Genomic DNA, 115343 nt, shown 5'->3' with positions numbered 1-115343 from the left:
TTGTCAGATGTATTATAGTTTTTTTGTTATCACTTTGGAGGGAATCTATTTCTTCATAGGGAATTTTACGTGTTAAACCACGGTGAGTTACGGTATATTCTCCGTGAGAGTAAAAGCTTGCCAGCTCCGGATTTCTCATTAGCTTCTCATCTATTTCCTCATGAGTTGGCGGAAAACTCATAGTGCCTGTAACAACATGCAAAACAGGCATGCAGCTGTCTTTAATTACATAAGAGGTACTGCCGTCCAGACACACCACAATAAGTCTGTAGCTGCTGTTAAGCAGATAATTCTTCATGAGCTGCTGAGGATTTGATAAATAGTGAACATCGAAGGAAATGTTTTTTTCCTAAGAGGCTTCTGCAATGCTTCTTCCAGTATCTTACGCTCCTGTATGCTGCCGTACAATAGTATTTTAAGCATGAATACCACTCCTGTATAATATTGTTATCATTATATTCTCCAATACATACAGTTGTTACAGCTTGTTTTATCCTCTCCCTGAACAATTTCTCAAAACTTTCATTTAAAAAAATCAACACGTATTATTTATCCGTGTTGATTCTTTATCTGTATTTTCAATTTCTACATATTATCCCAATGTTTCTTTGCCTTGTTATATATTTCTTCCAAAGACATTTCATCAAATATTTCATCATCTATCTTTAAATAATCTTCTTTGCTTATGCCCTCCGACTGACGTATAAATCTTAAGAATCCCGAATACCCCAATTCTTTTATCAATGCTCTGGAACCTTTTTCTATTATTTCTCTGTCCGTATATTTACTTCTTTCATTCAATAACATCTATATCCATCTCCTTCCTGAGAAAATCTATGGGATTATATAGTTTAATATCCTTAATTACATCTTTAAGTTGATCTTTGTTATTTTCTATTGCTTTTATAAATTTATCATCACAAGTTATGAAATAATTACAATTCGCAAATGCTGCAGATGCAAGATGAAGTGCATCTTTATTTTTAATTTTTATTATATCTTTTGAAATTAATAAGATATTATCATCCGGATTCACTGATTCTTCACATATAGTTGAGATATTTCTAATATGCAGTTTTCTTTCTACAAATGGATTCATATTGTTTTCATATTCCAAAATAAAAGACCATATTAATTCATATTTCCCATGTTCAATCAATTCAAATAAAATATCTATTGCCATAGATTCAAATTTTATTCTCATTTGAGATTGATCATCAAATATTCTGTTGTATATATTCATATCAAAATATATCTTCATATTTATATCTCAACTCTCATATGTGGTATGATATATGTATTATATCACAATACGAATTTATTACAATAAAAAACAAAAAACCTACATGGAGAACCGCCCCTTATGACAGTCCCTATGACACCATGCTCAGAGAAATGCGTTGTAAAAGTCAGGCTTTTACCAAGTAAAATTTGCTACAATATTAGCCACAGAGTTTATTAATGCATGAGTAATCATACTCGTGCCTATGCTTTTGGAACGCCATGCTACTAAACCAAGGATTAATGCTGAGACAGGAACAATAATAAAGAAAGAATAATTATATTTCCCCAAATAATAAATATGGGCTAACATGAATAGCGCCGCCTGAAATATACATATCCACGAATTTCTCCAGTTCGCTTTTTTTAAGAATCCCCACAAAAAGCCTCTGAAAAGAGGTTCTTCAGTAACGGCAGCATTACTTAACTGAATAAAAAACGAACCCAAAACATAATAGATTGAAGGGTGATTTGGATTTCTTCCTCCGCCTTGGATGCTTGATACGAGCCCCAGCAGTACACCAACGCACATACCTGCAATAACCGCAATCAATAACCATAGCAATATCTCTTTGATGTCTTTTTTTTGTAATTTAGACCGGGCGAGAAGTAATGTAAGTAATAATAAAACGGAAATTACAATTTTAAAAATACTGGGATGTATCGTACCTGTTATTGCGGCTTTAGATAATAAATACGCACTCATGATTTGGGCAACAGGTGCAATAATTAATACGAAAAGCGAAAAAATATCTATATTATAATCAGACAAAGAATCGCGTTTTAGTATAATTAAAGCAGCGGTTATCAAGTATGTCCCGTTATAATATATATCATGAGCTACGCTGACTAAGATTCTAATTTTGTGATAAGACACTGAAATAATAAACGGGAAACGTAAAAAAATAAGCACCGATAGCAGTAATAAGAAAATATATTTTGATATTCTGTCTTTAGCAGGTATTGTATTCATAATACTTTTTTCCTTTCGAAGAAAAGGGTGTCCTTATGAATTATAAATGGTTCTCAATAAATAATTTGTCGCAAATAGTTATACTACTACCTGCCACGTCCTTCATTTGCATTTTACGATCCGATGCTTTCATTTTCAAAGCGTTGCAATTTGTATCACTTTCATTTCCTTCGTCTTTCATTCTTTTTTTCATTACACTACAATAAACTTGAGGATTCTCACTATCTATCAAAACGGACTCAACAAAATTGTCAGAGCGCCTACTCATCAAGCATTGGCAATTCTTTCTTTTCCTTCAGCTTCTTGAGCTGTTCTCTACCGATTTCTTCAATACTTTTTTCCGGAGTAGGTAAATCCTCCGGCATTGTACCTTCATTTTCTGCAATAGCTTTTCGTACAGTCTTTCCAACTTGATAATGAATACCACTTGCTTTTTCCAATCCCTTTGGCTCCTCACGTCGGAGTTTTGCATCGGTCTGTGTTATACGGAACAGATTTGCACCCAACTCTTCACTACCCATATGATCAAGAATTTTTTCATTTCTTTTGAGATTTTTCCGTTTATGAATATCTGCAGCGGTTAGTCCACCATATAATCCCATATAGCCTGCATTTTGAAATTGAGCATATTCCACTTGATCTGTAATACCTGCCTTATGTGCTGCCTCTGCAAGCATGTTATTCCAACTTGACACCTCTCCTCGTATAACAAGTCTTTTTTCATCCTCACCAAGTTCATTAAATCTGTCCGCAATTTCCTGTCTGCGAGTCTGGATAGCAAAATATGTTTGACCAAGAGCAATCGGTCCCTTTCGGGGATCTCCGTTCTGGACAATAAGATAGCAGGCATAACGCGAAAGCTCATAGTCTGCAATTTTTCTTTTTGCTCCTTTTGCTGCAGTTATCATTTTGCTGACCTCAGCAAAATGATCCGCACACTCAAAACCACTGTTATGGCAGGCAAGCATAGCCTTATCAATAACCTTTGTAAAATTTCGCCATTGGGTATATTCAAGAACATCGGAAAGCTCACGAGCATACCAAAACTCAATACCATTTTCATTGACGTGCTTTATGTTTTCAAACTGTTCATATTCTGATGCAATTAGTGTTGCCAATTTTCTAACCACCTTTCAATAATTTCTTACAAAGTTTATTATATCGAATATATGTTCTGTTTTTATTTTACTATAATTTGTAAATTATTGCAAGAAAAAGAGTTAAAGAAACAATATTCATTTTTCTTCAGACCGTCTTTTATATTAAATGCGTCTGTAATAATCCCATCCTAAAAAACACAAAAAATGCTCTGTCACCAGACCGAGCATTTTTTTAATTATAGCAGATAATAAAAATCTTTCTGTGATTTATAATTATATTGAATTTAGGAAATATCCCGAATAAATATTAATATTTCCTCCGACATCCCTACTAATGAATGACCTTTTTCCGGTAGTTCTACCACTTGACACTGTGGGATTTTTTTCAAAGCACGCGCGGCTGTTTCATCTGATTTAAGAATAACATCATTATTTCCAACAAATATCAGGCACGGCATAGAAAGTCTTTTGAGTTCTTCATCAGAAAGTACGGGAATAACTTCCTGCCGCACATTAAAAACTGACATAATTAACTTTTGATAATTCAGTCGAATTTCCGGAATTGGCATACCACCGTTTAGTTGTATTAATAGCTCGTTTATTCCGCTTTCACCTTTTGGAAGCAGTTCCATTGCAAGCAAACCAAAAGCCGGATTTTGTGAGCCGATACCCGCCGGTGCAAGCAGTACAAGTTTCTTTACTCTTTCCGGATATAGTGTTGAGAAACGTAAGGCTAACCAACCTCCCAATGAATTTCCTACAAGGTATGTGTCTTTAATGTTAAGTACATTAAGAACATCTAAAAGCCATTCGGCATAATCGTTACTATCAAGCGGAAGTTGATTTTCGTCACTTTGACCCGGCTCACCCGGTATATCAGGTGCAATAACATGATAATGTGGGGCGAATGCCATAATATCATCTAACCACATGGCAGAACTCATACTACTTCCATGAAGAAGTATAACCGTTGGCTTTTGGGTATCTCCTGCGGACAATGCGAAAGTATTCCCATAGCGTGTATGAACATTTATCCTTTCATAAGGAATGGTCAAATGCTCAAGCAGCATATTATAATAGCTTGTTACAGCGGTCTTACCGCTTTCTGAATTAAATGCTTTTTTCATAATTTCTCTCCAATTTAAATTAGTTTAAATCCTCTGTTACAACAGAGATTATTTCTATCATTTCTTTCATGAAATGAATATTTCCCCATAGAGCTATACGAACTTTATTTTCATGCTCTAAATACTGTATGTGCATTGTAGATTTACCGTATTCCTGTGGTTTACAATTCAATGCTGCTGTGAGCATACTGACAATACGGGTGCTTTCATCGAAATCATCAATTTGAATATCAATTACAGAAGATACGACAGCTTTATCTTGAGGGCGCGTAATAACATCAAGATTACGGTTATCTGTGCTTTCTGCAAAGATACTCAGATCGTGCCCGGTTACGCGCCAGCTTTTACCTATTTTGTTGGCTCGCAATTTTCCCTCTCGAATATAACGCTGTATAGTTTTAGGGTGAATGTTAAGCATTTTGGATATTTGCTCAACTGTATAATATTTTTCAGACATCTCATCACTCCTTATTATATCTTATTAATGTAATAATAAGTCATAATGGGTAACTTGTCAATGGAAAAATTTAAAACTGTTTTAGAAACTTATTAAATAGACATGAACAAAAGCTGAAATGCAGAATTTAATTTTAACAATTCTTAAACATAAATATGTTATAGTATATAGTAATCGTAATTTTCTTTTTTTGGAGGTTCAAATAATGATAAATATATTAGTAGTGGAAGATGATATAAAGCTAAATCAAATTGTATGTGCTTACCTGTCTGATAACGGGTATGCGGCGAAAGGCTGCCTTAATCCCAATGAGGCCTATGACTTAATGTATGGCAGACTGTATGACCTTATTATTTCGGATATCATGATGCCGGAAATTGACGGATTTGAATTTGCAGAAACTGTACGCTCTCTTAATAAAACTATCCCCATCCTCTTTATGACTGCACGTGATGATATATCTGCCAAGCAAAAAGGATTTCGTGCGGGAATAGATGATTACATGGTTAAGCCGGTTAATCTGGATGAACTCGTGTTGAGAGTTGCAGCATTACTCAGACGCGCAAATATTATAGATGAAAAAAGGCTGATGGTTGGTAATCTCACACTGGATGCAGATGCTCTTTCAGCCAGTGTTGATGATGAAGAAATACCGATAACTGTTCGTGAATTTAATATCCTTTTTAAACTGTTATCTTATCCCCAAAAGACATTTTCCCGTGCACAGCTTATGGATGAATTTTGGGGAATAGACAGTGATACAAGCTTGCGCGCCGTGGATGTTTATATTACAAAGCTGCGTGATAAATTTTCTGCTTGTAACGGATTTCAAATCATTACTGTTCACGGGTTAGGCTACAAGGCGGTGCTTAAATGAAAAAAAAGAAAGAACTCCCGGATAAACGTGTAAAATCTGCACATTTTTCCATAAAAGCCTATCTTGTAACTTACTTTGTTTTGCTGGTTCTTTCAGCCGGTCAATTTTTGATTTATGCTGAGTATATAGACTTTGGAACAATGCCCGTAGAATATATTTTGGGTATGCTCGGTTATTGGGGTCTGGTATCCGCTACGTTTATTTTAATTACTCATAGTCAAATACGAAAAAAATTTGATGCACCTATGAGAAAACTAAGTAAGGCGGCAAAGGAAGTAGCTGAGGGTGACTTTTCCGTATATTTGGAGCCGGTTCATACATCAGATAAATATGACTATGTTGATGCTATGTTTATAGATTTCAATAAAATGGTTGAGGAACTTGGAAGTATAGAAACCTTGACAAATGATTTTATCGCCAATGTTTCCCATGAAATTAAAACGCCTCTGTCTGTCATCCAAAATTATGCTGCTGCTCTGCAAAAAGACAATTTATCGGAGGAAGTACGAAAGGAGTACAGTAATACCATCATTACCGCTTCTCGAAAGCTGAATACTCTTGTTGTGAATATCCTTCGTCTTAACAAGCTGGATAATCAGGATATTACATTACCGGAAAAGTCCTATGACATATGTAAGCAATTGTGCGATTGCGCTTTGCAGTTTGAGTACTTATGGGAAGAAAAAAACATTGAATTTACTGCTGACATCGAGGATAAAGCAATGATAAGAGCAGACGAAGGAATGTTGGAAATCGTATGGCAGAATCTCCTTTCCAACGCACTTAAATTCACTGAACCTGGCGGTAAAGTGTCACTCATACAAACTTCCGAAGAAGATTCAATTATTGTTTCAATTATTGATACAGGCTGTGGGATGGATAAGGAAACCATGAAGCGTGCCTTCGACAAATTTTATCAGGGTGATACTTCCCATTCTTCCGAAGGAAACGGTCTTGGTCTTGCTCTTGCCTATAGAGTAATACAAAAAATGGGAGGAACTCTGACAGTAGAAAGTGTGTCGGGCAAAGGAAGCACATTCACCGTTACTATACCCGTTGTGAATTAAGGATTTAGAGCACGGTAGTTTCTAAAAAATATATTAGTTTTATAAATCAAGTCCATTTGATGGGCTTTTTTTATTTTAATATTTCTCAAACAATTCTCAGACATTACACAAACAATCAGATTGTAACATGTATACATCAATAAAAAAAGAGAGGTTAAAACAATGAAAAAAAGTAGTTTCGTCGCAATGATTATGGGAACCATAGGTGGTATTTTATTTGCTATTGGCATGTGCATGTGCCTATTAACAGAATGGAATGCCTTTACTCCAGGTATTGTTATGGGTGGTGTTGGTCTTGCAGTGCTTCTGGCAATGGTGATTGTATGGCGCAGGATGGAAGGCATAGCGCCGATTGAGCTTAACGGGAAAACAATAGGAACTGTGCTGCTTGGCATAATAGGTGCACTGCTGCTTGGTGTTGGAATGTGTCTGACGATGGTATGGAACCAGCTTATATTTGGTATTATTGTTGGTATTGTCGGCATCATCATGCTTCTCAGCCTAATTCCACTCATTAAAGGCTTGAGATAAAATCGACATGATATACCATAGAATTTATTAATTAAAAAAGGAGAAATAAAATGACTAATAAGGATAATTTTGTTGCATATGAGTACAAGAACATTACGGTTGGACGTAATTACGCAGCATTATATACGGATTGCCTGAGCAATTTCGGCTGGATGCTGATTGAAGAATATGAGTATGGTTATCGTCCTGTTTTGACGAACGGAAACACTATTAATAAAAATTTGAATCTTCATATTCATTCTATACAAACACCTCCCGATAAGGTGGATGGTCCGGATATGGTGACATTAAAATTCAAGCGTGATCGCCATATCAACAATAAACTTGAAATTGACAGGCTTGAACGCAAATGCGAAGAGGCATTATCTGCAATTGGTAATATAGAAAGAAGGAACAGCGCTCATACAATGGGCACTTCTTTAGGAGCAGGAATTATCGGCGCAGTATTTATTGGACTCGCAATATACAGCTTTATTTCTTCAAACATAGCTATAGGAGTATTCTTAACAATCATAGGTCTTGTTGGATGGGGAATCGGATTCTTTTCCTACCATAAAATCGGTCAAAAAAAATCCATTCAAACAGAACCGATTATTCAGGAACAATTCGACATCGCATACAGTGCCTGTGAACAGGCTCACACCCTATTAGTTTAACGAGGAGGAATTTTCGTGAACAAATTTATGAAAACAAACAAGAAAATCGAAAAGACTGTAGTTTCCGGATACAAGAATATTGAAAAAGGTGTAGTAGACGGCTATAAAAAAATTGAAGAATCTGTAGTGAATGGCTATAAAAAAATTGAAAACAAGTTCGTTGAAACTTTTCTGACACCATATGTAGATACCTCAGGAGAGAAAGGAGACGACGAAACAATCAGACAAGCCCCTGAAAGGAGTGAAGACGATGAATGAGTCAGCGTCGGGTGAGGGTAATTTTATAGGGTATGAGTATCGTGATGTCACCGTAGACCGCAGCATGGTATCTATGTATGCAGACGGATATCAAAACTTTGGATGGATTTTGGACGGTACATTAACACCACAGACCGGTCTGAACAATATTACCTTGAAATTCAAGCGTGACAGAAAAATCCGGAACAAGGCAGAGCTCACCCGCTTACAGCGTCAATTTGATGCTTGTATAAATGAAATACAGATCATGGAAAAATCCAAGACTGCAAGTGCATCTATTATAGCATTTACTATAGGCTTGGTCGGAACAGCTTTGTTAGCCGGGGCCACCTTCTCTTTTCTTGGAGGGTTAATTGTTCTTTGCATCATTTTGGCGATACCTGGCTTTATCGGCTGGATTCTCCCGTACTTTTTATACAATTCAACTTATGCAAAGAAAGCTGCACAATTCTCACCTTTGATTGACAGCAAGCATGACGAGATTTATGAGATATGTAAACGTGCAAATGAGTTGCTTTCATAATAAAAAATGTTATTGATGTATCACTTGCCACACTGTTGGTTAATGCCGGCAAAGTGACAATGATTCTTTAAAATAAAAATATGTCAATATTAAAAAGAAAGGAGATAATTTTATGAACCCTGTTGTAATCGTGGTTGCACTTGTCGCTGTTGTAGCGGTTGGCATCGGTGTTGTTGTCAAAAGGAATAAATAGATAACTAATGTTTTTTCAACCATAGCGGCTTAAATAATTAATTTTAGCCGCTATTTTATAAAAATTTAATAACACGTCACATATTACAGTATTACAGCTTATCTTTAGAAAACAAGTCATAATTCACATCATCCATGCCTTGAGCAATATATCATTCTGCTATTTCTCTGTTTTCTTATCTTCGGTAATGGCAATTTCTAATACTTTAGTAAAATCAACAGCACTCTTTTCAGTAAGTACTGGCTTACCTGTTGTATCTTCAATTTCTTTACGTGCATTTCCTGCGATAGTGCCGCCCTTTATAGCAACCTGCCTGTTTTCATCAAAATTTTCAGGTTCAACTGATTTTGATAATTCCGTAGTGGTTGCTTCAGCTAACATATTTAACACAATCTCTAAAGTAGACATATTATCTCTCAAATTTTCTTTAGTAAGTCTCTTAAGCTGTTTATACTGTCTGGTATTCAGACCTGCCCACGCTTTTGTAATCTCATCCGTAAGTATCGCATATTCAACACCTTTTTCAACACCTCTGTTTTCCCATTCATCCGTTAATTCCTTACGTACCTGAATTGACTGTAATCTTTGATTTATCCATTCACGGGAATACCCTTTTTTAATATATGTCTCCAATGCCCTGTCAATAGTAAGCTCAGGATCTATAGTCTCGTCTATCCTTTCACTACCAACATATGCCAGCCACATTTTGAACGGTTCTGCTTTAGGTGACGGTATTGATTGAATGATTCGCAAAAGCTGTTCTGTATCTGCCACATCAGTCATTCGCATTTTTCCATCCGATGCCTTCATTTTCAACTGTACGATATTTTCGTACGTTTCATTTCCTTCATTTTTTAATTTATTTTTTAAATCACTCCAATATCGTCTGGGTTCCTTACTATCTGTCAATACAGCTATCACATCAACAATAGAAAAATACAGTACTCCTTTTTTCTCGTCCCATTCCGTACGAATTTTCTTGTTTTCAAATAATTGAATTTTATCTTTTTCATCCAAAACAGTATACCTCCAAAGCTTATTTCGTCGAATATATGTTCTGATTTCATTTTACTATAATATATAAATTTTTGCAAGAAAAAATCAAGGAAATACATGCATTGTTAATTGCACTCTTGAAGATTGCGCTTTACAATGTTAAACTTTTCTATACTACCTTGTAAAACTTTTTTGAAATGGTAGTAAGGAAATTTAGCATTTGGTTATCGAATTTATAGTAGGCGGTGAAATACGAAATGAAATCCATAAACACACAGGGAATTACCCATTTTGAACTTTTAAACGGCAGTTGTGAATGGTATTGGGGAACAGATTATATTCATGGTGACTTGTACGAAGCAGAAGAACTGTTTAAAATGGGACATAAAGTAAAATCAAACAAACTTCTGTTTATTCACTATCCTGACGGAAGCGTCGTCGAGCCTGTCAAGCCGCAAGACGGACAATATTTTGGATGTCCGATATATTGCGACAACCATATTATTATTTTGCTTGTTGATTTTCTTAATAAACAAATAAAACTGGTGCAATATGATGACAAATCAAATAAAACTACTCTTTTAACTGTAATTCCTCTTGTAGATGTGAAGGATCGTTATAATTTATTGTTAAAACAATACCCACTTATGCTGACCCGTCAAGGCAATGAAGGTAAATTTGAAATGATATATCCTGAAAAAATGGAATTTGAAATAACACCTAATGAAAGCTTTTATTTCAGAGAAAATGAAAAATTGTTTTTTTTGGCATGGTATGAGGATCCCGACTACCGGGAGGAAGTTATTGTGCGGGAAATTTTCACAGGGAGAATTTTAGATAAGATTTCGGGGGCTATTCAGTCTATGCCGGATGGTCAAAAGTGGATTTTGAGTTAAGTTAAAATGATTTTATGTTCGTAAAGGGGGGCTTGTCCGCCCCCTTTATTTATAACAATTTATTTGTCGTAATCGTTATGATTTCTGCGGATGCCTTCTCCTTCAGACCGCCTTTTATATCAAATGCGTCTGCAGCAATTATATCATCCATAACAGCACCTACCTGTACTGCCGTCAATTCATCCAATGGATCATCTATATTAACAGGAGAAGGTACCGCCTTCCGCACATTTGAATGACATAGTCAATTTCGTAGACATAGCATCACCCCCTTGCATTCAGGTTCATATTGATTATTGCTCTAAAAGCATATACTCTTCATATTTTATAATATTTGTCAGAGAATGCTTTTGGAGAGAAGCAGCCTTTTTCGCAATGTCAAACAATACTTCATCTTCAGCTTCAGACCTTGCTTTATCCATGGTCTTATATTTTGTAATTTGCTTATTATTATCATCAAGACCTGCGTTCAGCACTAATCTGATCTTACTATTTTTGTGGATTTTAATTATCGCCATAACCTCACATCCTTTCGCCACATTATATACACATACTGAAAAAAAGTGACAAGCAGTGGCAAAACATCAGTAGTTAAACACGTTAACGCCCGCAATTGAAAGAGAAAGCGACTTGAAATACCGCTTTTCTCCGATTCTTGACATTGGGATTTCCGCGCCGGACTTTGTTAAGATAGTTTTATAGTCATCACTTACCTGCTCAATATTAAAAAAATTAACAATAACTCCCTTGCTGCATTTTATAAAATAATTTGCGTCAAGCTCGGCAAATATCCTGGAAATTGAATCCGGTACCTCCATAGTTTCTCCGCTTTGCAGGAAAAACACTGATTTTGTATTGTCCCTATAAATACATTCGATGTCCGAGTGTTGTATCAGTCTGGACATTTTTGCATTTTTTGCCGCATATATACCGTAGGGGCATGAGTGTGACGATTTAACTGCTTCAAGCATATGATCGGAAAGCTCCTTTTGTGTCAAAGGGAAATTCATCTTACCGCAGGCGTAACGTGTAGTCTGTTGGTCAAAGTTTTTATACATTTTCATCATGTATGACACAGTGCCTTTTTCACTCACCATAAAAAGCCGGAAATCATTCTTAATCAAAAATTCCCTAAGGAATTGCTCTGAGTCTGAAATCAGATGTATCTCAAAGGGAATATTATTTTTATTAAAAAGCTTGGTCAATACACCTTCTATTTGTGTTAACTTTTTAGCGGATCCGTACAAAGCAATTTTATTATTCAAATTAATCATTCCTTATATTTTAATATATTTAATTTATACACAAATACTGCATAAATATTTTTGAGATTTTTGTTTTTGGAGAATGTGGTAATTTCAATTAATTTTTAATTTTTTCATCAAGGATTTATGTAGATTTCAGAGCAAATCCCGAAAAAATTTCCATTTTGTTTTTTTTGCATTTGGATATATATACATTTTTTTAATCATCAAGAGTTTTCAGGTCTGCCAGCTTCGAAACCGACATTGAATAGGCATCTGTAAATTTCTTAAAATATCCTTCTGTCATTATGACCTTGGCTCCTGACTTAAGCTCTATAATCCTGCTGCTTTTTTCCAAACGGTGTATTTCATAGATATTTCGTGTATTTACAATAACTCCGATGCAGCATTTAGCAAAATATTTTCTGTTAATTTCGGCATTTACCTTTCCTATACCCTTTTGGATAATTTCCGTATCTCCGTTTGTCAGATGTATTATAGTTTTTTTGTTATCACTTTGGAGGTAATCTATTTCTTCATAGGGAATTTTATGTGTTAAACCACGGTGAGTTACGGTATATTCTCCGTGGGAGTAAAAGCTTGCAAGCTCCGGGTTTCTCATAAGCCTTTCGTCTATTTCCTCAGGAGTCGGAGGAAAACTCATAGTGCCTGTAACAATATGAGAAACAGGCATGCAGCCGTCTTTAATTACATAAGAGGTACTGCAGTCCAGACACGCAACAATAAGTCTGTAGCTGCTGTTAAGAAGATAATTCTTCATGAGCTGCTGAGGGTTTGATAAATAGTGAATATTGAAGGAAATGTTTTTTTCCCTAAGAGGCTTCTGCAATGCGTCCTCCAGTATCTTACGCTCCTGTGTACTGCCGTACAATAGTATTTTAAGCATGAATACCACTCCTGTATAATATTGTTATCATTATATTCTTCAATACATAAAGTTGTTACAGCTTGTTTCATCTTTTCCCTGAACAATTACTCAAAACTTTCATTTTAAAAAAATCAACACGTATTATTTATCCGTGTTGATTTTTTATCAGTATTTTCAATTTCTACATATTATCCCAATGTTTCTTTGCTTTGTTATATATTTCTAATCTACTGTTGGTTAAGTCCTGTTTGCTCCTGAATAGGAACCACAGCTAATGTTTTTCCTAATGGATGTAAAATTTTCAATATTGTTGTTAGCTGTGGGTCCATTCCATTATTTTCAAGTCTTGATATGAAAGTTTGGTTTACCCCGCTTATTGATTCTAATTCTGCCTGTGTAATTCCCTTTTCTTTACGGGCATCTAATATCTGTCCAATGATTTTTACTTTCAGTTCAATTTCATCTCTATCTTCCGGAGTTAATGAGTCGAGGTTCTCATATATCTCATCCCATTTTCTTGTTTTCGCTGCCATATCATTCACTCCTTTCCAAAAAGTCTTTTAAATTTCGCTTTGCCCTATCAATCTCTCTTTGTGGTGTTTTCTGTGTCTTCTTTATAAAGTGATGCAACAACACAAAAACATTATCTTTCCAATATATAAACAATATCCTATCGTTCATCGGTCTAAGCTCCCAAATATCGCCATCTAAATGCTTAGTAGCAGGCAACCCTGCTCTTGTTCCATAAGATTTTAATAATTCTATATATTCAGCTATCTTTTTTAGCCGCAAACGATGCTCCTTACTATTCTTCGCCTTTTTATTTAACTCTTCCAAATAATTAGCTATAGGAGAATCTCCGTTCTTATCTTCGTAAATTTCAATATTATACATAATAGTATTTCCTCTCTACTATATAATATAACTAATTCGTTCTATTTGTCAATGATTTTATATAGTTCACACCAATTACTACTCTCATAATAAATAATATATATTATGAGCTACGCTTACTAAGAAAATCAATCATGCTGCTTTTTCGTAAGAAATATGAATATATTACCTGCCTTTTCGTGCAAAATTTATACTCACCAACTTGCTTTTTCGTGATAGTTCATCTTCCAATATATATGGCAATGTTTCTATAATTGACTTTAAATTTTATTTTGAAGAGGAATATGATGATTTCAATTATCTTTTCAAGTAACATGGTGCCACGCAATTTGCATTAGATTCAGGAAATTAAAAACCTATCTTCATTTTGAACTGAACACCAAAGTTAAGTCGTACATTTAAATCTCTCGCGCAACTTCGAGTCAACTTGACCCGAAGCTACGCGAAACATATGATAACTGTTTACTATCTATGCTTATACAATGTAATTATCAACAAAATATTTTCTCATATCAACCATTTTTTCCGCGCATTCCAACGTCTCGGCATTCGGATTCTTAAATCTCATAGCGAGGTTGTCAGCACCTTTACAAACATTAACAAACTCTTTCCCGAATATTATTTCCGTTTTTCCCGGGTCGCAATCGACATCGTCACAATTTCCGCAGTAAACAACATTTGCCCAGGCGATTTCTTTCGTGCGCTCATCTATCGGAAACCCCTCATATTCGTTACTATAATCGCCCACAGTCCAGATACGCCACATATGCGACTTATCGTTTGGCGTATCTATGTAACACACAAGTTTACCCTTGTAGTGTATTTCATAATCCCCATTATAAACCATTTCATTTGCCCTTAAAAATTCCGCAAAATCCAATGCATTTTTCAATATATCGCCGGTAAAATATTCATTGAAAGCATCTTCAATCCTTTTTTCAGACATTGTTTTTTCCTCCATTTGTTACAAAAGTATCACTTCACATATATTATATAAGTTGACGTAATGTCAATGTCAATACTTTTTGAAAAAATTTACATTATTAATATTTACTAACATCGGACCTAGTGGTGCGATGTTAGATTAAGTTGTGATTTTTATAACTTAATTGTGATTGAACAAGGAGACAAAACTAAATATTTTTGTAGTCCAACATTAAAGTTATAAACTGGAAATAAAATTTGACATTGAATTTTTGCTATTAAGAATTTAGATTCTATAATAAAGTTATATACTAATTAAATAAAACCTATGTAACAGAATGCTTTTTTGTACAATAAAGTTGTAAACTTAACAAATTATTATTAACCCAAACGGAACTTTATTCATTATGCTCAACTCTGATATTAACAAATATACATACAGAATAGTTATATCAGAACAATAATGTGTACATGAATAGAATCTATTATATGATCAAACTCAAAAATTTATTTTACTTATTCTCTGGATGAAATCATATTAAACATTATAAATTCAGCAAGAACTCTGTATAATTGATAATGCTATCTGCTAAAGGACTTCTGTTAAATGGTCTTGCATTATTTTTATTGTATTTAGGATAACATCCATATCTTAACTTATATTTCGAAATCAAATATACTTCTAAAAATTCTGGGTCAAAATTAACATTGCAGCATACTAATATTTTTAATCTATTTCCAGAAATAATATCTTTATCCCAAATTTCTGGAGTATTATTTATATCACGACCTTGCCCATTAGGATACTCTTCAGATTTTACCGGAACCAAATGATCGGATAATCTAGTAAACACATGGGAGGCGTTTTACTCTTTACCTCTCCAAATCTAATTTAATTTCGATGTGTAAAATTAATAAATAGAATAATACACCATTATATATATAATCGGAACTAATATCGAAACAAATGATATCTTAAACCAAAATATAGACTTATTAATTTTTTCAATTTTAAAATTTCTTATTGCACTTACTTTCATCAATTCAATAGAGATCATTTTAATTAAATCATCATTGTTAATGATGTTTATCTTTTTTAAATATTCATCTACACTTATAGAAATTTTATTATCACTACTATTTAATAAGTACCATAAACTCTTCTTGTCGGTATCTTCAAATTTTATAAAATCACATGGATTCTCTAGTGCCTTTAAAGTTTTAAATCCATAAATAGCAGAAATTACAATCGCGATAAGATATAACAATATAGAAAATCCTATTATACATCCATGTATTGGAATACATCTAAAGTGGTTATAAACCAAAAGAGTATCTTTCCCTAAACTAATGAACATTGTTGTTATTAATCCAATGATAACAAATATAGAAGCAACCTTTGTATCTATATATCTTATATTATTTGTTGCATCATCAATTGCCTTATAAATAAATTCTGTTTTGTCTTTAAATTCAATCATATATCCTCCGTTAATTCAATTGTTAATTTCCGTATACTTTTATTAGTAAATAAAAATGCTGATATATCAATCTTGCCTTTGATAAGTAATACTAATTCAGGGAAATCTTCAATTAATTCAATCATAGCCTTCCTGTCAATATTACTAAATACTGTACTAATGCCAATATGTGTATGCCATTCACCTATATAATCGACTTCATAATTGCTTTTTTCAATAATATCAATCATAACATCTTTTATACCTAATATGTTTCTTACATATTTATTTCGACTTAATTTCTCAACATCAACATTAAAAATAATATTTGTTATCAAAATATCTTCATTAACTTTTTTCCCAAGTAATACTCCTCCTATTTCATAAGCTTTATATTCTGCATATAATTTGTTTAAAATTTGAATGTTTGTCATATTTATTAAAATCTTCATTTGTCTTCACCACAAATAGGACAATTATTAACTCGGTCAAATCTTATATCTTTTAATTGAAAAGGTTCACTAAATTCCCACCCTGTTTGGTTCCCCCAAATGTAACTATTGAATTTAAAAACGGGATTAGATTTATTTAATAAAATCTCCAAACACATTTTTGCTGTAATAGCAGCAACCATATTTATATCAACATCAAGTCCTGGAATTCCTGCTTCAGAATAAATGCCATATTTATTTTGATCATTTTCCATGTACATTTCTTGAGTAAATAATTTATATAATTCAGGATCACTTTCTTGCAAAATTTTTATACATTGATAACACGGTGTCTTCCCTATTTCAACTCTATGCATTCTTCCTCCAAATCCATTGCCTAAAATGGCTGTAAATATCGTTGGAACTATCTTATGTTTGCTTAAGTCATTTATAATAAAATTAATATCATATTCAGATTCAGCATCTCCCGTAGAACAGATAATTAGATCTGATTGCTCGAGCAAGCTTAGTACATACCCGTATAATTCGTCATAATAAAGTATGTTTTGAGATAAACTAACAGAATTTACTTTAGCCCAAGGATTGATTTTTTTAATACGATGCTTTATAGCATCTGCTTTATTTAGAAATAAATCTTCTATAGTAAGTATATTTCTTGACAAGTTCTCTGGAGTAAATTGATCATAATCAAATAGTATAAAACTTGAAACACCTGACCTTGCTAACATTTCAACCATCTTAGAACCTAATGAACCAACCCCAAATATTGATACTGTCTTGCTAGCTAACTTGTCTACATCAATTAATCCTTTATTTCTTGCAAAAAATTGATTCTTATTAATTTCAATTACATTTGAAAAAGAAAGTCGCTCATCTATATTTATCACTATTCCTTTTTTATCTCGCCCTGTAAATATAATACATTTGGTCATTTCTAAATCGTAATAACCTTTTACACTTTCTTTCTTAAAAACAAACTTATTTAGATCTATTTTTCTTTTTAAGTGCAATATTGTCTCTATTCTTTCACCATTTAAATATATCCATTTGATAACTTCTTTTTTTATGCAATATCCACTACACTTCATATAGACATTTTCTATAGAATCAATTTCTTCCATGTTAAAATTCATAACTTTCACGGCATAATTAAAATTACTATTAAAAGAAATACTTTCAAACTCTATATATCCCGACTTCATACCATTATCAGGAAACCAGCTAAAATCCAATACGTATTTTGTTGTATCGGTGAGATCTATTAAAGGATCAATTATTGTTTTATGAACGTCTTTATGTTTGCCTTTTTGATGCAAGTATAAAAAGTCTTTTAATCTTTCAATGACATCAACTAACCTATATTCTTTATGCCATGAATTTTCACTACCATCACTAGTATACAAACATAAACTTCTTTTATTTTTATGTGGAGTATCTAAATCATCTATGTTTAAGCTATCATCCAAAATATATACATATGGTCTTGAATTAGGATAGGTATCAGAAAGACAAATACCTACATTATAAGTAATGTTTATTACTTTTATTTTTCCGGACCACCAAATATTTTGTAATTTACCAACTCTGCCTTGGTAAAACTTAAAATCAGGATATTTATCCTTCATAACTTGTTTTTCAAATTCTAAAAGTTTCCTATCTATCATTGTTCATTCCTAATTTAACCAAATATTTTCTCATGATTATTAGGTTTTGACAGTTTATCAATACTTTTTAAAGTCATAGCAGCCTGAGAAAAGACTGTCTCTCCATATCCTAATAGAGGTAGCCTGCTTTTTATAACCTCTCCTATATTATTGTCATGAGATCTAACATATTTCTCCCAATCAAAATAATATCTCTTATATATAATTTCAAGTCCATCAATTGTCCTTTTATAATCATCATATTTTGATGTTAATTCTTTAAATTTTTCTTTACCTTGGTTATAAAGGTCTTCTCCGATTTTTAATTCCCATGAATTCCCTGAAGATAATTTTGCCGCACTATCAACACTAAAACCTACAGCTTTCACTTCACACGAATTCAAGTGTTTAATACTACCCATTTTCGTCCAGATTACACTACCAGTATCAACACCAACTCTTACTTGTATATCCCTATGGCTTGGGTTTTCATCTTTTAATGAAGGATTTAGTATTTCTTTAACGGCATAAATCATAAATATAGCTGCAAGCATAGCTTCATTTATTTGTTCATGCCTTTCTCCAACATTAAAAAATGCCATTATTCCATCACCTGTTATATCATGAATATGACCGTTAAACATTCCCACTGCAACCGCACAACTGTTTATAAATTTCTTCTTTAGAATTGCCAATTCTTTTAGTTTATCAATATCATTTTTAGAGTGTAATGATCTTGCTGTAAAATTAACCAGATCAATAACAAGAGTTGTATTATAACCTTCTGCAATATCGTCATACTCCAAATTATCATATTCTGGACACCCACCAATTCCATTACTATAATCAGCTGTATTAAATTCAAAAGTATTTTCCAAAGCATGTCGAAGCTCAGTATCTCCTACTGCTTCATTCATCATTTTATTAATAACTATTTGTCGATCATAATTATTTAAAAAATTTGAAAAAACAATTTGTCCTAAATTATCGGCTGATAGACTTTTTCTTATTTTGTTTAATTCTGTTCTTTTCATATACTTCTCCCTCTTATTCATTAATGTATGTTTTTTCATAAGTTAATTATTAATATTCACAAAATAAGCATACATCCAAGTGTACTCATAATTTTCTACAAATTGCATTCACACTATATATTGTTGTTTATTTTATAATTACTAATCTTACTTACTATATATTGTATAGAAAATATGTTCTGTTGTCAATATAACTATTTTAAATTTTATATGATCAGTAGAATATTAATCCAAAAAATTAATATATATAACATAATTATGTTATGAATAAAAAAAGACTACCTAATTTCATAAGCAGACAATTTTATATGTTATTTCTCAATTTTTATATTGTTCATATTGTACTTTATTTCCATATTAAAATATAATCCTGCTATATTGCATATCCTTAGAAATATTGTCCTTTATCGTATCTTGATATTTCTTTCTTATTCTAGTTACTTACAAAAGGTAATTCTATTTTTGTAATTGCTTTTATTTAGAAAAATCTGCGGAGACTTCTTGTAACCATAGTTTGTGTCTATGATAAAAACAACATCTTTTATATTAAGGATTACAGAATTATATAACGCATCAACATATTTATACTGACGTGCTTGTAAATCTAAAGCTTTTATTTGTGTGCAATCAATAATTAGTAACACTTAAATAGACTTTGTAATATTTGTGAATTCGGTATTGCTTGCAATCAAACACGTCCATTTTTTCCCTCTTTCATGTACTATTATTGAATTTAAATCAATATAAAAAACGAAAACGATACAGATGAGTGACACACGATAAATTTATAATTTATTCATTATAAAAAGTATGTTCTCTGATTATGGATGGCAACTTCATCTGATTTTCAGCAGCCAGACTATCATAACACATTTAGCACCTTAGCCTCCTATGTTTTACGTCCACGGCTTTATCGGGTTTACCCTTAGCGTTTAGTAACCATTCTGCATAAAGTCTTCTATATCATTCAAAACTTCAGGGTGTACTTTTAGTATTTCATTTAGTTCTTTACAATAATAATTACACTTTTCTTCATATATAATTAAGCCTGTCATATCTAATAATGTCATATTTAATCTTGTAATGTTAATAATCAAATTTGCCTTATCACTTATGCTAAACTCTCTAAACCCTAATACAATTTCGTATTTAGCAATTGTCTCTTCTATAAAATCAATCTTTTCACTTTCGTTGGTAAATTCACAAGTTTCAATTGTAAATTTATAAGCATCCGCTATAATGTTATTTGTATCTACATATATCTTAGGTCTGTTTTCAATAGTACAAATATCAAGTATAAATTTACCAGTATCCATAATTTTAGATAGCAAATTCATATCACCAATTCTTTTCAATGCATTAAAATATAATGACATTAAATTATAATATAAATTTATATATTCATTTTCATATTTATCCTTAACGAAAACTTTTTTACACATCTCATAATTTTTTTCAGATTTAATATAATATGAATATATCTTATCTTTGTCATCATCATTACACATCATAAGTAAATTCAAACTACCAAGATTCTGATATGATCTTGCAAATTCATAGGGATATTTCTCTATATTATAGAACTCCAATGATTTATGCAAATATTTCTCACTATTACTATAATTTTTTTCTCTCTCATTTTTATCGTTTTTATATCTAATAAAATCACTATATATGTTTCCAATATTATTTTGTACTCTCGCAATATTAATAAAATCCTTCATTTCTTCATATATAGATAGAGATTTTTCGGCGTTATTTAATGATAATTGCAAAGTCATACTATTCTTATTCATATTAGCTAACCCTCTATATGTTATAGATAAATTACTATAGACTGTACCATATGTACTAAAATAGTAGCTATTTACTCTATTAATTTTTTTATATGTATCAATTGCTTGCAATGAATACTTTTTAGAACTCCCATAATTGCTCTTAGCATCTCGAATTAATGCCAATTCGTTATAAACAAATCCTAAATTACTACATAGAATTGCATATTGATATTTATATTTAGAAAAAAGCAAACTTTTTCTGGCTTGGTAATTTGGTAATTTTTTTATCAGCTCTTCTTCGTGAACCCTTGCATATTCTAAACTTTTCTCTCTATTTATCATATCATGGTTATATGTTTCATAAAAATTAATCTTTGCATTAATTACTAATCCCTTAAATATTTTCTTATTCTCGTATTCAAAAACTTTATTAAATTCTTTTCTTGCTTCCTCGATCTTATTATTCGATCTATAAAGAATACCCTGACGTATGTTATTATTTATTTTTTCTCTAATTTTTAATGACCTATACATAGTTTGCATTAACGCTATTAAAATCGGGATAACTATTGAAAGTATTACAATAACTCTATCTGGGTTACCTTTTATTATTTGTAGCATATTACCCCCAAAATATTTTATAATATTATCTAAAATTTATATCTTAATTTAATTGTTGATGTAATAATTTATAAATCCATACTGTGTCTGGCAATACTTTATAAACGAAATAAAAATCATAAGAACTTCAATACGTTCCATTTTTGTATCCGATGGATGTGCCAATCCATTTCGTGTTATCCTAGTAAAGTTTGCATACGCCTGAAAAGATACTCTATCCACCAATGGCAACATATCTTTAAATGTCTGATCCGATATATTGTTTTTTATCATGTCAAAATACTTCTTATAACAATTAAATTTAGCAGAAGCAAATCTAATGTTAGACACTTCGGTCTGCATTAGAGAGAATTCATCAGTATAATTCCTATATAAATACCTTAATAACGCATCTATTTGTTCATCTAATATTTTCTCACTAGACAGCCCCAACATAATTACTGCTGCTTCCATACAATTAGCGTTATAACACTGTAATGCCTCTTTGATATAAAATTCAACCCATTTAGAAATGCTAGGTATACTATTAATCCTTCTAAGATAACCATCTACATCATACGGCAAAATCTCATGCTCTTCTAAACATCTAAGCCCATATTTAGTAACATGAAAATCAGGCAAATTCTGACCATAATTTCCTACTGCTCCGGGTGCTATAATTCCTTGATTAAGCAGTAAATGGAACTGTTCATATATATTTTGAATATCGCTGAAACTAAAATTAGTCGTACTTTGTGGATAAAGTATAATACCATCCCCACTCCATGCTGAACCACGTAATGGAATATCCAATTTTAAAAGACCTCTTTTTATTGCCAATCCTTCCATTAGTCGGTATAAGTCAGATTGTGTTCCTTGATATCCATATGATTTAAAAGTCTTACCCTCAGCATCAATATCATCTCCATCATAAGCTAAAGTATCTAACATCAGACTTCTTATTTCAATTGATGATAAATCTCTTGTTTCCATTTCCATAATTTTTATCTCCTCAGACTTTCTTGGGACTATCCAATATCTTATTAATATTAAATATTTTTATCGCCTTTTTTCAGCTCCATTTGTAATGCAATAAGATACTTCAAACCATGATAATATTTTACCATAATTTACAATAAAAGGCTAACAAAAAATACTGCCTATTTACTGCAGTAAAAAATCTATAGTATTTAACAATTGTATACAACTACTATTTCATCAATAAATGCATTTAATTTATTTTCATAATCTTTTCGTATTCCGGAAATTCTAACTAATTCCCATCTTTTAAATCCACCTTTCTTCTCATATAATTGCTCTGCTACTGCTTTTATCCTTCTCATTTGAAACATTTCAAATTGTTTCATATATGAAAGCCAACGGGCTTATTCCTTAAAACAGATTAGTAAACGAACAAAATTTTACAGGTTCATATTCATCAATCAGAGATGCAGTCCGCAGACTTAGAGCTGAGCATGCTGTACCGCCTCAAAGTGATATTCCATTAACATATGATCCTGGCGAAGCAGTCCAATATGATTGGGGCGAAGCTACCGTCTATCTTGACTGTAAAAAGACCAAATTGAATCTGTTTTGTGCAAGACTATGCGACAGTTGTGATATAATAGTTCAAGCCTACCGCACCCAAAACCAAGAGACCTTCTTAGAAGCACAACAAAGAGCATTTGATTTCTTTGGTGGTGTACCCCGCAGAGCCATCTTCGACAATGCAAAAGTCGCTGTAAAAGAAGGGTTTGGACTTTATGCTAAACCACAGGACAAATATTTATCTTACAGTGCTCATTACGCCTTTAGTTTAGATTTTTGCAATCCTGCTAAAGGTAACGAGAAGGGCTTAGTAGAAAATCTTGTTGGTTATGCCAGAAGAAATTTTTTTGTTCCTGTTCCACGTGTTGCTGATATAAAATCTTTGAATGAGCAATTATGGCAGTCATGTTTAAATTATCGGGCTAACCATAAAGTAGCAGGCAGGAATCAATCAGTATCCGAACTTTATGCCATTGAAAAAGAATATTTAAATGCTATACCAAAATTCAGATTTGATACAAGCAAAACTGCTCATCCAAAAGTAGATGATTTTTCAACAGTGTGTTATGATAAAAACAACTACTCCGTTCCTACGAGATATCTTCGGAAAGAAGTTACGGTAAAAGGTTATGCGGATGACTTATGTGTTCTTTATGAAGGCAGTCTTATTGCAACATATCAACGTTCATACGGCAGTGGCAATACTCAATACCGTTTGGAACATTACATTGATTTACTGGAGAGAAAATCCCGTGCAGTTTTTAATGCTAAACCTGTTCGTGATAGTATAACTAAAGAGCTTCTCGATTGGGGTAAAATCCTTCCGGGCGGCAACAAGGAAATGGTAAAATTGCTTCGTCTGTGTCTTGATTATGGAGAAGATAAGATTCTTTCCATTAAACGCAGTATCCAACCGCATATCATACCAACTGTTGATATGGTTATGTCCTACCTGAATGAGCCGGTAGAAATACCTGTAATTTGCCTGAATCAAGACATCGAAATTCTGGAAACAGATTTAACGAAATATGATAGAAAGTTTGGGATGGTTAAGTAATGACTAATAATTTGGAACAATCCATAGAAATGTACTCTAAACGCTTAAAAATACCAACTTTCAATCAATACAAAGATGTAATACGACAGCTTGATAAAAATCAGGGTTATGAAGACTTTTTACTAAGTATTTTAAAGACTGAATATGATTCCCGCACAGAAAAAAGTCAGCAAAGAAAGATCAAGGTTGCCGGTTTCCCTTACATAAAAGCCATAGATGAACTTGATACAAGCCGATTTGAGCATATATCAGAACCATTTGTCAAAGAACTGGCTAGCTGCGATTTCATTAAGAAACGCCAAAACATTGTGATGGTTGGTAATCCGGGTACCGGAAAAACACATCTTTCCATTGCCCTCGGCATAAAAGCCTGCTTGCAGGGATTTAATGTTAAATTCTACACTGCTGCTAATTTAGCCAATGAACTTATTGAAGCTCAGGAATACAAAAAACTAATTCGTTTAGAAAAACAGCTTTCAAAAGCTGAATTACTGATTATTGATGAATTGAGTTACTTAACATTCAATCGGCACCAATCAGAATTATTGTTCAAGGTCATTGCTGACAGAGCCGAAAGACAAAGTGTTATCACTTCAACAAATTTGAAGTTCTCGGATTGGCTATCAATGTTTGAGAACCAAACCATGGTAACTGCATTAATTGACCGCTTAACTTTCAGGTCTCATGTCCTTAACATGAATTCTGAAAATTCTTACCGAGCTGAACATTCTGGCAAGGGGTAATTTTGCGGCCACCGCTCTGTGAATCTTCAGGAGGGCTACGCCCTCCTGAAGATTCACAGAGCGATATGTCATCGAACTAACTTAATTTTATTAAAAGTGGTAAACCTTTTGATTGACATTTACAGTTAATAATCATATTTAACTTATCACTTATGATAAACTCTCTAAACCCTAATACAATTTCGTACTTTGCAATTGTCTCTTCAATAAAATCAATCTTTTCACTTTCGTTAGTAATTTCACAAGTTTCGATTGCAAATTTATATGCATCTGCCATAATGTTATTTGTATCTACATATATCTTAGGTCGGTTTTCAATAGTGCAAATATCAAGTATAAATTTACTATTATCCATAATTTTAGATAGCAAAGTCATATCACCAATTCTTTTCAATTCCTGAAAATATAATGTCATTAAATTATAATATAAATTTATATATTCATTTTCATATTTATCTTTAACAAAAACTTTCTTACACATCTCATAATTTTTTTCAGCTTTAATATAATATGAATATATCTTATCTTTATCATCATCATTACACATCATAAGCAAATTCAAACTACCAAGATTCTGATATGATCTCGCAAATTCATAGGGATATTTTTCTATATTATAGAACTCCAATGATTTGTGCAAATATTCCTCACTTATACTATAATTTTTCTCTCTCTCTTTTTTATCGTTTTTATATCTAATAAAATCACTATATATATTTCCAATATTATTTTGTACTCTCGCAATATTAATAAAATCCTTTATTTCTTCATATATGGATAGAGATTTTTTGGCATTATTTAATGATAATTGGGATGTGATTAGTCCAATTTTTAAGTTTTCAACCAAAGTTAGAAAGGTTATTTACACAACAAATGCCATAGAAAGTTTAAACAGTACCTACCGTAGATTAAATCGACAGAGAAGTGTATTTCCAAATGATATAGCTCTACTCAAGGCTTTGTATTTATCCACTTTTGAAGCTACTAAAAAATGGACAATGCCTTTAAGAAATTGGGGTAAGATCTATGGGGAACTTTCAATTATGTTTGAAGGACGTCTGAAATAGTCCGGTCCAAAAAACTACCACCCTTCTAGAAGTGTGGTAGTTGACATACAATAAATCATAAATTATACTGTTTCTAAGCATATATGCTTATTTATTGTTTGCTTTTATTGGTATATGTGCTTAGAAATTATCATAGAAAGTTATTTTACAGAGTTTATTTCACACTCCCCTTAAAAATTTAATATATCCTTCGATACTATATTTCAATTATTTTATTAGGAAGATTATTTCTCTTCCATCTAAACTCGCAGACATTATCTCCTTCGGATAGACATCTGTCCCTTTTTAATCCTGACATTAGATATTTACTTCGTATAAAATCTATGTCACATACATACTTGGTAAATTGCTCTGCACCTTGTTCTTTAAAAAAATTATATACAGGGCATTGAAATGTGTTTAGACCAAAATCATAACTTTTTTCATCTCCTTCAACAAATTCCACTATAAAATCATCTTTATACATTCTATCTTTAGACCTTATAGCACTTTCTTCTAAATCTTTCTTGTTTTCGTCCGTAAACATTATTTCTCCACAATTCTTCAGTCTATCAATTTCTTCATTATTTGACTCAATATTTTCAATATATCCCTTATGAATAATTCTTCCTATTTTTTCAACCGATATGCCCTCTTCTTTTAGCACTTTATATACAGCCAAATAAATTGTTGCTTCTACAATATTATCGCTTAAAAAATTTTCTCCTCCACCTATATAAGGCATTGCATCTATCAATTCGTCAAAAGCTTTATTAACCTTTTTATTTATTTCTTTACACTTTTCTATTTCATAGTCGCTTTGCATCATCTTTGTAAGGGTTTTATCTATGTAATCATTTAATAAGCTAAATAATTCATCTTGCCCTTCTCTATAATAATTCATTTTTATCATCTATGTTACTCCTACTTATTTTATTATTATTGCTAATAAATATGAAAAATAATGCTATTATCATTGATACAATACTCAATATAAATATAAAATTAAAATGATAACCTCCAACTAATATGCTGGCAGTAAATATGCCTATAGATTCAGACATATTATATGCAGTATTAATTATACCTGTTGTAGTTCCCATAATTTCTCCATCTATATTCTCTAATGAGTAGTTTAAAAACGCTGAGGAAATTACATTAAATAATGAAGATATAAAAATAAATAATATTACTTGTATTATTAAATTCGAAACTAATAATAGTATTATAGTCAAAATAATAACTGACAAGCATAAACATATAATATTTTTTTTGGAACTAATATTCTTTATTAGCTTCGACATGGCATAAACGCATAAACTTATTGAAACCTGTATAACTGCTAATAAATACGATAGTGTTGTTATTGACAAATTGAATCTGTTCTTAAAATACAAATTTGTAAAGGGCAATAACAAAATTGCAAATCCTATGGAAAAAAAAACGCTCGAAAAGATTATGATATTTTTTAAATTTTTCTTCACTAACGTAGTATTGCTTTTCTGCTTTTTGGTGATATAATCAATGTCTTCTGTTTTGTAATTATCTTTTAAAAACGCCAATGGCATCGCCGCTAACATGTAAATAATGGCTGATACTATTAATGCACTTCTATATTCTTGATGTACAAAATAAATCTTAACATTACTTAAATATCCCCCTAACAGTGATCCAACTGTCATAGAAATAAGAGCTATCGCTCTGTTAGAAATTAATAAATTCTTTTCTTTCTCAAACTCTTTAAATTCCATAATATACGGACCTGTTATATTCATAAGTGTAATAAATGAACATCCATATAAAATAGATATTAATATTAATAACTGTTTATCAACTATAATTGATTGCAGTAAAAATAAAAAACCTGCAGTAATAGTAGATACTATTAATAAAGTCTTCTTATTTATCTTATCGACTAATATACCAGCTGGAATACTGCCTACACACATGGATATGTTTCCAGCTGCTAAGAATAATCCTAAAAATTCTGATGAAAACTCCAATTCAATCATATATATATTAAACACCAAAAAAAATATACCTATTGCTATATTTCTAAAAGCAAATGATATAGAAAATAAAAAATAATTTTTCTTCTGTACAGCATACGAATTAAGCATTACAATTCCCTCTCAATTTCAATTATGTAATTTATTGAATTTGCTCATTTAACATTTTACTATTTACTAACTACGGAAAACATTAAAAAGCTAAATCGTGAAAGGATTTCAAGTCTTGTATTAATAAATACATCACCTAAATACATCACCTAAAATCCTAAAATAGTTTCGAATATACTCCATTTTTTTTAGACAAATTGTTACTATAATAATCGGGACACACCCAATAATTGATTTAAAAGCCTGAACATATGCTACAGTAATTAATGTTTATATTTCACTATTGAACCTCCTTGAAAAAATAGATATTTTCCTCATCTTCTCTTTCTATTATGTAGTTATTATTAATGTAAAACTTTTTTGCACCATACCAATTCTTTGTAGTCTCTAAAACAATCTTCGCATATCCTTTTTCGATTGCAATCATATGTAACCTTTTTAGTATTTTTGTTGCTACACCCTTTCTTCTATATTCTTCATCAACTGACATCCTTACGATCCTGCCTACAGAATTAGATTCCTCTATTAATGCACCCGTTCCTATTACCTTATTATTATTTAATGCAATCAAAAATATATTTTTAATTGTCATATAACTGGCTAAAATATCCTCTAAATCTGGGTTCATACATTCAACATACTGATCAAAATATTCGGATAGCCCTTTTACCACTAATAGCTTTGCTGCGTCTACCGTTTCTTCATTTACCGCTGTAATTATAAAATCGTTTATCATACTTCTTACCCATAATTGTATCTAATTTAATGATAACACTTAACCAACCTTCATACACTCACAATCAATCTCTTTTAATAGTAATTCAGCCCTACTTGTAGCCCTATATTCATCAAACATCTTTAAAAATTCATCATTACATTTAGGACAATTTTTCGGTACATCTATAGGTGCTGGAGTATCATGGAAATATGCCAATCTAACATTACCCTGATTTAATTCTATCGACTTTAATAATAAATCCCTTATTGTCCATAAACTTAACGTTTTATATTTTCCCTCCATATATAAATCATACATTTTGGAGTTTTCTACTATATATCCACATTCAAGTTCTACTGCAGTTGCACCATTATCAAAACTATATTTTACTGTATTGTAAGCTTCAGTAAGAGCTTCTTCATCAGTAATGTTTTTAACCGGTGGCTTAACAAAGACATATATTAATGAATTGACTTCCTCTCGCTTTAAAATTTCCATTGCTTTTACAAACAATTCATTTGATACACCTTTATTATGTACCTCATTTCTTATTTTTTCATCGGAAGTTTCCAACCCAATAGCTACAGATAAAACTTTATTGTTTAGTACATTTTTTAACTCTCTTATGTTATCTTCTGTAATTAACTCAGGTCTACTTTCAATATATACTTCTTTGATTTTGGGATAGTTATTTAAATACTCAAATAAACCAATCCTTTCATCTCGTGGAATTTCAAAAAATGACCCAGCTACAAAAAAGCTTAATCTATGAATAGTTTCTGTCTGTTTGTCCAATTCGTACTTTAATATCTCCTGATATGTCATAGATTCATAATTTCCAAGCATATCGTCTACAACTTTTTGATAACCACAATATGAGCATCCACCATTTTTCTTAGCCCAATAACATCCAACTGGCAAAAGAACTATTAATTCGTTCTCTGTCTCATGATTGTTGAAATTTCCCATTTTTCTAATATAACTTAATTCATACCCTTCAACGATTCTTTTCATCTTACACTCCAAAAAATTTATTTTATTTTGCTAAATTATTGACACATACTGATTATAAGAATTAAATCCCATTCTTTTTTTCACATCCATAAGTCCATAACCATTATAGATTTTTTTAACTCCTTTATTTATAGATAATTCAACTAGCTTATAAAGTAAGATAAAATACGCATTTGTCTCCCTTGAGATTATCTCCATTTCACTATTTTTTCCTAACATAGATATTATTGCCGTGTTCCCATCCTCCCAATATCCTACAAACAATATTAAAGAGTCTTTGGAAAATATGCCATACCACGATACATCATTTTCAGGGCATTTTTTTATTTGTTCCCAAAATGCAAATCCTTCGCAAGGCTCATCATATTTATCACAAACATATTTATACATTGTATAAATATCTTCTAGTTTTTTTTCTAAATCTATTTTTCTAAACTCTAATTTATTTTCATTAAAACTATTTTTCCATTTATTAATATCATTTCTTCTTTTACTTTTTAATGATTTTTCATATTCTTCTATATTTTTAAAATTCAATTCCATTTCAGTATTATATGAACATATTTTAGTATCCTTTGATACTTTTTGTGCTACATTTAATATTTGTAAATCCTTTTCATTATAGAACAATAAAACCTTAGGTTCTGAAGAATGCTTATATTTTATTTTGATATCTTTACTTATATCCTTTATAACCTTTTTAATTTCATCTTTCATAAAAGCATTAAGTTTTTGGGGAAGAAATACTAAAGCAGCAAACTTATCTCCATCTACATCAAAGTTGCTTAACATAATATTTAAAAAGTCATCCATTATTTCTTTTGATTTACTTGAAGAATCATCGCTATTTATATAAAAAGGAATGATGAGATTATCATAAACTAAAAATTTCATTGCTTCTTCATTAATATTTCCTAGCGCTTCTAAATATCTATAATTAAATTCTCTCCACTCGGTCATTCCGTGCAGGCAGTCCCATTTATCTTTAGTAATCTCTTTGATTTGATATTTGATCATCTTTCTCCCTCCACCTTGGATTATATAATTTAGCATTTACAAATCTATTAATGATTTTCGCTCCTCTTAAGCTCTTTGCTTCTTGACAAGTATAACCTAAGTAATATCTTTTAATCTTTTTTTTAATAACTATATCAATACAAGACGTATAGCTATTTAGTACTCCATTCCATTCCCTGTTGATATTTTCAATAGATGCTATTATTGCACCGTGTCCCAAATTATTACCATATACAATAGTAAGATATTGAATCAGCTTACCTTCTTTGAAAAATCCTAATGTTAAAAATCCATTTTCTGCTTTAACTACACTATCAAGTAAATCTTCTTGAATTGGAAATTTATTTAGTTTATTTATTTCTTTCATGTCGTTTAAATACTCTTGAGAATTTATTTCTTTAACACTTACCCCAAACTTTTCCATCTTTTTTCTATCTAATTTTATAATTCTTCTTTGGTTACATGTTAAGCTTTTCAGAAAATCATCAAATGTTTCATAATCGTCATTGATGTCATAATACATGTATGAAATTTGTAAATCGCTTATATACTGTTCTAACTTATAAGATGTTGTAAAGGCTAATAGTGAAATTTCATCTTTTAAATTGAAAATTTCATGGAGTCTTTTTTCAATTTCATGTGAGTATTTATAAGTCTTTTCCTCGTCTAAATCTGGTAATACCACCAAAAATAATGACTGTAACTCTTTATCATTTTTCTCCATAATTTTATATATACTTTCAGGGAAATATAATTTTATAAAACCTTCTAACCATTCGTTTCCTTCAGCATAAATATCTTCCACCTCAAGTTGATAGAATAATACCATGCTTTTATCTAATCCGTCTTCAATTTCAATATATTTAGGAAGTAAAATACTATTAATTTGCTCACTTATTATTGAATAATGATATAAACCGTCTATACATACATAGTCCAAATTTAACCCATTCCAGTTCTCTTCCCCGATTTCTTCTATTTTATTGAAAACTTTAAAATGCATTTTTTCACTCCTATCATGTGGATAATTATGCTGTATACTAATTGTTTGATTTACAAGGTTTTTAAGCATGTAAGACTATATCCTAATGATTCAGAATCTACATCAAAGCCCTCTTTGCAAAATTTGTAAGGTTTGAAATCGCAGGAATAAAGCATTTTGACTACAGGATCGGTTGATAATCTTTCATCATCAACATTTATAACTACTTCATCAGAATTAGAAAAATAATTGTGAAGTGTAGGGATGCGACTGCATGCATATATTTTCTTAACATTTTTGTATATGCCTTCTTCCATTGACTTTATTCCATTTCCAAATAAATATCTTCCGTGTGTGCTTTTCTTAGAGCCTATTGATACTGCAAATAATGCATCTCCATTAGGATCGTGATTAGTACACCAACCGTTTGCCGAGTAATCAGACCACGAATAATGCTTTTGAGCATCTTCTTCCTTTATTCTAATAAAAAACATATAGGCAGTTACTTCATTATTATCATCTATCAATCGCCATAGTCCATCACTAAATAATTCTAATCTTTTATTGAACTGTTCCATTGTAGCGGCCATGGAGGAATCCCAGCTTTGATATTCAATACTTTCAATATCACTCATAACCTTTGATAATGATTCATTGTTAAGACCTTGCACTACTCTCATAAAAACCTCCTAAATATAATATTGTTATAGTCGTTACGACTTCTGCTTTAATTATATATAACAATTTGTATTTTGTCACTATTTTTTTATATTTTTGTTACTTTTCGTGCTAAGCTGGGTTGCATAAATCAATTATGTTCTTGCAATCTATGGATTAAAAATTTAATCTTCCAAAGTTTATGTGTACTAAATATTTGTTTTGTAAAGTCTGAGGAAAAAAATATTACTTACGTGAATCTGCCACATAAGAATGTCCAAATTAATTATACAATTTTAATTTCATCTTCTATTGTTTTCGCTGAATTAATTGCATCTTCTCTGCTATTTCCCATAGCAATAAAATGTCCTATACGTGAATTTGAATTTATTGTTTTCTCAACAAATTCATTATTCTCTTTATATATTTTATATTCGAGTATTTTTAAACTATTAATATGGTCTATCTTATATGTTAATATACCATTATCTTTAGCTGTTTTAAACCAAATTGCAACAAAATTATTATTGTATATAGGTGTAATGTAATTTTCTAAATTATATCCAATAGCTAAACGAGCCCACAAATCAAATAATTTTATGTTACTCACATGTGATAGTAAAATTGGTATACTATCACCGCCTAATCTAGCATGTGACTCAATAATAATCGGTCCCCTATTACCAACAATTATCTCTGTATGAGAAGGACCAGAATTCATACCTAACGCTGTAAGAACGCTAACAACATAATCTACAATACTATATCTTTCATAATCTTCAAGCTCTGCTGGCATACAATGACCAATTTCAACAAAGTTTTTGTCTTTAAATTTTTCCGTAATCCCCAAAATGTAATGCTTGCCTTCTATTGAAAATGATTCTACACTATATTCTTTACCATCATAATACTCCTCAATTAAGAACTTATCAGGACACTCCTTTTTATTGGTGAATTCAACAAATTTAACGAAATCTTGGGGATTTTTTATTAAGAAAATAAAATTACTACCTGATTGATCAATTGGTTTACATATATATGGATATGATATTTCTATTTTTTCATTATTATTTGTGATGTTAAAAGTATCTATTATCTGGAATTTTAATGAATTAATTTTGTTTCTTTGCAAAACTCCTCGCATTTTATACTTGTTCTTCATATTAATAAGTAGTTCTTTACTATTAAAATATTTTAGTCCCAGTTTTTCTGCTATTTCACATGCGAGTATTTGAAAATAATCAGTAAATGAAATCACAATATCTATTTTATCAATTTCATTTATGGCACTTGCTATTTTAATAAAATTATCATGAGATTCGTTAGAATTGAAACCGATTTGCCTATAATATATTTTACAGCTAACATTTAACATCTCTTTCTCCGTAAAATGGGTAATTCTTGCTCCATATTGGTGTAATCTTTCATGTATTTCTGTATATCCACCAACCACTAATATATGCATTTTATACCTCCACAAGTTTATTTTTAAAAAAAACTATGTTCAAAACGAGCAGCAATGAAGACATAAGAATAAAGAGTATAATAGTCAAACTTTTGCCAAATGTTAACATTAAAAAACTAAACAGTGGTTGACTAATAACTGCAGTTAAAGCCATCAACAAACTTTGAATTGAAATTATGGTACTCCTATACTCTCTTTCTATTAACCCTTGCATAATAGAATATTTAATTGGATTTAAAAGTGCAATAATAATTAAAAGCATCGTATATGATACAAAAATTAATATTCTTTCTTTTGAAATTGCGAAAATTAGTAAAAATAAAAATATAATAAAAGGCAATATATCTATCAATTTATTTCTTCCATAGCTTGCTTGCAAATATTTGCAAAAAAATCCAAAGAATGAACTTATAAAAAATTGACTAAAACTAATAATTCCTATTAAGCTTTCATTTAGACCTTCTCCCTTTAAAATTAAAGAATAATAATCATCTATTGGGATCATAACAAAAGAAATTATAATTGTAATATTCATGCATTTCATTAGATATGGTGAATCAAAAATATTGGCAATACACCTGCTCATGAATTTTTTATTATGATTTTCACGATATAGATCAGCCTTATTAAAATTATCTGTGGTAAATAAAAATACTACAGATGTAAAAAGCGAAAAACATATACTTAGGATAAAAACTAAGTCATATGAAATATTTGATAGAAATCCTCCAAATAAACTACTACATCCAAATGCTATTGATATTAGTAATCTTTCATAAGTCAGGTACCTTTCTACATCATCTTTTTTGCCAGCATCAACTAGTGCATCATATTGCATGGCATCCAAAGCTCCTGACGTTAGTGTTAAAGATATACCTTGTAAAAATGATGCAATAATGAAACTATACAAACTTCTTGTAAAATATGTCATAACTAAAAAGATTACAAACACAAAAAGACCAATACCAACAATCTTTTTTCTGCCAAAATTATCTGCTAAATATCCAGACGGAATTTCGAAAATTATTTTTGCCACATATGAAAATGCTAAAATAGTACCTATCTCCAATAGATTCATACCACTTTTTTGATAAAATAATGTTAATATTATTTTATATAAATTGAATGTCGTAAAAAATTGAACAATTAAAATTAAATAAACATTCCACATCTTTGTCCCTCTACCCTACTTAATTAGATACTATAATCCTGCTTATGTAATCATTAACACTTTTTTCAACAACTGCATGAATATTTCTACAAGTACTTTTATTCTTTTTCCCACCATTTTTCAGTGACGAATAACGGCATCCCCCACCGCAAACAGGCCAGTACATGCATTTGGAGCAATTCTTATTATCTAATACAGTAAATTTTTGCCATTTCATTAGTTCTATTATGTTTATACCATAATACGGAGTATACTCTCCTACAGCATTGTCTAAATCACCTATTGATTGTGGACATACATATAAATTTCCATTAGGATCAAACACATATAGATTTGACGTATTACAATAATTAAACATAGGTAATGTCAATTTATCAGTATTGAAAATACTATTAAGTTTCTCAATTCCTTTAATTTTTATTTTCATTTTTTCTACTATATTTGTTTCATACAAATTGAAAATATCTCCTAAAAAAGACATTAACTGATCATTAGGAATAATATCATTAACTCCAATTTCAGAATTGTCTTCAACCTTACAAAATTGTAACTGAATTGGTTTTTTAAACCACTCCTTTCTAACCATGTAGTCAATTAATTCATTAATACTCAAATAATTCTTTGAATCGATATTAATTCTTATAATAAGCATAATAGATAAATTCTCCGATAGGAACAAGTCAATATTACGTGAAATGATTTCAAAACTTCCTTCTCCAGATTGAAATACTCGTCTTTTATCGTGAATGTTGTTTGGTCCATCAAGAGTAATGCTAATTGTTGAAATATTATTTTCATTTATCCTAAAAAATTCTATAAAATGATTTAGATCCACTCCGTTTGTAATAAAATTTGATTCCATATTTTTTCTCACTAAATTATCCATTATGTAATTTACTGTTATAAAGTTATCCGTTAGTAGCGGTTCCCCTCCGAAGAAAGTTAACTCTCTTTTTTTTATGTTTTCGTGAAGATTGCATAATTTATCTATCGTCATAAACATCTTATCAATTGTCTCTTTAGTCATAACTGATTGTTTTCCAATTTCTTTTTCAAAACAGTAGGAACAAGCTAAATTACATTCCATTGTCACACCACAATAAAAGTGCAAATACTCCTCTTCTGAAGTGATTTTTTTAGAAATTTGTTGCAATTGATCAATTAACTCATTTTCTTCATCTATACTATTATATATATGTCCTCTCTCCATCAAGTAATCTATGGTTTTGGGGTCATAATTATTTATTTCATTAAAGTTCGATAAATTAATATTGTTATTTTCTATTAAATCAACCGCATTATTTAGCATATTAAAAAATAAATGTTTATCATTATTAATTTTTTTATAATATACATATTTACTGAAATACATTTACATCTCCTTATTGCTATGATAGTTGCATATCACCGCGTTCTATATAATAACTAAATCCAAGCTTTAAAAGACTATCAAAGTCAGCACAATTTGGTGTCATTATAGAAAGATTTGCAGACATAGCTTTATTATTGCATCCTCCGCCGCAAATTAAAGAAAACTTGCAATTATAACATCTAGGAATATTTTCCACACATCGTTTTTCCCATAGTTTTTCTATCGATTCATTTATTTGAATATCTGGATAATAAGTTCCTAATGCAAATTTTTGTTCTCCAACACCAAACCAACATTTATATATATTTCCTTCCGCACCCAAAACATATTGCTTTTTATTAGCTGCACAAAATCTATTTTGCGGAAAATAATCATCTGAATTTAGAACGCCCTTAATAAAATTACTGCCATGAAAAACAAGGTCATAAATATCCATGCACTCATTATTTTTTGATAAATCAATTATTTTCTTGACAGCTTCAACTTCAGGTATACAATAATTATCACCTAAACAGCCTCCATCACTTATTACGTATAAGTAAGGTCTTAAATACTTATTTTCGCTCCCATATCTATTTATTAAAAATTTAGCCAAATCTTTTAAATGAGATATATTTTGTACATCTATATTTACTCTTATATACGTTTTTATTTTATTCTTTATTGCCAAGTCAATCCCTTCAATGATATTATCAAATGAACCTTTCTCATCAATTGATATCCTTCTTTTGTCATTAATATTTTTTGGCCCATCAACTGTTATCTGTAATGAAGAAATGTCATACCTTTTCAATATATCTTCATACTGATGTATAGTAGTGCCATTAGTAACAATATCTACTTTATACTTCAATATATTTGCCCAATTCAAAAAGTCTTCAATTATTTGTTTATTTCGTATTAATAGAGGTTCACCTCCCATTAATGTAATTCTAATTTGACTAGAATCATAGTTTTTAGCCTTGTATTCAATAAACCTTTTTACTGCTTCCGCTTGTTCTTCAGACATATCCTTAATATTCCTTTGAACTGTGGTGCTTTCGTAGCAATATACACAGTGCAAGTTACAGTCATACGTTGGCAAAATTACAAAATTTGGTGCTTCGTGTATATCCAATTCATTAATTGAACTTATTAAATCTACAAAGTATTTCTGTTCTTCTATATTATTTTCAAATAAAAATTTATCATTTACTAGCTCTTGAAATACCTCTGGATAGTCATTTCTTAGTTTCTGTAAATCATTTAGTTCTTGATAAATCTCATTATTCAAAATATTAACAGCCCCAGAAAGGAGATTTACTATTATAATTTCATTATCATTTAAAGTTATAGAACTCATCTTTGAAGTTAGTATCATTTTTATAATACCTCTGTCCTTAGTTTATTTGTTGATATAAGCTACTAATAAAATTATTCGTGTATGTGTCTAATTACTTCATGCAATATTGGCAAGCATTTGTTACTTGTAGATTTGAAGATTCTTTTATTGATTTTGCACTCCAAACCTTGGTCGTTAACTTTTTCATGTATTTTTACCTCCTAATATTATTTCTTTAAATTAGTTATAAATTTCTTATTTCATGCAATATTGACAAGCATTTGTTACCTGCTGATTTAATGCCTCTTTTATTGATTTTGCACTCCAAATTTTAACTGTAAGCTTTTTCATTATCTCATCTCCTTCTATAAAATTGTTCATTTATTAGTAGCATATATCATACTTTTATAATTAAATGTTATCCTATAATTATTTCATATTAGTCAAACATTTAATTTAGTAAAAGCAATAAATTGATTATCTTCATATAGTATATCTTAAAATTTATATTTTGTCACTATTTTTTTATTATTATTGTTACTTTTTTTACTCTTGCATGTTTTAAATTAAATAATTGGATATTTAATACTTTCATTTATTTATATTCTATTACTACCATTCAGATTAATTATCTATACTTTTAATGTACACAAGAGTTTAAATTTTTCTTTTTAACAAAAATTTTTGACTAAAAAATAAATTATGATATAATTTAAGAATGTATGTTATTACCTAAACTTTTTAGGAGAGATGAATGCGATGGAATTTTTAACCCCTGGTGAAAGAATTAAAAAAACGAGAAAAATGTTAAAGATGAAACAACTTGATTTGCAAGGCGAAAAAATTAGAAGAAACTATGTAAGTATGTTAGAAACCGGAGAACGCGGATTAACTAAGGATACTGCAAATTATTTAGCCGAAAAGTTCAATAATAAGGCTTATGAATTGGGAATCAATTTAAATATTGATAGTTCCTATTTACTTATGTCCCCTAAAGATGAAGCTCTTAAATACTGTATGGATGCGTTAAATAGTGATATTACTATAGAGCTAATTAATAGCGTTATTGAGATTTCTCATAATTATGATTTAAGTGACATAGAAGGGGAAGCTCTTCTTAAAAAAGGAAACATATATTACGATGAAAGAAAATATTCTCAAGCAGTATTTAACTATATAGATTCTTTAAGTAAATATAGTGAAATTGAAAATAATAAATTTGATGCTTACTTATTTAACAAATTGGGTCTTTGCAAATTAAACGAATTATTTTTTGCAGAAGCGTTGCTCTTTTTTAATAAAGCATATTTTTTGTCCAAAATAAATAATGATTTATATACACAAAAACATTCTGTTTACAATATTTCTTTATGCCAAAGAAAACTTCATGAGTTTGATGAGTCTATTGAATATGCTGATAAATATTTGTTTTTATGCGAGAAAAGCACTGATTTTATAAACTATGTATATGCTAATATAGTTAAAGCTAATTGCTACCGCGATTTAAAAAAATTTGAAGATGCAGAAATAATATATCTTTCTCTTTTAGGAGAATTTAGCAGTTCAAGAGAACCTACGTTAGCTTATGTCTATAATAATTTAGGCTTATTATATGCTGATGTCGAAGAATACGATAAAGCGATAGAGTACCTTGAGCTTTCTCAAAAGATCAGAACTGAAGTAGATATTGCAAATTTAGACTCATCACTTATAAGTAAAGCAGGCATACTAATAAAACTTGGAAGATATAACGAAGCATTGATACTAATCAATTTGGGCATTGATCTCGCTAATAAGTACAGCAATATTGAATATGTGCTAAAAGGCTATTACATGCTTATTGATATATACTCTGAAACTGGAACAATAGCCGAACTAGAGACCGCTTACATTAAGACGCTCAAAATTGCAGAAGAAAAAAGTGACTATAAAGCAATATTAGATATTTATAATAAATTGTGTCTTATGTATTTAAACAACGATATGACAGATAAAGCTATAGAATTTTTAAATAGTCACCTAATACACAAATAATTTGATACATTTCCAAGAAAATATCTTGTTTTTTTAACTCAAGTATGTTATCATTTACATGTGATGCAAAAAATACATAAAAGGATGATATGAATTATGAAAATGCACTTAAAAGAACTAATTATTGGATCATTATTAACCATTCTTTTGATTGGTACAATTATTACTAATCCGCCAACACCTAATCCATGTAATGACCCACCGGGAACAGGCAGCACCATTATTTTAGTTCATCATGCTTAATAACAAAATACACTGTAGTAACTCTTCAGTGTATTTTTTGTTATTATTTTCGATACTGCCACTTCGACAGACTTATCATTTGGTATTTTGTAAGCACATAATAGGGCGGTTACAATCTGAAAAACGATATATTCCAATTTTTGTCAAAACTATTACACGCAACTTATTGTTCACTCCCACAAACTCATTCAAAATTATACCCCCAACTTCTTGAAATTCATTTCCCACCTTCTCCCAATGGAAAGAAGGTCATTCAGAAAAACACCCTTTCCTTTTTTCTCTTTATCCCTTTTTCCAAGAAAAAAATGAAAAAAGTCGTTCAGAAAGTAGAATTTATGGATTATAATTTAGGATTTTTCTGTTTAATTTTTTTATCCCTTTCCCCCAATCTTTTTCCCCTATCATTAACCCTAATCTTTTGACTTTTCAATCCCTTTTCTCAATATTTTTCTTTTCCTTTTTCTATATTTCTTAATTATTAATCAACATTTTTTTCTTTTTTTTTTTATGTTTCCTATCAATAAAAAAGAGAAAAAATCAAGATTAATAGTTCCAATTTTTTCTCGTGGGTTATGAATAACTTTATTTTTATCGGGATAAACTTTATTTTCAGTTGAATGACTTTGGTTTTAAGAAACACTTATATTATATAAACGGGAATCAGTTAGAGTTATTAAAGTGCACACCGAAAACTAAATATTAATTTTAATTTTTTGTGTGCACTATTATATGAATAATCATTCATTTCTCAGTTTATAACTTTATAGCGGAACTACCCCTATTACTATCAGTTTTTATCCCTTATTCCACTGTAACCGACTTTGCAAGATTACGCGGTTTATCGATATCACAGCCTTTAAGCAGTGCTGCATAATAAGCAAGATATTGAGCCGGTATTATGGTTGCCAGAGGTGACAGCAGTTCGTTCGCGTCGTCAATGATTATCTGGTCTGTTTCCTGGCTGATTTTGCGCATTGATATAACCATAGTGGCAGCACCTCTTGCCTTTACTTCCTTGATGTTGCTTCTTGTATTTAAATTGATGTTTTCCTGGGTAATAACCGCTATAACGGGAGTACCTTTTTCTATTAAGGCAATTGTTCCGTGCTTTAATTCTCCCGCTGCAAAGCCCTCAGTCTGGATGTAGGAAATTTCTTTCAGCTTAAGGGATGCTTCCAGGCATAAGAAGTAATCCATACTTCTTCCTATATAGAAGCAGTTCCTTGAATTTACTAAGTATTTATTAGCAAGCTCTTTATATTTTTCCTTATCATCACAGAGGGTTTCCATTATATAAGCAATCTTGCTTAACTCTTTGAATATATTAATATTTTTGTTGTTGTTTACCAAAGCAGCAAGTATCGATAATACCGTTATTTGTGCAGTGTATGCCTTTGTTGAAGCAACTGCTATTTCAGGACCTGCATGCAGAAGCAGCGTGTTATCTGCTTCTCTTGATAAGGTTGAGCCTTTTACATTGGTTAATGTAAGGGTTCTATGGCCCATTTCCTTAACCTTTACAAGTACTGCCCTGCAGTCTGCCGTTTCTCCGCTTTGTGATATAAACATGAACAGCGGTTTTTTCGTCAATAGAGGCATATTATATATAAATTCACTTGCTATAATTACCTCAGTAGGTTTTCCGGATATTTTTTCAAAGAATTGCTTTCCTATAAGTCCCGCATGGTAGCTTGTGCCGCAGGCAATTATATATAATTTATCACAGCCTCGAACTTCTTGGACAATTCCCGGATCCATGAACATATTTCCGTCCTCATCGGAGTATTCCGACATAATTTTTCTTACTACAAAGGGCTGTTCTTCAATTTCTTTCATCATGTAATGAGGATACGTTCCCTTTTCAATATCGGATGCATCTATATCGGCTTTATATGGTTCTCTCACAACCTTATTTCCGTAAATAGAATAAATATCTATACTATCCTTTGTTATTACGAGAAATTCCTTATCCTCTATTTCATAAAATGAATTCGTGTAATTAATCATTGCCATTGCATCGCTGCCAAGCATATTAAATCCACTGCCCCTGCCTGCAAGTAGTGGTGTTTTGTTTTTTGCGGCATACAAGGTATTCATATCTTCATTATCAAGAATCGCAAGAGCATATGAACCTTTTAACTCACTCATAGTGTGTCTTATGGCAAGAGGTACTTCTTCTCCGTCATTTACAAATTTTTCGATGAGCTGTACTATAACCTCTGTATCGGTATCGCTTGTAAATACTGTTCCATTTAAATATTTCTGTCTTAATTCATCTTCATTTTCTATGATACCATTGTGTACCAAGGTGAACCTTTTTGAACTGCTCTGATGAGGATGAGAGTTAATATGGTTCGGAGCACCATGAGTTGCCCATCTTGTATGACCGATACCTAAGTTTCCTGTTATGCTTTTATCTATGCTTTGCCTCAGTTCGTTGATTCTTCCTTTTTCTTTGATTACATTTACGACATTGTTGTTAGCTATGGCAATTCCTGCAGAATCATAGCCCCTGTATTCTAATTTTTCTAAACCGCCTAAAATTATCTCTTTTACGTCTTCAAATCCTATATATCCGACTATTCCACACATATTTCTTCTCCAATCTAATTTTTTTACACAATAAAAAACAGCACTTGAAATTTAATTTTTTTAATCTTTCAAGAAAAACAATTATATGATGACACAAAAACAATGAGATCCTTCACCACGTTCAGGATGACAGTACCGTATGATATTACAATAAAAATGAAATTTCTTCACTGCGTTCAGGATGATAATGATGATATGATTGGGGAATAATATAGAATAATATTATTTTAGTAAGATGTTTAAGCTATTGGTTTTCCTCTGTCGCATCCGTCGCCGGATGTATTTATAAAAACCATATCGATGAAGCTGCACCGCAGAGCGTCCGCCGAATTTTCGATAACTCTGTCCTCGTCAACTTATTAAGTTCTGGCGCTATAATAGTTTTCTTGAACTTCCCCTATTTTACCTCCTTCCTTTTATAATAATAATCTGTTTTTATGAAATCATATTATTAAGTTATGAATTTTTTTTAAATTCGTTACTTGTTTTATATTTTAACACAAATTAAGAATTTAGTATATATCTTTTTTAATTTTGTATACATGGCAAATCTTAACCTTTAGTTGAATTATTTGCCATGTATTATAAAGAAAACGCGGTTAATAATAATGTTAGAAAGTTAATCATTATAACTTTCAAAATTTAATCTTGTAAATTGAATTGACCTGTAGTTTACATATTCGTACACAGGTTGATTGGGCCCAAGGTGTATACATGATTAAATTAAATGACAAAATAATATTTATCTCAAGAAAGGAGAAACAAAATGGCATCAAACAATAGTGGAAGCAACAACATCGTTGTTCCGGAAGCAAAACAGGCATTGAATCAGATGAAGACAGAAATAGCTAACGAATTAGGATTAACAAACTATGAGCAAGTTGATAAAGGAAACCTTACAGCTAGACAAAATGGTTATGTAGGTGGATACATGACTAAGAGATTAGTTGAAATGGCTCAAAGACAAATGAGCGGCGGCGGAATGAAATAAGGCCAATATAAATGTAAATCGGTGAATAGCTCAGCTATTCACCGATTTTATGTTTGATTGTGTCATTCCAAACGTTAGTGAGGAATCTCATCTTTTGTCGTACAAGATCCTTCGCTTTCGCTCAGGATAAGCGACTGACACCAAATCATAGATTTGGGTCATCTGCTTACTTTTTCTTTTTTGAGTTCTTCTATTAAAAGAGGAACTACCTTGAATATATCGCCTACTATTCCTACATCGGCAACATCAAATATAGGAGCTGTTTCATCCTTGTTGATTGCAATGATGAACTCGGATTCTTCCATACCTGCCAAGTGCTGGATTGCTCCGGATATACCGCATGCAATGTACAGATTTGGTCTTACTGTCTTTCCTGTCTGTCCAACCTGTCTGTCCTTTGGAACCCAGCCTGCATCAACTGCCGCTCTTGAAGCGGAAATTGTTCCGCCCAGTAAATCAGCCAGTTCTTCAAGAACCGCATAATTTTCTGATCCGTGCATTCCTCTGCCGCCTGATACCAATATCTTTGCATCTTCTATATTCATTCTTTGCTGAATTATTTTCGTTACTTCCAATATTTCAACATTTTTGCATTCCTTTGGTATGTTGATTTTGTATTCTTCAACATTTACAGGATTTACTTCCGAATATTTAGCTGCCTGCATAACTCCCGGTCTTACGGTAGCCATCTGTGGCCTGTGGTTCGGGCATGCAATTGTAGCCATTATGTTACCGCCGAATGCGGGTCTGGTCATCATAAGATTTAATTTTTCGGGCTCATCGCTGTCAGGCTCTATTGTCAAGCCTGTACAGTCTGCTGTCAAGCCTGTATGAACTCTTGCAGATACTCTCGGGGCTAAATCTCTTCCGATTGCTGTTGCACCGAACAGCATAATTTCAGGCTTCTTATCTATTACGATTTGATTGAGAGCATATACGTATGGTTCAGTCATATATACGTCAAGCATTTCATCATTTACATATATTACATTGTCAGCACCGCAGTAGCACAATCTTTTAGCTTCGTCTTCCATGTCTGTTCCCAAGAGAACTGCCGTTACTGTGGTTTGTAATTCTTTTGCTAATTCCTTGCCCTTGCCTATCAATTCGATGGCAACTTTTTGTACCTTGCGGTCTCTTTGCTCCGCAAATACAAATACACCTTTATATTCTGTATTATTCATTGTCCGCCTCCTACTAAATAATAAACTTTTCTTTCATTTTATCAACTATCAATTCAGCCGATTCCTGTGGTTCAAGATTAAATAGCTTACCTGCGGATTTTGCACCCTTGGTAAATGACTTCTTAACCTTTGTAGGAGAACCCTTAAGTCCGATGTTACTTGTATCCACGGTTAAATCATTCAATGTCCATACTGCTACTTTCTTTTCTCTGAAAGCATCGAATATTCCGCCCGGAGTCATATATCGAGGATCGTTAAGTTCTGTCAATGCTGTTATCAACACAGGCAGCTTTGCCTTGATTAAATGATGTCTGTCCTCATATTGTCTCTTTACTATTATAGAATCGCCTTCTATTTTTATATCTTCTGCATAGCTGATGTTTGGCAGCTTCAGATGCTCTGCAATCTGCGGACCAACCTGAGCTGTGTCACCGTCTATCGCCTGTCTTCCCGTAATTATTAAATCGTATTTCAGATTATTTATTGCTGCAGCCAATGTAGTTGAGGTTGCCCATGTATCTGCACCGCCGAAAGCTCTGTCTGTTACAAGTACCGCTTCGTCTGCTCCCATAGCCAATGCTTCTCGGAGTGCTGCATCTGCCTGAGGCGGTCCCATGGACACAACTGTTACGTGTGCTCCGATTTCATCCTTCAATCTCAATGCTGCTTCTAAACCTGCTTTATCGTCAGGATTAATAATGCTTGGAACACCATCTCTTATAAGTGTGTTTGTCTTTGGGTCCAATCTTACTTCTGTTGTATCCGGCACTTGTTTAATGCATACTACTATATTCACTTTACTACCTCCCTACTTTAACATGCCTGCACTGATAACCATTCTTTGAACCTCTGAGGTTCCTTCGTAGATTTCAGTTATTTTAGCATCTCTCATCATTCTTTCAACAGGATAATCTCTTGTGTATCCGTATCCGCCGTGCAGCTGAACAGCCTTCGTTGTAACATCCATTGCTGTCTGAGAAGCAAACAATTTAGCCATAGCTGCATCCACTCCGTATGGCTGTCCCGCATCCTTACTCAAAGCAGCTCTGTAAACCAATAATCTTGCTGCATCAACTGCAGTCTGCATTTCCGCTAACTGGAATTGAGTGTTCTGGAATTTAGAAATAGTTCTTCCGAACTGTTTTCTTTCCTGTACATATTTGACAGTCTGATCAATAGCACCCTGTGCAATTCCAAGAGCCTGAGCAGCAATACCTATTCTGCCGCCGTCAAGAGTTTTCATGGCTATTTTAAAGCCCTGACCTTCCTTGCCTATCAGATTTTCTTTTGGTACTATACAGTCTTCAAATATCAACTCACATGTAGCTGAACCTCTGATACCCATTTTTAATTCTTTCTTTCCTATTGAAAATCCCGGGAAGTCTTTTTCAACTATAAAAGCAGATATACCTTTTGTGCCTACTGATTTGTCGGTCATTGCCATTACTATATAAACATCCGAATAGGATCCGTTTGTTATAAATATTTTACTTCCGTTCAATACATAGTGATCTCCGTTTAAAACAGCCTTTGTTTGTTGTCCCGCAGCATCCGTACCTGCTCCTGCCTCGGTTAAACCAAAAGCTCCTATTGAATTTGTACAAATCATAGGTAAATATTTTTTCTTTTGTTCCTCTGATCCAAATTCATAGATAGGTGATCCGCACAATGATGTATGCGCAGAAAGTATAACTCCTGTAGTACCGCAAACCTTTGATAATTCTTCTACTGCCATGATATAGGTAAAAATATCACAGCCTTGTCCACCGTATTCCTTTGGAAACGGAATGCCCATAAAACCGTATTTTTGCATCTTTTCAACTGTCTCAAGCGGAAATCTTTCCTCTTCGTCAATTTCCTGAGCTAACGGTTCTACCTCGTTGACAGCGAATTCTCTAAAAAGCTGCCTTGCCATTTCATGTTCCTTACTTAATTGAAAATTCATTATTTCACTCCCTTAAATTTTTTGTCCTTCTACCCTTGTTTGTTACTTTTTTAACCTTGCGTGTCAAAAAAAAAGTTACACAAACAAATAGATTATACTAAATTGTATATAAAATATCAAGTTATATATTATTTAAATTCCGGTTTTCTTTTCTCCAAAAATGCAATCATGCCTTCTCTTTGATCTTCGGAAGCAAAGCATAACCCAAATATATTGGATTCATAAGCAATCCCTGTATCTATATCAGTTTCAATACCTCTGTTCACAGCTTCTTTTGCATATCTTACTGCAACGCCTGAGTTTGATACAATTTTTTCAGCCATCTTATAGGTTTCTTCCATCAGGCTGTCCTTGTCTGTAATTTTATTAACAAGTCCTATTCTGTACGCTTCATCTGCATTTATATGCAACCCCGTAAACATGAGTTCCTTTGCTCTGCCTAAACCAACCAATCTTGCTAATCTTTGTGTTCCTGAGAATCCCGGTATAATTCCGAGCCCTACCTCCGGCTGCCCGAATTTAGCCTTTTCAGAAGCAATCCTGATATCGCAGGCCATAGCCAGCTCACATCCTCCGCCTAATGCAAAACCGTTTACTGCTGCAATTACTACCTTGTTCATTGTTTCAATTTTTCTGAACAATCTTGAGCCGGCTTCTGAAAATTTCTTTGCCTCTGAAGGGCTCAGGTTACTCATGTAAGAAATATCGGCTCCGGCAACAAATGCCTTTCCTTCTCCGGTTAAAACTACAACCGAAACCTCATCGTCATTACTAATTTGGTCAAATGCATATTCAAGCTCATCGAGCATGATAACATTTAACGAATTAAGTGTCTGAGGGCTGTTTAATTTAACCGTGCATATTCCTTTGTCTTTTTCAATAACTAAATTTTTTACCTCCATAAAAAACACCCTTTCTTAAATTTTTTGCAATTTAATTATACCATGTAGTATACCATGAACAAGTCTCAAAAACATATATAATTGATTAAAATTTGTTAACAACTTAACGTTACGCAGCTTAAATACAAGCCGGAACATAATTAATTGCCATGTTTTGAGGAAAACCATTCATTATATTCAAATTTTGTACAGCCTGTCCCGCTGCTCCCTTTATTAAATTATCAATTGCGGCAAATACGATTAATGAATTGTCCTGCTCATCCACCTCAAAATTTATGTGACACATGTTTGAGTTTCTGACCCATTTTGTCTCCACATACATGCCGGGATCCAATATTTGAACAAACGGCTTGCCATTATAATATTTTTGATATAAGACTTCTTATTGCTCGCAACATTTTCCGCTCTTTTGAAAAACCTCGTCCGAGACAGCTTGTCTATAAATATTTTTAAGAATATAGCTGTAAAAAATAAGCTGAAAGCAAAGTATTGTATCATAGAAATATTTCCTCCGAAATGTATGAAGCTGATACCATTATATCATTGTTATGAGGAAAATAAAAGCTGTCCCTTAATAAATTACCTGCTTAAAGCTCCTTAAATATAAAAAATTTTGAGCATATATTAAATAATTAATAGGCTTATTATGAAAGATATGGTCAGAAAGATAAGAAATAAATCAAGGGACGTTACGCATTATACGGTCAAAATTTAAAATATTGGAAAAACTTGGAACTTCCACGTGATTGTGATATAATATTTTATAGGAATTGCCATAACGGATAGGTGGTTGGGTTCCCGAAGAGGGAAGTGTAATATGGTTACATATGAAGCTCTGTTATGTATGTTTACATTCGGAACTTTAATAGTATCAATTATCGCCTTGTCTAAAGACAAGCTTAAGTAGTTTTTATACATAAAAGGGAAACCTGGGGTATAAAAAAATAACCGCCTTATATAGTTTCCAGACTATGCGGTTATTTTTAACCAAATACATGGGATCTGACCGTTTATTCGGCAGTTCCTTTTATTTATCATTATTTTATCATGTATTATTACAAAGGTCAAGTTAATTTCCATTTTTTAGCCCACAGCCGCAAGAACCGTCCCCGTAATTACACTATTTCTTTTATATCTATCATTTTATCCAGAACATATTTTACATTATATTGATTTTTAAGCTCTTCCGATAATTTATGCCATCCGCACAACACCGGGATTACATTGGAGTTTATGGCGCATTCCATATCAAATCTTGAATCACCCACATACAATGTATTTTCTTTTTTGCTGTTTAAAAGCTCCATTGTTTTAATCAGCGGTTCTTTATCAGGCTTATGTTTTTCTACATCGTCTGCAGTGATGATTACATCAAAATATTTTTTTATATTTAAATTGTCAACAGCCGCCAGGGTTGAATTTCTCAGCCTTGAAGTAGCAATTCCCATCTTTATATTTTTGCCCTTTAAATAATCTAAAGCTTCTTTAACGGTTTTGTAGAGACTTACCTCATCATTGAATCTTTCTACCTGGTATTCTCTGTAGCAGGCAATAACATCCTCAAAGCTATGCTCGGAAAAATCTCTTTGCAATGTTAAGGCAAGAGGCTCTCCGAACGTACTCATTACGTAATCTTCATCAAAGCCATCTTTGCCGAATACCGTATATATGTGTTTATATGAATTAATAACCACCTGACTCGTATCTGCAAGCGTACCGTCAAAGTCAAATATTACCGTATCAATCATCTGTATCTCCTGCTTATCTTTTTGTTTTCATGCCATTTGTTTTCATGCTGAGACCTATTCTTTGTCTTTCCTTATCAAGTTTAATGATTGTAACATCTACTACGTCTCCTACCTGTACAACTTCCATAGGATTCTTAATAAATCTATCACTCATTTCCGAAAGATGAACAAGTCCGTCCTGTTTTACTCCTATGTCCACAAAAGCACCGAAGTCAACCACGTTTCTTACTGTTCCCTTCAGCTTCATACCTACTTCCATGTCTTCAAACTTCACGACATCACTTCTCAAAATCACCTTAGGCATTTCGTCTCTAGGATCTCTGCCCGGTTTTTTAAGCTCTTCAATTATGTCCGTAAGTGTGGGAACCCCGATGTTCAGTTCTTCTGCCAACACCTTTATTCTTTCTTTTATTTTTTCTCTTGCAGGCTTTTTTTCTTCCTTAAAGTTAATTTGAGAAAGTGCCTCAAGTCCCTTTAACCTGTTTTTACCTGAAGACATTTGAACCTTTTTTTCTTCCTTAACTTTAATTTTCATTATTCTTTCATTTATATCATTTAAGTTAGTATTTTTTAAATCATTTATATCGTATCCTAATTTATTTAATAAGCTCACCGCTATTTCATAGGATTCAGGATGGACAGCGGTCTTATCAAGCAGATAATCTCCGTCGGAAATTCTTAAAAAGCCGGCACATTGCTCGAATGCTTTGTCTCCAAGCATCTTAACCTTCATAAGCTCGTTTCTGTTTGTAAATTTACCGTTGTCTTCTCTGTATTTAACCATATTTTTAGCAATTGTCTTTGTTATGCCGGATACATATTGCAACAGTGCTGTTGAGGCAGTATTTAAATCAACTCCAACGCTGTTTACACAGTCCTCTACAACCCCGTCAAGCTCCTGACTCAGCTTTGTCTGGTTAACATCATGCTGATATTGACCGACACCTATACTCTTCGGATCTATTTTAACTAATTCAGCTAACGGATCCTGCAACCTTCTGCCTATTGATATAGCGCCTCTTACGGTTACATCCAGGTCAGGATATTCTTCCTGAGCCAATTTTGACGCAGAGTATACGGAAGCCCCTGCTTCTGAAACTATGGTGTACGTAACATCTTTATCAATTTTAGACAGCATATCCGCAACAACCTGCTCAGTTTCTCTTGAAGCAGTACCATTTCCTATAGTTATTACATTAATGTCATATTTATTTATTAATGCTGACATTACCTTTTGAGATTTTTCTACTTCATTTCTTGGTTCACTTGGATAAATAACCGCATCCTCTAAAAATTTACCTGTTCCATCTAATACAGCTAACTTGCATCCTGTTCTGTAGCCGGGGTCTACGGCAAGTATTCTTACATCCTTAACAGGCGGAACCATCAACAGGTTTTTAGTATTTTTTCCGAATACCTTAATTGCCTCATCTTCCGCTCTTTCGGTCAAAATATTCCTTACTTCTCTGTCTATGGAAGGAGCTATCAATCTTTTATAGCCGTCTTCAATTGCAGCACAATAATAATCAGCAGTTATTGCCGATTCATTCTTTATTTCTTTTGATTTTAAATAATTAACTATTTTTTCATCAGGGGTATTCAGCTTGACTTTAAGTTTCTTTTCCTTCTCGCCTCTGTTTATGGCAAGTATTCTGTGATTTGCTATTTTATTTACTGCTTCTTCAAATTTATAGTACATTTCATAAACAGTTTTTTCTTCTTCGTCTGCTGCCTCAGAAGTAATTATACCGTCAGCTATGTAAATTTCTCTTATATGCTTTCTGTAATCTGCGTTGTCAGAAACCATTTCTGCTATTATGTCGCAAGCTCCTTCATAGGCTTCCTTAATGTTTTTTACACCCTTTTCTTCATCTACGAAAGGCAGTGCAAGCTCTTCCAGACTTCCTTCCGTTATGTTTTGTGCCAAGATGATGTCCGCAAGAGGTTCCAGTCCCTTCTCTTTGGCCTTAGAAGCTCGCGTGGACTTTTTCTGTTTGTACGGTCTGTACAAATCTTCTACGCGCTGCATAACATCTGCGCTTAAAATTTCGTTCTTTAATTCATCCGTAAGCTTTCCCTGCTCTTCTATTAATCGGATAACTTCTTCCTTACGGCTTTCAAGATTTCTTAAGTATGTTAATCTTTCGTATAAATCTCTCAATACCACATCGTCTAACGAACCTGTTTGCTCTTTACGATAACGGGCTATAAAAGGAATTGTATTTCCTTCATCAATAAGATTAACCGTGTTTTCCACCTGGAAAGGCTTAATATTAAATTCTTCACATAAAATTTTTAAAATATCTACCATTTATCTCTCCCTTTCAACAATAGCAGAACAATTACCGAACGATAGCACAACAATTGTTCTGCTATGTTGTGCCATTGTTCTCCTATCGTTCTAATGATTTCATCTTTAAATATTCATTCATAAACATATCTAAACTGCCGTCCATTACGGCTTGAACATTGCCGGTTTCCGCATTGGTACGATGATCCTTTACCATGCTGTATGGATGAAATACATATGACCTTATTTGGCTTCCCCATGCAATTTGATTATATTTACCCTGAATATCCTCGATTTTTTCCTTGTTTTCTAATTGCTTAATTTCCAACAGCTTTGATTTAAGCATCTTCAATGCCGTTTCTCTGTTGCTGTGCTGAGACCTTTGATTCTGACATGATACAACTACACCTGTCGGTATATGGGTGATACGAATTGCCGAATCAGTGGTATTGACATGTTGTCCTCCCGCACCGCTGGAACGGTAGGTATCTACGCGTATATCCGATTCATTTATTTCTATATCCACATCGTCTTCTATCTCAGGTGTAACATCAATGGATGCAAAGGAGGTATGCCTTTTTTTTGCAGCATCGAAAGGTGAAATCCTCACTAATCGATGAACTCCCTTTTCGGACTTCAAATATCCGTAAGCATTTTCGCCTTCAACTAACAAAGTAACGCTTTTAATTCCTGCCTCAGTATCAGGAAGTATATCTAATACAGTCATATTGTAGCCGTGAGCTTCAATCCACCTTGTGTACATACGATACAGCATATCCGCCCAGTCCTGAGCTTCCGTTCCTCCCGCACCGGCATGAATGGATAATATTGCATTGTTTTTATCAAATTCGTTACTCAGCAGGGCAACAATACGGGCATTATCAAGAAGCTCAGATACATCACTTATAGTTTCATTAAGCTCATCCAGATGACTTTCATCATTTTCCTCTATAATCATGTCGGCGAAAATTTCTAAATCTTCAACCTGTTGCTTTAAATTTTTGTATTCGTTTATTCTGTTTGTATTTTGCTTTAATTTTTGTGAAACTTTTTGAGCCCTTTCCTGATTGTTCCAAAAATCCGGCTCCTGCATTTCAGATTCTAACAGTATGTTTTCTTCCTCTAACTTGGAGAGGTCAAAGGGAACCACCAACCTCAACTAAAATGTTATTAAACTTCTTTAAATTTTCTTTAATTTCGTATAAATCTATCAAGTAATCACCCTCTCCTATTGATCTTGTCCGCAGCACTTTTTATATTTCTTACCGCTTCCGCACGGGCATGGATCATTTCTGCCCACTCTTTTTTCTTTATTTACTACCGGCTGAGGCTTGCCGCCTAAATCGCCGCCGCTTGTTCCCGTGATTTTAGCAACCTCTTTACGCTGCATTTTTTCCTGAGGTCTTACACGCATCAACATTTTAATTGTATCCTCTTGAATAGATGCCGTCATTTCCTCAAACATATCATATCCTTCAACCTGGTATGCTCTGACCGGATCCTCGTTTCCTATAGCACGAAGTCCGATACCCTGCCTTAACTGATCCATGGCATCAATGTGGTCAATCCATTTCGTGTCAACGCTTCTTAAAAGAACTATTCTCTCCACTTCTCTGAATACATCTTCTCCGAATTCCTCTTCTTGTCTCTTATAGTGTCTTTCTACTGCACTTTGTGCTCTTTCCTTTAATTTTTCCCTTGTTAGATTTTCCTTGTCCTCACCTTCAAAGCTTATCAATACCGAGAAGGTTTCAGCTATATATTTAGAGTATCCCTGAATGTCCCAGTTGTCCGTAAACCTTTCGTCTGTAGTATACATCTGTACACCCCTGTCTACAAGCTGTTCAATCATACTAAGGATATCTTCTTTAAGATTTTCACCCAACAGAACCTTTCTTCTTTCTGAATAGATAACCTCTCTTTGCTTGTTCATGACATTGTCATATTGAAGGACGTGCTTTCTTATTTCAAAGTTTCTTCCTTCCACTCTGCTTTGTGCAGTCTCGATTGTTCTGGTTAGCATTCCTGCCTCTAACGGCTCATCCTCAGGCATCTTCAGAGTTTCTATTATGGTTTTTACTTTGTCGCCGGCAAACAATCTCATTAAATCATCTTCAAGAGATATATAGAAGCGTGTTGAACCGGGGTCCCCTTGTCTTCCCGCACGACCTCTTAGCTGATTGTCTATACGTCTTGATTCATGACGTTCGGTACCTATTATATGAAGTCCGCCTGCTTCTCTGACCTTATCCTGTTCATCCTTAAGTTCACTTTTTGACTGTTCCAGGTATTCCTTATACGTCTTTCTTGCATTTAATACTTCTTCATCGTCAGTGTCATTAAATCCGTCTGCCTGTGCAATCAATTCATCTGTAAAACCTTTTGATTTCATTTTATGCTTAGCAAGAAACTCCGGATTACCACCAAGTACAATGTCGGTACCTCTACCTGCCATATTCGTTGCAATCGTAACGGCACCGAGACGCCCTGCCTGTGCAACTATTTCTGCTTCTTTCGCATGGTGTTTGGCATTTAATACCTCGTGCTTAACTCCTGCTTTCTTCAAAAGCTTACTTAACAATTCCGACTTTTCTATGGAAATTGTACCTACAAGAATCGGTTGACCTGTTTTATGTTTTTCTATAATTTCGTTTATAACCGCAGTGTATTTCCCTGCCTCACCCTTGTAAATAACATCTTCGTGATCATTTCTTATTACTTCCTTATTTGTTGGTATTTCAATAACATCCACACCATATATTTCTCTGAATTCATCCTCTTCGGTCTTTGCAGTACCGGTCATACCGCAGAGCTTTTTATACATTCTGAAATAGTTCTGGAATGTAATTGTAGCCAATGTTTTAGATTCTTTTCTGACTTCAATTCTTTCTTTTGCCTCGATAGCCTGATGCAATCCGTTGGAATATCTTCTCCCGTACATTATACGTCCGGTAAACTCATCAACAATTAAAACCTCACCGTCATTAACAATGTAGTCAATATCCTTCTTCATCGTATTATGAGCTTTTAATGCCTGATTGATATGGTGCGAAATTTCCATATTTTCCTGTTCAGCTAAATTTTCGATGTTAAAAAATCTTTCTGCATTAGTAATACCTCGGGCAGTCAGAGTAACATTTTTACCTTTTTCATCCACTATGAAATCAACAGTGTCATCCTCTTCCACATCTCCCATTATATAATCCATTTTTGATTTCTTTTCTTCGGGAGATTGTATTTTTCCTTTCAGCGGCAAAACAAAGCTGTTTGCCAGCTCATACAAATCTGTGGATTTTTCTCCTTCTCCTGAAATTATCAAAGGAGTTCTTGCCTCATCTATCAAAATAGAGTCGACTTCGTCTATGATGCAATAATTCAAATCTCTTTGAACCATTTCTTCTTTTCTGATTACCATGTTGTCTCTGAGGTAATCAAAACCAAACTCATTGTTTGTTCCGTAAGTTATATCACACCGATATGACCTTATTCTTTCTTCCTTGGTTATACCATGGACTATACAGCCTACCGATAAACCCAAGAAATTATGAACCTTACCCATCCACTCGCAGTCACGCTTTGCAAGATAGTCGTTTACGGTAACTACGTGGACGCCGTTTCCCTCAAGGGCATTTAAATATACAGGCAATGTGGAAACCAATGTCTTACCTTCACCTGTTCTCATTTCCGAAATTCTTCCTTGATGGAGAACCATACCGCCTATTAACTGTACACGGTAATGCTTTTGTCCTAAAACTCTCCATGCTGCTTCCCTCACAACCGCAAATGCTTCCGGCAATATATCATCCTTTGTTTCACCATTATTCAATCTTTCCCTAAATTCGGAAGTCTTTGCTTTAAGCTGGCTGTCGCTTAATTTAGTCATTTCACTTTCTAATGATAGTATTTTATCAACTGTCGGTTCTAATCTTTTAACTTCCTTTTCACTGTATGAGCCAAAAATTTTCTCTATAAATCTTTTCATATCTATTCCCTTTCTTCAATACTCATATTGAACTGTAATATCCTGCCGTATAACCTGAGCTCCATGCCCATTGCAGATTAAATCCTCCGCAGTCTCCATCAACATCAAGAACTTCTCCGCATATATACAAGCCCTTCACCTTAGTTGATTCAAGAGTAACCGGATTTATCTCCGACACATCTATACCACCTGCAGTCGATTGTGCCTGCTGCCAGGTATTGTGACCCGTCACCTCAAACTTCCACTCTTTTAAAATATCTATAATTTTGTAAATTTCTTTTTTGTTTAATTTCCCGCATCTTTTATTCAAGTCATCGAATCCGGCTTCCATTAATATTACGGGTATCAATTTTTTATTTATAAATCCTACCAGACTTTCTTCAAGGGTTTTATATCCTATGTCCGCAAACCTTGACTGCAATAGTTCATAAAGCTGAAGCTTTGTTTTATCAGGAAACATATCAACCGATATATATACATTGTTTCCTTTATTTATTTCTTCAATTACCTTTCTGCTTATTTGCAGGACGGGCGGTCCCGAAATCCCATAATCGGTAAACAGTATTTCTCCCTCATCTTCCCGTATTAGTTTATTATCCGTTAATCCTTTTACGATTCCGTCAAATCTTATCCCGGATATTCTTTTAAGGTATTTGCTCTTTAATCTGAGTTGAACCAATGCCGGAAACGGCTCAATTATTTTGTGACCGAAGGATTTCGCTATTTCATATCCTTTACCGTCACTTCCCAGCTGCGGAGCTGCCTTACCTCCCGTTGCCAATACTACCTTATCGGCTGAATAGTCTTCATTACCAATAATACTGAATTTGTCTTTACTTTTTCTTAATTCTTTTATTTCACAATCCGTAATCTCTGCAACCTTCAACCTCTTTATTTCATATCTTAAAACGTCCAATATGCTTGATGCCTGCAAGGAGCTGGGATATATTTTGCCGGATTCACCTTCATAGGGATGAATTCCCAAGCTTTCAAAGAATCTGATTGTCTCGTTCAAATCAAAGAATTCCATCGATGCTTTCGCCAGATTAACATTTTTTCCGTGATACCTGTCGATGTTAATATTTAAATTAGTATAATTGCATCTGCCATTACCCGTTGCTAAGATTTTTTTACCGACTCTATTCAATTTTTCGTAAATCGTAACTTCGGCGCCGTTTCTTGCTGCAGCAATTGCCGCAATAAGGCCTGAAGCACCTCCGCCGATAACGGCTATTTTCATGGTATCATTCCTTCTTATTCATTGGTTTATAAAGTTTTATAATTTGTTCTGCTACTTTTAGGCCATCTATTGCGGCAGACATTATTCCTCCCGCATATCCGGAGCCCTCTCCGCAAGGATATATGCCTTTTATATTGCTTTGCAAATCATCATCTCTGTTTATACGCAGAGGTGACGATGTTCTTGTTTCAACACCTGTCAGCACAGCATCGTCTCTGTCAAAGTTTTCGAGCCATTTTCCGAATGCGGTTATTCCTTCAATCAGGCTTTCACACACATAGTCAGGCAAACAATCCCACAGATTAGAAAATGTCGCACCGGGTCTGTAAGTTGGATAAATTTCACCGAAGGATGCAGAAACCCGTTTTTCCTTAAAGTCCTTAAACAGCTGCACGGGAGCGTGATAATTACTTCCGCCTAACTCAAAAGCTTTTCTTTCATATTCTCTTTGAAATTCGATTCCTGCCAACGGATTTTCTTCTCCTCCAAAATCCTCCGGATTAATCTGAACTACAATTGCCGCATTTCCGTTTTCTAAATCCCTGTCATGAAAACTCATGCCATTTGTAACAACATGGTTATTCTCAGAACTAGAAGCGGTAACTACCCCGCCCGGACACATACAAAATGTATATACACTTCTTCCGTTTTTACTTTTATGAACAAATTTATAATCAGCGGGACCTAATTTTGGATGACCTGCAAGATTTCCATACTGTGATTCACTTATCATCCTCTGCGGGTGTTCAATTCTTACACCTATCGCAAACGGTTTTGCTTTCAATTCAACCTTGTCATTCAGCATTTCAAATGTATCTCTTGCACTGTGTCCTATTGCAAGCACCAATACATCAGTATCAATTATATCACTTTCCGTTATAATACGGTACACACTGTTATCTTTGATTTTAATATCTGTCAGCTGTTCTTCAAATCTGAAGGTTCCGCCTAAGCTTATTATTTTCTTTCTTATGTTTACCAGAACGTTTCTTAATAAATCCGTGCCTATGTGGGGCTTGTTTAAATACGTTATTTCATCAGGTGCACCTGCATCGACGAATTCTTCTAAAACCTTTTTTCCCCGTTTAGATCTGTCCTTGATTAATGTATTAAGCTTTCCGTCTGAAAAGGTACCTGCACCGCCTTCGCCGAACTGTATGTTTGACCTTTCGCTCAATGTACCGTCCTTCCAAAACTTATCTATATCTTTAACTCTTTCTTTAACTTTTTTTCCTCTTTCAAGAATAATCGGACTGTAACCCTTTTCTGCAAGCAATAAAGCGCAAAAAAGTCCCGCAGGACCGCTTCCGACAACAACAGGTCTGTTATTAAGCAGCTTCTCACCCGTTGCTTCAACTTCATATATGAATGGTTCAACCACCGTAACATTAGTGTTTCTTTTGGAAATTTTAATATCGTTATAAAGTTCGATATCCAAAGCATAAATAAATAAAATTTCATCCTTTTTTCTTGCATCTATGGATTTTCGAAATATTGATAAGGACTTTATATCCTCCTTTTTAACCTTTAAGCTTTCTGCTGCTTTTATATATAAATCTTCCTGATTATGGTCTATCGGGAGCTTGACTTGCTGTATTCTTAACATTAATTACACCTCTTAAGTTTGAATCTTGCTCATCTTAACTAAATTATCGCTTCAATATTATACCATAAATTAAAAAATAATCTATGTAAAATTGAGCACATTAAATATATTATGATACTCACGGCAAAATTTATGCCCCGGAGAATCAATCAAATCGGCTGGGTCATAAAAAAACAATAAAGCTGCAGCTTTAATGTTTTATCTCCCTACCTGTATTAACGATAATCCTTGCTTTAAATTTCTTTACCTTCTATAGGGCTGGACATTATTATGAATGTTTCTGTGTTCCCAAAAAATTGAACCTTTCCCACAAGCTCCTCCAGGTGATTCATTTCTCTTAAATAAGCTTTCATAATCATGCTGTGGGGACCTGTAACATGGTAACACTCCACAATTTCCTCCGATTTTTTAGCAAACTCTAAAAAACCTTCCTGTTTTTCCGGCTTTATAGAAGCATTAATCAAGACACATATGGGTTTCCCAACCTTTTCATTGTTTACTACCGCTTTATATCTTTCGATAACTCCGTCATCCTCTAATCTCTTAACTCTTTCAGCAACTGCAGGCGGGCTCAAAGATACTTCCTTGCCTAATTCCTTCATAGATATTCTTCCGTCATGTTGCAATATGCTGATTATTTTCAAATCTGTTTGATCCATAATTACCGCCTTATTTAATTAGTTATATTTTGCAAATTGTTTTTTATCTATAAGTATTTTCTTTAACTTTATTATTTAAATTATGTACTTATACTAATATTCATGATATTATACTGATAATTAAAAATATGTTAAAAATACATAAAAGACTTATGTCTATGTATCTTTAACTGTATTTATTATATCACACATATATTATTTATATCAAGAAAAAGCTTAATATAGTATGGATAAATATGTAAAATAGCAATTAAAGAATATAAATTTTTTATAATATGATAATAAATTAAAAAATTATAATGGAGGAGGTACTATGATTAAAATTACTGAAACGTCCTTGAGAGACGGACACCAATCACTAATTGCCACGAGATTGACAACAGACGAAATATTGCCCATTTTATCAGAAATGGATAAAGCCGGATTTCATTCTATGGAGGTCTGGGGAGGTGCCACATTTGATACCTGTCTCAGATTTTTAAACGAAGATCCGTGGGAAAGATTAAGAAAAATAAGAGCCAATGTTAAAAACACTAAGCTTCAGATGCTTTCAAGAGGTCAGAACATCCTTGGATATAAGAATTATCCCGATGACATAGTTGAAAGATTTTTAAAGAATGCAATATTCGAAGGAATTGATATAGTAAGAGTATTCGATGCATTAAATGACATCAGAAACTTGAAAAAATCGATTGAAGTTATAAAAAAAGAGGGTGCGCACTGCCAATGTGCAATTTCTTACACCATAAGCCCGGTTCATACGACAGAATATTATTTGAGCTTAATTAAAAATTTTGAAGATGTAGGTGCTGATTCTATTTGTATAAAGGATATGTCAGGTATACTGCTGCCTTATGAAGCTTACAATTTAGTTAAGGCAATCAAGGGGGTTACCGGTCTTCCTTTAGAATTCCACACGCACTGTACAAGCGGTGTAGCACAAATGGCAATGATGAAAGCAATAGAAGCAGGTATTGACATTGTGGATACTGCAATTTCTCCGCTGTCTTCCGGTACATCACAGCCTGCTACAGAATCCTTGGCATTTACATTACAGGGAACAGAATATGATCCGAAACTGAATGTGGATAGCTTAAACAATACTGCAGAATATTTCAGAGATATTATAAAAAAATATCAGGAGGACGGTACGTACAACATCAAGGTTCTTATGACCGAACCAAATACGTTACAATACCAGATACCCGGCGGAATGCTGTCAAATCTCTTATATCAAATGAAATCATTAAATGCAAGTGATAAGTATGATGCCGTACTGGCTGAGGTTCCTAAAGTCAGAGAGGACTTAGGTTATCCTCCGTTAGTAACTCCGATGAGTCAAATGGTTGGTGCACAGGCGGTTTTCAACGTAATTTCAGGAGCAAGATATAATATTATTCCGACTGAAATTAAAAATTACGTAAAGGGTCTTTACGGTAAACCGGCAGCACCTATCGACGAAGAAATAAAAGAAAAGATAATCGGAAATGAAGAAGTTATAACCGTCAGACCGGCTGACTTATTATCTGACGAATATGATAAATTAAAAGCTGAAATAGGTGACTTAGCAAAATCAGAGCAAGATGTTCTATCATATGCACTATTCCCGCAGGTTGCTAAAGCATATTTTGAAAAAAGAAATTAAAATACAGGGGCTTAGCCCCTGTATTTTAATTTTCTATCTTTGCTATTTTTTTAGCCAATTCTTTTTTGCCGTTAATGTTTCCTTGTCTTGAAATCATAATTCTCTGTGCCTGAGGCGAACCTGCTCCGTGCATTGATTCTGTTCTGTATCCCACAGCCGCCGTTCCAAGTGTTATGTTTTCGATTAATCTTAAAATCTTCAATCTGTCTTCTACAGAAACACCTTCAACGCCTTTTAGATATTTTTCTATATATGGTCCTAATTTCGGGTCCCTCAAATCTTTTTCCGAAGGCGCCGTAACCATTAAACCGCCTGCGATATCTTCTGCCAGTCTTGCTATTTCGTAAGGGAATCTCGTTATATTTTGCTTACACACATTAGCAAGCAGCAAATCGATAATATAGTTTCCTGATTCGGTCTTGCTTCCTTCTGCAGAACAAGCTATGCCGCAGCTGTACAATGTTTCATTTAAATGAGTCATTTCAATCAGCTTATCCTTTACATGAGATGCTTTCTGAGCACCGTTGTAATCTGCAATCAAAGCAGCCGCACCGATTAAAACATCGCCGACTCCTACCTTGCAGCCGCCGTAGCTTTGTCTGTGGTAACCTGCAAATCTTTCTACCATCATACCTGCAAATTCAGTTTCACCGTTTAAAAACAATCTGTCATTCGGTACAAAAACATCTTCAAAAACCATGAGTGCTTCCATGCCGCCATATTCACAATTACCTACATCTAAATTCGAACCTTCTAATTTTCTTGTATCGCAGGATTGTCTTCCGATAATCATGAAGATTCCTTCTGCATCCATAGGAACAGAAAAAGCAATTGCATAATCCTTATCGTCCGGACCTAATGCGATAGTTGGCATTACTAAAACTTCATGTGAATTGCACGCACCTGTCTGATGAGCTTTTGCCCCTCTTACAACGACTCCGTCCTCTCTTCTTTCAACTACACGCAAATACATATCCGGATCAGATTGCTTGCTTGGTGATAATGACCTGTCTCCCTTTGGATCGGTCATTGCCCCGTCAACAGTTAAATCACTCTGCTGTACATACTTCATATACTTTACAAAATTCTCAAAATATTTAGTTCCGAATTTCTTATCTGTTTCATAAGTTGTGCTGTAAACAGCATTGAACGCGTCCATTCCTACGCATCTCTGAAAGCACGAAGCAGTTTTCTGTCCTAACAATCTCTGCATTTTCACTTTCTTTATTAAATCATCGGAATTTTGATGTAAATGTGTAAAGCGATTTATTTTTTCACCTGTCAAAGATGATGTTGCTGTCATTAAATCTTCATATTCCGGCATTTGCGCCAAATCATATGTTGCCTTAACCGAATTAAGAGAAGGTCTTAATATAGGATTGTCAACCGCACTCTCTATTTTTTCACCGAACATGTAAATTTGCATGTTCATCTTTTTTATACTTTCTATATATTGTTCACCTGTCATTAAAGCCATTATATACCTCCTGATAATATGCTTTTTTCTACCAAACAGCAATATGACCGTCTGTTCTTTTTTCTGTTCCTCCGCATAAGGTTCCTTCTTCGGTTCTAAGAATCATCTGACCCCTGCCAAAGGTTGATACCTCCGGCTGAATTTTAACTTCATGCCCTCTGCTGATTAAATCATTTATTATATGATTCGGAACATCCTGCTCTACCTGAATTTGCTTATCTTTTATCCACTGCCACCTCGGAGCATCAATAGCTTCCTGTGGATTCATATTAAAGTCTATAAGATTGGTTACTACCTGCACATGACCTTGTGGTTGCATAAAAGCGCCCATTACCCCGAATGGTCCGACTGCTTTTCCATCTTTCATCAGAAATCCCGGAATTATCGTATGGTATGTTTTCTTATGCGGCAGCAGACAGTTATCATGACAATCGTCAAAGCTGAAATTATGTCCTCTGTTTTGCAGTGCTATACCGGTTTCGGGTATAACCATGCCGGAACCAAAGCCTGAATAATTGCTTTGAATATATGAAACCATGTTTCCTTCATCATCAGCCGTACACAAATAAACTGTTCCGCCGCTGTTCGGGTCTCCTACTTCCGGTGTTAAAGCCGTGTTTTTTATAGATTCTTTTCTTAATCTGCCGTAGCTGTCAGATAATATTTTCTTAATATCTGCTTTCATATGGTTAGCATCTGTAATATACTTTTGTCCGTCGGCAAACGCAAGTTTTATAGCTTCAATTTGTTTATGGTACGTATCACTGTCATCTTTATATTTAAAATCAAAATCTTTTAAAATATTTAGTGCCATTAAAGCCACTAAGCCTTGTCCATTAGGTGGTATTTCTAAAACATCATATCCTTTATAATTAATTGATATCGGTTCTACCCATTCAGGCTTATAATCCATTAAATCTTCTTTAGTTATAAACCCTTTATATTGTTTAAAGAACGAATCAAATTTATCGGCAATGTGCCCCTTATAATATGATTCACCGTAGGTTTCTCCTATTGATTTCAGGGTTTCCGCATGATGCGGCAGCTTCCAAAGTTCTCCGAATTTTGGTGTTGTACCGTTTTTAGTAAACGTATCGAACCAATGCTTAAACTCTTCACCCTTCTCGCTTCTATAAATATGATATGCTTCATCCCATGCCTGCTTAACATTTACGGAAACCGTAAAACCGTATCTTGCATAGTTTATCGCCGGCTGTAACACTTCAATAAGAGACAGCTTCCCAAACTTTTTAGATAGCTCTGACCACGCCGCAGGGGCACCGGGTACCATAACGGGTATTACTCCATATTTAGGTATCTCTTTTAAACCTCTCTCTTTCAGCTTATCTATTGATATGCTATAGGGTGAATATCCGCTGCCGTTTAAGCCATAAATCTTATCCTTAAACCATACTATGGCAAAGGCATCGCTTCCTAATCCGTTTGAAGTAGGTTCTACTACAGTCAGGCAGGCAGCTGTTGCAATCGCAGCATCTACAGCATTTCCACCCTTTTTTAATATTTCCAAACCTGCTTGTGCTGCTAAGGGCTGCGATGTCGCAACCATTCCTTTATGTCCGTATACTACATTACGTTTTGATGAATACTTGTATTCTTCCGGCTTAAAATTCATGCATGCCTCCTGTATTCTGATTGCTCAAGAATTTCCCCAAATATCAGGGAAAATTAATATATATAATCTAAATGCCTCAACTTTGCCCTTTGTTTGTTCAATTTAAATACATATTTATTATTTCTTGATCAATATTAAAAAAGTCTTCTAAATGTTGACACAATATAATTTTTACTCTTTTATAGTCACGTTCAAATAATGCATCAACTATTTCACTATGTTTACTGATTTGATTAATACTGTCCTCAATATTTGTATACTTTGATATCTGAACAATGTGAATTTTCATATATAACTTCTCTTGGCTCTCAATTAACAAATCATTTCTTCCTATTTTAGCAATCTCAAGATGAAATTGTGAATCCAAGGAAATTCGTTCATAAATATCTCCCTTTTCAGCGCTGATCCTGCACTTTTCCGCAATTTCCTTTAATTGAGAAAAGTCAGAATTAGAACCGTTTCTTATAGCTAATTGACACGAAAGGATATCTTGAGATAATCTCAGTTCTCCAATTTTTTTTATGTCATTCTCATTATATTGTTTTACTTCAGAATATCGATTAGGATAAATTGAAACCAGTCCCTCTTCACTGAGCTTTCTGATAGCTTCTCTGACAGGTGTTCTGCTGCATTTAACAATCTCAGTGATTTTCTCTTCGGGTATTTTTTCACCCGGTCGAATTTCTAAATGTAAAATCATATCTTTTATCTTTTCATATACCCTTGTGCTTGTACTTATGCTCATTATTTTATTGCTCGCTTCCATGTCAATCTGCCCCCATTGCCAATTTTTACATAATTATATATTAATTATCTAAATATTTCAATATTTAAATTATCTCTCTGCCAAACGCTTATAATTATTCAACCTCTCATTGGCATCAATTTCGGCTTTCGCGAACAACTCTTTAGCTTTTTCAGGATACTGCTTTAACAAAGAAGAATATCTTACCTCACTCAATAAAAATTCCTCAAAACTTGCCGTTGGTTCACCGCTATCCAAAGTAAACGGATTTTTGCCTTGCTCTTTCAACATTGGGTTGTATCTGTACAGTGACCAATATCCTGCTGCTACTGCACGTTTTTCCTGATTTTGTGTTTTCCCCATTCCATCTTTGATTCCATGATTGACACAAGGTGCATAAGCAATAATCAAAGAAGGTCCCGGATATGCCTCCGCTTCTAAAATTGCCTTAAGTGTTTGGTTTTGATTCGCACCCATGGCTACTTGTGCAACATAAACATATCCATAGCTCATTACCATCATACCCAAGTCTTTTTTCTTTGTTTTTTTACCGGATGCGGCAAATTTAGCAATAGCAGCAGTCGGAGTTGATTTTGATGACTGACCCCCGGTATTTGAATAAACCTCGGTATCAAATACCAATACATTAATGTCTTCACCTGCTGCAAGTACATGGTCTAACCCGCCGTAACCTATGTCATAGGCCCAACCGTCACCGCCGAATATCCAGTTAGATTGTTTGACAAAGACATCTCGTCTTTCATATATTTCTTCATATTCAGGTATTTCTTTATAATTTTCGAGAGCATTAGCAAGCTTTTCCGCTCTTTCACGAGTTCCCGACGATATGGCATAACCCTCTACCCATTCTTTCATTACTTCTTTTAATTCTTCGTCCGCTGCATTCTCAAGAAGAACTTTTACTTTCTTCAGAACAGAATCTCTTATTGTCAATGTGCCTATATGCATTCCATAACCATATTCGGCATTATCTTCGAAAAGTGAGAATCCCCAAGCCGGTCCATATCCTCTTTTGTCCTTTTTAAACGGAATAGATGGAGCTGATCCTCCCCATACCGTAGTGCATCCTGCTGCATTTGAAATAACCATTCTGTCACCAAACAATTGAGTTACCAGTTTGGCATATGGCGTTTCACCGCAACCGGCACATGCACCGGAGAATTCAAAATACGGCATTGCAAATTGACTTCCCTTAACCGTAGATTTTTGCTTGTCTGTAACTTCTGTCAGTTCTAGTTCCTTTGCATAATTCCACATGCTTACAAATTCATCTTTTTTATCTGACAAATTCCTCATTTCAAGTGCTTTTTCCTTAGCGGGACAAACATCTGCACAGTTACCGCAGCCGGTGCAGTCCAAAGCAGACATTGCCATATAAAACTGTTTATCTTTATATCCTATAGCAGTCTTTGTTTCAATTGCTGCAGGTGATGCTTCAACCTGCTCTGCAGATAACAGCATTGGTCTTAACACCGAATGGGGGCAAACAAATGAACATTGATTACATTGAATACATTTTTCTGCATCCCAATAAGGTACATCCACAGCTATTCCACGTTTTTCATACTGAGTTACGTCAGTTGGATAAGTACCGTCTTCTATTCCGTTAAAAGCACTTACCGGTAATGAATCTCCTTTTTGCCTGTTCATAGGAATCATGATGTTTTTTACAAATTCAGGTAATTCCTGAACAATATCTTTATCTTCATCTTTTGATGTTTTCCAGCTATCAGGTACTTCAACCTTTACAATTGCATTAACTCCGGCATCAATTGCACTATTGTTCATATCAATAACATCTTGTCCTTTTCTTCCATAGCTTTCAATTACTGCCTCTTTTAAAAGCTTAACTGAATTTTCTAAAGACATCACATTTGATAATTTGAAAAATGCGGCTTGCATAATCATGTTAATTCTATTGCCAAGTCCTAAATTTCTTGCAATTTCAACTGCATTTATTACATAAAAATCAGCTTTTTTATCTGCCAGCTTCCTCTTAATTGCAGAAGGCAATTCTTTTTCCAGCTCTTTTTTATCCCAAGTGCAGTTTAATAAGAATACTCCGCCCTCTTTTAAATCATCTACCAAATCATATTGATTTACATAGGCAGGATTATGGCAGGCAATAAAATCAGCAGAATTGATTCCATAAGGAGATTGAATTTGATCATCACCAAATCTTAAATGAGAAATTGTAACTCCGCCTGATTTTTTAGAATCATATGCAAAATATGCCTGAACATATTTATCAGTGTTATCACCTATAATTTTTATAGCTGATTTATTAGCACTTACCGTACCGTCCGAACCTAGTCCCCAGAATTTACATGCAATTGTACCTGCAGGAGACGGATTGAATTTTTTGTCGTAAGGAACAAGGGATTTATTTGTTACATCATCTACTATTCCCACAGTAAAACCGTCAACAGGAATCTCCTTCTCCAGGTTTGTGAAAACTTCCATAACATTTGCAGGTGTAAACTCTTTTGATCCAAGACCATAACGACCTCCGACAATTAAAGGAGTATTTTCTTTTCCGTAAAATGCATTTTTAACATCTAAGAAAAGAGGCTCTCCCGAAGCTCCGGGTTCTTTTGTACGATCTAAAACAGCTATGCGCTTTACCGTATCCGGTATTGCTTCTAACATATGTTTTATTGAAAACGGCCTGAATAAATGAACTTCCAACAATCCGTAATTTGAACCGTTCTTATTGAAATATTCAATTGTTTCCCTTATAGTGTCGCAGCCTGATCCCATGGCAATTATTATATTTTCTGCCTTTGAAGAACCGTAATAATTAAATAATTTATAATCCCTGCCGGTTAGTTTGTTAATTTCATCCATATAATATTGAACAGTTTCCGGAACAGGTTCGTAGAATTTATTTATAGCCTCTCTTGTTTGAAAGAAGACATCAGGATTTTGTGTCGTACCGCGAAGAACCGGTCGGTTAGAATTCAAAGAATTATTTCTAAACCTTCTTACAGCATCCATATCTACTAATTTAGCTAATTCATCATATTCTAATATTTCTATCTTTTGCATTTCATGGGATGTCCTGAATCCGTCAAAAAAATGAAGAACAGGAATTCTTGTTTTTATTGCTGCCAAATGAGCTATAGAACCTAGGTCCATACATTGCTGTACACTGCTTGATGCCAGCATGGTAAAACCTGTCTGACGCGTTGACATAACATCCTGATGGTCTCCGAAAATACTAAGTGCATTTGAAGCCAATGAACGCGCACTTACATGGAATACTGCAGGTAATAATTCTCCTGCTATTTTATACATATTTGGTATCATTAACAGCAATCCCTGTGAAGCCGTATAGGTTGTTGATAATGCTCCGCCTTGTAATGATCCGTGCAAAGCGCCGGCAGCACCCCCTTCTGATTGCATTTCCTTTACCACTACTTCGTTACCAAATATATTTTTTACACCGGCAGATGCCCATTCATCAACATGCTCTGCCATTGACGAGGAAGGCGTGATTGGAAATATCGCTGCCATATCTGTAAAGGCATAGGATGCATAGGACGCTGCCATGTTCCCATCCATTGTTTGAGTTTTTCTCTTACTCATTAATTAGCTCCTTTCATTTTTTATAATTTTAAAATTTCATATTGTTTAGTTGAAAGTTTTATAGTGTTTACCATTGTTATCAGACACATATATACCACCCTGACTCATATAACCGCTTCCATCTTCCACGAGGATATATAAATCGGTAATTTCACTAAGTTTATTTATTACTGTATCAATACTATGTTTTTCTTTTTTATATTCTGTTAATATATTCTTTAGCTTTAATCCATCAGAATAAGAGCCTTTAAAAGCAACTCCCGGACCCCCGGGGAATGATATTGAATATATGTCCGTTATTATCTGCTCAATTTCCTCTTGAGCTGATTCATTTTGTTTCCATGGACTTCCTATAATACCGCCTGTCTTATTTTTTATATTGTCAATTGATATAGAAGCACCAACTACCGGTACCCATTCAGGAGATATTTTTTTTATTGCTTCAGCCAATGTGTAATCAATAATATATTCATCAATCGACTGTCCTAACATAAGCTTACTTATCTTTTCATATGTGTTGCTTGCTTCAAGCTTTTTACCTTTTGGGCAGAACCCACCAACAATAATACTAAATTTATCTTTAGTAAGTGTTTTTATTAAAAAAGATTCATATGCAATTGTATTTTTCATTTTACTCCCATAATAGTCAGTTCAGTTATAAAAAGTATTGGGCCTTTACCGCATTTGCCATGTTTATGTTAATTTGCTTTAAATCACTGCTGTTTTCTTCATACGACTTTTTAAAAGCTTCTATAGCAGCACGGGCTTCCTGATATGGTCCCGGAACATTAATAATCATAGTTTTATTTACTTCTCCGCAAATTAACTTACTCCACATGTGACCATTTTTTCCATAGAGTTCAGTTGAATATTTTTCGTCTAATATGGAGTCCAACGAAGTATGAGTATAATCTTTACACAATGTTGAACTATATCTGTGGCCCCCGCCTGATCCGCCTATTAATATAATCAAATCTACATTTTTATTTATGTAGCTCCTGACACAATCAGTTATCATATTTTCAACGTCAGCTATCGGTTCATTTCTTATTACTAAACATTTGTTGTTAATGCTTAATAAAACCTGCATTATCATGGGGCTGTCAGTGTCTAAAATTATACCTGATCTAAGTTCATCTCCGGTTGGGATAATTACAGCCTTGTTAATCAAATATTCTGCCACCTTTCTCCTTTACATCCGCTTTCCGCATATTCCGGTATAGAATCTATATCAACACTCTGAATTTTTTTTACGGAGGACAGGGAAGTAACATCAGATATGGTTATGCCGTCTGCTAAAGCTATGGCTTTAATTAAGCCGGTTTCTTCTCTTAATATGTCTTCTTCTTCAATTCCGTAAATGTCCATCTCTATTGAAGACCCTGACACACCGATAATTCTTATTAAACTTTTTAGTTTGTCTTTTAATATTTCTTCAAGTTGTTGTATGTTTAGCCCTTTGATCTCTAACCCTGTAATTTTAACTACAGTTTTATCAACCTGTACTATGATTTTAGTATCTTCCTGCATACAGTCACCCCATTAATTACATGACGAGAAGTTTCCTTCTCGCCGGTATAGTTTCATTATTTTATACTTCTACATAGTTAACTTGTACTATATCACTAACATTAAACCTGCGTGGATTGTCAATTCCCGGAATAATTTCATGTGCTCTTTCAATTATTTCCTCAGGTGTTAATTCTTCTACATCTGCCTTAATCCATTCCTTGGTACATCCGACGCTTGCTAATTCAGCATAAGCATTTTCTTCTATATTCTCATAATCCGGTTTAATCTTCATATGTCTGGCTATAGATAACACTGACGGAGACGCTCCTATGTCCCTGCCCGGTACAGCACCTGCCTGCAATGCATTAATCATTGATTTTGCAAGTTCGCTTTTATCAGCTGCAATTACAGGAATATGACTTTTTAAAAATTTAGCATATTCACCTGAGTTATGCGCCGTTTTGCCGCATTTCCACTGTCTTCTGGGAACTATACGTCCGTATTCTTCTCCTACAACCATTCCTATGCCGACAGAAATAGTCCAGCCGGTGCCTCCTACTTCCACTTTACCATCTTTCATAATTTCAACCTGGCCTGAAATAGGAAGAAGTAATTCCTCCATATTAATATAATGCATCATTTCAGTTCCTGAGTTGTTATTTCCGGCCCTTCCCGTCAGTACTGCATTATGAATCGGAATCGATTTAGTGTTAGGATTTGGTCCCATAAATAATTTTCTGTCAGGGAATAATTTTTTCCATTGTTTTAAATGAGGCTCTTCTTTTATAAGCTCTTCTGAATATGGGATTTCCACCATTTCAAGATAACCGAAATCTTTGTTAATTTTGCCGTAATCAGATGCTGCCATACAAACCATTGCACCGTCAAGCATGATACCATTACTGTTTGTTGTTGTAGCTGTCATATCAAACATATTTAAACCAGCCGGTCCCGGAATTGTAGCAGCTATTTTTTCGCATGCTTCATACATTGTCAGATTACAAGCTTTAACGTCTGCATAATCTATAAAAACTGCCGTTACCGGTATGTAAATATCATTTAACATTCCTTCGGGAATAATTTTATATTTTAATTTGCTCATTTTATACCTCCATTCTATTTATTAATGTTTTCCGATTGATGGTCTTCTATCTATAATGTCCGGACAGTCATGAATCAAAATATCTTCTGTAGGGTGCAAAATATTAATCGTTTCAAGTATAGCGTGAACAGGATTTCCATCTTTATCAAAGCCACGGATTACAGCGCTATGCATAGACTCGGGAATACGAGGAATAACAGCGACCTCGATTTTGTAAACATCTTCCTTCTTAGCTAAATCTTCCACTGCACGTTCGATTCTGCCTGTTCTGTTAGATTGCATCTTAGCAGTCTTTAAATTTTCCAAGCCTACAACATCGCATTCTTTATAAATTGAACCCATCGTTGCAGCTACAGCCTTCATTTTACGAATGAATTCTGGTAACTTTGTGTGCATTAATTTCATAATACAACCTCCTAGTTTATATTTAATTATAATAACTTTCTGTTTTAAGAACCCATTATCAGATTAAGCGGTGCCATTACTAAAGATGGGAAGAAAGTTAATAGTAACAATATAACTATTTCCACTATCAAGAATGGGATAATTGCTTTAGATAATCTGACAATATCTATCTTTGAAACACCACATCCAACGTATAAAACTGTACCTACCGGCGGTGTAATTAAACCTATGCAGAGATTTAAGCACATAATTAAAGCAAAGAAATACGGATCAATGCCTGCCTGTTGTATAACCGGGAAAAGAACAGGTCCAAATATTAAGATATTTGGAGTTAAATCCATTACCATGCCAAGTACAAATAAAAACATATTAATAATTAATAGTAATAGCATTGGTTTGTCTATAAACGGCATTAACGTTGTAACCATTTGAGCAGGCACCTGAGCCATTGTAATATAGAAGCCTACTGCGTTGGCTGCAGCCACTATCAACATTACTGTTGCTGTACTTTTTGATGCTGCTGAAAATATATCTCCAAATTTATGAAAATCTAATTCTTTATAAACAAACTTGCATACTATTAACGAATATACAACTGCAAAAGCTCCGGCTTCAGTAGGTGTAAAAATACCAAACCTAATACCTCCGACTATTAATACAGGCATCATTAAAGCAGGCATAGAATCTTTAAGAATTGCATTCCTTTCCTCTTTTGTAAAAGTCATTGTATCTGTATAACCATCTTTCCTTACGACGAAAAACCAAACAACCATCAAAGCAAGACCCAGAATTGCACCTGGAATTAATCCTGACATAAAAAGCCTTGTAACTGAAAGATTAGTAGCTGTACCCAACACTATCATCGGAATACTCGGTGGAATAATTGGAGCAATTACTGCACCCGCGCAAATAAACGCTGTCGCTCTGTCAATTTTATAACCATTTTCTCTCATCATGGGAATCAATATACCGCCAAGCGCCGCCGCATCGGCTACCGCACTTCCTGAAAGCCCGGAGAACACAATGCTTGCTAATATAGCAACATATCCTAATCCACCCTTATACCTACCTACCGCCAAATTAGATGCATTAACAATTCTGGCTGATAATCCTCCTTGAGACATAATCTCTCCTGCCAGCATAAAAAAGGGAATTGCCATTAAAGGGAAGCTGTTTGTGCCAGAAACCATTGCTTGAGCAATTGACAGAAGGTCGAACTGTCCTACCAAAACCATTAAAACAATTGAGCATATAACTAAAACCAAAGCTATAGGAATGCCCAAAGACATAAACCCAAATAAAGATACTAAAAAAGCACCTAATGCCATTAATTATTCCCCCTTTCTCATATCTTTTAAATTTTTAACAAAATCTTGCATAATCACTATAGTTGAACCGATAATCATTATTAAAAACCCACTTACTATAATTCCAAAATTAATACCCGTTGCTACCGATTTATAAGTAGAAGCGGAAAGTGTATATTTAACTCCGCCGATTATTAATAAAATCATTGTTATTAAAACTATTAATTGTGCTAAAACATAAACTGCTATTTTAGCTTTGCCCTTTAGATTATCAGTTAAAATGGTTACTGATACATGAGCTTTGTCCTGAAAAGCGGCTATTACGCCAAAAAATACAGTCCACATAAAAAAGAATCTTGCATATTCTTCTGATACCGGAATTGTAGCTTTAAATACATAGCGCATAATGGCATTTATAAAAACCAATACTACCATTGCTGACAAAAACAAAATCATAGAGCCTTGAAATATTTTAATAATTGTACTCTTTTTCTCTTTATCCTTTACCAAAGTTCAATTTCCTCCTTGTATAAACTTATTATCAAGAATTTGGTATAAAGTCATCTAATATTAAATAACTTTATACCAAGATTAAAAGATTTTATTTTACAGCTTCAACCATTTCTGCCCATTCCTTACTTCCCGGATATTCATTATAGAAAAACTCTCTTGAAGGTTCAGCAGCTTCAACAAGTTGTGATTTAAAAGCTTCATCAGGTACTACAATCTTTATTCCCGCATCTTTAAGTATCTGAACTGAATTGTTTTCTTGCTCTATATTAATGTCAAATGTGTATGAAATTGCTTCATTAGCTGCATTAATTACTACTTCCTGTAATTCTTGAGGTAAGCTTTGGAAGAATTTTTCATTCATGTACCAACCATGTGTTGTAAATATATGGTTGGTTTCAAGAATATAATCCTGAATTTCATAGTATTTACTTGTTTCTATTGTCGCATATGGATTTTCTTGAGCTTCAACTACACCTTGTTCCAGAGAACTAAATAACTCAGTTAATGGAAGAGCTACAGGGCTCGTACCAATTGCTTCTGCAAGTTTAATATAAAATGGAATATTTGGTACTCTTATACGCAATCCCTTTAAATCATTCATATTATTAAGTTCTTTATTTGAAGATATAACCCTGAAGCTTCTTGGTGCAAACCCAAGAGTTCTTATACCTAAATTTTCTATCATTCCTTCAGTAAGAACATCTGTCATTTTTTCATCCGTTAATACAGCCTTTGCATGATCCCAATCTCTAAATAAAAATGGCATTTCAGGCGCACCTACAAGGCGTTGAAGCTGAGCCATAACACTTCCGGGTGAAGCCATTTGAATAGTACCCTGTCTTAACGTATCTAAATATGTATCGGCAGAACCTAATTGAGCGTTCGGATATAATTCTACAACTATTTTTCCGTCTGATCTGCTTTCAACCAGTTCTTTAAACTTTTTTAAACCTAATGTTTCGGGATCGTTATCAGCTAATATGCTAGCTACTTTAATTGTATACTCATCTTTTGATCCACCACAACCTGTAAGCATTGTTGCGACTAACATTATTGCCATTAAAATACTTAAAATCTTTTTCATACTAATCTCCCATTTTAAATTATTTGTTATAAATGCTTTAATTACAGAAAATATATCAAATCGAATTTTACACTTTCTCCTCCTTTTAGCAAATTCAATAATTTATCGTATAATTCAACGCATGAACCATATACGCCTTGTTTTGATTGATTGATTTCACTCTTAATTGTATATAATTATATAAAATTGTATACAATTTGTCAAGATATTTACCTTTGTGAATAAAGATTTAAACCGAACATCTATTACCTTGTACAAGTCTTGCTAAAAGATTAATTTACTACCGTTACTTTTATCAGGTTGCCAGGGTTTACAGCTAGGTTTGCCATGGTTTCCGGTAAGTCTCTCAATGCAATTTCCTTACTTAGAATAGGCTCTACATTCAATAATCCATCGTTAAGATATCCAACTACTTCTTTAAATTCATCATATCCGTATAAAAATGAACCTTTAACTTTTAGTTCTCTTGTTACGACTTGCTGCATTTCTAAATCTATATGCTTAGAGCTGATTCCAATCCAGACAGCCGTGCCTCCAAACGCCATTGCATCTATCCCTTGTTTTACGGTTTCGGTAATTCCGACAGCTTCCGCTACTGATTCGACACCCTTATTATTAGTTGCAGCCATAATAATTTCTTGCAAATTGTCTGCAGCAGAGTTAATAACAATATCTGCACCCATCTGTTTTGCAATTTTTAACCGATAATCACTCAAGTCAGAAACAAAGATTCTATTTGGATTTTGCATTTTTACACAAGCTAAAGCCAGTAACCCGATTGTCCCTGCACCTATTATAAGAACATCTTTTCCGCTTAAATCTCCAAGATGCCTTACCGCCCTGTAGGAAACTGCCAACGGCTCCATAAGGCTTCCTACCTTATATGAAATATTATCATTAAGCTTAAAACATACTTTAGATGGTACACAAATATACTCAGCAAAGGCACCGTCAACATCTAAAACGCCAAATGCCCTTTTGTTAAGGCACAAATGCATATCTCTCTTTTTGCACATTTCACATTCACCACAAAAATCCAAAGGGTAAACTGCTACTCTATCACCTGTTTTGAGGTCGTTTACACCTTCTCCAAGCTGTATTATTTCACCGGCAAATTCATGTCCCATAATTACAGGCGGAATTCTTCTGCCTGTAATCCCTAAATATCCATGTATATCGCTTCCGCAAATACCACATGCTCTAATCTTTATTTTTACTTCATTATATTTTGGCGATACATCATCTACATCCTTATAAGTCAGAACATTAGGTCCTTCATATATCACAGCTTTCATTTATCTCGCCCCCTTAGTCATGTATTAATTAATTTTTGCTTAAAATAAGTTTCCTTGTTCATCAAATTCAAAAGATTCAAGATCACTTAATATTTCTATTTTTTCATTGTTCTTTACTTCATTCAGCAAGCTCTCGGAAACAAACATTTCGCTCATGCTTAATGTATCTTTAATTCTCACAATTCTTAAGTTTTCAGGTTCTTCGGAACACACTGCTCTGATAGCCAGCTGTATTGCACGTTTATCGCTGCTCATAGCAATCGGAATTCTCGCACCTATTATAGCTATAGCAGTTACAGCATTTGCATACATTGCATCTGTCTTTAACTTATCGAAAATTCTTTTTGTAGTTACGTCTGAAAGTCCTACACCAAAAGCATTTGATCCTGATTCCTTCGTTGTATCCAGGGTAACAATTTTATTAATTCTTATTTCTTTATTTTTGTAACCAATCATTCCCCTGCCTATTATGTTTGGATCCATACCGTTACCGCTTATGTTTTTTCCTATTTCATCAACAATTAAAACATCAATATCGTTAAAAAGAAACTTAGGAAGCTGTTTCTTGGATTTTATTAATAATTCAGCTTCGGATTCAGCAATTTTTGCTGTTGGTATAAATTCAATATGACTGGTTTCGTCATATGCATTCTCTAAAAGACCTACACCAAATATTATATTTCCATGTTTCAATGCATGTCTTGCGACAGATATTATTCTGGGTGCCGCTTTTCCCAGCCCCAAAGCATGTACTACCTGTGCTCCCAGATGGTTTCCCAAGCCTACAGCTATCATTTTATGAAGACCACTTTCTATTTCTCCGTCTATATCCGTATGTGCTTTTATTCTTCCTAAAACTATAACTCCATCAAGTTCACTGGCAATCTTATCATAATATACCTCCAAACCTGTTTCAGTAGTTCCAAGGTTAATAACTTCCATGCTGGATTTTATTTCTGCTCCTACGTATTCTTCTGTGATACCCAGCCCTCTGATAAAATCTGCCTGTCCTTCTGCAATTGCACCTCCATGGCTTCCCATACTTGGAAGTATAATTGGAGTGGCACCTAAATCTTTGATATTACTGCATAAAAATTTCACTATATCTTTGAGATTTGCAAGACCTCGGCTGCCAACGGTTATACCTATTGTTTGATTTGCTTTTATCGTTCTTTTTATGTCTTCTCTTTGAAATTGTAAGTTAATATGTTTCTCAACATCATCAATCTTAGTTGTATCAAAAAATTGTTTAATGCGAGCAAATTTAGGAACTTCAATATTATCAAGCATGCTTCCTATAACATCCATTGTATAACACCTTCTTTATTTTTATTAATACATATATTTCTAAAAAAACTAAACTATTTACCGTACAGTCTCGGTAAAGTCAGAGAAATTTCAGGGAAAACCGTTATTAATGCTAATGCCACAAGCATACAGATGAAAAATGGTATTACGCCTTTTACTACATCCTCTAATGGTGACTTTGCAACTCCGCATGCAACAAATAAGTTAACTCCCAATGGAGGGGTAATAAATCCTATTGCAAGATTTGTAACCATTATTATACCAAAATGTATTGGATCAACTCCGATAGCTAAAGCTACAGGAAGCAATATCGGTGATAGTATAATAATTGCAGCAGTCGTATCCATAAAACATCCTACAAATAAAAGTAATATGTTTATCAGAAACAGTACTACATATGGATTGCTTGAGAACGAAGAAATAGCATTTGCTATCATAATAGGAATTTGCTCAAGTGTTAATATTCTCCCGAAGGTTGTTGCTGTTCCCACTATTATCATAACCGTTGCAGTCGTTAAAGCTGAACTGGCTATAACTTCAGGCAATTCTGACAGCTTAAGATCTTTATGTACGAATACTCCCACAACAAAACCATATATTACCGCTACTGCTGCTGCCTCCGTCGGAGTAAATATCCCACCGTATATTCCTCCTAATATTATGACAGGAACTAACAATGACCACTTTGCTTCGTAAACTGCATTCCATTTTTCTCTTGCACTGTATATAACCTGATCTCCTTTATATCCCATCTTTTTTGATGTAATATAACTGTAGGCTATAAGAATTGTACCTATTAAAGCTCCCGGAACAAAACCGGCAAGAAACATCGTGCTTATTGACACGCTTGTAGATACTCCATACATTACCATCGGTATACTAGGGGGTATAATAACTCCTATACTTCCTGCCGTAGCATTCAATCCGCTTGAAAAGTTTTTATCATATCCCTTATTAATCATAGCAGGTATCATAATGCCGCCTATTGCCGCCACAGTTGCAGGACCTGAGCCTGAAATAGCCGCAAAGAACATACATACGATTATTGTCACTATTGCTAATCCGCCTGTATACCTTCCGACGAAAACACTGGCAACATCAATTAATCGTTTTGAAATTCCCCCCTTACCCATTAAATCTCCTGCTAAGATAAAAAAGGGTATCGCCATTAACGGAAAGGAATCTGTTGCTGTAACTAAGCTCTGGGAAAGATAAGAAACTAACAAGTCACCGCTGTAAAGTATGGTGCATATTGAAGCAATCCCTAAAGCTATTCCCACCGGTGTATTTAAAATAAGAAATATAACGAACGAACCAAAAAGAATTAATGATGACATTGAATATCTTCTCCTTTCAATAAATTGATATGTTTAATGATATTCTGTACTAATCTTAAGCTAACCATTGCAAATCCTACAAATGGTGCTAAATATACAAGACCCATAGGTAAACCTACAGCCGGAGAAGTTTGTCCGCTCATAATAATCTTACCGCTTACTCCATATGAGGTAACCACAATTATTACTGCGAAAGCTAAAAATAAAATATCACCAATTAAAGATATGTATTTTCTCATCTTTTTAGGAAACATATACATTGCTGCATCAACCTTTATATGCCTGTCGGCTTTTACTCCATAACTGATACCTATATACGTTAACCATACAAACATATACCTTGCAATTTCCTCTGACCATGATAATGATGATTGCAATACGTATCTCATAAATACTTGTAAACCGATAATGACACTTGATGCACCCAGCAAAATAACTAAAATAATTTTTTCTAAATTATCATCTATAAATTTTAGTATTTTCATACAGTGTAACTCCTTCTCTATGTTTTAAGTGGGGTAAACCCCCACTTAATAACCTGTAGCCTCGGTGAAAGCACTAACCATATCTTCTCCTGCTTTTGTTTTAACCAAATCAAGAACAGGTGCCATTTCATTTCTGAAAGCTTGTTTCTCATCACTGGATAAATCTATAACTTCATTAGTGCTTCTCATTTTTTCTTCAAATTCTACATCATTTTTACCTGCTATTTGTCTTTGTTCTGCTGTTGCTTCTTTAATTGAATCCATTATGATTTCTTGATATTCCGTAGATAAATTGTTGAAAAATTCATTATTCATAAGGGGAATATACGCTGAATATATGTGTTGAGTTTTAGTAATATATTTTTGTACTTCCTGGAATTTTGTTGCATAAATTAATTCAAACGGATTTTCCTGTGCATCAACTGTTTTTTGCTGAAGCGCTGTATAAAGTTCTCCGAAAGCCATAGGAGTAGGGTTAGCACCCAGTAACGACCATGCTTTCATATGTATTTCATTTTCCATTGTTCTGACTTTTATACCTGATAATTCTTGTGGTGATCTTACAGGAAGCTTACTGTTTGTAAAGTTTCTGAATCCATTTTCCCAATAACCAAGACCTTTTATATTGTATTCTTTTAAAGTATCTAGCAAGCTTTGTCCAACTTGACTGTCAAGCACCTCATAAACCATATCTCTGTCTGAAAACAAGAAAGGAATATCTAATACAAAAAATGCAGGGTCAAAAGCTGCTAAAGGAGCTGTAGAAGGACTGGTCATAGTAACATTGCCTAATTGAACAGCTTCAACAAGTTCTCTGTCTCCGCCTAATTGCTGATTAGGGAATATCTTTACTATTATCTTTCCGTCAGATTTTTGTTCAACAAGCTCTTTAAATTTTAACCAACCTTGATGCATCGCTGTAGTTTCAGCAACACCATGACCTACCTTAATTTCTAAAACTTCTTCTTTAGGAGCATTCGCACCTTTACTTGAACAACCAACAAATAAACCTAAACATAAAGCAATAACTAAAATTAATGCTAATTTCTTTTTCATTTTAATCTCCTTTTTCTGTCCTCTTTCCTCTTTTTAATACTTAACGTTTTTTCTTAAAAATTGATATTAATTCATGTGAAGACCACTGTTAACATCAAGCTTTTTAACCATAATCACCTCCTGTAACAAGTTAAGTATTAATGCTGTGTAACATATTTTTTTCATGACACATTGTATACAAATTATACTAAATTGTATACAATGTGTCAATGCAATTGTTCTAAAAATAACAAATAAAACTTATAGAAGAAGAAAAATAAAAATTAATAACTAATTGTTTAAGCTTATATAATTGGGTAAAGTGCTTCCACCCGCAGGCATTACTATTATATTTTCTACTTGATTCAGTTCCTTCAGAGCATTATCAACTGCATCTTGTAAAGAATCAAAATAATTAAATCCGATGCGTTCAATAATATCTTTGTTGTAATCTGTCACAATATAAATTTTTGATTTCATTAAAGTCAAGGCGATAGCTGCTGCCTTATGGCCGCCAAGTTTAAAGTTTTCTTTTATTTCTTTAATCATCTGCTCTTTTGTTTTATTCATCATCCAGTCTTCGAATACAGCATTTTCAAAACCCTCTTTACATGATGCACAAAGAATTATAATTCCCCCATCCTTAACAGCATGCTTAGCATTATCTAATGACTTTTGAGCCTGATAAATATTGATGTCCTTTGGATATCCCCCGGAAGATACAATAACTATATCTGCTTTTTCCTTTATATTAATTTTATACATTTTATCTAATGCATTACAGGCTGCTCTGTGAGCATCTATATAATGACCGGCGTATGCTCCGATAATTGTTTTATCTGATGCTTGAAGTACATTTAATATAAAGTCTATTTTAATATATTTTCCTACTTCATCAATATCCTGTCTAACAGGATTTGTGTCTAAATTCCCTGCGTATGCACCTTCTTTAACCATATTGGAATGATTAGCCTGTATAGCTGCATAGCTTGATACTCCGGGCATAATTGCCTTTGCTCCACCTGAATATCCTGCAAAGTAATGATACTCAACATTTCCTATACATATGATTCTGTCAGCATTGGCTACAGGGGTAAATATATCTACGGGAGTACCATTTTTACAAACACCAAGGTTTATACAATCATTCATATCGCTATCTATGATATTTACTTTCCGGTAGACTTCTTCCCCAACTAAATACTTTTTTTCATCCTCCGTATGCTTTCTATGGCTACCCAGAGCTAATACAATAGTTATGTTTTCTGATTTTACATTGCAAGCTGCCAATTCATTAATTATATGCGGTAATATTACATAACTTTTCACAGGCCTTGTTACATCACTTGTAATAATAACTACCTTGTCACCCGGTTCAATTATCTTATTAAGCGGTTTTGAATTAATTGGATATTTTAATGCTTTCTGTATTAATTCATCTTCCGCAGGTACTGTACCAACTTCATTGGAAGTTAAAATATTAATATTATACCTATCGTCTATACAGGCATTTACATATTCTTTATCTTTCTTTAATTTTATCTCCAATATAACCTCCTGATATTTATATACCTAATTTATGTAATGTCTCTATTAATGGATGATTTTGTCTTTTATAAAAAATATTTTATAAAGAAAGCGTCAATATTAAAGATATGCTTAATAATCAACGCTTTCTATATATTTAGTTAATTCTTGATACTCCTGATTCTACCGCAGCATTAAATACTGCTTTTGATACGGCTTCTCCAACCCTGCTGTCAAAAGGAGGAACAATGATATATTCTTCATTTAGTTCTTTTTCATTTACCAAACCTGCAATAGCATTTGCAGCTGCTATTTTCATTTCTTCATTAATATCCGATGCCCTTGCATCCAGCGCTCCTCTGAATATGCCCGGAAAAGCCAGAACATTGTTAATTTGATTTGGGAAATCAGATCTGCCTGTTCCTACAATTCTGGCTCCGGCACTCAATGCAAGTTCCGGCATAATTTCAGGTTCAGGATTAGCCATAGCTAATACTATAGGATTAGCTGCCATTGATTTAACCATTTCTTCAGTAACAATTCCTTTAGCTGAAACGCCTATAAAAACATCTGCGCCTTTCATAGCATCAGCAATATCGCCTTTTCTGTTTTCTTTATTTGTTTTATATGCAATTTCTTGATGTACCCAATTACTATTTTCTTCTTCGGAATTGATTATTCCTTTACTGTTGCACGCAATAATCTTTTCAACTCCGACTGATAACAGCATATTTATAATAGCCGACCCGGCTGCACCGGCACCGCTAACTACTACATTGATGTCTTTCCATTCCTTATTAACTATTTTCAATGCATTAATAAGTGCTGCAATAACTACAACTGCCGTACCGTGCTGGTCATCATGAAATACCGGAATGTTTAACTCCTGTTTTAATCTTCTTTCTATTTCAGCACATCTGGGTGATGAAATATCTTCAAGGTTTATTCCTCCAAATGAAGGCTCTATCATTTTAACAGTTTGAACTATATCTTCTACATTCTTTGAAGCAACACATAACGGAAAAGCATCGACCCCGGCGAATTGTTTAAACAATACAGCTTTTCCTTCCATTACGGGAAGACCTGCTTCCGGTCCTATATCTCCCAGTCCGAGTACAGCACTTCCATCAGTTACTATTGCTACCATATTTCCTTTAGAGGTGTACTTATATACATCATCCTTATTCTCGTGAATCTTTCTGCATGGTTCGGCAACTCCGGGTGTATATGCTACAGATAAGTCATGAGTGGTATTAACAGGAACCTTACTGTTAACTTCAATTTTTCCTTTCCATATTTCATGTAACCTTAAGGCTTCTTCTTTTATATTCATCTAAATCATTTCCTTTCATTAAGAGAATATTGATATTTATAATTATTACGGTATGCTATAAATTATAATTTTACATTATTTCTTTTAATATTGAAACAATATGTTCGGTGCTTTCAGCTATATGAACACCCGCTTGTTTTAACAGCATTTCCTTATTTTCTGCACTTCCTGTACCATCCGCAGATACTATAGCACCTGCATGACCCATACTTTTCCCTTTGGGAGCATTTTTACCCGCTATTAATGCAACAACCGGCTTTGTCATATTATTTTTGATATATTCTGCTGCCAATTCTTCTTCATTTCCACCGATTTCACCTATAATTACTACCGCTTTCGTCTGTGGATCAGCTTCTAACAATGGCAGCAATTCAACAAATGTTGAACCGGGAATCATATCTCCGCCAACTCCTATACAAGTTGATTGTCCTATGTTATTTTTTGTCATCATTGATACTGTTTCGTAACAGTTTGTAGCACTTCTTGACATTACTCCAACTGAGCCCTCTGAAAATATTTTATGAGCCATAAATCCGGCTTTTGATTTTCCCGGAGAAATTATTCCAAATGAATTGGGTCCGATAACCTTACAGTTTTTTCTCTTAGACAAGTGATATATCTCCATCATGTCTTTTACCGGAACATGCTCGGCTATAGTAATTATCAGCTCAACCCCTGCATCTATTGCTTCCTTGACACCATCAGAAGTATACTTAGCAGGTACAAATAAAATTGTTGCATCTGCATCTGTAGCTTCTTTTGCTTCTCTTACCGTATCAAAAACAGGAATACCGCAAATTGTTTGACCGCCTTTACCGGGTGAAACACCTGCAACTACTTTTGTTCCGTATTGTAGCATTTGTTCGGCATGAAAGGTACCTTCTCTTCCGGTAATCCCCTGTATTATTAATTTTGTATTCTCGTTTACCAATATACTCATTATACAGCACCCCTTTCCGCCAAAGCTTTAACTCCATCTACAAGTCCGTCTACAGATACAATATCTAAATTTGAAGAATTCAGTATATTAACTCCCTCTTCTTTGTTTGTACCTTCAAGCCGCACCACTACACATTTGCCTTTTGGTTGTATTTCCATTGCTTCTTTGACACCTTGTGCAACTTCATTACATCTGGTAATTCCGCCGAAAATGTTAATATACAAATATTTTATATCTTCATTTGACAACACAATCCTGACCGCTTCCTTAATTCTGTCAGCAGTTGCCCCGCCGCCTAAATCTAAAGCTGCGCCTACCGTCATGTTTGCTTTTGATATTAAGTCTATACTTGACATAAGCATACCGGAACCATTACTTATAACTGCTATATTTCCTTTTTCTTCAATCGGTATATAAAGAAATCTGAATTTTCTGGCTTCAAGTATCAATTCCTCTTCCTGCAGCTCATCTCTGTATTCTTTAACAATCGGCTGTCTGTAAAGTGCGCTGTCGTCAATGTCAATTTTACCGTCCAAAGCAATTAATGTATTATCTTCGCATATTAATAATGGGTTAATTTCCATCAGCAATGCATCATAATCTAAAAACAGTTTATATAACTGTTTAATAACTTCTAAAAGAGAAGGAGCTATATTTTTACTGATTCCGGATTTATTTATAATATATTGGACCATATACCCTTGCACACCGATGGCAGGATCTATTTTAACCTTTATTATTGAATCCGGGCTTTTAACCGCTGTCTCTTCAATGTCTATTCCACCTTCAGCGCTGAAGATGATCATAGGGCATTTGGTTTGCCTGTCAAGAATAATAGAAAGATAACACTCCTTTATTCCATTAGCTTTTTCTACTATCATCAACTTATTAATTTTATGACCCTTAATTTCTGTAAAAAGAAGTTTATCCGAAATTCTGATTACATCATCGACATTATCGGCAAATTGTATCCCGCCGGCTTTTCCTCTGCCGCCAACCTGAACTTGGGCTTTAACAACCAACGGAAACTTTAAGTCTTTTATTTTTTCCTTTACTTGAGAAACTGAATCAATAACCACACCATTCATTACCGGTATATTATATTTCGCAAATGTTTCTCTGGCTTGATATTCCATAAACTTCATAATTAATTACCCCCAAATCACATCATCCGGAGGTTGAGTTGCTCCGTCAATTACTGATGCAATTCTTGTTATATTTATAAAATGTTTATAATCTAAATTTTCAGATATGCTATTGTTCCCCCATGATCCGCATCCTAATGTAGTTGTGGCTGCTAATCCGTTAACAAAACTGCCTCCGTTCATTGTTGCACATATTTGATTTACTAAAAGTCTGCTTACAGGTAATCTTTCTCCTGCCTTTATCAGGTTGTCTTTATTATTAGAATGTATAGCTACCGAATGACCCTTACCTTCATATTCTAAATTTGCTTCAGCTATATCAAGGGCCTCTTCGAAGCTTTTATATTTTACTATTCCAATTACCGGACACATCTTTTCTTTACATAAAACATCCTCTTTGCCTCTTGCATCAACAGGAACCAATATTACTGAAACATCATCCGGAACTCCGATACCGGCTAATTTACCGATGGCAGCTGCGCTTTTACCTACTGCTTCCCTATTCATAACCCCGTCTTTATCAAACAATACTTTTTTAAGCCTATTCTTATCATCCTCATTGTTTACAAAGTACGCCTTGTTTTTCACTAATTCATTTACAACATTATCATAATCATCATTATGAACGATTACCATTTGTTCCCCTGAACATATAATTCCGTTGTCAAAAGCTCTTCCTGTAATAATTTTAGGTGCTGCTTCAGCAAAATTAACATCCCTGTCAATTATGCACTGCACGTTACCTGCGCCTACTCCATAAGACGGCTTTCCGCTTGAATAAGCGGCTTTTACCATGCCCATGCCGCCTGTAGCAACTATAACATCAACACTTTTCATAAGTTCGTTAGTTAATTCAACAGATGGTTCACTTATTGTCTGTATTAAATTTTTAGGTAGGTTAAACTTTTTTAAATTCTCATTAATTAATTCAAGAGTATAAGATGCGCATTTTTTCGCTCTTGGATGAGGGGCGATAATTATAGCGTTTCTTCCCTTTAGAGCAAACATTATATTACACATAGGTGTTACTATAGGGTTTGTACAAGGTGTTAAAGCTCCGATAACCCCCATCGGTTTTGCAACTTTAATAATACCGCTTTCCAAATCTTCTTCAATTACACCTACGGATTTTTTGCTTTTTAAACTATTCCATATAATTCTTGCTTTGCCGGTATTCTTTGCAACCTTATGTTCATATACTCCCATACCGGTTTCCTCTACTGCCATTTTTGCTAAAGCTTCAGCATTATCAAATATTGTTTTTGCAACAACTTTAACAACGGCATCAATTTGCTCCTGTGTAAAGTTTTCAATTTCTTTTTGCGCTAATCTGGCATTATTAACTAATTCTGATATAGATATGTCAATCATAATTGTCTTCCTTTCTTAATCTTTTTACTATAAATTATGTATAGCAAATCCCGTAACTGCCTCCGAAGCTTCCATCACAGCTTCTGATAATGTTGGATGTGCATGTATTGTATCTGCCAGCTCTTCAGCAGTACATTCCATCTTTATTGCAAGACAAGCCTCTGCAATCAGCTCTGTAGCATGATCTCCGACTATATGAACGCCTAGTATTTCATTATACTTTTCGTCACATATTATTTTCACAAATCCATCTGTTTCACCAATGGTTTTAGCCTTTCCGCTGGCGGCAAAGGGGAATAATCCTACTTTAACAGACTTATAATTAATTTTGGCCTCTTCCTCTGTTAAGCCTACTGATGCAAGCTCCGGATTTGTGTAAATACATGAAGGTATTACATTATAATTCATTTTAATTTCTTTACCTAATATATTTTTAACTGCTACTAATGCTTGGTGTGTTGCTACATGGGCCAGCATTACTTTTCCTGTAACATCACCTATGGCATAAATGTTGGATATGTTTGTTCTCATATATTCATCCACAACGATGCCTTGTTTATCAGTAACTATGGATAATCCATTAATAACATCAATTTCTGATTTTCTTCCGGCTGAAATCAGGACATTTTCTGCAATTATGCTATCCTGTCCATTTTTTGTGTCAAAATTGACCTTCAACATTTCACCGGCCTTTTCTATACCTAACAATTTTGTTTCTGTCAGTATTTTTATGCCGATTTTTTGTAGTGAGTCTTTTACAACCTTTATGGCATCTGCATCTTGTCTTGGCAATATTTCAGGCAGCATCTCTATTATGGTTACATCTACTCCAAATGTTCTGAATACATAGCCCAGCTCAACTCCTATAACTCCACCGCCTATTATAGCCAGTGACTCCGGTAAGTTCTCTAAATCCAATGCTTCATCACTGGTTATAACACCGCCTAAATCTGATCCCTTTACAGGAATGGTTGCCGGTTTTGAGCCTGTAGCAATTACTATATTTGCACCTGTAATTATTTCATTATTGTTTCCTTCTATTTTAACTGTGTTGTTATCAATAAGCTTGCCTTTACCTTTATAGATATCAATTCCATTACTTTTCAATAATGTTTGTACACCATTTGTTAAGCCCCTGACAACCTTATTTTTATTATTAAGAATTTTATCCCATTTAAAGCTTACACCCTCTGTCGTAATGCCAAATTGTTGACTTGACTTTATATCATTGTATAAGCCGGCACTTTTAATAAATGTCTTTGTCGGGATGCAGCCCTTGTTTAAACAAGTACCGCCTAATTCTTCTTTCTCAATTATTGCTACCCTTGCATTATTTTTAGCAGCATATATTGCTGCCGGATATCCTCCTGGACCTCCGCCTATAATAATAATGTCATATTTAAAATTTGTTGGCACTTTATCACCCTACCTTTGTCTTTATTAATCTTTATAATAACAAATATGGATGCATGAGCAATTGTTTTATTCTTTGTAAGAATTGTGCAGCTAATGCACCATCAATTATTCTATGATCATACGTTAAACTTAAAGTCATAATAGGTTTAATTACAATCGTATCATTCTCAACAACAGGAGTATTTTCCACCTTGCCTACTGCCAGAATTCCACTTTCCGGCGGATTGATAATTGCTGTGAATTCGTCAATATCATACATTCCAAGATTTGATAAAGTAAATGTCCCTCCGGAATAATCCTCCTGTGATAAACTGCCATTTAAAGCTTTTTGAATTAATTCTCTTGACTCTGCAGCAATTTCTTCTAAAGATTTCTTATGAGCATTTTTTACATTAGGTACAATTAAACCATTAGAAACAGAAACGGCTAATCCCATATTGACATAATCCTTTAAAAGTATACCTTCACCTGTCAGAGAAGAATTCATATATGGAAATTCAAGTAATGCTTTAGAAACTATTTTAATTAAAATATCATTGTATGAAATATTAATTCCTGATTCCTTAATATTCTTTCTTAACTTAACAGCTTCAGTCATATCAACCTTCATTCTGTGATTTGCCTGAGCCATATTGTGAAGGCTTTCCATCATCCTGTCTGATATTACTTTCCTCATACCTTTAAATGGTACAATCTTTTCTTGCGTATCTGTATTGTTTAGGTTGCTTTGTTCATTTTTTATAATATTTAATACATCCTGCTTAATTACCCTGCCGCTGATACCCGTTCCAACTACTTCGTTTGCATTAAGGTTGTTTTCTTTAATCATTTTTTCAGCAACAGGTGTAACTTTATTTCTATTTTGTACTAATCCTTTTTCACAAGATAAAATATCTTTTTCTATAATAAGTCCCTCCGGACCACTTCCGATAATATCACTGTAATCGATATTTTTATCGGCTGCTATCATTTTAGCTCTTGGAGTTATAAATACTCTATCTGTTTTTTCATTGCTTATACTATTAGATTCAACTACCGCACATTCAGCTTCAGCTTTTACCTCATCAATTTTTGTTTCTGCCGGACTGTCTGCTGTCAGCAAATGAGAAAAATCTTCTCCTTCTTGTCCTATAACAGCAATTATTTCAGTAATGGGAACAGTTTCATCTTCTCCCCTTATTATTTTCAATAATGTTCCTGATGCCGGAGATTCAATTGTTATTGATAATTTATCTGTTTCCATTTCAAATAACGGTTGATTCTCTTCTACTTTTTCGCCTTCGGAAATTAACCATTTAGTTATATATCCTTCGGTCATTAACAGACCTTGTTTTGGCATTATAACCTTTGTTGCCACTTTAAATCACCTACCCTATTTGTAAAGTACAGATTTAACTGCTTTTTCTATATCTTCCTCTTGTGGAACCACCGCATTTTCAAGACCTAAATTAAATGGCAGCGGACAAGCTTTCGCACCTAGTCTCAAAACAGGTGCATCTAAATATTTAAAGGCTTCTTCCATAATTAAAGATGCAATTTCTGCTCCCGGTCCTGCGTTTTTATGAGCTTCATGTACTACGATTGCTCTTCCTGTCTTTTTAACAGAGTTTACTACAGTTTCCGTATCAAATGGTACCAAAGTTCTGGGATCAATAACTTCTGCACATATACCTTCAGATTCAAGTTTATTTGCCACCGTTAAAGCTTTTCCGACATATTGAGAGGTTGCAATAATAGTTACATCATTACCTTCTTTCACTATATTTGCTTTTCCGAATGGAATCACAAAATCAGGATCATCCGGAACTTCACCTTTAACACTATATAATAGCTTATGTTCAAAAAACATAATTGGATTATTATCACGAAGAGCTGTTCTCAATAACCCTGCGGCATCAGCCGGAGTTGAAGGCATTGCAACCTTAAGCCCCGGAATATGCATAAAAATCGCTTCCGTACTTTGTGAGTGAGTTGCAGCATTTCCCCTGCCGATTCCTTGCTGCCCTCTTATTACTAAAGGCAAAGTAGCTTTTCCGCCATACATATATCTAATCTTTGCTGCTTGATTTAAAATCTGATCGGCAGCTACCAAAGAAAAATCCATATACATTAACTCCACTACCGGTTTCATTCCTGCTAATGCAGCTCCGACTCCTGCACCCATAAATCCTGCTTCAGATATAGGTGTATTTCTTACTCTCGATTCTCCAAACTCTTCCAGCAGTCCTCTGGTGCAACCAAAGATACCGCCTTGTTCAGCTATATCTTCACCCATTATAAAAATTCTATCATCGCGTCTCATTTCCTCAGCTAAGACATCTTTAATAGCAATTGCATATGCTTTTCTACTCATATCAAATACTTCCTTTCAAAATTAATTCTCAAAATATACATATTCTAAGGCTTTAGAGGGATCTGGTTCAGGACTCTCTAATGCGAATTTCTCTGCTTCGTCCACTGCAACTAAAACATCCGCTTCAATCTTTTTTAACTCTTCTTCAGTAGAAATTTTATTTTCTATCAAATAATTTTCTAATCTTTTTATAGGACATTTTTCTTTCCATGCCTCAACTTCTTCTTTAGTTCTGTAAATTTGCGGATCACCTGTCCAATGGCCCAGCCATCTATACGTCTTGCATTCTATAAAAGTCGGACCTTGCCCATCCTTTGCTCTTTCAATAGCCTTGCTGACAACTTCATCTATAGCAAATACATCATTTCCATCAACTGTATAGCCAGGCATATCGTACGCAGCACTTCGTACACTTATATCCTTAACAGACGTACTTTGCTTAACCGGTGTTGAAATTCCAAATTCATTGTTTTCACATATGAATATAACGGGAAGCTTCCATACTGATGCTAAATTCATAGCTTCGTGTACTACACCTTCATTAGATGCTCCGTCACCGAAAAATGTAACCGATACCTGATCAGATCCCCTTAATTGTGCAGCTAATGCACCACCTGCAGCTATTGGGACGCCTGCTCCGACTATAGCATTTGCTCCAAGGTTTCCCTTCGTTACATCTGCTATATGCATAGAACCGCCTCTTCCCTGACAATAACCGGTAGATTTGCCCATGAGTTCCGCTAAAGCAGGAGCAAGTTCCGCACCTTTCGCTATACAATGCCCGTGACCTCTATGAGTACTTGTTATATAATCGGAATCCCTCAGAAGCGAACATACCGTTGCTGCAATTGCTTCCTCACCTATATACAAATGAACTGAACCTCTTAATTTGTCTTTTTCAAATAACTGCAACGCTCTTTCTTCAAACTTTCTTATTTCGTGCATCTTTCTATAAATCCATATTAACCTTTCCTTTTCCAATTTCTACACTCCTTATGTTAAATTATGGTTTAGTATACTACAATACTAATTTAAATATTATATAAAATTTTAAGGCAAAAGTACAGCTTTAATTACATTACCTTTAGAAATTTCTTCAAAAATATATTCATATCTTTCTAAAGGCTCTTTGTGACTTATAATGCTGTCTAAATTCAATGCTTTCCTATCAAGCATTGATATGACCCAATTCCAGCTAAGAGGTGAAGAGCTGAATGTACATACTATATTCAGAGCCTTTATCACAGCCTTCTTCCATTCAATATGTATTTTTTCAGGACCGGGTATTCCGATTACACACATTCTTCCTTGCTTTCTGAGCATATTAATTCCTGAATTAATACCCGGTGTAGAACCTGAGCACTCTACAACAACATCTGCTCCGAGTCCTTCAGTCAGCTCATAAATTATATCCGCAGGATCTTCTGCAGAGGCATTGATTATATAATCACAGCCTAAACCCTCAGCTATCTTTAATCTTGAATCTTTATCTATATCCGTTCCAACTATTGCAACCTTTCTTGCACCTTGAATCTTTGCCATTTGTATAGCTAATAATCCTATAGGTCCCGGCCCTATAACTACTACAAAATCTTCAGGCTCTATTTTAGTTCTTTGCAATAAACTATGGGCAACTATAGCTGCCGGTTCAATCACAGCAGCTTCTTCAAAAGATATGTTATCAGATATTTTATGGACAAGTGCAGCAGGCATATTGATATATTCGGTATAAACACCATTAATATGAGTTCCCGGTGCTTTTTTATCTAAGCAAATCTGCGGATTTCCTGTTTTGCAATACCTGCAAACACCACAGCTTTGAACGCTTAATTCACTTATTACCCGTTCTCCGACATTAAAACCCTTGACATTTTTACCTACTTCGGCAATAACTCCGCTAAATTCATGACCAATGATTAAAGGAGGCACAGTATCATACTCATCCGTATAAATGTGATAATCCGTCCCACATACACCTATAGCTTTAATATTAATTAACACCTCATTATCCTGGCAAAGAGGTTTTTCTACTTCATGAATTTCTATATTGTTTTTTCCGCGTTTAACCTTTACAACAGCTTTCATTTAAACACTCCTTAAACTTATTTTAAAAACTAAACTATTTACCGTACAGTCTCGGTAAAGTCAGAGAAATTTCAGGGAAAACCGTTATTAATGCTAATGCCACAAGCATACAGATGAAAAATGGTATTACGCCTTTTACTACATCCTCTAATGGTGACTTTGCAACTCCGCATGCAACAAATAAGTTAACTCCCAATGGAGGGGTAATAAATCCTATTGCAAGATTTGTAACCATTATTATACCAAAATGTATTGGATCAACTCCGATAGCTAAAGCTACAGGAAGCAATATCGGTGATAGTATAATAATTGCAGCAGTCGTATCCATAAAACATCCTACAAATAAAAGTAATATGTTTATCAGAAACAGTACTACATATGGATTGCTTGAGAACGAAGAAATAGCATTTGCTATCATAATAGGAATTTGCTCAAGTGTTAATATTCTCCCGAAGGTTGTTGCTGTTCCCACTATTATCATAACCGTTGCAGTCGTTAAAGCTGAACTGGCTATAACTTCAGGCAATTCTGACAGCTTAAGATCTTTATGTACGAATACTCCCACAACAAAACCATATATTACCGCTACTGCTGCTGCCTCCGTCGGAGTAAATATCCCACCGTATATTCCTCCTAATATTATGACAGGAACTAACAATGACCACTTTGCTTCGTAAACTGCATTCCATTTTTCTCTTGCACTGTATATAACCTGATCTCCTTTATATCCCATCTTTTTTGATGTAATATAACTGTAGGCTATAAGAATTGTACCTATTAAAGCTCCCGGAACAAAACCGGCAAGAAACATCGTGCTTATTGACACGCTTGTAGATACTCCATACATTACCATCGGTATACTAGGGGGTATAATAACTCCTATACTTCCTGCCGTAGCATTCAATCCGCTTGAAAAGTTTTTATCATATCCCTTATTAATCATAGCAGGTATCATAATGCCGCCTATTGCCGCCACAGTTGCAGGACCTGAGCCTGAAATAGCCGCAAAGAACATACATACGATTATTGTCACTATTGCTAATCCGCCTGTATACCTTCCGACGAAAACACTGGCAACATCAATTAATCGTTTTGAAATTCCCCCCTTACCCATTAAATCTCCTGCTAAGATAAAAAAGGGTATCGCCATTAACGGAAAGGAATCTGTTGCTGTAACTAAGCTCTGGGAAAGATAAGAAACTAACAAGTCACCGCTGTAAAGTATGGTGCATATTGAAGCAATCCCTAAAGCTATTCCCACCGGTGTATTTAAAATAAGAAATATAACGAACGAACCAAAAAGAATTAATGATGACATTGAATATCTTCTCCTTTCAATAAATTGATATGTTTAATGATATTCTGTACTAATCTTAAGCTAACCATTGCAAATCCTACAAATGGTGCTAAATATACAAGACCCATAGGTAAACCTACAGCCGGAGAAGTTTGTCCGCTCATAATAATCTTACCGCTTACTCCATATGAGGTAACCACAATTATTACTGCGAAAGCTAAAAATAAAATATCACCAATTAAAGATATGTATTTTCTCATCTTTTTAGGAAACATATACATTGCTGCATCAACCTTTATATGCCTGTCGGCTTTTACTCCATAACTGATACCTATATACGTTAACCATACAAACATATACCTTGCAATTTCCTCTGACCATGATAATGATGATTGCAATACGTATCTCATAAATACTTGTAAACCGATAATGACACTTGATGCACCCAGCAAAATAACTAAAATAATTTTTTCTAAATTATCATCTATAAATTTTAGTATTTTCATACAGTGTAACTCCTTCTCTATGTTTTAAGTGGGGTAAACCCCCACTTAATAACCTGTAGCCTCGGTGAAAGCACTAACCATATCTTCTCCTGCTTTTGTTTTAACCAAATCAAGAACAGGTGCCATTTCATTTCTGAAAGCTTGTTTCTCATCACCGGATAAATCGATAACTTCATTAGTGCTTCTCATTTTTTCTTCAAATTCTACATCATTTTTACCTGCTATTTGTCTTTGTTCTGCTGTTGCTTCTTTAATTGAATCCATTATGATTTGTTGATATTCACTGGATAAATTGTTGAAAAATTCATTATTCATAAGGGGAATATACGCTGAATATATATGTTGAGTTTTAGTAATATATTTTTGTACTTCATGGAATTTTGTTGCATAAATTAATTCAAACGGATTTTCCTGTGCATCAACTGTTTTTTGCTGAAGCGCTGTATAAAGTTCTCCGAAAGCCATAGGAGTAGGGTTAGCACCCAGTAACGACCATGCTTTCATATGTATTTCATTTTCCATTGTTCTGACTTTTATACCTGATAATTCTTGTGGTGATCTTACAGGAAGCTTACTGTTTGTAAAGTTTCTGAATCCATTTTCCCAATAACCAAGACCTTTTATATTGTATTCTTTTAAAGTATCTAGCAAGCTTTCTCCAACTTGACTGTCAAGCACCTCATAAACCATATCTCTGTCTGAAAACAAGAAAGGAATATCTAATACAAAAAATGCAGGGTCAAAAGCTGCTAAAGGAGCTGTAGAAGGACTGGTCATAGTAACATTGCCTAATTGAACAGCTTCAATAAGTTCTCTGTCTCCGCCTAATTGCTGATTAGGGAATATTTTTACTGTCATCTTTCCGTCAGATTTTTGTTCAACAAGCTCTTTAAATTTTAACCAGCCTTGATGCAATGCTGTAGTTTCAGCCGTACCATGACCTACCTTAATTTCTAAAACTTCTTCTTTAGGAGCATTCGCATCTTTACTTGAACAACCAACAAATAAACCTAAACATAAAGCAACAGCTAAAATTAATGCTAATTTCTTTTTCATTTTAATCTCCTTTTTCTATCCTCGTTTTTATTTTTTTAATACTTAACGTTTTCCTAAACTTATTAATTCATGTGAAGACCGCCGTTAACATCAAGATTAACGCCTGTTAAATATCGAGCATAATCAGAACATAAGAATAAAATAACATCTGATACTTCCTCTGAAGTACCTTTTCTGCCCAAAGGAACCATTCTGACATCTTGATTTAAATCTTTTGTCATTTCAGTATCAATAAAGCCGGGAGATACAGTATTTACATTTATACCATATTTAGCTGCTGATTTTGCCAGAGACTTGGTCAGACCGATAATACCCGCTTTAGCTGCTACATAGTTAGCTCCGACTACAATTCCTCCAACCTCACCCGCTACCGAGCCTAAATTAACAATTTTTCCAAAATTGTTTTTCTTCATAACATTAATAACAGCCTGACTTACAAAGAATGGACCTTTTAAGTCAATTTCCAGCATTCTGTCCCATTCCGTTTCTGTAATATCCTCAATTGTTATTACATCTGTAATACCTGCGCAATTTATCAGGATATCTATTCTTGAATATTTATTTTCGATATAATCTACAATCACTTTAATTTGCGCAATATTAACTATATCTAAACTTAGGCCTTCAGCATTACCTCCTTTTTGCTTAATTTCATCCGCAACAGCTTTTGCACCATTTTCGTTGCGGTCAACAGCAATTACAGTGGCTCCTTTTTCAGCTAAGCTTAAACAACATGATTTGCCGATACCAGAAGCACCTCCTGTAACAACAGCTATTTTTCCTTTAAAGTCCAAAATAATTAACCTCCTTAAAATAAAAATTAATAAAACTAATTACGAGTAGTAGTATACTACAATACCATTAGGAAATCAAGTATACGTTTGCTAAAAATCATAATAAAACTAATCGTATGCAATTGATGTGAATTGTATACAAATAGTTTCGTGAAGTTCTAAATACTTAATAAACTTATTTAAATATAGCCTTGCAGGGGTGGTTTAAGGAGAAATAATAAACCAGTGAAGTCCTGCAACTGCATGACCTTACTGGTATTTTTGAATTTTGCTTACGAAAACTAAGCTATGCAGTAAAGTGTGATACTGCTTGTACGAAAATAACATGAATTATGCAGTATTAGAAAAAGTCTAAATCCGCATTAAACTTCTTTAAATATAACTTTGTAGGTGTAATCATATGGTTTACCAAGGAATTGTAGCTATTATTAACATCACCCTTTAACATTGATGAAAGAATATTGTAATGCTCGTCTATAGTTATTGGTATAACTGACTTATAATACGAACGAGCAAGAAATTTTATTGTACTTACATAGCTGTTAAATGTTGAATTAAACACTTGATTTTCAGCAAATTCAACTATAGTTTTATGAAATAATACATCAAATTCCAAGAATTCATTTAAATTAATATCTTCCCTTTTACCGGTATACGCTCCATCCTTTTCATACAAGCTTCTGTTATTTTCTAATATATTTTTTTGTTTGTTTAATATTTCTGTCAGTTCATTTAATGTTCTTGATGCTTTTTCTGTATTGTATTTTTTGGCTATGTATGAGCAGCAATATCCTTCGATGGCACATCTTAATTGAAAGGATTGAATTATATCACTAATAGTAGTCTGATGAAGCTTAAAACCTCTATACGGAATAATATCTATGTAATTATCATGATTAAGCCTTTGAAGTGCAGCCCTGACAGGTGTTCTTGAGATACCCAGTTCCTGAGCTATTTTTTCTTCTGAATAAATTTCATCATTATCGAAAACTTCTTCCATTATTTTTTCCATTAAATAGTTATATGCTATTTCTTGTAAATTTTTATTTATATACAATTAAAATCACCCCTTTCTTAATTTCTATAATATCAAATACACAAAATGAACTATATTTACCGTATCAATGCGTAAAGAAAACAATACACCATATATATTATATTGCCCTTAAATACTAAAGTCAATATTCATAATTTACAAACGAAATATTGCGATTTTTTAGTCCTGTCATAAAAAAAGCTTATAGAGAACTCTCTATAAGCACATTTATTAATATTGTTTTATCATAATATTAATTTATTAAGTATCCACCATCTACATAAATTGTTTGTCCGACTATATAATCAGAAGCCGTTGATGCCAAAAATACTGCAGTACCTATTAAATCTTCGGGAAATCCTGTTCTTCCAAACGGTATTCTCTCTTTAAATCTTCTTATATTATCAGGATTTTCAAATATAGGTTTTGTCATTTCTGTTTCAAAATAACCTGGTCCTATAGCATTTACACTGATTCCGTATTGTGCTAATTCATGAGCCATGGCTTTAGTCATTTGCTTTATTCCGCCTTTAGCAGCTACATATGCAACCATATTCTTTAATCCCAATTCACTATTTAAAGAACCGATGTTGATAATTTTTCCTTTGATATTTTTTTCTATCATATGTTTAGCAACTGCCTGACCCATAAAGAATACATATTTAAGCTGGACATCCATCACCTTGTCCCAATCCTCTTCTAAATATTCAATAATAGGCTTTCTAATATTTAAACCCGCACCGTTAAGCAAGATATCAACATGTCCGAATTCTTCTGCTACCTTGTCAACAAGTTCTTTGCAGCCTTCAACGGAAGTAATGTCAGCAGATATACCTTTAACAACTCCTCCTGTCTTATTAGATATATCAATAGCTGCTGCATCAAGCTCGTTTTGCTTTCTGCTGACAAGAACTACATCAGCACCTGCTTGTGAAAATCCGGTTGCAATTCCTTTACATAGTCCTTTACTTCCACCAACAACAATTGCTGTTTTACCTTTTAAAGAAAATATATCCATTATACTCCTCCTGATTTTTATTATAATTTATTTATTTATTAATTAGCTTTATGTTTTTCAACTGCATTAAAGAATGCTTCATAAACAGATGGTGCACAAGTTTCTTTTATACTATTATAAACAGGAGCTGCAATTTCTTTCATTTGTGTCAGAGTTTCTTCCGGTACATCTACAATTACTTTATTATTTTATCATTCCCTAAACATAGTATAATTGAATATAATTTCAGCATCTTTACTTATTCGCAAATATATCATTGTACACCAATAATACTAATTGTATACAATTTTGTCAAGGCGTTTTATTAAAAAATGCCTATAAAGAACAAGGTTCTCTATAGGCGCGTTAATTTATTTTTTTAGTTAAGCATTTGCTGATGTTTTTTTCAAATATGCTTTTAATGCATATATTAAAGATGGGATAAAGATAAGTTGGATAATAATACCCGGAATACCTGTAATTATTGCACCTTTTACAAACATTACAGGATTCATTTTAACTGCAAACAACTGTACTAATGCAGCAACTGTCAATCCTGCCATTATACGTCCTGATATCATAGCAATAATTAGCGACGGAATAATTGATAACTTAAATTTTCTTGTAGCTATAGCAATTACTAATCCGTAAGTCCCTAATTCGAATGCCATTATTATAGACATCGGAAACATTACAGGCATTCCTGTCAGAAGCCCGCTGATAACTGGTGTCATAACTCCTAACAGCAATGCTAATTGCGGTGACAACAAAAATCCACCGATTAATACAGGAATATGCATGGGCAAAGCTATTGGACCTGTCAAACTAAATATATGAAATACCATTGGCAATAATATACCCGTGGCTAATAATAAACCGCTTAAAATTATTTCTCTTGTTGTTATTTTATTTTTCATTATTTATTATTCCTCCTGATTTTGATAAAAATAAATAACCATAAAGCTTTTGTTTTAAGTAAACCTTCATGGTTATTGTTCATCTAATATTCTTTTAATTGTATTGGTAAGTTCATTAAATATTATTTTAAATTGCAGCTGTTCAAGTCCTATTACTTCAATATTGCATTTGCTTACCGGGAGTAACAGCTTCCTTGCATGACTGCTTGCAATTGCTTCTGACATTTTGGGGCTAATCTCTCCCATCATGGAATTTGCTGCAATAATTGCTAATGGTCCAATTATTATATCTACCTTTTTGCTCATCCATACAATTGCATTTTCTCCGGTGGCTCCTTCATGGGCTCCGGATTTTAACATATTGGAAGTAGCTTGTGAATTCGTTCCAAGCGCAACAATTTCTATATTATTGTTATTCAAAGACTTCAGTCTTTCAATTGCTTGACATCCGATTCCTCCGCCCATTCCATCTACTACAGCTATTTTCATATTCAATTTCCTTTTTTTATACTTTCTAAAAAGCTTTTTATCATATGTATCAAGTCATTAATGTTATGAGCCTTTAATGATAGTGTTTCAACAGGGCACATCCCCGTTTTGTCACGGTTTTTTATATATGGAGTACATTCATCATACTCAAATTTTATATTTGATTCCTTTAATACATTTATAGCATTATCAGATATAAGTTTAGTCTTTAATTCTTTTATACCTGCATGTATGCAAAGCATGGCAGCTGCTCTTCCTGTAACTCTGTCTGCTACACTTGATCCGTTTAGTTCTACAAGCTCTTCATAAGCTGTATATAAGGGCTTAATCCCTTTTTCATAACTTTTAAAAATTAATTTACCATCCTTGACTATTGCCAATGTAAGTTTTTCCTTCTCTAAAAGTTCCATAGCCAAGTCACAATCTCTCATTTAATCACACCTTTCAAAAATATTTAATAAAACACATTGATTAGTTTATCTTGACTAAATATATTTGTCAATCAATAATTCGATAAAGTATTTACAATGTTCTGGTGAAATATTTATATTATAAATTCTTAAGCTGATTTTGCAACAGCAATCCCACCATATCCGCAAATCTGTTTAACGAGTTAATTCTGACAAAATTATGACCGTAAATTTTTTTTGCGGAAAGCAAATCATCATCATCACCGGTGAAAACACAAAGAACAGTATTTCCTTTGAATATGCCCTTTTTAACCTCCATTGCGGTATCGCTTACACCCTTAACACCTGAATATTCAATATGGGACGGGATTATTCCTGTTCCCGGATTAGCTTCAATGTCATTTGGCTTGCAGTCCGAAAGAACTATGAGTATTTTATGTTCACTTTGATTGTTTTCCATCATATGAAGAGCCGTCCTTACAGCTAATCCGTCACGATTACACCCGGAGGTTCTGTAATTAAATATTTTATCATTCCTGTCATTTTCTTCATAATCACGAAGTAAATTTATAACCGTATAGGTTCTTAAGCTGCTGAAGGAATACACCTTCACCGGTATTTGACAGCGGGTTAAGCTTTCAGCAATAATAAATCCCTGTGATGCAATTATCTCCTGTCTCTCACCTTGAGAAGCAGATGCGTCAAGCAGAATATCCACAGATATATTTCCTAAGTCATTTTTCAGCTCTCTGGAAAAAATATTGTTGTCATTTACATAAATATTTCTCCAGATTTTATTTGGAACCAGTTTGCCTTCCTTCGATTTTAAAACAGATTGCTCAAAATTCATCATCATCGTATTTCTGATTTTATTTGTTAATTTTATTATACTTTGCAGATTTCTTGCATAATTATCGTGATAAAAGGTAATATTTGCTTCTCTTTTCTCCAAAGCAACTCTTTTTATATATTCGGTATCTGCATCAACTATCGCAGAATCATACTCTCCGCGTGTAAAGTGAAGGTGATTATTTTTATGATTACCTGTACATAAGGCTTTTTCAAAGGCAATGGTTTTGTGCTCGGGTAAGGCTGAACTCCCATAATATTTTTCTATATATCTTCTGTCCGTATCGACCTTTCTGTTGTTCAGATTATATAACTTTATTTTAATATCCTTTTTGTCTTCATCCTGCTCGAAATAGACGTATCTAGTCGTTTCAGCCGATTCGATCTCCATATCTTTCATTAATGGGTTGCCGTCGTCTGATTTTTCTGTCATCTTTTCGTAATGGTTAAGTATATTCTTAGCTTCATCTTTACTTTCCACATGTTTTTTAAATGATTTTTCATATTGACCGTAATTGAATCTAAAATAATTTTCTAATATTTCCTTCATCTTGGATATAATTTCGTCAGTATCCATATATGCATCAAATTCAAGCTCACCCAGTATCCTTAAAAGCCTGTCCTCTGTTTTTGGTATCTCTCCAATAACTTTTTGGTAATGCGCTTTTTTAATTTCTTTTAAAATCGCATCTGTAATATCCGGTACTTCCCTCAACAAGACTTTTCTCGCATAGTTTTCTCTCAAATTTAATAAAGCCGGTCGTTCAATTTTCCCTTTTTCAAATGTAGAATTTTCTAATCCAAGCCAAAAAAGCTCCTCATAAAATTCATAATCTGAATCAATTCTCAAGTGTTTAAAGAATTCCCGGAGCTTATAATAATCATAATATTTTCTTACTGCTCCAATAATATAATTTGAATATATATCAGCTTTACCTTCTTCGTTAAATACCTTGTAGTCCGGTTCAAAGGAATAATCCTCGGAAGCATTCCAAATTATATTATGGGCTCTCTTTTTCTCATTGATTTGATGTGCCATTAGTAAGTAAAAATTTCTCCTCTGTCTATATTATCAGGTATTCTCAGCTTTATAACATCCTCAACTAATTTGCGCTCAAATTCATCAAAGGATTTGTTTACTATACCCATCTGTAAAGCTCTGACGGGCTCAAGTCCCTTTTCCATCAAATGTATGGAAGACAACAGTCCCCTTAAATCAACTGATTTAGTTGATATTTCCGAATTATCGCTTTTCAGCTTCAGCTCCTGGAAAAATTCCGTGAACTGTTCAAGATATTTTTCATTAAGTCCAGGAAATTCCTTAGTCAAAATTTTCATTAAATTTTCAGATGTAACATTTGGCATGGCAATAACCATAAACCTTGATGTCAGAGCCTCATTCAATTCTCTGGTGCCGGCATAGCCGTAATTCATTGTTGCAATAAATCTTACCGCATCATTTAATCTGATTTTATCATATCCCGGCACATCAATAATTCTTCTGTAATCAAGTGTTGCATGAAGCACTGCCACCGAATCATTTTTAGCCATATTTATTTCATCCAATATACCAAATCCACCGTATTTAGCACATTCATAAATCGGACCGTTTCTGAATACAACCTGTCCGTTTTCAAAGGTATCCGTACCTATTAAGGAGGTTGAATCGGTATTTATATGAAATGATATATCCCAGCTTGGTCTGCCGAAAACACAGGCAAGATTTTCTGCAAGGACATTTTTTCCGGTTGCCTTAGAACCTACAAGCAGCAAATTTTCTCCGCAAAGTATAGCAGTTATTGCCTGCTCCCATATTTCTTTTCCGTAGTAATTATATTTTGGTTTTGGAATCCTGTAATCGTAACCCGGATTAACCTCGTATTGTTTTCTGAAATCTTCAATTTCCTTAATCAGCTTCTCGCTGATTCCTTCTTGCCTTAAAAAATTTAGCATTTCGTCACCTTTCGATCAGTAAAAATTGATAGCATCTTTATTTAATATATATTAACAGAGAAAACACTCCAAATCAACATGTTTAAATTAAAGATATAATGGATGATATAATTGCTGCAGATGCATTTGATATAAAAGGCGACCTGAGAGAAAAAGCGCCGGTTTTAGATCTATTCTCCAAAACCGGCTCATGTTTTACTTGTTTTGACCGTTGATTCTATCAAGCAGTTTTTTTATTTCTTCTTTTGAAAGTTTTGTTACCTCGCTGACTAACTCTATGTCTAAGCCTCTTTTGAGCATTTCCATAGCTGTCTCGATTCTATTTTTTGTCACACCTTCTCTTAATAAGTTTTTGCCGGCTATAAAGAAAAGTCCTCGCGAGAAAGCTTTATTACTTGACTTCCCACGAGGACTTTGTTTTAATGCTCATAATAGGATGTCTATTAATAAATTAAAGGTCTGGCGCATACTCGTATTATTAAATTACCTCTACTACAACTTACTATTCTACAGTGAATGTAATGATATCCACACTTTCAAGTAATGGCAACTCTTCTGTATCAGAATATTTTACCCATTGATTTCCTTCTTCATTCAATTTATATGCTGATTCATATGCTTCTAATACCATCTTATAGTTTCCTGCTACTTTTTCAGTTGTTTTCAAGTTAGCTTCTACTGTAAGATTAATCGACCCTGCAGGTAGCCATAAACCGAATACATCATCATCAGAAGTTTTCACATCATAGATAAGAGCCCCTTTAACAGTTGAATTCTTTATGCTTGCATCACTGAACAATTTTGTCCCGCTATGTGTACCAAGTCCAAAATCAGCGCCTAATCTCCCCGTGCCAGTTCCATGATCTCCAAACTTCAAGCCAGCGCCTAATCCACTGCTTATTGTAAGACCGTCATATACTGTATTGAAAAATACTGCCTCTTCACTTTCTCCATCAACTTTGTAAAGTCTTAAAAGCATATAGGTTCCATTTTTAGTATACATATCACTTGTATACTTAGTTTCTGATGTTCCAAATGTTCTTGTCGATGAAAATTCAATTGTTGCTTTTTCTGCAGTAGCTTTTTCTCTATCTACAGAAATTGAAATACCTGTGTCCACCGCAACTTCTGCATCTCTTTGCGCTTGAGTTTGGAATACTGCCTTTATTGGTGCATCATAATTGACCATACCAGACGATAATGAAGAGAATTTTAGTTTAAATTGTTCTTCTCCTTCTATTGCCTCAATATAATTACCATGAATATCTTTAAAGTTACCCTCTTCAAGTTCTATATCCATTCTATAGATGCCATCGTCATTGCCTGACCAGATATCAGTTCCACCAGTTGTAGAAGTGTCTAAAGCCTTAAACAAGTCTCGTTTAATCACATCGTCGTTAACAATTACTTCTACACTTCTATCTGTAAGATTGATTGTTATGTTATCTGCATTCACAACCTCAGTTAAATCAACTGGTGCATTGAATAGCTGGTCTAAGAATGCTATTTTATCTTCTGATGTCTCAACATTTATTAAATCTAATGCCACTCCATCAACAAATACTGATTTATTAAATATGCCTTTTAGTGTGTTGCTACTTCCAGTAACTTCATCAATAGCTACTGTTAGTGCTTCTGGAGCTACTACGCCATCTCCTTCAGCATCTCTTTGGTCTTGGGTTTGGAATACTGCTTTTACTGGAACTGAATAATCAGCTATACCATTAGCAGATGGTACAAAGAACTTAATCTTGAAAGCTTCTGGTACTTCTACCACTGTTTGATTATCAGCATCTATAAAATTGTCTTTGTTTAGTTCTATATCCATTCTCCAAATACCGTTGCCATCTCCGTCAAGAGTTTTAAATAATTCTTCGCTTATTGCACCATCTTTAATTGTTACACTTACACTGGTATCGGTTAAGACTATTTCTACCTTGTCAGCATCCATGTAAGTTGATAAATCAGTTGGTGCATTAAATAGCTTATCTATAAATGCTATTTTTCCTGTATCGTTAGATACATTTACTGAGCCTAATGCTACTCCATCAACAAATACTGGCTTATTGAATGTTCCGCTTAATGTATTGCTATCACCAGTAATTTCGTCAATAGTTGCTGTTAGTTCTTCTGGGTCTTGCGGCTCTTCTACTACCACAGCAATAACAACACTATACATCTTATTACCATCCTCTGTAGTTACAGTAATAGTAGCTTCACCTTCAGTAACTGCTGTTACTAATCCATTTGCACTCACTGTTGCTATAGTATCATCACTTGATTCCCAGGTTACATCTTGATTTGTAGCGTCTTCAGGTTCAATCTTGATTGTTAATTGAAGCTTTTCTCCAACTTCTAATTCCTGGTCAGCCTCATTTATAGTAATACCACTAACTGGTATATCCGGCGTTTCTGGTTCTTTAGATTCTTTTACTTCAATTACAACTGAATCTGTCTTTCTTCCTTCTTTTGTAGTAACCGTGATAATGGCTGAACCTGTTGATACACCAGTTACTAAGCCCTTAGCATCTACAGCTGCTATCTTATCATCACTTGATTCCCAAGCAACATCCTTGTATGTGGCGTCTTTCGGAGAAATAACTGCTTCTAATTGCACTTTTCCACCTATTCCCGTTGAAGTTGTTGTTGCTGAAATCTCAACCTCATTAACCGGAATTATTACTTCCACATCAAAATCAAATGCTTTATTATTATATCCGGATTTTGAAGCTGTAACTGTAATAATTGTTTCTCCTACAGCTTTACCTGTCATCTTTCCTGTTGTTTCATCTATTGAAACAATACTTGTATCATCAGATTTGAATTTTAATGTTATACCCTGCTCCTTAAGCATAGATATAATTTCATCGAGATCTTGTCTTCCTTCTTTATCATTATATATTGTCTGATTGTTGAGGCTGATTGTCTGAATATATGGATAAAAATCTGTTTCATTTGCGTGTACTAAACTGTCACTTAGTGTTATTTCTATATTTAGAACTTGCTGTGATGGACCGCTTGGACCACTTGAACCACCGCCGCCGGATGACGGAGTCTTAATCTCAGGTGCCTTTACACCGGGAGCTACGTCTGTATTTTCAGGCTTCTTTTCGAATGTAACTTCACTGGCATTTATTTCTGCAGTTATTATCGTTCCTACTCCTGTAAATGATACCTTCGCATTCACTGTTATCAATAAAGCCTTTGCACTGTTCCCAAGGTTTATTGACGCACCTTCAGCATCTTTAGCAATAACTATTTCTTCTATTTCACCTGATTTAATGTTAATTTTAACCTTAGCATTTATTGATAATTCACCCAAATCAGCATTTACGGTTATTGTCTGATTTTCATTTGCGTCCTCATCTACTACCACCTGTTCAAAACCTTTTCCTGTCAATTCGTCCTGTTCTAATGTCACTCCTGATAAAACAGAGGTATAGTAAACCTCGGTACTACCTGTTGCTAATATTCTTACCTTCCCGTCTTTCTTGTTTGTTACCAATACATTTATTGTTGAATTTTCAATAATTATTGAGTTTTCTCCTCCGCCTTCAACAAGCAGTTCACCTGTTACGGTTACATTTTTAAGCGTAACTTCACCATTTCCAACCTTATTTGTTATATGGATATTGTTGTAGGTTTTATTTTCTACAACTGTTCCTGCTTTATCAATTATTAAATCTGCTGATTCCGTACTTTCCACAATTCGGTCTAACATTGATATAGCTTCTGCCCTCTTTATTGGATTTTGCGGTCTGAATGTATTGTCCGCATCATATCCCTTGATTATCTGGGCATTTGCTGAAGCCCCCACATATTCAAGAGCCCAGCCTGATATCTCATTTTTATCGGTAAATATATCAGCTCCGGCACTTTTGCCTTGAAGCTCCATTATTTTTGAAATTATCACAGCTGCCTGCTCTCTTGTTAATTTTTCATCAGGAGCAAATTTTGTTTCCGACAATCCCGATATATATCCAGCTTTGACTGATTTTTGAACCTCTTTATAATACCAATCTTCTAAGTTTACATCTGTAAAGCTGATATCTGATATTTCGCTATAACTGAACAGCTTATTCACCATCGTTATAAATTCAGCCCTTGTCACTGAACCTTCCGGCTTAAACGAGCCGTCAGGATACCCTGATACATATCCCTTATTCAGCCATGTATTAATTGTTTCCTCCGCCCAATGTCCTGCATAATCTTTAGTTATCGCAAAAGCATTTACAGGCATCGCTATTGAAAATATCATTGCGAATATTAACAATAACGATAATGATTTTCTTATCATTGTCTTACCTCCATAGTATTGTATTCTCTTTACATAAATCCTTTATATTTGATAATAACATCGGAGTTGATATTATTTAAACAATACCCAAATGTTATTTATCATACATTTGTTTTCTACTTCTATTTCAAATAATGAAAGAGCGATTTTTTCAATACCATTATTCATTTTTAACCATAATTCGTCTTCATTTACAACATTAGGTTGTATTAATTTTATACTACAATAAGTTGTATGTCAAGTTGTTGTTAAAACATTATTTTGTTATGAAAAATAATACTATTTAACTATAATGTAACAAGGGGGTGTTTTTTTGAACAGGATTAAAGAATTAAGATTAGAAAAAAATATTTCACAAAATGATTTGGCAAAGCTTCTAAATACATCCCAACAATCAATAAGCTTTTATGAGACGGGAAAAAGAGATCCTGACACAAAAACATTAGATATTTTGTCAGGTTATTTTAATGTGTCAATTGACTATCTTTTATGTAAAAGTAATATACGAAATCCTGAGAAATTATTAAATGATTATAACTCACTTAGTGAGGAAAGTAAAAAACAACTTGAAAAATATATTGAGCTTTTGAAAATTAAGGATGCAAACGATAGGAATAAAGATAAAATGTCGTTGACATCAGAGTAGGACAATTAAAACTGTTGAGAAAAGGTTTATTGCAGAATCTCAACAGTAAAAAAATTTAGTAATTTTATTTACTTAAATGATCAATTATATCGGATTGTGCAGCGTCATCAGTAGTCTAAACAACATCATTAACAAAACATACACTTCTAAAAAAATCTGTATTGTCAGGTTTCTTCCGTTTAGATATCCGTATTTTCAACCCTTTAATTATATACATGCAATTCGTTTTTTCTTCGATATACCTTTTGGAATCATGGGAAGCGATATGCCTAATCTTGCTCTAATACCAAATCTATTATAAAATGTAACAAAAAATATAAAATACTGAAACAATCCATGCAATAAAAACGTCTAATTATTTATATAAAAACGGAGGTTGTGAGTATGAAAAACAAGGTGAGAATATTATTTATAGTTTTAATATTATCAGTACTTTTATCGATTAATGCTTTTGGCGCTGAATCTGTAAATGTAACACTGCCTGAATTTGACGTCAGAATAAATGGCATTGAAATTGACAACAAGAACAAGGAATATCCTTTAATAGTTTACAAGAACATTACATATTTCCCCATGACGTATCACGACAGCAGATTTTTAGGTCTTGAGACGAAGTGGGATAATATCAGTGGTCTAAAAATTAACAGAAGTAGTGAAATTGGCACCTATATGGATACATATTCTGCAGTCAACAAAGAAAAATATACCGCTTCTATTCCAAGCTTTAAGGTTGAGGTCAACGGCAAGGTTATAGACAACAGCAAGGAGCAGTATCCGCTGTTATTGTTCAGAAACGTCACTTATTTCCCTTTAACATGGAGATTTGCAGTTGACGAATTTGAATGGAATTACAATTTTTCAAAAAGTGACGGTCTTGAAATAAGCAATACCTACACCCGAAAAGTAAATATTAAAGAGGTAAAATTGCCTGTGGTCGAAAGAGACAGCTTTTACGACAGTGCTTTTACCGTTTCCGGAGACTATTTCTATTATGAAGGTGAAAAAGGAGTTATTTATCAATCACCCACCAGCAATCCTTCTCAAAGAAAAGCTGTATATGAATTGCCGTTATGGACCTATGGTGACGGTGAAACTTATGTAATGGCAAATCTTACAACAATCGATGAAAAAGTAAGGCTGTCATATCATCAAGGCGGCGCTTCTATGGGTACTGATTATGAAATAATTATTAACGAGGACGGTACAAATGAAATTTTCGATCAGGGCTATTCTCACAAAATAGATATGGGCTACGCTGCCGTTCGGATTGACCAATGGGCTCCTCCCTTCCCTAACAATTTAGCGATAAAACTCAGCGGTGAGGAGGCGTACCGACCAATAGGCGACCCTAAGTATCATTACGGAACCTTCAAGTACAGTTCAGGGGCCATAAGTCCCAATGAATACCTCGTATTGACAGGCGATACCATATATATTATGGCATATGAGTTTGAAAATAAAAATTCAACAAGTGGAATATATAAAGTCAATATTAATACAGGTGAAACTGTCAGATTATGTGAAGAATCAGCAAAGAAGTTTATATATAACTATGACATTATTTATTTTATGGATATAGATGGCTATTTATATCAATCTAATACCCATGTTGAGGGAAGTGCTGCAGAAAGACTGACTGATTTTAAGGTCAGTGACTTTACGGTTCTTAATAACATAGTTTATTATACTACAGAAGAATCAAAAGGTCTTGAGCTGTTTAAATTAGGAGAGAACGACTCCTTAAATCCCGGCGGACAAGTAAAACGCATCATCAACAATCACGGATATCTTTGCATTATTTTTGATAAAGACAGTACTTCAATTTATAAAATGATGGTCTTTGACGAAGACGGAAACAATGTTTTCAAAACTGATAAAAATATTAAGCATGTGAGCATCAATGAAGAAAGATTTTTTTATATAAGATAAATTAAAAATCTTTCCTTCCTTAAATTTGAAGGTAAAAAGCATTTAGAACATAAAATCTAAATGCTTTTTTTATATAATGAAACTTTTTTGTTCCTGAATGAGTCTTACATTTGAAAACAATACATGCATGTAAAAAGAATTGACTCTGTATTTGTTTTAAACTACACTAGCGGTGGACTTTAATTGAAATCAATGTTAATAAGAGGTTTTAAATGGCAAATGAATATAATGATAAAGAACAGCAAGTAATAAGCAAAGAAGAATTCTGCAGGCTTATTAAAGAGTATCAAACAAGCCTGTATCGCCTTGCAAAAAGTATTCTTCTGAACGAGCATGATACTGAGGATGCTGTATGTTCAGCTATATACAAGGCTTACATAAGCAGAAACACAATAAGAAAAATAAATAGTTTTAAAAGCTGGATACTTAAAATAGTATCTAATGAAGCTTATACAATACTCAGAAACAAAAAGAATGTTGTTTATGTGGATACGGTTTCGGAAAGCACTTCCGACACCTACGAGTCCGAAGTGCCTTATGATGTTTGGGATGCCGTGGAAAAATTAGACGAAAAATACAGAGCTATTATAGTTCTATTTTATTATGATGATTTTAGCATTAAACACATAAGCGAAATATTAAGCATACCGCAGAACACCGTAAAAACCAGACTTTTAAGAGCGCGACAGAAATTAAAAACAGAATTATTAAATCAGGAGGGTTATATAAATGAATAAAGATTTTGATGAAATAGTGAAATCTATGATAAATAAAGAGCCTGATTTTATACCAGTAGCATGTATAGAAAAAATAGATAAAATACTTGAAGAATTACCCGAAAATGACACAGGACTCCATATAAATAAGTCCGGCAAGCCTAAGAATAAAGTCTTTTTGATTGCAGCCATAATAACAGTGCTGCTTATGGCAACTGCTATTGCCTCTACTAGTATGTTTAAAATAACTAAAAATGTTATAGATGAATTTTCAGGTATCAATAACCCAAATCTTGAATCAAAGAAAAAAGAAATAGAAAAAAACAATACCTATATAGAGTATTCAAAAGAAATTGACGGAGTTAAACTGACCATCAACAACATAGCTATGGATGATAATTTTATTGTTGTAACTTCAATTGTAGAAACACAAACTCCGATAAATGACATTATTGATGATACAACTTTTTTCAAAGACTTTTTAAAAATGTCCGGAATAAAATACTACGAACATTTTTATAATTATCTATCTCCTGATTTTTTATTTGAAGTTAACGGAGAAGATATTAGTTTTGAATTGTCAGACTCTTCAAGCTATTTAAAGGATGAGTACACTCTGGTAAGTATAAAGAAATATATTATATCCGAGGAAACCCCTGATATCTTTAATTTGCATACCTATTGCGTTCAGGCAGTTGCTTTTGTTAACGGAGACTGGTCCTTTGACATTCTCATAGACAAAAGTGAAGCTAATTTAAAAAGCAAGACAGTATATCCCGATGTAACAAGGAACGTCACATCTTCAGATTATGGCAGAAAAACAGAGCATGAGATAACAATTGACATGGTTTCAATGTCTCCCCTAGGAGGCAAAATAGTAATCAGTCAGGAGGGTCATGATATATTCAGGGATTTTGTATTAAAAGACAATCTCGGTAATTACCATTTTGTATTTAACGAATCAGTTTCCAGTAAAATTGACGGAAGCAGGGTTTCAAATATTTTTGAATTTGTTGTGGACAGCTCCGAAATTGAAAGTATAAACGATCTGGAGCTGATTCCGATATTATTAAACAGTGATTATAAAGAAAAATCAGTTATGCTTTCAGAAAATATAGAAAATACAGATATAAAAATCAGCAGCGTCGGAGGATACATGGTTGAAAGCATTGAGTTTGGAAGTGAAAGGGCGAAAATTATTTTAAAGCCCTACGGAGCAGTGCTGCAATACAGGAGCATTATCAATGGTGCCTTTGGCTTCTTGGATAAAGAAGGCTCAAAGTTAAACATTGGCGGAGTTGTCCTTCAGGAGTATGATAAAAACAACGGAAATATAATTATATCGCGCTTATTACCAAACGAAGATATTGAAAGGCTGCATAACAATCTTGGCGGATTCTGGTTCGTAGAGATGCCTGAAGTTGAAATAAACGAGGAAGAAAAAATAAAAATTAATTTCTGAAGTATACGGCTTCTGTTCCCGGAATTTGACTTTGAAGAATACAATGATATAATGCAATATCCAATACGAAATGCCCCTTGTTTACGACTTGGAGCAATTCTTGAAGGAATTTAGCTAACTAAGTTGGCTAGCCTTTAAAAAGGATCGTCTGCAAAGGTGCTTTCTTCAAGAACCTTTGGCAGTGTATTATATATAGCATTAACAAAAAAAGGATATAATTAACATATTGATAATTATATCCCGCATTTTATGAAAAACAATCGGCTCGTATTATTTAATTGTTTTGACCGTTGATTTTATCGAACAGTTTTTTTATTTCTTCCTTTGAAAGTTTTGTTACCTCGCTGACTAACTCTATGTCTAAGCCTCTTTTAAGCATTTCTATAGCTGTCTCAATCTTACCTTCCATTTTACCTTTGGTCACACCTTCTCTTACGCCTTCTGCCTTTCCTTCTCTTACGCCTTCGGCCTTGCCTCTTGTATAAATGTATTCTGTCATTTCGGACACCTCCTTGGATAATTTCAAGTCCGCATAATTCTCAGAAAAATAAGTCAGTAAATACATTGTTGCCTCTGTTATTTTTGTATAGTCTTCTTCCGTTATTTCGTCTTTATTCATTAATTCATCCGTTAGTCTTACTATTTCAATTATATCATTTTTTATCCGTTCTGACAATCTTAAATACATTTGGAGCGATTGTCGCAACCCAAAAATGACCGTCCCCTTTGGCGAAAAGTGACCCAAAAAGAACCGTCCCCTCTGGGTTACGTCCCCTCTGGGTTATTATTTTTCAGCCAATTTATTAAAATCAAAGCTTGAAGGATTTTGGAAAATCCTTAAGTCAAAGAATTCAGCCACAGCAAGCAAATGGTCAAATATATCTGACTGTGCCGCCTCATATGTAGTCCAGTTTATATCATTTATAAAAACATACACCTCTAAGGGTAAGCCATTTTCAGTAGGAGCCAATTGTCTGACCATACAAGTCATACCTGTATGCACCTTGGGATGATTGTTTATATAGTTCTGGGCGTAAATTCTGAAAATACCTACATTAGTCAGATTTCTCCCGTTTACTAAAACATCGGTGTTTTCAATTCTTTCATTGTATACTTCCAATTCTTTTTCTTTTTCTTCAATATACCTTTTCAGGAAATTTACCTTTTTATATTTCTCAAGCATTTCCTCCGTACAAAATTTAATACTGGTTAAATCTATATTAATTGCTCTTTTGATACGTCTTCCTCCGGTTTCCTGCATACCTCTCCAGTTTTTAAACGAATCTGAAATCAGCGCATAGGTCGGCAAAGTAACTATAGTCTTATCAAAATTTCTAACCTTTACGGTTGTTAGGGTTATTTCTATAACATCACCGTCTGCCCCGTACTTAGGCATTTCAATCCAATCGTCTATCCTGAGCATATCATTCCATGTCAATTGAATTCCTGCTATAAAGCCGACTATGGAATCCTTAAATATCAGTGTTGTAATTGCAGTCAAGGCACCTATTCCGCTTATTAATGCTACGGGATTTTTGTCAATTAAAATAGAAACTATCATAATTCCGAATATTATATATAGTATAATTTCTATTACCTGAAGCAAGCCTTTTATAGGTCTGTCTCTTGAAATAGGAAATTGTCTGTATATATCATCCGCAGAATTTATCAGACTTTTTGCCGTTATAATTACTATGGATAAAATATAAACGGTTGAAAGCTTGGAAATTAAGGCTGAAATTTCTTCAAAAGCTCCTACACCCGTATACACTGCAATACCGGGAATTATCATTGAAATTTTCTGAAAAACTTTGTTGTTTAACAGAACATCGTCCCATTTATATTTATTGTTTTTGATTCGTTTAGCCAGAAACCTCAATACAATTTTATTAATTATTAAAGTAACAGTCACTGATGTGACAACAATAATAAGTATTACAATAAAATAATATAAATACTTTGCTGTTGATTCATTAAGTCCGTAAATTAATAAAGAGTTGTAAATTCTATCCATACTTGCTACTCACTTCCTTTATGCATAACTATGCCAAAGAGAACCGTCCCCTTTGGGTTGATCCCCTTTGGGTTGACCTAAAATAACAAATCCATCACCTGTCTGATATTATTTACAGGTATTATTTCAATATCCTTTAATTCTTTGGATATGTTCTCGTTTGACTCTGCTATCACAGCTCTTTTAAATCCCATTTTCTGTGCTTCCATCAATCTTTTTTCTATGGAATTAACCCCTCTTATTTCCCCCGTTAATCCTACCTCGCCAATTAAAATTGTTTTAAAGTCCACGGGAATTTCCTTGAAGCTGGATGCAATGGCACATAATACTGCCAAGTCTGCCGCAGGCTCCCTTAACTGAAGCCCTCCTGTAACATTGATAAAAGTATCCGAGCTTTGAATTGCAAGACCCGCCTTTTTCTCTAAAACCGCAATAAGCATCGCCGCCCTGTTTTTATCGATACCTGTTGTAACTCTGTTGGCAAAGCCCGCCGGCGAGTATGTAACAAGAGCCTGTATTTCAATCAGTACAGGTCTTGTACCTTCCATTGCCGCCGTTACCACAGTTCCATATGCATCAACCGGTCTGCCCTTTAAAAATACTTCCGAAGGATTTTCTACTTCTATAAGTCCTTTGTCACGCATTTCAAAAATACCTATTTCGTTGGTTGAGCCAAAACGATTTTTAACCGATCGAAGTATCCTGTAGGAAAAATGCCTCTCTCCCTCGAAATAAAGCACTGTATCAACCATATGCTCCAGCACTCTCGGTCCAGCTATAGCTCCTGACTTGGTTACATGCCCCACAATAAAGGATGCCATGTTTCTTACCTTCGTCATTCGCATTACCATTGCGGTTATCTCTCTGACCTGGCTTACACTTCCCGGAGCCGACACTATATCAGGTGAATAAATGGTTTGTATTGAATCGAGTATCAATAAATCCGGTTCTTCCTTTTCCACATATTCCTTTATTATATCTATGTTTGTTTCTGCTAATATGTAAAGCTCACCGTCTCCTATGTTCAAACGATCGGCACGTATTTTTATTTGCTCTCCCGACTCTTCTCCGGAAATATATAAAACCTTTAAGCTTTGCTTCGAAATGTAATCGGCAACCTGTAAAAGCAGCGTGGATTTTCCTATGCCTGGGTCGCCTCCAACTAATACTAAGGAGCTTTTTACTATCCCTCCGCCTAAAACTCTGTCCATTTCCCTGCTGCCTGTTGAATATCTTTTCTGCTTTGCAGTGCTTATATCCTGTATTTTTTCTATTTTACCCTTGCTGATACCCCTTTGGCTTTTAGCGTCATTTGCTTTTGCCTCTATTTCTTCCACAAATGAGTTCCACTCACCACAGGAAGGACATTTACCCAGCCATTTAGCGGTTTCATAACCGCATTCCTGGCACACGAACTTAGTTTTTATTTTCGCCATAGTTCACCTACTTTTATTGATAATATTAAGTTTATAACATTGAATTGCATAAGTCAATAATTTCAAATAAGTTTAGTATATTTAAACAAAAAATATTATATTAAGCACCCTTGTTAAATAAATTTCACAATTTTAATTGATTTTGATGTTGACATAGTATTTACGAGTGTGTATAATAAAATTCGGTTTAAATGTTTACTAACTTTAAACTTTGGGTTTAATAATATAAACAAAATACAGAGGTACTTATGAATATCGGTGAGAATTTAAAAAGGTTAAGAATTGCCAATTCTTTGACTCAGCAAGAATTAGCGGACAGATGTGAGTTAACGAAGGGATATATATCACAATTGGAAAGAGATCTGACATCACCTTCC

General features: G+C 33.8%; 111 protein-coding genes and 3 pseudogenes (2 of these 114 only partly in view). 21 read left to right on the top strand and 93 right to left on the bottom strand.

Annotated features, from left to right (window positions below; translation table 11 throughout):
• From HZF24_RS01670 to HZF24_RS01635, 9 genes are all read right to left on the bottom strand, one after another.
• Positions 1 to 298 carry the 5' portion of a hypothetical protein gene (locus tag HZF24_RS01670; protein ID WP_179236517.1) on the bottom strand. It extends 41 nt beyond the left edge of the window, so the window shows 298 of its 339 coding nt (coding positions 1-298); its start codon is at positions 296 to 298; the stop codon falls past the left edge of the window.
• Positions 295 to 423 carry a hypothetical protein gene (locus HZF24_RS19160; RefSeq protein WP_281372234.1) on the bottom strand — a complete coding sequence of 43 codons (129 nt, stop codon included), beginning with the start codon at positions 421 to 423 and terminating at the stop codon, positions 295 to 297. Before HZF24_RS19160 ends, HZF24_RS01670 begins: the two co-directional genes overlap by 4 nt.
• A 162-nt stretch (positions 424 to 585) precedes the next feature.
• Positions 586 to 807 carry a hypothetical protein gene (locus HZF24_RS01665; protein WP_179236516.1) on the bottom strand — a complete coding sequence of 74 codons (222 nt, stop codon included), beginning with the start codon at positions 805 to 807 and terminating at the stop codon, positions 586 to 588.
• Positions 794 to 1243, bottom strand: coding sequence for a twitching motility protein PilT (locus HZF24_RS01660; protein WP_246345906.1), 450 nt, complete (start codon positions 1241 to 1243; stop codon positions 794 to 796). The genes HZF24_RS01665 and HZF24_RS01660 overlap by 14 nt, the downstream gene beginning before the upstream one ends.
• 174 nt (positions 1244 to 1417) lie before the next feature.
• Positions 1418 to 2254 carry a CPBP family intramembrane glutamic endopeptidase gene (locus HZF24_RS01655; protein ID WP_179236514.1) on the bottom strand — a complete coding sequence of 279 codons (837 nt, stop codon included), beginning with the start codon at positions 2252 to 2254 and terminating at the stop codon, positions 1418 to 1420.
• A gap of 40 nt (positions 2255 to 2294) precedes the next feature.
• Positions 2295 to 2447 (bottom strand): hypothetical protein, encoded by a 153-nt coding sequence (locus HZF24_RS01650; RefSeq protein WP_179236513.1) that lies wholly within the window; start codon positions 2445 to 2447, stop codon positions 2295 to 2297.
• A 67-nt stretch (positions 2448 to 2514) separates the two neighbouring features.
• Positions 2515 to 3372 carry a DNA damage-inducible protein D gene (dinD, locus tag HZF24_RS01645; RefSeq protein ID WP_179236512.1) on the bottom strand — a complete coding sequence of 286 codons (858 nt, stop codon included), beginning with the start codon at positions 3370 to 3372 and terminating at the stop codon, positions 2515 to 2517.
• Between the two features lie 266 nt (positions 3373 to 3638).
• On the bottom strand, positions 3639 to 4481 hold the full coding sequence (locus HZF24_RS01640) for an alpha/beta fold hydrolase (RefSeq protein ID WP_179236511.1): 843 nt from the start codon (positions 4479 to 4481) through the stop codon (positions 3639 to 3641).
• A gap of 19 nt (positions 4482 to 4500) precedes the next feature.
• Positions 4501 to 4938 carry a helix-turn-helix domain-containing protein gene (locus tag HZF24_RS01635; protein WP_179236510.1) on the bottom strand — a complete coding sequence of 146 codons (438 nt, stop codon included), beginning with the start codon at positions 4936 to 4938 and terminating at the stop codon, positions 4501 to 4503.
• 205 nt (positions 4939 to 5143) lie between these two features.
• Here HZF24_RS01635 and HZF24_RS01630 point away from each other — a divergent pair, with 205 nt between their 5' ends.
• The 6 genes from HZF24_RS01630 (at position 5144) to HZF24_RS01605 (ending at position 8850) form a co-directional block, all read left to right on the top strand.
• Complete coding sequence (locus HZF24_RS01630; RefSeq protein ID WP_179236509.1) at positions 5144 to 5815, top strand: response regulator transcription factor; 672 nt, start codon at positions 5144 to 5146, stop codon at positions 5813 to 5815.
• Positions 5812 to 6882: a HAMP domain-containing sensor histidine kinase gene (locus HZF24_RS01625; RefSeq protein WP_179236508.1), complete on the top strand. Its 1071-nt coding sequence runs from the start codon at positions 5812 to 5814 to the stop codon at positions 6880 to 6882. The genes HZF24_RS01630 and HZF24_RS01625 overlap by 4 nt, the downstream gene beginning before the upstream one ends.
• A 162-nt stretch (positions 6883 to 7044) precedes the next feature.
• Positions 7045 to 7413 carry a hypothetical protein gene (locus HZF24_RS01620; protein WP_179236507.1) on the top strand — a complete coding sequence of 123 codons (369 nt, stop codon included), beginning with the start codon at positions 7045 to 7047 and terminating at the stop codon, positions 7411 to 7413.
• A gap of 50 nt (positions 7414 to 7463) precedes the next feature.
• Positions 7464 to 8069: a hypothetical protein gene (locus HZF24_RS01615; RefSeq protein WP_179236506.1), complete on the top strand. Its 606-nt coding sequence runs from the start codon at positions 7464 to 7466 to the stop codon at positions 8067 to 8069.
• Positions 8070 to 8084: 15 nt separating this feature from the next.
• On the top strand, positions 8085 to 8327 hold the full coding sequence (locus tag HZF24_RS01610) for a hypothetical protein (RefSeq protein WP_218835233.1): 243 nt from the start codon (positions 8085 to 8087) through the stop codon (positions 8325 to 8327).
• Positions 8320 to 8850, top strand: a complete 531-nt coding sequence (locus tag HZF24_RS01605) for a hypothetical protein (RefSeq protein WP_179236505.1) — start codon at positions 8320 to 8322, stop codon at positions 8848 to 8850. Before HZF24_RS01610 ends, HZF24_RS01605 begins: the two co-directional genes overlap by 8 nt.
• A 352-nt stretch (positions 8851 to 9202) precedes the next feature.
• Here the strand turns inward: HZF24_RS01605 and HZF24_RS01600 are convergent, their stop codons facing one another.
• Positions 9203 to 10060, bottom strand: a complete 858-nt coding sequence (locus HZF24_RS01600; RefSeq protein ID WP_179236504.1) for a BRO-N domain-containing protein — start codon at positions 10058 to 10060, stop codon at positions 9203 to 9205.
• 236 nt (positions 10061 to 10296) lie between these two features.
• Between HZF24_RS01600 and HZF24_RS01595 the strand changes: the two genes are divergently transcribed.
• Positions 10297 to 10935 carry a hypothetical protein gene (locus HZF24_RS01595; protein ID WP_179236503.1) on the top strand — a complete coding sequence of 213 codons (639 nt, stop codon included), beginning with the start codon at positions 10297 to 10299 and terminating at the stop codon, positions 10933 to 10935.
• Positions 10936 to 10984: 49 nt separating this feature from the next.
• On the opposite strand, the gene HZF24_RS18865 is transcribed toward HZF24_RS01595, so the two are convergent.
• The 15 genes from HZF24_RS18865 to HZF24_RS01520 all read right to left on the bottom strand — a co-directional run bounded on the left by HZF24_RS18865 (position 10985) and on the right by HZF24_RS01520 (position 23220).
• Positions 10985 to 11164 (bottom strand): DUF2922 domain-containing protein, encoded by a 180-nt coding sequence (locus HZF24_RS18865; protein WP_179236502.1) that lies wholly within the window; start codon positions 11162 to 11164, stop codon positions 10985 to 10987.
• 64 nt (positions 11165 to 11228) lie between these two features.
• Positions 11229 to 11453: a DUF1659 domain-containing protein gene (locus HZF24_RS01585; protein ID WP_179236501.1), complete on the bottom strand. Its 225-nt coding sequence runs from the start codon at positions 11451 to 11453 to the stop codon at positions 11229 to 11231.
• 66 nt (positions 11454 to 11519) lie between these two features.
• Positions 11520 to 12200 (bottom strand): LytTR family DNA-binding domain-containing protein, encoded by a 681-nt coding sequence (locus tag HZF24_RS01580; RefSeq protein ID WP_179236500.1) that lies wholly within the window; start codon positions 12198 to 12200, stop codon positions 11520 to 11522.
• A gap of 199 nt (positions 12201 to 12399) precedes the next feature.
• Positions 12400 to 13086: a LytTR family DNA-binding domain-containing protein gene (locus HZF24_RS01575; RefSeq protein ID WP_179236499.1), complete on the bottom strand. Its 687-nt coding sequence runs from the start codon at positions 13084 to 13086 to the stop codon at positions 12400 to 12402.
• A gap of 209 nt (positions 13087 to 13295) precedes the next feature.
• Positions 13296 to 13601 (bottom strand): helix-turn-helix domain-containing protein, encoded by a 306-nt coding sequence (locus HZF24_RS01570; protein WP_179236498.1) that lies wholly within the window; start codon positions 13599 to 13601, stop codon positions 13296 to 13298.
• Between the two features lies 1 nt (position 13602).
• Positions 13603 to 13962, bottom strand: a complete 360-nt coding sequence (locus HZF24_RS01565) for a type II toxin-antitoxin system RelE/ParE family toxin (protein WP_179236497.1) — start codon at positions 13960 to 13962, stop codon at positions 13603 to 13605.
• A 475-nt stretch (positions 13963 to 14437) separates the two neighbouring features.
• Complete coding sequence (locus HZF24_RS01560; RefSeq protein ID WP_179236496.1) at positions 14438 to 14908, bottom strand: hypothetical protein; 471 nt, start codon at positions 14906 to 14908, stop codon at positions 14438 to 14440.
• 523 nt (positions 14909 to 15431) lie between these two features.
• Complete coding sequence (locus HZF24_RS01555; RefSeq protein ID WP_179236495.1) at positions 15432 to 15740, bottom strand: hypothetical protein; 309 nt, start codon at positions 15738 to 15740, stop codon at positions 15432 to 15434.
• 57 nt (positions 15741 to 15797) lie between these two features.
• The gene (locus tag HZF24_RS01550) at positions 15798 to 16367 is read right to left on the bottom strand and encodes a hypothetical protein (protein ID WP_179236494.1); all 570 of its coding nucleotides are present in this window, start codon (positions 16365 to 16367) and stop codon (positions 15798 to 15800) included.
• Positions 16364 to 16780, bottom strand: a complete 417-nt coding sequence (locus HZF24_RS01545) for a Mov34/MPN/PAD-1 family protein (RefSeq protein WP_179236493.1) — start codon at positions 16778 to 16780, stop codon at positions 16364 to 16366. Before HZF24_RS01545 ends, HZF24_RS01550 begins: the two co-directional genes overlap by 4 nt.
• Positions 16781 to 16794: 14 nt before the next feature.
• Positions 16795 to 18462, bottom strand: a complete 1668-nt coding sequence (locus HZF24_RS01540; RefSeq protein WP_179236492.1) for a HesA/MoeB/ThiF family protein — start codon at positions 18460 to 18462, stop codon at positions 16795 to 16797.
• 14 nt (positions 18463 to 18476) lie between these two features.
• Positions 18477 to 19475, bottom strand: coding sequence for an adenylate/guanylate cyclase domain-containing protein (locus tag HZF24_RS01535; RefSeq protein WP_179236491.1), 999 nt, complete (start codon positions 19473 to 19475; stop codon positions 18477 to 18479).
• A 932-nt stretch (positions 19476 to 20407) separates the two neighbouring features.
• Positions 20408 to 21874 (bottom strand): hypothetical protein, encoded by a 1467-nt coding sequence (locus tag HZF24_RS01530; protein WP_179236490.1) that lies wholly within the window; start codon positions 21872 to 21874, stop codon positions 20408 to 20410.
• Positions 21875 to 21922: 48 nt separating this feature from the next.
• The gene (locus tag HZF24_RS01525) at positions 21923 to 22852 is read right to left on the bottom strand and encodes a hypothetical protein (protein ID WP_179236489.1); all 930 of its coding nucleotides are present in this window, start codon (positions 22850 to 22852) and stop codon (positions 21923 to 21925) included.
• A 191-nt stretch (positions 22853 to 23043) separates the two neighbouring features.
• Positions 23044 to 23220, bottom strand: a complete 177-nt coding sequence (locus HZF24_RS01520) for a hypothetical protein (RefSeq protein ID WP_179236488.1) — start codon at positions 23218 to 23220, stop codon at positions 23044 to 23046.
• 50 nt (positions 23221 to 23270) lie between these two features.
• Between HZF24_RS01520 and istA the strand changes: the two are divergent.
• The 3 genes and pseudogenes from istA to istB all read left to right on the top strand — a co-directional run.
• Positions 23271 to 23894, top strand: a pseudogene (gene istA / locus HZF24_RS19415) (IS21 family transposase); the annotation flags it as partial.
• The gene (locus tag HZF24_RS19410; protein ID WP_407695742.1) at positions 23874 to 24458 is read left to right on the top strand and encodes a Mu transposase domain-containing protein; all 585 of its coding nucleotides are present in this window, start codon (positions 23874 to 23876) and stop codon (positions 24456 to 24458) included. The pseudogene istA and the gene HZF24_RS19410, both read left to right, overlap by 21 nt.
• Positions 24458 to 25201 (top strand): IS21-like element helper ATPase IstB, encoded by a 744-nt coding sequence (istB, locus tag HZF24_RS01510; RefSeq protein WP_179236487.1) that lies wholly within the window; start codon positions 24458 to 24460, stop codon positions 25199 to 25201. Before HZF24_RS19410 ends, istB begins: the two co-directional genes overlap by 1 nt.
• Positions 25202 to 25277: 76 nt before the next feature.
• Here istB and HZF24_RS01505 read toward each other — a convergent pair whose 3' ends face one another.
• Positions 25278 to 26048, bottom strand: a complete 771-nt coding sequence (locus HZF24_RS01505) for a hypothetical protein (protein ID WP_179236206.1) — start codon at positions 26046 to 26048, stop codon at positions 25278 to 25280.
• Between HZF24_RS01505 and HZF24_RS01500 the strand changes: the two are divergent.
• Positions 25999 to 26268: pseudogene (locus tag HZF24_RS01500) on the top strand (transposase); the annotation flags it as partial. The gene HZF24_RS01505 and the pseudogene HZF24_RS01500 overlap by 50 nt on opposite strands.
• 196 nt (positions 26269 to 26464) lie before the next feature.
• Here the strand turns inward: HZF24_RS01500 and HZF24_RS01495 are convergent.
• From HZF24_RS01495 to HZF24_RS01445, 11 genes are all read right to left on the bottom strand, one after another.
• Complete coding sequence (locus HZF24_RS01495) at positions 26465 to 27160, bottom strand: L-2-amino-thiazoline-4-carboxylic acid hydrolase (protein WP_179236486.1); 696 nt, start codon at positions 27158 to 27160, stop codon at positions 26465 to 26467.
• Positions 27138 to 28367, bottom strand: coding sequence for an MFS transporter (locus tag HZF24_RS01490; RefSeq protein ID WP_179236485.1), 1230 nt, complete (start codon positions 28365 to 28367; stop codon positions 27138 to 27140). The genes HZF24_RS01495 and HZF24_RS01490 overlap by 23 nt, the downstream gene beginning before the upstream one ends.
• A gap of 280 nt (positions 28368 to 28647) precedes the next feature.
• Positions 28648 to 29103, bottom strand: coding sequence for a GNAT family N-acetyltransferase (locus tag HZF24_RS01485; RefSeq protein WP_179236484.1), 456 nt, complete (start codon positions 29101 to 29103; stop codon positions 28648 to 28650).
• A gap of 39 nt (positions 29104 to 29142) precedes the next feature.
• On the bottom strand, positions 29143 to 30099 hold the full coding sequence (locus HZF24_RS01480) for a radical SAM protein (protein WP_179236483.1): 957 nt from the start codon (positions 30097 to 30099) through the stop codon (positions 29143 to 29145).
• A 30-nt stretch (positions 30100 to 30129) separates the two neighbouring features.
• Entirely contained in the window at positions 30130 to 31116 is a 987-nt protein-coding gene (locus HZF24_RS01475) for a hypothetical protein (protein WP_179236482.1), read from the bottom strand.
• A complete protein-coding gene (locus HZF24_RS01470) occupies positions 31085 to 32119 on the bottom strand; it encodes a peptidogalycan biosysnthesis protein (RefSeq protein ID WP_179236481.1) in 1035 nt (344 codons plus the stop codon). The genes HZF24_RS01475 and HZF24_RS01470 overlap by 32 nt, the downstream gene beginning before the upstream one ends.
• A gap of 50 nt (positions 32120 to 32169) precedes the next feature.
• Positions 32170 to 32778: a hypothetical protein gene (locus tag HZF24_RS01465; RefSeq protein ID WP_179236480.1), complete on the bottom strand. Its 609-nt coding sequence runs from the start codon at positions 32776 to 32778 to the stop codon at positions 32170 to 32172.
• Between the two features lie 263 nt (positions 32779 to 33041).
• On the bottom strand, positions 33042 to 34220 hold the full coding sequence (locus HZF24_RS01460; RefSeq protein WP_179236479.1) for an ATP-grasp domain-containing protein: 1179 nt from the start codon (positions 34218 to 34220) through the stop codon (positions 33042 to 33044).
• Between the two features lies 1 nt (position 34221).
• Positions 34222 to 35391 (bottom strand): MFS transporter, encoded by a 1170-nt coding sequence (locus tag HZF24_RS01455; RefSeq protein WP_179236478.1) that lies wholly within the window; start codon positions 35389 to 35391, stop codon positions 34222 to 34224.
• 19 nt (positions 35392 to 35410) lie between these two features.
• Complete coding sequence (locus HZF24_RS01450) at positions 35411 to 36763, bottom strand: radical SAM/SPASM domain-containing protein (RefSeq protein ID WP_179236477.1); 1353 nt, start codon at positions 36761 to 36763, stop codon at positions 35411 to 35413.
• Between the two features lie 16 nt (positions 36764 to 36779).
• The gene (locus HZF24_RS01445; RefSeq protein WP_179236476.1) at positions 36780 to 38105 is read right to left on the bottom strand and encodes a radical SAM/SPASM domain-containing protein; all 1326 of its coding nucleotides are present in this window, start codon (positions 38103 to 38105) and stop codon (positions 36780 to 36782) included.
• Between the two features lie 738 nt (positions 38106 to 38843).
• On the opposite strand from HZF24_RS01445, the gene HZF24_RS01440 reads away from it, so the two are divergent.
• Positions 38844 to 40118 carry a transcriptional regulator gene (locus tag HZF24_RS01440; protein WP_179236475.1) on the top strand — a complete coding sequence of 425 codons (1275 nt, stop codon included), beginning with the start codon at positions 38844 to 38846 and terminating at the stop codon, positions 40116 to 40118.
• Between the two features lie 96 nt (positions 40119 to 40214).
• Positions 40215 to 40361, top strand: coding sequence for a hypothetical protein (locus HZF24_RS01435; protein ID WP_179236474.1), 147 nt, complete (start codon positions 40215 to 40217; stop codon positions 40359 to 40361).
• A gap of 801 nt (positions 40362 to 41162) precedes the next feature.
• On the opposite strand, the gene glmS is transcribed toward HZF24_RS01435, so the two are convergent.
• Positions 41163 to 42953 (bottom strand): glutamine--fructose-6-phosphate transaminase (isomerizing), encoded by a 1791-nt coding sequence (gene glmS / locus HZF24_RS01430; RefSeq protein WP_179236473.1) that lies wholly within the window; start codon positions 42951 to 42953, stop codon positions 41163 to 41165.
• Between the two features lie 766 nt (positions 42954 to 43719).
• On the opposite strand from glmS, the gene HZF24_RS01425 reads away from it, so the two are divergent.
• Complete coding sequence (locus HZF24_RS01425) at positions 43720 to 43944, top strand: alpha/beta-type small acid-soluble spore protein (RefSeq protein WP_179236472.1); 225 nt, start codon at positions 43720 to 43722, stop codon at positions 43942 to 43944.
• 158 nt (positions 43945 to 44102) lie between these two features.
• Here HZF24_RS01425 and HZF24_RS01420 read toward each other — a convergent pair whose 3' ends face one another.
• From HZF24_RS01420 to argC, 5 genes and pseudogenes are all read right to left on the bottom strand, one after another.
• Positions 44103 to 45128 (bottom strand): electron transfer flavoprotein subunit alpha/FixB family protein, encoded by a 1026-nt coding sequence (locus tag HZF24_RS01420; RefSeq protein ID WP_179236471.1) that lies wholly within the window; start codon positions 45126 to 45128, stop codon positions 44103 to 44105.
• Positions 45129 to 45141: 13 nt separating this feature from the next.
• Positions 45142 to 45924, bottom strand: a complete 783-nt coding sequence (locus tag HZF24_RS01415; protein ID WP_179236470.1) for an electron transfer flavoprotein subunit beta/FixA family protein — start codon at positions 45922 to 45924, stop codon at positions 45142 to 45144.
• 12 nt (positions 45925 to 45936) lie between these two features.
• Complete coding sequence (locus tag HZF24_RS01410) at positions 45937 to 47073, bottom strand: acyl-CoA dehydrogenase (RefSeq protein WP_179236469.1); 1137 nt, start codon at positions 47071 to 47073, stop codon at positions 45937 to 45939.
• 128 nt (positions 47074 to 47201) lie between these two features.
• Entirely contained in the window at positions 47202 to 47975 is a 774-nt protein-coding gene (locus tag HZF24_RS01405; RefSeq protein WP_179236468.1) for a short-chain-enoyl-CoA hydratase, read from the bottom strand.
• 118 nt (positions 47976 to 48093) lie between these two features.
• Positions 48094 to 48339 (bottom strand): annotated as a pseudogene (gene argC, locus HZF24_RS01400) (N-acetyl-gamma-glutamyl-phosphate reductase); the annotation flags it as partial.
• A gap of 453 nt (positions 48340 to 48792) precedes the next feature.
• Between argC and HZF24_RS18860 the strand changes: the two are divergent.
• A complete protein-coding gene (locus tag HZF24_RS18860) occupies positions 48793 to 48882 on the top strand; it encodes a putative holin-like toxin (RefSeq protein ID WP_246345904.1) in 90 nt (29 codons plus the stop codon).
• Positions 48883 to 49090: 208 nt separating this feature from the next.
• Here the strand turns inward: HZF24_RS18860 and HZF24_RS01395 are convergent, their stop codons facing one another.
• The 7 genes from HZF24_RS01395 to HZF24_RS01365 all read right to left on the bottom strand — a co-directional run bounded on the left by HZF24_RS01395 (position 49091) and on the right by HZF24_RS01365 (position 59500).
• Entirely contained in the window at positions 49091 to 49723 is a 633-nt protein-coding gene (locus HZF24_RS01395; protein WP_179236466.1) for an HAD-IA family hydrolase, read from the bottom strand.
• A 13-nt stretch (positions 49724 to 49736) separates the two neighbouring features.
• Positions 49737 to 52034 carry a Tex family protein gene (locus HZF24_RS01390; protein ID WP_179236465.1) on the bottom strand — a complete coding sequence of 766 codons (2298 nt, stop codon included), beginning with the start codon at positions 52032 to 52034 and terminating at the stop codon, positions 49737 to 49739.
• Positions 52035 to 52116: 82 nt separating this feature from the next.
• Positions 52117 to 53227 (bottom strand): peptide chain release factor 2 gene (gene prfB, locus HZF24_RS01385; RefSeq protein ID WP_246345903.1). Its coding sequence is split into 2 segments (ribosomal slippage): positions 52117 to 53151 and positions 53153 to 53227, totalling 1110 coding nucleotides; the frame shifts between segments, so codons are not numbered across the junction.
• Positions 53228 to 53241: 14 nt separating this feature from the next.
• Positions 53242 to 55995, bottom strand: coding sequence for a preprotein translocase subunit SecA (gene secA / locus HZF24_RS01380; RefSeq protein ID WP_179236463.1), 2754 nt, complete (start codon positions 55993 to 55995; stop codon positions 53242 to 53244).
• Between the two features lie 22 nt (positions 55996 to 56017).
• Positions 56018 to 57235, bottom strand: a complete 1218-nt coding sequence (locus HZF24_RS01375) for a BaiN/RdsA family NAD(P)/FAD-dependent oxidoreductase (protein WP_179236462.1) — start codon at positions 57233 to 57235, stop codon at positions 56018 to 56020.
• 4 nt (positions 57236 to 57239) lie between these two features.
• Positions 57240 to 58841: an NAD(P)/FAD-dependent oxidoreductase gene (locus HZF24_RS01370; RefSeq protein ID WP_179236461.1), complete on the bottom strand. Its 1602-nt coding sequence runs from the start codon at positions 58839 to 58841 to the stop codon at positions 57240 to 57242.
• A 233-nt stretch (positions 58842 to 59074) separates the two neighbouring features.
• The gene (locus tag HZF24_RS01365; RefSeq protein WP_179236460.1) at positions 59075 to 59500 is read right to left on the bottom strand and encodes an Lrp/AsnC family transcriptional regulator; all 426 of its coding nucleotides are present in this window, start codon (positions 59498 to 59500) and stop codon (positions 59075 to 59077) included.
• Between the two features lie 313 nt (positions 59501 to 59813).
• Here HZF24_RS01365 and HZF24_RS01360 point away from each other — a divergent pair, with 313 nt between their 5' ends.
• Positions 59814 to 61145: an oxaloacetate decarboxylase subunit alpha gene (locus HZF24_RS01360; RefSeq protein WP_179236459.1), complete on the top strand. Its 1332-nt coding sequence runs from the start codon at positions 59814 to 59816 to the stop codon at positions 61143 to 61145.
• 25 nt (positions 61146 to 61170) lie between these two features.
• On the opposite strand, the gene HZF24_RS01355 is transcribed toward HZF24_RS01360, so the two are convergent.
• The 40 genes from HZF24_RS01355 to HZF24_RS01160 form a co-directional block, all read right to left on the bottom strand.
• Positions 61171 to 62622 carry a 4-hydroxyphenylacetate 3-hydroxylase family protein gene (locus HZF24_RS01355; protein ID WP_179236458.1) on the bottom strand — a complete coding sequence of 484 codons (1452 nt, stop codon included), beginning with the start codon at positions 62620 to 62622 and terminating at the stop codon, positions 61171 to 61173.
• 28 nt (positions 62623 to 62650) lie between these two features.
• The gene (locus HZF24_RS01350) at positions 62651 to 64255 is read right to left on the bottom strand and encodes a gamma-glutamyltransferase family protein (RefSeq protein ID WP_179236457.1); all 1605 of its coding nucleotides are present in this window, start codon (positions 64253 to 64255) and stop codon (positions 62651 to 62653) included.
• Positions 64256 to 64352: 97 nt separating this feature from the next.
• Positions 64353 to 65000, bottom strand: coding sequence for a GntR family transcriptional regulator (locus HZF24_RS01345; protein WP_246345902.1), 648 nt, complete (start codon positions 64998 to 65000; stop codon positions 64353 to 64355).
• Positions 65001 to 65090: 90 nt separating this feature from the next.
• On the bottom strand, positions 65091 to 68609 hold the full coding sequence (gene nifJ, locus HZF24_RS01340; protein WP_179236456.1) for a pyruvate:ferredoxin (flavodoxin) oxidoreductase: 3519 nt from the start codon (positions 68607 to 68609) through the stop codon (positions 65091 to 65093).
• 45 nt (positions 68610 to 68654) lie between these two features.
• Positions 68655 to 69239, bottom strand: a complete 585-nt coding sequence (locus HZF24_RS01335; RefSeq protein WP_179236455.1) for a hypothetical protein — start codon at positions 69237 to 69239, stop codon at positions 68655 to 68657.
• A gap of 25 nt (positions 69240 to 69264) precedes the next feature.
• On the bottom strand, positions 69265 to 69780 hold the full coding sequence (locus tag HZF24_RS01330; RefSeq protein WP_179236454.1) for a molybdopterin-binding protein: 516 nt from the start codon (positions 69778 to 69780) through the stop codon (positions 69265 to 69267).
• Positions 69777 to 70139, bottom strand: coding sequence for a hypothetical protein (locus HZF24_RS01325; RefSeq protein WP_179236453.1), 363 nt, complete (start codon positions 70137 to 70139; stop codon positions 69777 to 69779). Before HZF24_RS01325 ends, HZF24_RS01330 begins: the two co-directional genes overlap by 4 nt.
• Before the next feature lie 61 nt (positions 70140 to 70200).
• Positions 70201 to 71223, bottom strand: coding sequence for a hypothetical protein (locus HZF24_RS01320; RefSeq protein WP_179236452.1), 1023 nt, complete (start codon positions 71221 to 71223; stop codon positions 70201 to 70203).
• 21 nt (positions 71224 to 71244) lie between these two features.
• Entirely contained in the window at positions 71245 to 71628 is a 384-nt protein-coding gene (locus HZF24_RS01315; RefSeq protein WP_179236451.1) for a hypothetical protein, read from the bottom strand.
• A 44-nt stretch (positions 71629 to 71672) separates the two neighbouring features.
• Complete coding sequence (locus HZF24_RS01310) at positions 71673 to 72956, bottom strand: TRAP transporter large permease (RefSeq protein WP_179236450.1); 1284 nt, start codon at positions 72954 to 72956, stop codon at positions 71673 to 71675.
• 3 nt (positions 72957 to 72959) lie between these two features.
• On the bottom strand, positions 72960 to 73445 hold the full coding sequence (locus tag HZF24_RS01305; protein WP_179236449.1) for a TRAP transporter small permease: 486 nt from the start codon (positions 73443 to 73445) through the stop codon (positions 72960 to 72962).
• A gap of 91 nt (positions 73446 to 73536) precedes the next feature.
• The gene (locus HZF24_RS01300) at positions 73537 to 74532 is read right to left on the bottom strand and encodes a TRAP transporter substrate-binding protein (RefSeq protein WP_179236448.1); all 996 of its coding nucleotides are present in this window, start codon (positions 74530 to 74532) and stop codon (positions 73537 to 73539) included.
• Positions 74533 to 74804: 272 nt separating this feature from the next.
• A complete protein-coding gene (locus tag HZF24_RS01295; RefSeq protein ID WP_179236447.1) occupies positions 74805 to 75827 on the bottom strand; it encodes a zinc-dependent alcohol dehydrogenase in 1023 nt (340 codons plus the stop codon).
• A gap of 39 nt (positions 75828 to 75866) precedes the next feature.
• Positions 75867 to 77135: a nickel pincer cofactor-dependent isomerase, group 22 gene (locus tag HZF24_RS01290; RefSeq protein ID WP_179236446.1), complete on the bottom strand. Its 1269-nt coding sequence runs from the start codon at positions 77133 to 77135 to the stop codon at positions 75867 to 75869.
• Between the two features lie 53 nt (positions 77136 to 77188).
• Positions 77189 to 78472, bottom strand: coding sequence for a TRAP transporter large permease (locus HZF24_RS01285; RefSeq protein ID WP_179236435.1), 1284 nt, complete (start codon positions 78470 to 78472; stop codon positions 77189 to 77191).
• Entirely contained in the window at positions 78460 to 78957 is a 498-nt protein-coding gene (locus HZF24_RS01280) for a TRAP transporter small permease (RefSeq protein WP_179236434.1), read from the bottom strand. The genes HZF24_RS01285 and HZF24_RS01280 overlap by 13 nt, the downstream gene beginning before the upstream one ends.
• A 45-nt stretch (positions 78958 to 79002) precedes the next feature.
• Positions 79003 to 80013: a DctP family TRAP transporter solute-binding subunit gene (locus HZF24_RS01275; RefSeq protein ID WP_179236445.1), complete on the bottom strand. Its 1011-nt coding sequence runs from the start codon at positions 80011 to 80013 to the stop codon at positions 79003 to 79005.
• A gap of 270 nt (positions 80014 to 80283) precedes the next feature.
• Positions 80284 to 81540 (bottom strand): nickel-dependent lactate racemase family protein, encoded by a 1257-nt coding sequence (locus HZF24_RS01270; RefSeq protein ID WP_179236444.1) that lies wholly within the window; start codon positions 81538 to 81540, stop codon positions 80284 to 80286.
• Positions 81541 to 81676: 136 nt separating this feature from the next.
• Entirely contained in the window at positions 81677 to 82852 is a 1176-nt protein-coding gene (locus tag HZF24_RS01265; protein ID WP_179236443.1) for an NAD(P)-dependent malic enzyme, read from the bottom strand.
• A gap of 70 nt (positions 82853 to 82922) precedes the next feature.
• The gene (gene sucD / locus HZF24_RS01260; RefSeq protein WP_179236442.1) at positions 82923 to 83792 is read right to left on the bottom strand and encodes a succinate--CoA ligase subunit alpha; all 870 of its coding nucleotides are present in this window, start codon (positions 83790 to 83792) and stop codon (positions 82923 to 82925) included.
• Positions 83792 to 84937 carry an ADP-forming succinate--CoA ligase subunit beta gene (gene sucC, locus HZF24_RS01255; RefSeq protein WP_179236441.1) on the bottom strand — a complete coding sequence of 382 codons (1146 nt, stop codon included), beginning with the start codon at positions 84935 to 84937 and terminating at the stop codon, positions 83792 to 83794. Before sucC ends, sucD begins: the two co-directional genes overlap by 1 nt.
• A 6-nt stretch (positions 84938 to 84943) precedes the next feature.
• Positions 84944 to 86311, bottom strand: a complete 1368-nt coding sequence (locus HZF24_RS01250) for an aldehyde dehydrogenase family protein (protein ID WP_179236686.1) — start codon at positions 86309 to 86311, stop codon at positions 84944 to 84946.
• A gap of 24 nt (positions 86312 to 86335) precedes the next feature.
• Positions 86336 to 87724 (bottom strand): dihydrolipoyl dehydrogenase, encoded by a 1389-nt coding sequence (gene lpdA / locus HZF24_RS01245; protein ID WP_179236440.1) that lies wholly within the window; start codon positions 87722 to 87724, stop codon positions 86336 to 86338.
• Positions 87725 to 87755: 31 nt separating this feature from the next.
• Complete coding sequence (locus HZF24_RS01240) at positions 87756 to 89081, bottom strand: dihydrolipoamide acetyltransferase family protein (protein ID WP_179236439.1); 1326 nt, start codon at positions 89079 to 89081, stop codon at positions 87756 to 87758.
• 15 nt (positions 89082 to 89096) lie between these two features.
• Positions 89097 to 90077: an alpha-ketoacid dehydrogenase subunit beta gene (locus tag HZF24_RS01235; protein WP_179236438.1), complete on the bottom strand. Its 981-nt coding sequence runs from the start codon at positions 90075 to 90077 to the stop codon at positions 89097 to 89099.
• 21 nt (positions 90078 to 90098) lie between these two features.
• The gene (locus HZF24_RS01230) at positions 90099 to 91022 is read right to left on the bottom strand and encodes a thiamine pyrophosphate-dependent dehydrogenase E1 component subunit alpha (protein ID WP_179236437.1); all 924 of its coding nucleotides are present in this window, start codon (positions 91020 to 91022) and stop codon (positions 90099 to 90101) included.
• Positions 91023 to 91127: 105 nt separating this feature from the next.
• Complete coding sequence (locus HZF24_RS01225) at positions 91128 to 92162, bottom strand: zinc-dependent alcohol dehydrogenase (RefSeq protein ID WP_179236436.1); 1035 nt, start codon at positions 92160 to 92162, stop codon at positions 91128 to 91130.
• A gap of 34 nt (positions 92163 to 92196) precedes the next feature.
• The gene (locus HZF24_RS01220) at positions 92197 to 93480 is read right to left on the bottom strand and encodes a TRAP transporter large permease (protein WP_179236435.1); all 1284 of its coding nucleotides are present in this window, start codon (positions 93478 to 93480) and stop codon (positions 92197 to 92199) included.
• Positions 93468 to 93965, bottom strand: coding sequence for a TRAP transporter small permease (locus HZF24_RS01215; RefSeq protein WP_179236434.1), 498 nt, complete (start codon positions 93963 to 93965; stop codon positions 93468 to 93470). The genes HZF24_RS01220 and HZF24_RS01215 overlap by 13 nt, the downstream gene beginning before the upstream one ends.
• 45 nt (positions 93966 to 94010) lie before the next feature.
• Positions 94011 to 95021, bottom strand: a complete 1011-nt coding sequence (locus tag HZF24_RS01210; protein ID WP_179236433.1) for a DctP family TRAP transporter solute-binding subunit — start codon at positions 95019 to 95021, stop codon at positions 94011 to 94013.
• 62 nt (positions 95022 to 95083) lie between these two features.
• Entirely contained in the window at positions 95084 to 95815 is a 732-nt protein-coding gene (locus tag HZF24_RS01205) for an SDR family NAD(P)-dependent oxidoreductase (RefSeq protein WP_179236432.1), read from the bottom strand.
• A gap of 340 nt (positions 95816 to 96155) precedes the next feature.
• Positions 96156 to 96872 carry a GntR family transcriptional regulator gene (locus HZF24_RS01200; RefSeq protein ID WP_179236431.1) on the bottom strand — a complete coding sequence of 239 codons (717 nt, stop codon included), beginning with the start codon at positions 96870 to 96872 and terminating at the stop codon, positions 96156 to 96158.
• Positions 96873 to 97104: 232 nt separating this feature from the next.
• A complete protein-coding gene (locus tag HZF24_RS01195; protein ID WP_179236430.1) occupies positions 97105 to 97869 on the bottom strand; it encodes a glucose 1-dehydrogenase in 765 nt (254 codons plus the stop codon).
• A gap of 362 nt (positions 97870 to 98231) precedes the next feature.
• Entirely contained in the window at positions 98232 to 98765 is a 534-nt protein-coding gene (locus HZF24_RS01190; protein WP_179236429.1) for an ECF transporter S component, read from the bottom strand.
• Between the two features lie 72 nt (positions 98766 to 98837).
• The gene (locus HZF24_RS01185; protein ID WP_179236428.1) at positions 98838 to 99254 is read right to left on the bottom strand and encodes a DUF3842 family protein; all 417 of its coding nucleotides are present in this window, start codon (positions 99252 to 99254) and stop codon (positions 98838 to 98840) included.
• A gap of 2 nt (positions 99255 to 99256) precedes the next feature.
• Positions 99257 to 99685 (bottom strand): DUF1893 domain-containing protein, encoded by a 429-nt coding sequence (locus HZF24_RS01180; protein WP_179236427.1) that lies wholly within the window; start codon positions 99683 to 99685, stop codon positions 99257 to 99259.
• Positions 99686 to 99803: 118 nt separating this feature from the next.
• Positions 99804 to 101552 (bottom strand): vWA domain-containing protein, encoded by a 1749-nt coding sequence (locus tag HZF24_RS01175; RefSeq protein WP_179236426.1) that lies wholly within the window; start codon positions 101550 to 101552, stop codon positions 99804 to 99806.
• A complete protein-coding gene (locus HZF24_RS01170; RefSeq protein WP_179236425.1) occupies positions 101552 to 102466 on the bottom strand; it encodes an AAA family ATPase in 915 nt (304 codons plus the stop codon). The genes HZF24_RS01175 and HZF24_RS01170 overlap by 1 nt, the downstream gene beginning before the upstream one ends.
• 195 nt (positions 102467 to 102661) lie before the next feature.
• Positions 102662 to 102799 (bottom strand): hypothetical protein, encoded by a 138-nt coding sequence (locus HZF24_RS01165; protein ID WP_179236424.1) that lies wholly within the window; start codon positions 102797 to 102799, stop codon positions 102662 to 102664.
• A 169-nt stretch (positions 102800 to 102968) separates the two neighbouring features.
• A complete protein-coding gene (locus HZF24_RS01160; RefSeq protein ID WP_179236423.1) occupies positions 102969 to 106763 on the bottom strand; it encodes an Ig-like domain-containing protein in 3795 nt (1264 codons plus the stop codon).
• 313 nt (positions 106764 to 107076) lie between these two features.
• On the opposite strand from HZF24_RS01160, the gene HZF24_RS01155 reads away from it, so the two are divergent.
• From HZF24_RS01155 to HZF24_RS01140, 4 genes are all read left to right on the top strand, one after another.
• Positions 107077 to 107409, top strand: a complete 333-nt coding sequence (locus HZF24_RS01155) for a helix-turn-helix domain-containing protein (RefSeq protein WP_179236422.1) — start codon at positions 107077 to 107079, stop codon at positions 107407 to 107409.
• A gap of 384 nt (positions 107410 to 107793) precedes the next feature.
• Entirely contained in the window at positions 107794 to 109338 is a 1545-nt protein-coding gene (locus tag HZF24_RS01150) for a DUF5050 domain-containing protein (RefSeq protein ID WP_179236421.1), read from the top strand.
• A 212-nt stretch (positions 109339 to 109550) separates the two neighbouring features.
• Positions 109551 to 110075: a sigma-70 family RNA polymerase sigma factor gene (locus HZF24_RS01145; RefSeq protein ID WP_179236420.1), complete on the top strand. Its 525-nt coding sequence runs from the start codon at positions 109551 to 109553 to the stop codon at positions 110073 to 110075.
• Positions 110068 to 111516, top strand: a complete 1449-nt coding sequence (locus HZF24_RS01140; protein WP_179236419.1) for a DUF4179 domain-containing protein — start codon at positions 110068 to 110070, stop codon at positions 111514 to 111516. Before HZF24_RS01145 ends, HZF24_RS01140 begins: the two co-directional genes overlap by 8 nt.
• Before the next feature lie 274 nt (positions 111517 to 111790).
• Here HZF24_RS01140 and HZF24_RS01135 read toward each other — a convergent pair whose 3' ends face one another.
• The 3 genes from HZF24_RS01135 to radA form a co-directional block, all read right to left on the bottom strand.
• Complete coding sequence (locus HZF24_RS01135; protein ID WP_179236418.1) at positions 111791 to 112204, bottom strand: RpnC/YadD family protein; 414 nt, start codon at positions 112202 to 112204, stop codon at positions 111791 to 111793.
• Between the two features lie 96 nt (positions 112205 to 112300).
• Positions 112301 to 113530 (bottom strand): mechanosensitive ion channel family protein, encoded by a 1230-nt coding sequence (locus tag HZF24_RS01130; protein ID WP_179236417.1) that lies wholly within the window; start codon positions 113528 to 113530, stop codon positions 112301 to 112303.
• 77 nt (positions 113531 to 113607) lie between these two features.
• Positions 113608 to 114966, bottom strand: coding sequence for a DNA repair protein RadA (gene radA, locus HZF24_RS01125; protein ID WP_179236416.1), 1359 nt, complete (start codon positions 114964 to 114966; stop codon positions 113608 to 113610).
• Between the two features lie 248 nt (positions 114967 to 115214).
• On the opposite strand from radA, the gene HZF24_RS01120 reads away from it, so the two are divergent.
• Positions 115215 to 115343, top strand: the start of a protein-coding gene (locus HZF24_RS01120) for a helix-turn-helix domain-containing protein (protein ID WP_179236415.1). The gene runs 408 nt beyond the window's last position; 129 of the gene's 537 nt are visible here — the first part of the coding sequence; the start codon lies at positions 115215 to 115217; its stop codon lies beyond the right edge, outside the window.

It is taken from the genome of Sedimentibacter hydroxybenzoicus DSM 7310 (genome assembly GCF_013403245.1).
Taxonomy (GTDB): Bacteria; Bacillota; Clostridia; order Tissierellales; family Sedimentibacteraceae; genus Sedimentibacter; species Sedimentibacter hydroxybenzoicus.
Note: the sequence above shows the minus strand (reverse complement) of the source record. Positions and strands in the feature narration are given on the sequence as shown.

Bases quoted from the DNA above. Each gene is read 5' to 3' on its own strand.
- HZF24_RS19160 (WP_281372234.1), bottom strand. From the start codon at position 423: ATGCTTAAAATACTATTGTACGGCAGCATACAGGAGCGTAAGATACTG.
- HZF24_RS01665 (WP_179236516.1), bottom strand. From the start codon at position 807: ATGTTATTGAATGAAAGAAGTAAATATACGGACAGAGAAATAATAGAA.
- HZF24_RS01660 (WP_246345906.1), bottom strand. From the start codon at position 1,243: ATGAATATATACAACAGAATATTTGATGATCAATCTCAAATGAGAATA.
- HZF24_RS01655 (WP_179236514.1), bottom strand. From the start codon at position 2,254: ATGAATACAATACCTGCTAAAGACAGAATATCAAAATATATTTTCTTA.
- HZF24_RS01650 (WP_179236513.1), bottom strand. From the start codon at position 2,447: ATGAAAAAAAGAATGAAAGACGAAGGAAATGAAAGTGATACAAATTGC.
- HZF24_RS01640 (WP_179236511.1), bottom strand. From the start codon at position 4,481: ATGAAAAAAGCATTTAATTCAGAAAGCGGTAAGACCGCTGTAACAAGC.
- HZF24_RS01635 (WP_179236510.1), bottom strand. From the start codon at position 4,938: ATGTCTGAAAAATATTATACAGTTGAGCAAATATCCAAAATGCTTAAC.
- HZF24_RS01630 (WP_179236509.1), top strand. From the start codon at position 5,144: ATGATAAATATATTAGTAGTGGAAGATGATATAAAGCTAAATCAAATT.
- HZF24_RS01625 (WP_179236508.1), top strand. From the start codon at position 5,812: ATGAAAAAAAAGAAAGAACTCCCGGATAAACGTGTAAAATCTGCACAT.
- HZF24_RS01620 (WP_179236507.1), top strand. From the start codon at position 7,045: ATGAAAAAAAGTAGTTTCGTCGCAATGATTATGGGAACCATAGGTGGT.
- HZF24_RS01615 (WP_179236506.1), top strand. From the start codon at position 7,464: ATGACTAATAAGGATAATTTTGTTGCATATGAGTACAAGAACATTACG.
- HZF24_RS01605 (WP_179236505.1), top strand. From the start codon at position 8,320: ATGAATGAGTCAGCGTCGGGTGAGGGTAATTTTATAGGGTATGAGTAT.
- HZF24_RS01595 (WP_179236503.1), top strand. From the start codon at position 10,297: ATGAAATCCATAAACACACAGGGAATTACCCATTTTGAACTTTTAAAC.
- HZF24_RS01585 (WP_179236501.1), bottom strand. From the start codon at position 11,453: ATGGCGATAATTAAAATCCACAAAAATAGTAAGATCAGATTAGTGCTG.
- HZF24_RS01575 (WP_179236499.1), bottom strand. From the start codon at position 13,086: ATGCTTAAAATACTATTGTACGGCAGTACACAGGAGCGTAAGATACTG.
- HZF24_RS01570 (WP_179236498.1), bottom strand. From the start codon at position 13,601: ATGGCAGCGAAAACAAGAAAATGGGATGAGATATATGAGAACCTCGAC.
- HZF24_RS01565 (WP_179236497.1), bottom strand. From the start codon at position 13,962: ATGTATAATATTGAAATTTACGAAGATAAGAACGGAGATTCTCCTATA.
- HZF24_RS01560 (WP_179236496.1), bottom strand. From the start codon at position 14,908: ATGTCTGAAAAAAGGATTGAAGATGCTTTCAATGAATATTTTACCGGC.
- HZF24_RS01550 (WP_179236494.1), bottom strand. From the start codon at position 16,367: ATGATTGAATTTAAAGACAAAACAGAATTTATTTATAAGGCAATTGAT.
- HZF24_RS01545 (WP_179236493.1), bottom strand. From the start codon at position 16,780: ATGACAAACATTCAAATTTTAAACAAATTATATGCAGAATATAAAGCT.
- HZF24_RS01540 (WP_179236492.1), bottom strand. From the start codon at position 18,462: ATGATAGATAGGAAACTTTTAGAATTTGAAAAACAAGTTATGAAGGAT.
- HZF24_RS01535 (WP_179236491.1), bottom strand. From the start codon at position 19,475: ATGAAAAGAACAGAATTAAACAAAATAAGAAAAAGTCTATCAGCCGAT.
- HZF24_RS01530 (WP_179236490.1), bottom strand. From the start codon at position 21,874: ATGCTACAAATAATAAAAGGTAACCCAGATAGAGTTATTGTAATACTT.
- HZF24_RS01525 (WP_179236489.1), bottom strand. From the start codon at position 22,852: ATGGAAATGGAAACAAGAGATTTATCATCAATTGAAATAAGAAGTCTG.
- HZF24_RS01520 (WP_179236488.1), bottom strand. From the start codon at position 23,220: ATGAAACAATTTGAAATGTTTCAAATGAGAAGGATAAAAGCAGTAGCA.
- istB (WP_179236487.1), top strand. From the start codon at position 24,458: ATGACTAATAATTTGGAACAATCCATAGAAATGTACTCTAAACGCTTA.
- HZF24_RS01495 (WP_179236486.1), bottom strand. From the start codon at position 27,160: ATGATAAAAATGAATTATTATAGAGAAGGGCAAGATGAATTATTTAGC.
- HZF24_RS01490 (WP_179236485.1), bottom strand. From the start codon at position 28,367: ATGCTTAATTCGTATGCTGTACAGAAGAAAAATTATTTTTTATTTTCT.
- HZF24_RS01485 (WP_179236484.1), bottom strand. From the start codon at position 29,103: ATGATAAACGATTTTATAATTACAGCGGTAAATGAAGAAACGGTAGAC.
- HZF24_RS01480 (WP_179236483.1), bottom strand. From the start codon at position 30,099: ATGAAAAGAATCGTTGAAGGGTATGAATTAAGTTATATTAGAAAAATG.
- HZF24_RS01475 (WP_179236482.1), bottom strand. From the start codon at position 31,116: ATGATCAAATATCAAATCAAAGAGATTACTAAAGATAAATGGGACTGC.
- HZF24_RS01470 (WP_179236481.1), bottom strand. From the start codon at position 32,119: ATGCATTTTAAAGTTTTCAATAAAATAGAAGAAATCGGGGAAGAGAAC.
- HZF24_RS01465 (WP_179236480.1), bottom strand. From the start codon at position 32,778: ATGAGAGTAGTGCAAGGTCTTAACAATGAATCATTATCAAAGGTTATG.
- HZF24_RS01460 (WP_179236479.1), bottom strand. From the start codon at position 34,220: ATGCATATATTAGTGGTTGGTGGATATACAGAAATACATGAAAGATTA.
- HZF24_RS01455 (WP_179236478.1), bottom strand. From the start codon at position 35,391: ATGTGGAATGTTTATTTAATTTTAATTGTTCAATTTTTTACGACATTC.
- HZF24_RS01450 (WP_179236477.1), bottom strand. From the start codon at position 36,763: ATGTATTTCAGTAAATATGTATATTATAAAAAAATTAATAATGATAAA.
- HZF24_RS01445 (WP_179236476.1), bottom strand. From the start codon at position 38,105: ATGAGTTCTATAACTTTAAATGATAATGAAATTATAATAGTAAATCTC.
- HZF24_RS01440 (WP_179236475.1), top strand. From the start codon at position 38,844: ATGGAATTTTTAACCCCTGGTGAAAGAATTAAAAAAACGAGAAAAATG.
- HZF24_RS01435 (WP_179236474.1), top strand. From the start codon at position 40,215: ATGAAAATGCACTTAAAAGAACTAATTATTGGATCATTATTAACCATT.
- glmS (WP_179236473.1), bottom strand. From the start codon at position 42,953: ATGTGTGGAATAGTCGGATATATAGGATTTGAAGACGTAAAAGAGATA.
- HZF24_RS01425 (WP_179236472.1), top strand. From the start codon at position 43,720: ATGGCATCAAACAATAGTGGAAGCAACAACATCGTTGTTCCGGAAGCA.
- HZF24_RS01420 (WP_179236471.1), bottom strand. From the start codon at position 45,128: ATGAATAATACAGAATATAAAGGTGTATTTGTATTTGCGGAGCAAAGA.
- HZF24_RS01410 (WP_179236469.1), bottom strand. From the start codon at position 47,073: ATGAATTTTCAATTAAGTAAGGAACATGAAATGGCAAGGCAGCTTTTT.
- HZF24_RS01405 (WP_179236468.1), bottom strand. From the start codon at position 47,975: ATGGAGGTAAAAAATTTAGTTATTGAAAAAGACAAAGGAATATGCACG.
- HZF24_RS18860 (WP_246345904.1), top strand. From the start codon at position 48,793: ATGGTTACATATGAAGCTCTGTTATGTATGTTTACATTCGGAACTTTA.
- HZF24_RS01395 (WP_179236466.1), bottom strand. From the start codon at position 49,723: ATGATTGATACGGTAATATTTGACTTTGACGGTACGCTTGCAGATACG.
- HZF24_RS01390 (WP_179236465.1), bottom strand. From the start codon at position 52,034: ATGGTAGATATTTTAAAAATTTTATGTGAAGAATTTAATATTAAGCCT.
- secA (WP_179236463.1), bottom strand. From the start codon at position 55,995: ATGAAAAGATTTATAGAGAAAATTTTTGGCTCATACAGTGAAAAGGAA.
- HZF24_RS01375 (WP_179236462.1), bottom strand. From the start codon at position 57,235: ATGAAAATAGCCGTTATCGGCGGAGGTGCTTCAGGCCTTATTGCGGCA.
- HZF24_RS01370 (WP_179236461.1), bottom strand. From the start codon at position 58,841: ATGTTAAGAATACAGCAAGTCAAGCTCCCGATAGACCATAATCAGGAA.
- HZF24_RS01365 (WP_179236460.1), bottom strand. From the start codon at position 59,500: ATGGATCAAACAGATTTGAAAATAATCAGCATATTGCAACATGACGGA.
- HZF24_RS01360 (WP_179236459.1), top strand. From the start codon at position 59,814: ATGATTAAAATTACTGAAACGTCCTTGAGAGACGGACACCAATCACTA.
- HZF24_RS01355 (WP_179236458.1), bottom strand. From the start codon at position 62,622: ATGGCTTTAATGACAGGTGAACAATATATAGAAAGTATAAAAAAGATG.
- HZF24_RS01350 (WP_179236457.1), bottom strand. From the start codon at position 64,255: ATGAATTTTAAGCCGGAAGAATACAAGTATTCATCAAAACGTAATGTA.
- HZF24_RS01345 (WP_246345902.1), bottom strand. From the start codon at position 65,000: ATGAGCATAAGTACAAGCACAAGGGTATATGAAAAGATAAAAGATATG.
- nifJ (WP_179236456.1), bottom strand. From the start codon at position 68,609: ATGAGTAAGAGAAAAACTCAAACAATGGATGGGAACATGGCAGCGTCC.
- HZF24_RS01335 (WP_179236455.1), bottom strand. From the start codon at position 69,239: ATGAAAAATACAATTGCATATGAATCTTTTTTAATAAAAACACTTACT.
- HZF24_RS01325 (WP_179236453.1), bottom strand. From the start codon at position 70,139: ATGCAGGAAGATACTAAAATCATAGTACAGGTTGATAAAACTGTAGTT.
- HZF24_RS01320 (WP_179236452.1), bottom strand. From the start codon at position 71,223: ATGAGCAAATTAAAATATAAAATTATTCCCGAAGGAATGTTAAATGAT.
- HZF24_RS01315 (WP_179236451.1), bottom strand. From the start codon at position 71,628: ATGAAATTAATGCACACAAAGTTACCAGAATTCATTCGTAAAATGAAG.
- HZF24_RS01310 (WP_179236450.1), bottom strand. From the start codon at position 72,956: ATGGCATTAGGTGCTTTTTTAGTATCTTTATTTGGGTTTATGTCTTTG.
- HZF24_RS01300 (WP_179236448.1), bottom strand. From the start codon at position 74,532: ATGAAAAAGATTTTAAGTATTTTAATGGCAATAATGTTAGTCGCAACA.
- HZF24_RS01295 (WP_179236447.1), bottom strand. From the start codon at position 75,827: ATGAAAGCTGTGATATATGAAGGACCTAATGTTCTGACTTATAAGGAT.
- HZF24_RS01290 (WP_179236446.1), bottom strand. From the start codon at position 77,135: ATGGATGTTATAGGAAGCATGCTTGATAATATTGAAGTTCCTAAATTT.
- HZF24_RS01285 (WP_179236435.1), bottom strand. From the start codon at position 78,472: ATGTCATCATTAATTCTTTTTGGTTCGTTCGTTATATTTCTTATTTTA.
- HZF24_RS01280 (WP_179236434.1), bottom strand. From the start codon at position 78,957: ATGAAAATACTAAAATTTATAGATGATAATTTAGAAAAAATTATTTTA.
- HZF24_RS01275 (WP_179236445.1), bottom strand. From the start codon at position 80,013: ATGAAAAAGAAATTAGCATTAATTTTAGTTATTGCTTTATGTTTAGGT.
- HZF24_RS01265 (WP_179236443.1), bottom strand. From the start codon at position 82,852: ATGAATATAAAAGAAGAAGCCTTAAGGTTACATGAAATATGGAAAGGA.
- sucD (WP_179236442.1), bottom strand. From the start codon at position 83,792: ATGAGTATATTGGTAAACGAGAATACAAAATTAATAATACAGGGGATT.
- sucC (WP_179236441.1), bottom strand. From the start codon at position 84,937: ATGAAGTTTATGGAATATCAAGCCAGAGAAACATTTGCGAAATATAAT.
- HZF24_RS01235 (WP_179236438.1), bottom strand. From the start codon at position 90,077: ATGAGTAGAAAAGCATATGCAATTGCTATTAAAGATGTCTTAGCTGAG.
- HZF24_RS01230 (WP_179236437.1), bottom strand. From the start codon at position 91,022: ATGCACGAAATAAGAAAGTTTGAAGAAAGAGCGTTGCAGTTATTTGAA.
- HZF24_RS01225 (WP_179236436.1), bottom strand. From the start codon at position 92,162: ATGAAAGCTGTTGTAAAGGTTAAACGCGGAAAAAACAATATAGAAATT.
- HZF24_RS01220 (WP_179236435.1), bottom strand. From the start codon at position 93,480: ATGTCATCATTAATTCTTTTTGGTTCGTTCGTTATATTTCTTATTTTA.
- HZF24_RS01215 (WP_179236434.1), bottom strand. From the start codon at position 93,965: ATGAAAATACTAAAATTTATAGATGATAATTTAGAAAAAATTATTTTA.
- HZF24_RS01210 (WP_179236433.1), bottom strand. From the start codon at position 95,021: ATGAAAAAGAAATTAGCATTAATTTTAGCTGTTGCTTTATGTTTAGGT.
- HZF24_RS01195 (WP_179236430.1), bottom strand. From the start codon at position 97,869: ATGGATATATTTTCTTTAAAAGGTAAAACAGCAATTGTTGTTGGTGGA.
- HZF24_RS01190 (WP_179236429.1), bottom strand. From the start codon at position 98,765: ATGAAAAATAAAATAACAACAAGAGAAATAATTTTAAGCGGTTTATTA.
- HZF24_RS01185 (WP_179236428.1), bottom strand. From the start codon at position 99,254: ATGAAAATAGCTGTAGTAGATGGAATGGGCGGAGGAATCGGATGTCAA.
- HZF24_RS01180 (WP_179236427.1), bottom strand. From the start codon at position 99,685: ATGAGAGATTGTGACTTGGCTATGGAACTTTTAGAGAAGGAAAAACTT.
- HZF24_RS01175 (WP_179236426.1), bottom strand. From the start codon at position 101,552: ATGGCACATCAAATCAATGAGAAAAAGAGAGCCCATAATATAATTTGG.
- HZF24_RS01170 (WP_179236425.1), bottom strand. From the start codon at position 102,466: ATGCTAAATTTTTTAAGGCAAGAAGGAATCAGCGAGAAGCTGATTAAG.
- HZF24_RS01160 (WP_179236423.1), bottom strand. From the start codon at position 106,763: ATGATAAGAAAATCATTATCGTTATTGTTAATATTCGCAATGATATTT.
- HZF24_RS01150 (WP_179236421.1), top strand. From the start codon at position 107,794: ATGAAAAACAAGGTGAGAATATTATTTATAGTTTTAATATTATCAGTA.
- HZF24_RS01145 (WP_179236420.1), top strand. From the start codon at position 109,551: ATGGCAAATGAATATAATGATAAAGAACAGCAAGTAATAAGCAAAGAA.
- HZF24_RS01140 (WP_179236419.1), top strand. From the start codon at position 110,068: ATGAATAAAGATTTTGATGAAATAGTGAAATCTATGATAAATAAAGAG.
- HZF24_RS01135 (WP_179236418.1), bottom strand. From the start codon at position 112,204: ATGTATTTAAGATTGTCAGAACGGATAAAAAATGATATAATTGAAATA.
- HZF24_RS01130 (WP_179236417.1), bottom strand. From the start codon at position 113,530: ATGGATAGAATTTACAACTCTTTATTAATTTACGGACTTAATGAATCA.
- radA (WP_179236416.1), bottom strand. From the start codon at position 114,966: ATGGCGAAAATAAAAACTAAGTTCGTGTGCCAGGAATGCGGTTATGAA.